88 protein-coding genes, 2 tRNA genes and 2 pseudogenes (1 of these 92 running past the window's edge) are annotated in these 115,343 nt (G+C 61.1%); 22 read left to right on the top strand and 70 right to left on the bottom strand.

Annotation, left to right across the window (positions count from 1 at the left end; all coding sequences use genetic code 11):
• Positions 1 to 92: 92 nt before the first annotated feature.
• The 14 genes from ABCN01_RS00730 to ABCN01_RS00665 form a co-directional block, all read right to left on the bottom strand.
• The gene (locus tag ABCN01_RS00730) at positions 93 to 2,159 is read right to left on the bottom strand and encodes a zinc ribbon domain-containing protein (protein ID WP_343014143.1); all 2,067 of its coding nucleotides are present in this window, start codon (positions 2,157 to 2,159) and stop codon (positions 93 to 95) included.
• A 400-nt stretch (positions 2,160 to 2,559) separates the two neighbouring features.
• Positions 2,560 to 4,227 (bottom strand): formate--tetrahydrofolate ligase, encoded by a 1,668-nt coding sequence (locus ABCN01_RS00725; RefSeq protein WP_342996885.1) that lies wholly within the window; start codon positions 4,225 to 4,227, stop codon positions 2,560 to 2,562.
• Between the two features lie 144 nt (positions 4,228 to 4,371).
• A complete protein-coding gene (gene ruvB / locus ABCN01_RS00720; protein WP_117735946.1) occupies positions 4,372 to 5,439 on the bottom strand; it encodes a Holliday junction branch migration DNA helicase RuvB in 1,068 nt (355 codons plus the stop codon).
• Positions 5,439 to 6,059 carry a Holliday junction branch migration protein RuvA gene (gene ruvA / locus ABCN01_RS00715; protein WP_055310211.1) on the bottom strand — a complete coding sequence of 207 codons (621 nt, stop codon included), beginning with the start codon at positions 6,057 to 6,059 and terminating at the stop codon, positions 5,439 to 5,441. The genes ruvB and ruvA overlap by 1 nt, the downstream gene beginning before the upstream one ends.
• Positions 6,059 to 6,580, bottom strand: coding sequence for a crossover junction endodeoxyribonuclease RuvC (gene ruvC, locus ABCN01_RS00710; RefSeq protein WP_022095142.1), 522 nt, complete (start codon positions 6,578 to 6,580; stop codon positions 6,059 to 6,061). Before ruvC ends, ruvA begins: the two co-directional genes overlap by 1 nt.
• 137 nt (positions 6,581 to 6,717) lie before the next feature.
• Positions 6,718 to 8,703: an NAD(+) synthetase gene (locus ABCN01_RS00705; protein ID WP_342996886.1), complete on the bottom strand. Its 1,986-nt coding sequence runs from the start codon at positions 8,701 to 8,703 to the stop codon at positions 6,718 to 6,720.
• Between the two features lie 117 nt (positions 8,704 to 8,820).
• On the bottom strand, positions 8,821 to 9,183 hold the full coding sequence (locus ABCN01_RS00700) for a desulfoferrodoxin family protein (RefSeq protein WP_055285739.1): 363 nt from the start codon (positions 9,181 to 9,183) through the stop codon (positions 8,821 to 8,823).
• 165 nt (positions 9,184 to 9,348) lie between these two features.
• The gene (locus ABCN01_RS00695; RefSeq protein WP_342996887.1) at positions 9,349 to 12,813 is read right to left on the bottom strand and encodes a DEAD/DEAH box helicase; all 3,465 of its coding nucleotides are present in this window, start codon (positions 12,811 to 12,813) and stop codon (positions 9,349 to 9,351) included.
• A gap of 132 nt (positions 12,814 to 12,945) precedes the next feature.
• Positions 12,946 to 16,749 carry a DNA polymerase III subunit alpha gene (gene dnaE / locus ABCN01_RS00690; RefSeq protein WP_342996888.1) on the bottom strand — a complete coding sequence of 1,268 codons (3,804 nt, stop codon included), beginning with the start codon at positions 16,747 to 16,749 and terminating at the stop codon, positions 12,946 to 12,948.
• A gap of 240 nt (positions 16,750 to 16,989) precedes the next feature.
• Complete coding sequence (locus tag ABCN01_RS00685; protein WP_342996889.1) at positions 16,990 to 18,189, bottom strand: MFS transporter; 1,200 nt, start codon at positions 18,187 to 18,189, stop codon at positions 16,990 to 16,992.
• Between the two features lie 103 nt (positions 18,190 to 18,292).
• Positions 18,293 to 18,802: a DUF3284 domain-containing protein gene (locus tag ABCN01_RS00680; RefSeq protein WP_271732039.1), complete on the bottom strand. Its 510-nt coding sequence runs from the start codon at positions 18,800 to 18,802 to the stop codon at positions 18,293 to 18,295.
• A 136-nt stretch (positions 18,803 to 18,938) separates the two neighbouring features.
• Positions 18,939 to 22,571 carry a UvrD-helicase domain-containing protein gene (locus ABCN01_RS00675; RefSeq protein ID WP_342996890.1) on the bottom strand — a complete coding sequence of 1,211 codons (3,633 nt, stop codon included), beginning with the start codon at positions 22,569 to 22,571 and terminating at the stop codon, positions 18,939 to 18,941.
• Between the two features lie 3 nt (positions 22,572 to 22,574).
• Positions 22,575 to 25,673, bottom strand: a complete 3,099-nt coding sequence (locus ABCN01_RS00670) for a PD-(D/E)XK nuclease family protein (protein ID WP_342996891.1) — start codon at positions 25,671 to 25,673, stop codon at positions 22,575 to 22,577.
• 156 nt (positions 25,674 to 25,829) lie between these two features.
• Positions 25,830 to 26,129 (bottom strand): YerC/YecD family TrpR-related protein, encoded by a 300-nt coding sequence (locus ABCN01_RS00665; protein ID WP_006235366.1) that lies wholly within the window; start codon positions 26,127 to 26,129, stop codon positions 25,830 to 25,832.
• A gap of 324 nt (positions 26,130 to 26,453) precedes the next feature.
• On the opposite strand from ABCN01_RS00665, the gene ABCN01_RS00660 reads away from it, so the two are divergent.
• Positions 26,454 to 26,819 (top strand): phage holin family protein, encoded by a 366-nt coding sequence (locus ABCN01_RS00660; protein ID WP_342996892.1) that lies wholly within the window; start codon positions 26,454 to 26,456, stop codon positions 26,817 to 26,819.
• A 141-nt stretch (positions 26,820 to 26,960) separates the two neighbouring features.
• Here the strand turns inward: ABCN01_RS00660 and ABCN01_RS00655 are convergent, their stop codons facing one another.
• A complete protein-coding gene (locus tag ABCN01_RS00655; RefSeq protein ID WP_117583966.1) occupies positions 26,961 to 27,389 on the bottom strand; it encodes an RrF2 family transcriptional regulator in 429 nt (142 codons plus the stop codon).
• Between the two features lie 252 nt (positions 27,390 to 27,641).
• On the opposite strand from ABCN01_RS00655, the gene cysK reads away from it, so the two are divergent.
• Together cysK and mnmA are read left to right on the top strand one after the other, a co-directional pair.
• Complete coding sequence (gene cysK / locus ABCN01_RS00650) at positions 27,642 to 28,580, top strand: cysteine synthase A (protein WP_118256362.1); 939 nt, start codon at positions 27,642 to 27,644, stop codon at positions 28,578 to 28,580.
• A gap of 178 nt (positions 28,581 to 28,758) precedes the next feature.
• Positions 28,759 to 29,862, top strand: a pseudogene (mnmA, locus tag ABCN01_RS00645) (tRNA 2-thiouridine(34) synthase MnmA); the annotation flags it as partial.
• An 8-nt stretch (positions 29,863 to 29,870) separates the two neighbouring features.
• Here the strand turns inward: mnmA and ABCN01_RS00640 are convergent.
• From ABCN01_RS00640 to fucO, 3 genes are all read right to left on the bottom strand, one after another.
• A complete protein-coding gene (locus ABCN01_RS00640; protein ID WP_342996893.1) occupies positions 29,871 to 31,244 on the bottom strand; it encodes a hypothetical protein in 1,374 nt (457 codons plus the stop codon).
• A gap of 138 nt (positions 31,245 to 31,382) precedes the next feature.
• On the bottom strand, positions 31,383 to 32,426 hold the full coding sequence (locus tag ABCN01_RS00635; protein WP_342996894.1) for a M42 family metallopeptidase: 1,044 nt from the start codon (positions 32,424 to 32,426) through the stop codon (positions 31,383 to 31,385).
• 607 nt (positions 32,427 to 33,033) lie between these two features.
• A complete protein-coding gene (fucO, locus tag ABCN01_RS00630) occupies positions 33,034 to 34,200 on the bottom strand; it encodes a lactaldehyde reductase (RefSeq protein ID WP_022094861.1) in 1,167 nt (388 codons plus the stop codon).
• 412 nt (positions 34,201 to 34,612) lie between these two features.
• On the opposite strand from fucO, the gene ABCN01_RS00625 reads away from it, so the two are divergent.
• Entirely contained in the window at positions 34,613 to 35,152 is a 540-nt protein-coding gene (locus ABCN01_RS00625; protein ID WP_342996895.1) for an LURP-one-related/scramblase family protein, read from the top strand.
• Between the two features lie 80 nt (positions 35,153 to 35,232).
• Here ABCN01_RS00625 and ABCN01_RS00620 read toward each other — a convergent pair whose 3' ends face one another.
• On the bottom strand, positions 35,233 to 35,952 hold the full coding sequence (locus ABCN01_RS00620; protein WP_217750238.1) for a YoaK family protein: 720 nt from the start codon (positions 35,950 to 35,952) through the stop codon (positions 35,233 to 35,235).
• 268 nt (positions 35,953 to 36,220) lie between these two features.
• Between ABCN01_RS00620 and ABCN01_RS00615 the strand changes: the two genes are divergently transcribed.
• Entirely contained in the window at positions 36,221 to 38,356 is a 2,136-nt protein-coding gene (locus ABCN01_RS00615) for a YgiQ family radical SAM protein (RefSeq protein ID WP_342996896.1), read from the top strand.
• Here the strand turns inward: ABCN01_RS00615 and ABCN01_RS00610 are convergent.
• The 7 genes from ABCN01_RS00610 to ABCN01_RS00580 form a co-directional block, all read right to left on the bottom strand.
• Positions 38,353 to 39,264: a CPBP family intramembrane glutamic endopeptidase gene (locus ABCN01_RS00610; RefSeq protein ID WP_342996399.1), complete on the bottom strand. Its 912-nt coding sequence runs from the start codon at positions 39,262 to 39,264 to the stop codon at positions 38,353 to 38,355. The genes ABCN01_RS00615 and ABCN01_RS00610 overlap by 4 nt on opposite strands.
• A 23-nt stretch (positions 39,265 to 39,287) precedes the next feature.
• A complete protein-coding gene (locus ABCN01_RS00605) occupies positions 39,288 to 39,509 on the bottom strand; it encodes a type II toxin-antitoxin system RelB/DinJ family antitoxin (protein WP_117757910.1) in 222 nt (73 codons plus the stop codon).
• Positions 39,510 to 39,724: 215 nt separating this feature from the next.
• A complete protein-coding gene (locus ABCN01_RS00600) occupies positions 39,725 to 41,104 on the bottom strand; it encodes an ATP-binding cassette domain-containing protein (RefSeq protein ID WP_343014142.1) in 1,380 nt (459 codons plus the stop codon).
• Between the two features lie 3 nt (positions 41,105 to 41,107).
• Positions 41,108 to 42,163 (bottom strand): ABC transporter substrate-binding protein, encoded by a 1,056-nt coding sequence (locus tag ABCN01_RS00595; RefSeq protein ID WP_342996401.1) that lies wholly within the window; start codon positions 42,161 to 42,163, stop codon positions 41,108 to 41,110.
• Between the two features lie 2 nt (positions 42,164 to 42,165).
• Positions 42,166 to 43,977 (bottom strand): [FeFe] hydrogenase, group A, encoded by a 1,812-nt coding sequence (locus tag ABCN01_RS00590; RefSeq protein WP_342996402.1) that lies wholly within the window; start codon positions 43,975 to 43,977, stop codon positions 42,166 to 42,168.
• Positions 43,971 to 45,803: an NAD(P)-binding protein gene (locus tag ABCN01_RS00585; protein ID WP_342996403.1), complete on the bottom strand. Its 1,833-nt coding sequence runs from the start codon at positions 45,801 to 45,803 to the stop codon at positions 43,971 to 43,973. The genes ABCN01_RS00590 and ABCN01_RS00585 overlap by 7 nt, the downstream gene beginning before the upstream one ends.
• A gap of 510 nt (positions 45,804 to 46,313) precedes the next feature.
• On the bottom strand, positions 46,314 to 48,560 hold the full coding sequence (locus ABCN01_RS00580; protein ID WP_342996405.1) for a DEAD/DEAH box helicase: 2,247 nt from the start codon (positions 48,558 to 48,560) through the stop codon (positions 46,314 to 46,316).
• A gap of 588 nt (positions 48,561 to 49,148) precedes the next feature.
• Here ABCN01_RS00580 and ABCN01_RS00575 point away from each other — a divergent pair.
• The 6 genes from ABCN01_RS00575 (at position 49,149) to ABCN01_RS00550 (ending at position 56,598) form a co-directional block, all read left to right on the top strand.
• Positions 49,149 to 50,111, top strand: coding sequence for an FHA domain-containing protein (locus ABCN01_RS00575; RefSeq protein WP_342996406.1), 963 nt, complete (start codon positions 49,149 to 49,151; stop codon positions 50,109 to 50,111).
• Positions 50,112 to 50,282: 171 nt separating this feature from the next.
• Positions 50,283 to 52,367 carry a protein kinase domain-containing protein gene (locus ABCN01_RS00570; RefSeq protein ID WP_342996407.1) on the top strand — a complete coding sequence of 695 codons (2,085 nt, stop codon included), beginning with the start codon at positions 50,283 to 50,285 and terminating at the stop codon, positions 52,365 to 52,367.
• Positions 52,368 to 52,857: 490 nt separating this feature from the next.
• Positions 52,858 to 55,200 carry a heavy metal translocating P-type ATPase gene (locus ABCN01_RS00565; RefSeq protein ID WP_342996409.1) on the top strand — a complete coding sequence of 781 codons (2,343 nt, stop codon included), beginning with the start codon at positions 52,858 to 52,860 and terminating at the stop codon, positions 55,198 to 55,200.
• Between the two features lie 147 nt (positions 55,201 to 55,347).
• Complete coding sequence (locus ABCN01_RS00560; protein WP_342996410.1) at positions 55,348 to 55,569, top strand: heavy-metal-associated domain-containing protein; 222 nt, start codon at positions 55,348 to 55,350, stop codon at positions 55,567 to 55,569.
• A 138-nt stretch (positions 55,570 to 55,707) separates the two neighbouring features.
• A complete protein-coding gene (locus ABCN01_RS00555) occupies positions 55,708 to 55,977 on the top strand; it encodes a metal-sensing transcriptional repressor (protein ID WP_231501630.1) in 270 nt (89 codons plus the stop codon).
• A gap of 147 nt (positions 55,978 to 56,124) precedes the next feature.
• Positions 56,125 to 56,598, top strand: coding sequence for a hypothetical protein (locus tag ABCN01_RS00550; protein ID WP_342996412.1), 474 nt, complete (start codon positions 56,125 to 56,127; stop codon positions 56,596 to 56,598).
• A gap of 90 nt (positions 56,599 to 56,688) precedes the next feature.
• Here ABCN01_RS00550 and ABCN01_RS00545 read toward each other — a convergent pair whose 3' ends face one another.
• The 5 genes from ABCN01_RS00545 to gltB all read right to left on the bottom strand — a co-directional run bounded on the left by ABCN01_RS00545 (position 56,689) and on the right by gltB (position 66,931).
• Entirely contained in the window at positions 56,689 to 58,059 is a 1,371-nt protein-coding gene (locus ABCN01_RS00545; RefSeq protein ID WP_342996413.1) for an amidohydrolase family protein, read from the bottom strand.
• Positions 58,060 to 58,354: 295 nt separating this feature from the next.
• Positions 58,355 to 59,392, bottom strand: a complete 1,038-nt coding sequence (locus ABCN01_RS00540; RefSeq protein WP_342996415.1) for a hypothetical protein — start codon at positions 59,390 to 59,392, stop codon at positions 58,355 to 58,357.
• 231 nt (positions 59,393 to 59,623) lie between these two features.
• Positions 59,624 to 60,331: a hypothetical protein gene (locus ABCN01_RS00535; RefSeq protein ID WP_342996416.1), complete on the bottom strand. Its 708-nt coding sequence runs from the start codon at positions 60,329 to 60,331 to the stop codon at positions 59,624 to 59,626.
• Between the two features lie 415 nt (positions 60,332 to 60,746).
• Positions 60,747 to 62,228, bottom strand: a complete 1,482-nt coding sequence (locus tag ABCN01_RS00530; protein ID WP_342996417.1) for a glutamate synthase subunit beta — start codon at positions 62,226 to 62,228, stop codon at positions 60,747 to 60,749.
• Positions 62,229 to 62,233: 5 nt separating this feature from the next.
• Positions 62,234 to 66,931, bottom strand: coding sequence for a glutamate synthase large subunit (gene gltB, locus ABCN01_RS00525; RefSeq protein ID WP_342996418.1), 4,698 nt, complete (start codon positions 66,929 to 66,931; stop codon positions 62,234 to 62,236).
• Positions 66,932 to 67,257: 326 nt separating this feature from the next.
• Between gltB and ABCN01_RS00520 the strand changes: the two genes are divergently transcribed.
• Positions 67,258 to 68,550, top strand: a complete 1,293-nt coding sequence (locus ABCN01_RS00520; protein ID WP_343014141.1) for an Nramp family divalent metal transporter — start codon at positions 67,258 to 67,260, stop codon at positions 68,548 to 68,550.
• Positions 68,551 to 68,702: 152 nt separating this feature from the next.
• Here the strand turns inward: ABCN01_RS00520 and ABCN01_RS00515 are convergent, their stop codons facing one another.
• From ABCN01_RS00515 to ABCN01_RS00490, 6 genes are all read right to left on the bottom strand, one after another.
• Positions 68,703 to 68,846 carry a rubredoxin-like domain-containing protein gene (locus tag ABCN01_RS00515; protein ID WP_035137395.1) on the bottom strand — a complete coding sequence of 48 codons (144 nt, stop codon included), beginning with the start codon at positions 68,844 to 68,846 and terminating at the stop codon, positions 68,703 to 68,705.
• Between the two features lie 88 nt (positions 68,847 to 68,934).
• On the bottom strand, positions 68,935 to 69,438 hold the full coding sequence (locus ABCN01_RS00510) for a flavin reductase family protein (protein WP_342996420.1): 504 nt from the start codon (positions 69,436 to 69,438) through the stop codon (positions 68,935 to 68,937).
• 206 nt (positions 69,439 to 69,644) lie between these two features.
• Positions 69,645 to 70,115 (bottom strand): SsrA-binding protein SmpB, encoded by a 471-nt coding sequence (gene smpB, locus ABCN01_RS00505; RefSeq protein ID WP_006235325.1) that lies wholly within the window; start codon positions 70,113 to 70,115, stop codon positions 69,645 to 69,647.
• Positions 70,105 to 71,022, bottom strand: coding sequence for a tetratricopeptide repeat protein (locus tag ABCN01_RS00500; protein ID WP_342996422.1), 918 nt, complete (start codon positions 71,020 to 71,022; stop codon positions 70,105 to 70,107). Before ABCN01_RS00500 ends, smpB begins: the two co-directional genes overlap by 11 nt.
• Positions 71,023 to 71,116: 94 nt before the next feature.
• Positions 71,117 to 71,193, bottom strand: a tRNA-Glu gene (locus tag ABCN01_RS00495).
• A 17-nt stretch (positions 71,194 to 71,210) separates the two neighbouring features.
• Positions 71,211 to 71,284: transfer RNA gene (locus ABCN01_RS00490), tRNA-Gln, on the bottom strand.
• A gap of 276 nt (positions 71,285 to 71,560) precedes the next feature.
• On the opposite strand from ABCN01_RS00490, the gene ABCN01_RS00485 reads away from it, so the two are divergent.
• Positions 71,561 to 71,971 (top strand): hypothetical protein, encoded by a 411-nt coding sequence (locus ABCN01_RS00485; RefSeq protein WP_342996423.1) that lies wholly within the window; start codon positions 71,561 to 71,563, stop codon positions 71,969 to 71,971.
• Between the two features lie 72 nt (positions 71,972 to 72,043).
• Here ABCN01_RS00485 and ABCN01_RS00480 read toward each other — a convergent pair whose 3' ends face one another.
• From ABCN01_RS00480 to ftsE, 6 genes are all read right to left on the bottom strand, one after another.
• Entirely contained in the window at positions 72,044 to 72,403 is a 360-nt protein-coding gene (locus ABCN01_RS00480) for an arsenate reductase family protein (protein WP_342996424.1), read from the bottom strand.
• A gap of 122 nt (positions 72,404 to 72,525) precedes the next feature.
• Positions 72,526 to 73,107 (bottom strand): VanZ family protein, encoded by a 582-nt coding sequence (locus tag ABCN01_RS00475; protein WP_342996425.1) that lies wholly within the window; start codon positions 73,105 to 73,107, stop codon positions 72,526 to 72,528.
• A gap of 105 nt (positions 73,108 to 73,212) precedes the next feature.
• On the bottom strand, positions 73,213 to 73,818 hold the full coding sequence (locus tag ABCN01_RS00470; protein WP_271742489.1) for a recombinase family protein: 606 nt from the start codon (positions 73,816 to 73,818) through the stop codon (positions 73,213 to 73,215).
• Positions 73,819 to 73,995: 177 nt separating this feature from the next.
• Positions 73,996 to 76,131: a ribonuclease R family protein gene (locus tag ABCN01_RS00465; RefSeq protein WP_342996428.1), complete on the bottom strand. Its 2,136-nt coding sequence runs from the start codon at positions 76,129 to 76,131 to the stop codon at positions 73,996 to 73,998.
• A 135-nt stretch (positions 76,132 to 76,266) separates the two neighbouring features.
• Positions 76,267 to 77,187 carry a permease-like cell division protein FtsX gene (gene ftsX / locus ABCN01_RS00460; RefSeq protein WP_225093803.1) on the bottom strand — a complete coding sequence of 307 codons (921 nt, stop codon included), beginning with the start codon at positions 77,185 to 77,187 and terminating at the stop codon, positions 76,267 to 76,269.
• Positions 77,174 to 78,394 carry a cell division ATP-binding protein FtsE gene (gene ftsE / locus ABCN01_RS00455; protein ID WP_342996431.1) on the bottom strand — a complete coding sequence of 407 codons (1,221 nt, stop codon included), beginning with the start codon at positions 78,392 to 78,394 and terminating at the stop codon, positions 77,174 to 77,176. The genes ftsX and ftsE overlap by 14 nt, the downstream gene beginning before the upstream one ends.
• Positions 78,395 to 78,908: 514 nt before the next feature.
• On the opposite strand from ftsE, the pseudogene ABCN01_RS09510 reads away from it, so the two are divergent.
• Positions 78,909 to 78,971: pseudogene (locus ABCN01_RS09510) on the top strand (zinc-ribbon domain-containing protein); the annotation flags it as partial.
• A gap of 174 nt (positions 78,972 to 79,145) precedes the next feature.
• Entirely contained in the window at positions 79,146 to 79,640 is a 495-nt protein-coding gene (locus ABCN01_RS00450) for a hypothetical protein (RefSeq protein ID WP_195239410.1), read from the top strand.
• A 143-nt stretch (positions 79,641 to 79,783) separates the two neighbouring features.
• On the opposite strand, the gene ABCN01_RS00445 is transcribed toward ABCN01_RS00450, so the two are convergent.
• From ABCN01_RS00445 to ABCN01_RS00400, 10 genes are all read right to left on the bottom strand, one after another.
• The gene (locus ABCN01_RS00445; protein ID WP_342996432.1) at positions 79,784 to 80,725 is read right to left on the bottom strand and encodes a transketolase family protein; all 942 of its coding nucleotides are present in this window, start codon (positions 80,723 to 80,725) and stop codon (positions 79,784 to 79,786) included.
• A 1-nt stretch (position 80,726) separates the two neighbouring features.
• The gene (locus ABCN01_RS00440) at positions 80,727 to 81,557 is read right to left on the bottom strand and encodes a transketolase (protein ID WP_006235308.1); all 831 of its coding nucleotides are present in this window, start codon (positions 81,555 to 81,557) and stop codon (positions 80,727 to 80,729) included.
• A gap of 207 nt (positions 81,558 to 81,764) precedes the next feature.
• Positions 81,765 to 82,655 carry a YitT family protein gene (locus ABCN01_RS00435; protein ID WP_217108034.1) on the bottom strand — a complete coding sequence of 297 codons (891 nt, stop codon included), beginning with the start codon at positions 82,653 to 82,655 and terminating at the stop codon, positions 81,765 to 81,767.
• Positions 82,656 to 82,820: 165 nt separating this feature from the next.
• On the bottom strand, positions 82,821 to 83,969 hold the full coding sequence (prfB, locus tag ABCN01_RS00430; protein ID WP_138113004.1) for a peptide chain release factor 2: 1,149 nt from the start codon (positions 83,967 to 83,969) through the stop codon (positions 82,821 to 82,823).
• The gene (gene secA, locus ABCN01_RS00425; protein WP_271744662.1) at positions 83,969 to 86,776 is read right to left on the bottom strand and encodes a preprotein translocase subunit SecA; all 2,808 of its coding nucleotides are present in this window, start codon (positions 86,774 to 86,776) and stop codon (positions 83,969 to 83,971) included. The genes prfB and secA overlap by 1 nt, the downstream gene beginning before the upstream one ends.
• Positions 86,777 to 87,117: 341 nt before the next feature.
• The gene (gene rpmE, locus ABCN01_RS00420; RefSeq protein WP_342996436.1) at positions 87,118 to 87,543 is read right to left on the bottom strand and encodes a 50S ribosomal protein L31; all 426 of its coding nucleotides are present in this window, start codon (positions 87,541 to 87,543) and stop codon (positions 87,118 to 87,120) included.
• A 367-nt stretch (positions 87,544 to 87,910) separates the two neighbouring features.
• A complete protein-coding gene (locus ABCN01_RS00415; RefSeq protein WP_006235302.1) occupies positions 87,911 to 88,255 on the bottom strand; it encodes a hypothetical protein in 345 nt (114 codons plus the stop codon).
• 1 nt (position 88,256) lies between these two features.
• The gene (locus tag ABCN01_RS00410; protein ID WP_342996438.1) at positions 88,257 to 89,945 is read right to left on the bottom strand and encodes an ATP-binding cassette domain-containing protein; all 1,689 of its coding nucleotides are present in this window, start codon (positions 89,943 to 89,945) and stop codon (positions 88,257 to 88,259) included.
• Positions 89,946 to 90,224: 279 nt separating this feature from the next.
• The gene (locus ABCN01_RS00405) at positions 90,225 to 90,965 is read right to left on the bottom strand and encodes an ABC transporter ATP-binding protein (protein ID WP_342996439.1); all 741 of its coding nucleotides are present in this window, start codon (positions 90,963 to 90,965) and stop codon (positions 90,225 to 90,227) included.
• A 5-nt stretch (positions 90,966 to 90,970) separates the two neighbouring features.
• Positions 90,971 to 93,193 (bottom strand): hypothetical protein, encoded by a 2,223-nt coding sequence (locus tag ABCN01_RS00400; protein ID WP_343014139.1) that lies wholly within the window; start codon positions 93,191 to 93,193, stop codon positions 90,971 to 90,973.
• Positions 93,194 to 93,745: 552 nt separating this feature from the next.
• On the opposite strand from ABCN01_RS00400, the gene ABCN01_RS00395 reads away from it, so the two are divergent.
• The 6 genes from ABCN01_RS00395 (at position 93,746) to ABCN01_RS00370 (ending at position 98,305) form a co-directional block, all read left to right on the top strand.
• The gene (locus ABCN01_RS00395) at positions 93,746 to 94,258 is read left to right on the top strand and encodes a DUF2975 domain-containing protein (protein WP_006235293.1); all 513 of its coding nucleotides are present in this window, start codon (positions 93,746 to 93,748) and stop codon (positions 94,256 to 94,258) included.
• 9 nt (positions 94,259 to 94,267) lie between these two features.
• Positions 94,268 to 94,519 (top strand): helix-turn-helix domain-containing protein, encoded by a 252-nt coding sequence (locus tag ABCN01_RS00390; RefSeq protein ID WP_006235292.1) that lies wholly within the window; start codon positions 94,268 to 94,270, stop codon positions 94,517 to 94,519.
• A gap of 18 nt (positions 94,520 to 94,537) precedes the next feature.
• Positions 94,538 to 95,305: a site-specific integrase gene (locus ABCN01_RS00385; RefSeq protein ID WP_342996463.1), complete on the top strand. Its 768-nt coding sequence runs from the start codon at positions 94,538 to 94,540 to the stop codon at positions 95,303 to 95,305.
• 285 nt (positions 95,306 to 95,590) lie between these two features.
• Positions 95,591 to 95,878, top strand: a complete 288-nt coding sequence (locus ABCN01_RS00380; protein ID WP_006235289.1) for an ACT domain-containing protein — start codon at positions 95,591 to 95,593, stop codon at positions 95,876 to 95,878.
• A gap of 78 nt (positions 95,879 to 95,956) precedes the next feature.
• A complete protein-coding gene (locus ABCN01_RS00375; RefSeq protein ID WP_342996441.1) occupies positions 95,957 to 97,375 on the top strand; it encodes a citrate synthase in 1,419 nt (472 codons plus the stop codon).
• Between the two features lie 87 nt (positions 97,376 to 97,462).
• Entirely contained in the window at positions 97,463 to 98,305 is an 843-nt protein-coding gene (locus tag ABCN01_RS00370; RefSeq protein WP_195521204.1) for a Cof-type HAD-IIB family hydrolase, read from the top strand.
• Positions 98,306 to 98,416: 111 nt separating this feature from the next.
• Here the strand turns inward: ABCN01_RS00370 and ABCN01_RS00365 are convergent, their stop codons facing one another.
• The 4 genes from ABCN01_RS00365 to ABCN01_RS00350 all read right to left on the bottom strand — a co-directional run bounded on the left by ABCN01_RS00365 (position 98,417) and on the right by ABCN01_RS00350 (position 104,862).
• Positions 98,417 to 99,211, bottom strand: a complete 795-nt coding sequence (locus ABCN01_RS00365) for a Cof-type HAD-IIB family hydrolase (RefSeq protein WP_342996443.1) — start codon at positions 99,209 to 99,211, stop codon at positions 98,417 to 98,419.
• Positions 99,212 to 99,417: 206 nt separating this feature from the next.
• Positions 99,418 to 101,238, bottom strand: a complete 1,821-nt coding sequence (locus tag ABCN01_RS00360; RefSeq protein WP_342996444.1) for an adenine deaminase — start codon at positions 101,236 to 101,238, stop codon at positions 99,418 to 99,420.
• Positions 101,239 to 101,595: 357 nt separating this feature from the next.
• Positions 101,596 to 102,807: a tyrosine--tRNA ligase gene (gene tyrS, locus ABCN01_RS00355; protein WP_342996445.1), complete on the bottom strand. Its 1,212-nt coding sequence runs from the start codon at positions 102,805 to 102,807 to the stop codon at positions 101,596 to 101,598.
• Between the two features lie 96 nt (positions 102,808 to 102,903).
• Complete coding sequence (locus ABCN01_RS00350) at positions 102,904 to 104,862, bottom strand: U32 family peptidase (RefSeq protein WP_342996447.1); 1,959 nt, start codon at positions 104,860 to 104,862, stop codon at positions 102,904 to 102,906.
• Positions 104,863 to 105,024: 162 nt separating this feature from the next.
• Between ABCN01_RS00350 and ABCN01_RS00345 the strand changes: the two genes are divergently transcribed.
• Entirely contained in the window at positions 105,025 to 107,226 is a 2,202-nt protein-coding gene (locus ABCN01_RS00345) for a transglycosylase domain-containing protein (protein ID WP_342996448.1), read from the top strand.
• 187 nt (positions 107,227 to 107,413) lie between these two features.
• Here the strand turns inward: ABCN01_RS00345 and ABCN01_RS00340 are convergent, their stop codons facing one another.
• The 13 genes from ABCN01_RS00340 to secY form a co-directional block, all read right to left on the bottom strand.
• A complete protein-coding gene (locus tag ABCN01_RS00340) occupies positions 107,414 to 107,851 on the bottom strand; it encodes an arginine repressor (protein ID WP_006235280.1) in 438 nt (145 codons plus the stop codon).
• A 132-nt stretch (positions 107,852 to 107,983) separates the two neighbouring features.
• Entirely contained in the window at positions 107,984 to 109,024 is a 1,041-nt protein-coding gene (locus ABCN01_RS00335; protein ID WP_343014138.1) for a glycosyltransferase family 2 protein, read from the bottom strand.
• A 161-nt stretch (positions 109,025 to 109,185) separates the two neighbouring features.
• Positions 109,186 to 110,010 carry a tRNA pseudouridine(38-40) synthase TruA gene (gene truA / locus ABCN01_RS00330; protein WP_118270226.1) on the bottom strand — a complete coding sequence of 275 codons (825 nt, stop codon included), beginning with the start codon at positions 110,008 to 110,010 and terminating at the stop codon, positions 109,186 to 109,188.
• A gap of 92 nt (positions 110,011 to 110,102) precedes the next feature.
• Positions 110,103 to 110,570, bottom strand: a complete 468-nt coding sequence (gene rplQ / locus ABCN01_RS00325; RefSeq protein ID WP_055287451.1) for a 50S ribosomal protein L17 — start codon at positions 110,568 to 110,570, stop codon at positions 110,103 to 110,105.
• A gap of 30 nt (positions 110,571 to 110,600) precedes the next feature.
• Positions 110,601 to 111,542 carry a DNA-directed RNA polymerase subunit alpha gene (locus tag ABCN01_RS00320; protein WP_342996450.1) on the bottom strand — a complete coding sequence of 314 codons (942 nt, stop codon included), beginning with the start codon at positions 111,540 to 111,542 and terminating at the stop codon, positions 110,601 to 110,603.
• A 32-nt stretch (positions 111,543 to 111,574) separates the two neighbouring features.
• Positions 111,575 to 112,171 (bottom strand): 30S ribosomal protein S4, encoded by a 597-nt coding sequence (gene rpsD / locus ABCN01_RS00315; RefSeq protein ID WP_006235275.1) that lies wholly within the window; start codon positions 112,169 to 112,171, stop codon positions 111,575 to 111,577.
• 19 nt (positions 112,172 to 112,190) lie between these two features.
• Positions 112,191 to 112,595, bottom strand: coding sequence for a 30S ribosomal protein S11 (gene rpsK, locus ABCN01_RS00310; protein WP_006235274.1), 405 nt, complete (start codon positions 112,593 to 112,595; stop codon positions 112,191 to 112,193).
• 14 nt (positions 112,596 to 112,609) lie between these two features.
• Positions 112,610 to 112,984 (bottom strand): 30S ribosomal protein S13, encoded by a 375-nt coding sequence (gene rpsM / locus ABCN01_RS00305; RefSeq protein WP_022094275.1) that lies wholly within the window; start codon positions 112,982 to 112,984, stop codon positions 112,610 to 112,612.
• A 14-nt stretch (positions 112,985 to 112,998) separates the two neighbouring features.
• Positions 112,999 to 113,112 (bottom strand): 50S ribosomal protein L36, encoded by a 114-nt coding sequence (rpmJ, locus tag ABCN01_RS00300; protein WP_006363204.1) that lies wholly within the window; start codon positions 113,110 to 113,112, stop codon positions 112,999 to 113,001.
• Between the two features lie 147 nt (positions 113,113 to 113,259).
• Positions 113,260 to 113,478, bottom strand: coding sequence for a translation initiation factor IF-1 (infA, locus tag ABCN01_RS00295; protein WP_035137443.1), 219 nt, complete (start codon positions 113,476 to 113,478; stop codon positions 113,260 to 113,262).
• A gap of 232 nt (positions 113,479 to 113,710) precedes the next feature.
• The gene (gene map / locus ABCN01_RS00290; protein WP_006235270.1) at positions 113,711 to 114,499 is read right to left on the bottom strand and encodes a type I methionyl aminopeptidase; all 789 of its coding nucleotides are present in this window, start codon (positions 114,497 to 114,499) and stop codon (positions 113,711 to 113,713) included.
• A complete protein-coding gene (locus ABCN01_RS00285) occupies positions 114,496 to 115,122 on the bottom strand; it encodes an adenylate kinase (RefSeq protein ID WP_055252238.1) in 627 nt (208 codons plus the stop codon). Before ABCN01_RS00285 ends, map begins: the two co-directional genes overlap by 4 nt.
• Positions 115,123 to 115,140: 18 nt before the next feature.
• Positions 115,141 to 115,343: the final stretch of a preprotein translocase subunit SecY gene (gene secY / locus ABCN01_RS00280; protein WP_035137447.1), read on the bottom strand. The gene runs 1,084 nt beyond the window's last position; 203 of the gene's 1,287 nt are visible here — the last part of the coding sequence; its start codon lies off the right edge, out of view — the gene reads right to left on this strand; the stop codon is at positions 115,141 to 115,143.

The following is a 115,343-nucleotide window of genomic DNA, read 5'->3' as shown; positions in this document are numbered from 1 at the left end:
CTTGTCTCGGAGCCAATTTGCATCAAAAAGTCCCCGGCGTCGCTGCGTTTTGCGTCACCGGGGACTGTTCAATTTATCCCTCGCGGTCCACCTTACTCATTGGGTACGTACGTAGCCCTGGCTCGCTCGGGCGTTACATCCTGGCCGCAGGAATAGCTCGAGTCGAAGGCGTGCGCCACCAAGTCGTGCGTATCCCATGCCATACAGTCAAACTCGCCAGTATCGAGGACGATGATATAGCCCTTGCCGTCGTAGTAGAAATGATCCTCGGTGTAGTTATCGTCATCGTCGATGTTGTCTTCGGACACGGAATCTATATCCGGCTTTGCTGTCTTAATTGCCTGCTTGGCCTCGCTCTTGAGGGTGTCGAACGAGAGCCCGTGCTGCGCAAGCGAGTCCTCGAGCGAAACCTGCTCACCCGTCTTGAGGTTGTAGAACGCCGACCTCGTCTTCTGCACCGATCGATACGGAGGCTGATAACTGCTGGTGAACGTACGCACGCAAGCGATATCGCCGTCAATCGAGACGATCTCGGCGGTATACATCATGGTCACGCGACTGTCCTCGTCGTCCATCGAGGCCCGTTTGCTCGCGTCGAGCGTATCCGCGACGAGCTGGACCATATCCTTGTTGAACTTGGCGACGCCCACGCCCTGCCCCTTCACCTGGGGATAGGTCCACATAGCCGTGATCTGGCACGTGTCATCGGGGGACGGATCCAGCGGGCCTTCGCCAACCGCAGCCGTAAAGTCGACATCCTGCGTGGCAGAGACGGCCTCGTAGCTCGCCTGCGCATCGTCGCCGGCATCCTTAGACTTCAGCTGCTCCAGCGTCGTGGCCACCGTTGCGATGCTTTTTGCTACAACTTCCTCGCTGCTGAACAACTCAGCGTCAAACTCACGTACTTCATTGATGTCTTTCACCTTCGAATCGTCAATCGACACAGGGCCAACAATGGCGCTAAATGACTTGCCGTCATAGGCGTTGAATTCGCACTCGTAGCCATCATGGGATTGGTTAAAGCCATCAGGGACTTCTTTGAAATTAATTGTCTCCCCATCATGCAGATACCGTTTGAATCCATAGGTACCATCATATTCGTATACGTAAAGCGAGACGCCAGCGCACATGGTGTAAACCTGAGTGTCGGGCTCGTATACCTTCTCGATCTCACCATCGCGATAAGCCCAGACCTCTACCTTGGCAGCAGTGGCGCCATTGTCGTTTTCAATCGGCTCGTCAGAGTACTCAATCAACAGTTCGTCCTGGCCATCGCCGTCAAAATCGATGAGCCTAGCGTAGGCAACACCCCGTGTTCCAAACATCGAAGAATCATCAATCTCAACAGCCTCGCCCTCGCCGTACTTCTTTTGATACTCGAGGATCTTGTCGGTGAACAGCTCGTTTGCCGTCTTGACCGCTGCCCTGGCAGAGGCCTTGGCCTCCTTCTTGGACTGCGTGAGCTCGACGTTCTTGGGGGCGTCCGAGCCCTCCTTGGCGTAGTCGACCTTCATGGTGGTCGTGCTCTTCTTTTTACCCTTGCCCGAGGTGATGGTCATCTGGTACTTCTGGTCGGGCAGCTCACCAAAGTCCTCCATGGCAAAGCCATCCTCGCCATCGACCTTAATGGTGTAGCTCTTGCCCTTGCCATTCGCGGGCGCCAGCTCGACGGTATAGCTCTTGAGCTTTTTGCCCTTACTGTTTTTGGGCAGAATCTTGGTCTCACACGCGCAGACAACATAGCCCTTGCCACCCGAGGTTACCTCGGAAGATGCGCCGATACGCGGCACGACGACAATTGCCGCCACAATGGCGACAACGGCAACGCCACCGATAACGGCAGCGACGATACGGCCCTTGTGCTTGGGTTTCTTGGGCTGCGGCGTCGGAACAAACGGCTGAGAGGTCTCGGCAGGCTCGGTCATAGGAGACCCACAAAAACGTCCCACGATCAAAGGAGGCTCACCAAAACGTTCCCAGATCACAGGAGACGGGACATCCTGAAGAGCGCGCCGTCCCGCAGGGTCGTCCACCGGCACATCTCCTACCGGAAACGCCGCAGGCTCTGCTTGGTCCTCAACGCCGCCCACGCGAGCGCCGCAAATCGTGCAAAACATGGAGCCATCGGGTATCTGAGCTCCGCACTTGGTGCAATACATCGCATCTCCCGTCTCTCATCGCAGCCGCAATGCGCCCGCGAAGTTCTTCCAACTCACCGTACGAGAGAAATCCCCATTCTTGTTGCGCAACATTGCCGCCACGTCCAAAACTATGCCGGTTTACTACGATAAATCGCCCGAACCTGAGCATGCTACTTTTCAAGAAACCAAAACCGCAGGTAGACGAATCGGCCATTATCGGAAAATTCAGATATGGTCGAGGTATACCGATTCATCGTAGTAAACCGGCATAGTTTTGGACGAACGGCCCCATACGGATTGCCTCATTGACCCAACCGCCACAAAATGATCCGTAATCCTTCCGTCCCCTTGGGATCAAAAAGCCCCGCCGGGCCTTGGTAGGCGCGACGGGGCGGACAAGCGGCTATGAGCAGCAGACTTAGAACAGGCCGGTGATATTGCCGTCGTTGTCGACGTCGATGTTCTCGGCCGCGGGAACCTTGGGCAGGCCCGGCATGGTCAGAACACTGCCGGTCAGCGCGACCACAAAGTGGGCACCGGCGGAAACCTTGAGCTCACGCACGGTGATGCGGAAGCCCTCGGGAGCGCCCAGCGCCTTGGCATTGTCGCTAAAGCTGTACTGCGTCTTGGCCACGCACACCGGCAGGTTGCCAAAGCCGTTCTCGCGCAGCTCGGCGAGCTGGCGCTTGGCAGCCGGCGTAAAGTCGACGCCGTCGGCGCGGTAGACCTTGGTGGCAACGGCCTCGAGGGCGTCGGCCACATCGGCACCGTCCTCGTAGGCAAACTTGAGCTCGCTCGGCTGCTCGATCAGGCGCATGACCTCATCGGCCAGGTCGAGCGCGCCCTCGCCGCCCTTAGCCCAAACCTCGGACAGCTTAACGTTGACACCGAGCTTCTGGCACTCGGACTCGATGAGCTCGAGTTCGGCCTCGGTGTCCGTCGGGAAGCGGTTGATGGCGACCACGCAGGGCAGACCGTAGACATTCTGAATGTTGTCGACGTGGCGCAGCAGGTTGGGCATGCCGGCCTTGAGGGCCTCGAGGTTCTCCTCGTTGAGGTCGGCCTTGGCAACACCGCCGTTGTACTTCAGCGCACGAGCGGTCGCGACGACCACGACGGCGCTGGGGCGAACGCCCGTCATGCGGCACTTAATGTCGAGGAACTTCTCGGCACCCAGATCGGCACCGAAGCCGGCCTCGGTAATCGCGACGTCGCCAAAGCGCATGGCCATGCGGGTGGCCATGATGGAGTTGCAGCCGTGGGCAATATTGGCGAAGGGACCGCCGTGGACAAACGCAGGCGTGCCCTCGAGTGTCTGCACCAGGTTGGGTTTGAGCGCGTCCTTGAGCAGGGCCGCCATGGCACCCTGAGCCTTAAGGTCACGGGCGCGGACGGGCTCGCCGGCAAAGCTGTAGCCGACGACGATCTCGCCCAGGCGCTCCTTGAGGTCGCTGATGCTCGTAGACAGGCACAGGATTGCCATGACCTCGGAGGCGACGGTGATATCGAAGCCGTCCTCGCGCGGCACGCCCTGGGCCTTACCGCCAATGCCGTCGATAACGTGGCGCAGCTGGCGGTCGTTCATGTCGACAACGCGCTTCCAAGTGATGCGCTTAACGTCAATGCCGAGCTGGTTACCCTGCTGAATATGGTTGTCGAGCATGGCGGCCAGCAGGTTGTTGGCAGCACCGATGGCATGGAAGTCGCCGGTAAAGTGCAGGTTGATATCCTCCATGGGGATGACCTGAGCCCAGCCGCCGCCGGCAGCGCCGCCCTTAACGCCAAAGACGGGGCCGAGCGAAGGCTCGCGCAGGGCCACGGCGCTCTTGACGCCGCGACGACGCAGGCCGTCGGCCAGACCGATGGTCGTGGTGGTCTTGCCCTCGCCCGCAGGCGTTGGGTTGATAGCGGTCACGAGGACGAGCTTGGCCTGGTGATCAGTCGGCTCGTTGAGCAGTGAATAATCGACCTTAGCCTTGTCGAAGCCGTACGGAATAAGGTGCTTAACGTCGACGCCGGCGTTCTTGGCCACCTCGGTAATAGGCAGCGGCGTGACAGAACGTGCGATTTCGATGTCAGTAGGCATGGGCGGTCCTTTCGTTACCGAATGAGAAAAAGACCAATTCAGCATAGCACGGGCGCGCAATAGTAAAACGCCCATAACCGATGAACGGCGATATGTTTACCCGATGCCCAGCGATAGTCCAACAGCCCGCCAAAACAAAGCGCCCTAAACGGTAGGTTCAATCCCCAGGTGCTCAAAGGTGCGAAGGGTTGCCTGACGGCCCTGCGGCGTACGAATCATCAACCCGCACTGCAGCAAATAGGGCTCATAGACATCCTCGAGCGTGCCCGGGTCCTCGCCCACCGCGCTGGCAAGGGTCGTAAGTCCCACGGCACGGCCGGAGAACGTCTTGGCGAGCGTCTCCAAAATGCGAATATCCATCCAGTCCAGACCGAGCTCGTCGATCTCGAAGAACTCGAGCGCCTGGCGACAGATATCGAGCTCGATGGGGCCGTTGCCGCGCACCTGTGCGTAATCGCGCACGCGCTTGAGAAGGCGGTTGGCAAGACGTGGCGTGCCGCGCGAACGCGAGCCGATCTCGAGTGCACTGGGATGGTCGATCGTCACGCCCAGGATAGTCGCCGAGCGAGTCACAATCTGCGCGAGCTCCTCGACCGTGTAGTAATCCAGGCGATATGAAATGCCAAAGCGGTCGCGCAACGGGCCGGTCAACATGCCTGAGCGGGTCGTTGCCGCCACCAGCGTAAACTTGGGAATATCCAGGCGAATCGAGCGCGCCGCCGGACCCTTGCCAATCACGATATCGAGGGCAAAGTCCTCCATCGCGGGGTACAGGACCTCCTCGACCGAACGGTTGAGGCGGTGGATCTCGTCGATAAACAGCACATCACCCGGCTGCAAGTTAGTAAGGATGGCCGCTAGGTCGCCCGTGCGCGCGATGGCGGGGCCACTCGTGGTCTTGATCTGAGCGCCCAGCTCGTTGGCGATAACGGTGGCCAGCGTGGTCTTGCCCAGGCCCGGAGGGCCCGAGAAGATCACGTGGTCGAGCGTCTCGCCACGGCTCTGCGCCGCCTCGATCAGCACTCGAAGGCTCTGCTTGATATGTTCCTGACCGCAGTAGTCGTCCAGGCGCTGAGGGCGCAGGGTACGGTCGACATCAAGGTCCTCGGGCGTTAGCTCCGAGCCCACCATGCGCTCGCCGTGCGCCATGGATGCCGCCGGCGAGTTACCGGGCGTCGCCCACAGGTCCTGAGAGTCATCGGCTTCCCACATCACGCATCCATTCCGAGTCGCTTAAGCGCCGCGCCGAGCAGATCCTCGACACGCATATTCTGCCCATCATACCCGCTCAGGGCAACATCGGTCTCCTGCGGGCTAAAGCCCATGGAAAGGAGCGCCGCACGGGCATCATCGATGGCCGAGGGAGCAGCAGCGGGCACGGGCATCGCAACCTGGCCGGGAATCACATCGACCGGCACAAAGCCCTTGTCCTTGGCAAAGGTGCTCTTGAGCTCCAGGATCAGACGCTGAGCTGTCTTTTTGCCCACACCGGGCACCTTGGCCATGCCCTTGTCGTCCTCGGCCATCACCAGCGAATACAATTGCCCCACGGTATAGGTGGAAAGCACGGCGAGCGCCAAGCGCGGGCCAACGCCCGAGACGGACACGAGCCGATCGAACATCGTGCGCTCATCCTTAGAGGAAAAACCGAAAAGTGTCATGGCGTCCTCGCGCACCTGCATACGCGTGTAGAGGCGGACCTCGCCGCCGGGCGTCGGCAACGTGGCCGCAGTGCTGCCCGAGATGCCGAGCTCAAAGCCAACGCCCGACACATCGACGACAGCAGAGCTCATCGTGGCCTCGACAAGCGTTCCGTGGAGCTGGGAAATCATCAGTATCCGGTTCCTCTCTGTTGATAGAACTCGCCACCGGTAAGGGCGCGGGTGCGGCTGAGGTTTACGTGGCAGATGGCGCAGGCCAGGGCATCGGCGGCATGGTCGGGATGCGGGTCGTGGTCGAGCTGTGTGAGCGTGCGTACCATGTAGGCGACCTGCCGCTTGTCCGCGGCGCCGGTGCCCACCACAGCCTGTTTGATCTGCATGGGCGTGTACTCGCCAATCTCGAGCGCGCATTCCGAAAGCGCGACGAGTGCAGCACCGCGGGCATGCGCCGTGGGGATGGCGGAACGAACGTTGGCGCCAAAGTAGATGCTCTCGACAGCAGCCGTGTCGGGTCGATAACGCTCAACGACATCCTTAAGGTCATGGGCGATATGCGACAGGCGCACCGCGAGCGGACTTCCGGCACTGGTCTCGATGCAGCCATAGGCACGGCAGCGAACCTCGCCACGCCGCTCCTCGATAATCCCCCAACCCGTATGAGCCAAACCGGGGTCAATGCCCAAGATAACCAAGCCGACCTCCCCTCGCCACAAGCACAGCGCAAGACAAGGCCCCGCGCATCATTCACGAACGTCTGTTCTAGAATAACACAACGGGGTCAAGATGCTTAGTTGAAGTATCGGGGTTGGGAGCGAATCCCATCCCCAGTTTAGTTCTGCGAGAAGAATGGGAACTGTCGGGGATCAACCGGCGGATGCGGCATCGGGCCACCCTGGGGACTACCTTGCGAGCCGCCCTGACCGCCCATCATCTTATCGATGGCGTCCTGAACTTCGCCCTCGAACTTTTTCATTCCCTCGTGCAAACGACGCTGACCGTCCTCAGAGCGCAGCTCCTCCATTTGCTCGGGCGAAATACCTAGTAGCTCGCCCAGCACGCCCATCATCTCGTTTCGCACGCGCTCGCTCGTATCCTCGTCAGCAAAACGGCGCACCTCGGCGCGCGCCAACGAATCGACCGTCATGCGCTCTTTACCGCTGAGTCCCAGATCGGACCACGCAAGCATGTAGGGCCAGGAGCGCTCAACAAACGAACGTGCCGAGACGATCGGGGCCGTCGGCAGCATGCGGCGAGCAGCCTCGCCCTGGCGCACGAGCATCAGCAGCAGCGAGCAGGCCTCAGGCTTGCCGGCGGTCATCGAGATGTCGTCGAAAGATCGATTGCGGTCCACGTGCGCCTCGAGCGCGCCATCGACCTCGCCCGGCTCAAGCCCGCCGAGCAGCTGCGCCGCGCGGTCGAGCATGTCGACCGGACCGTCGAGCGTCGAGAGCGTCTGCGCCAGCACGCGCTCCATACAATCTTCCACCGCGTTGAGCGTCACGAGCTCTTGGGGCACCACGGCAGACGTGCGGTTGCGCACACGCGCCACAAACTCAAGCGTCGACAGGTACACATCGCCAAAGGGCGCAAAGTCGCCCTGGTAGCCGCCGCAAAGCGCCGGCGCCGCCAGCGCGTACTCGGTTTTGGACAGCGGGCTCAGCGCCATCGCACCCAGCTCGAGCGCCGTGTCCTCCAGCATGAGGCCCAGCGTGCGCGAGCGCAGACGCTCGGCATCGCCCGCCGACACGTCGCGATCGAGCACACGCGCCGCATCCGGTGCATCGCGCTCGACAGTGCGAATGTGCAAACGCTCGGCGATGGCGCGGACGGCGGCACAGCGGGCAGCCTCGGCCTCTTCCTGCGCCGGCGTAAAGATACGGTTGCGCCCCAGCACCAGGCCAATCACATTGCGCGGGCCCAGAGCGTCGACGGCCAGCGCCGCCAGCAAAGACGACGGCAAGTCACCCTCGAGTGCCACCACAGCACGCGACGCACCGTGGGCTCGGGCGTTGTCGCGCACGGCGAGCACCAGCGCCTGCCACAGCCACTCCTCGGAACGGAACTCGGGCAGTTCGTGATCTTCCAGGGCATCGAGCATCACGCCGCGCTGAATCTCCTGAACCAGCAGGCTCTCCTCAAAACACGGCGCCTGGGCCACCACGCGACCGCAGTCGTCGAGCACAAACGAACCGCCGGTATACACCGACTCGTCATAGGCACCGACCGGCGCCATGCAGGCAAACCACACGCTGCGCTTGGATGCGATCTTACGGTAGGCGCCGCTGCGAACGGCGGCAATGGCGGCAGTCTCACGGTCGGTCATGTCAAACGCGTTGAATTGGAAATACGCAATGAGGTCAACACCGGTCGGCAACATCTCGAGTTCGCGGTCCAAGTCAAAAATCACGGCGATGCGCACGCCGTCCACGTCGAACACCGGCGGCGCCCAACGTGTGTCGTTGTTCTCGCCACGCTGCAGGGCAATGCTCGAACGCGCCGGCACCACATGACCGTCCTTGAGCATCATGTAGTCGAGCAGCGGCTGGCCCTCAAACGAAACCGCCGCGGGCACGATGCAGATCATGTCAAGCTCCTGGATACGCTCAGCGACACCAGTCAAGCCGGCAAGCATGTCGTGCTCAAAGTCGGCAGCCCCCACCAGGCCACCGGGCATGGCGCCCATAAAGAGCGGAGCCGGAACGCACAGCACGCGCGCCCCGCGCTCGCGGGCCAGACGAGCCTGGTCCTCGATGCGGCCGCAAATGCCCTCAATATCACCCAGGCGCATATCGATCTGTGCAAGTGCGAGCTTCATGGCTCAGCCCTTTCCGTCGTAAACCATCGAAATCGTAGTAAAAGCGCCGGCCGCATAATGCAGTCGGCGCTTGCATGTGCATATGCTAGCTATGATACCCCGAGCGGGGGCGCGCTCCTAGAATGTCGCGGACCACAGCCCGTGCAGGTTGCAGTAGGCATAGACGGTACCGGTCTTGGAGCCGCCCGCAAAAAACGTCGCGGGTTTCATGCCGGGCTCAAGGTAATGGACCTCTAAGCGGCCCTCGGCCTCAAGGGCGATCCACTCAATGTAGTGCTCGGGCAGGCTGGGGTGCTCGACCGAGCCAACGCGTGCGCGAATCACGTGGCCGTCGCGCTCGGTCTCGACAACAGGCACGTGCTTCTCGTGCGCCGCGTCCTCAGTGTTTGCGGTCAGTTCCGTGCAACCGGCAGGGGTCGCAACGTCGTCGCCAAGGGCGGCGATGAGCTTGCCGTCGGGGTCCTTAAAGAATTTCGCCATGATGTTCTCCTTTGCTGATGTGCCAATGTTCTTGATAGTTCTTATGCCCAAAGGCAGACAAACCATCCACGGCATTGCAAATGAACACATAACGGACCAGGCAAGCGGTCGGGCCAAAATGCGTCGACCGTCCTGCCCACTCCAGCAGTCCCACCCCGCGCGCGGCTAGCGCCCGTCGCCGCCGAGCAGCGCCAGAACATCCTCGCGCGTGAACAGTGCCGACGAGATGCCGTCGCCGCCGAGCACGCTGTTGACCAGGTCGCGCTTGGACTCCTGCATCTGCATAATGCGTTCCTCGATCGTGTCCTTGGCGATGAGCTTGTACACGGTCACGGTATGCTGCTGGCCAATACGGTGTGCACGATCAGTTGCTTGGTCCTGCGCCGCCACGTTCCACCACGGGTCGTAGTGGATGACCACGTCGGCAGCCGTCAGGTTAAGGCCCACGCCGCCCGCCTTGAGCGAAATCAAAAAGACCGGAACCTCGCCCGCTTGGAACTGCGCGACCATCTTGGCGCGGCTCTCCTTAGACGAAGCGCCCGTGAGCTTAAGGAAGGCGATGTCCTCCTTGGCCAGGCGCTTACCGATGATATCGAGCATACCCGTAAACTGGCTGAACAACAGGATGCGATGTCCGCCGTCGAGTGCGCCGTGCACGAGCTCCATGCACGTATCGAGTTTGGCGCTCCCCGCCTTGTAATCCTCGTAGTGCAGACGCGGGTCGCAGCAGATCTGGCGCAGCTTGGTGAGCTCGGCAAGCACCTTGAGCTTGTCTTTCTTAAACTCGGATGCTTCGCGATGCTGCACCTGCTGGGCGATGCGGTCTTGGTTTGCCAGGTAGAGCTTGCGCTGCTCGCCGGTGAGCTGCGCCATGACCGTATCCTCGATCTTCTCGGGCAGGTCGGCCACCACGTCTTCCTTGACACGGCGCAGCACAAACGGCGACACGAGCGCTTGCAGGCGAGCGGCACTGTCGCCCTCGGCATGCTCGACCGGGCTTTCGAAGCGCTTGGCAAACGACTCGCGCGTGCCAAGCAGGCCCGGCATTAAAAAGTCGAAGATGCTCCAGAGCTCGGATAGGCGGTTTTCGATGGGCGTGCCCGTCAGGGCAAAGCGCACGCCGGCAGGCAGGCGCTTTGCGGCGCGCGCCACCTGGGTGAGCGGGTTTTTAATGTACTGGGCCTCATCGAGCACCACACGGGCAAAGTCCTGCTCGACGTACTCGTCGATATCGCGCCGCATAAGGTCATACGACGTCACGACCACGTTATGCTCGGCCACGCCGGCGATTTGCACGCGACGCTGCGCCTTGGCGCCCACGATGGCGCACACATCGAGCGACGGGGCAAAGCGCTCCAGCTCGGCGGTCCAGTTGTACACAAGCGACGCGGGGCACACCACAAGCGTGGGCTTAATGTCCCCCGCTTCCACACGCGCCAGGATATGCGCGATCATCTGGAGCGTTTTGCCCAGGCCCATGTCGTCGGCCAAGATGCCGCCAAGGCCCAGGTGTTCGAGCGAGCCGAGCCACTGGTATCCGTCGACCTGGTAGCCGCGCATCGTTGCCTTGAGCGATGCCGGCACCGTAAAGTCCATCTTGCCGAGCGTGTCCAGACGCTCGACGGTACGGCGGAACGCAGCGTCGCGATCGGCCTCGAGCGCCGGCGTGCGCGCGAGCATGCTATCGACGAACAGGGTGCTCGACACGGGAAGCGACACGCCGTCGAGCAGGTCGACGGCATCGACGCCCAGGTCCTCGGCGAGGCCAAACGCGGCTCGAGCGCCCTCGTCCAGGCGAATGATGTCGCCCGACGTGAGACGCGCAAACGTCTGGTGACGCTTGTAGGAGTCCAGATAGATGGCAAGGTCTGCCGCCGAAAGCCCGCTCGCGCCCAGTTCGACGTCAAGCAGGTTGCTCTTGACGGTCGCACGAACCGAGAGCTTGGGCGCGGGGCGCACCGAAATCTGGCGCAGGCGGTCGCTGAGCATGACCTCACCCAGCTCGGACAGGGCGGACAGGCCCTCGGTCAGCAGGCAGAACAAGCTCTCGTCATCGCGCTCCTCAAACGCCAGACCGCCCTCGTAAAAGTCGAAATACAGGGCCGCCGTATCCATAACGCGAAACTCTGCCACCTCGTCGCGGGGCGGCACGCCCGGGCGTTGCTCTTCGAAGAGACTGCCCGGAGCGCCCAGGCTAAAAAGATCTGCCGACCAGTCGCCGTAGGTAACCGTAATTTTGCAGGTCACAAGCCCATCGTCGACGCCGATCGCCATAGCAAAGCTCGGCTCGGGCGCCACGGTATCGAGCGCGGCGGGCGCGGTAAGGTCGGTGTAGTCGCGCAAAATGGGCAGCGCCATACGACAGAACTCCCCCACCTGGTCGACAGCGATATGGATCGGCGTGTGACAGGGCAGTAAGCGCGATAGGAACGGCGCCGCATGCTGGGCAAACGCTACATCGGCGCGGCGCGCACGGCGGGTGTCGACCAGATAGGCAACGTCGCCCGAAGCAAAGCAGTATGCATCGGCCGGCAGGCGTAGATCGTAGCTGCCACCAGCCGCCGGCGCGATTTTGGCGGCAAGGAGCGGTGGACGCTTGGTCGGATCGTCGTCCTCCCCCTGCGGCGACGGCTCAACCGCCACGTCATAGCTACGATGCGTCGTCGTCCCCCGCGACCAGGCGGGCTCAAAGGAAATGGTCCTGCCGCGCAACAGGTCCAGCACAGACACAATGGAATACTCGGATAGCGGCAACTGACGCTCGGCGACAAAACCGCTGCGGGCAAAGTCATATGATGCCGAGCGCGAGGTCGTGATGTCGCTCAGGTAGGCGACCGTCATCGTGACGCGGTCGAGCAGCTTTGTCGACACGTCATCGAAGGCCTCGGGCACATGGGCAAACGTAAGTTTCTTACCATAGGAGAATGTGCCGCCGCGCACATAGGCATCGGCCATGCCGTCGATATCCTTAACCACGTAGGACACCGAACCGCAGCGGATGCGAAACTCGAGCGCCCAGCTAAAGCGCTCGGCAAACAGCGGGTTGTAGTACGGCACCAGCGAGGGCTCCAGCACCGCTTTGGGTGCATTGGGGTCAATGGCGCCGGCGAGCTTGCGACGCATGACCACGAGCTCGTCCATGCGCGCGTCAGAAAGATCGGAGAGCGCCGCCATGAGGCTCGGGCTCGTGGGGACGGGTGCCGGAAAGGGAAAGTTGGGATTGACGGCCGGCGCTTTGGGCGCGGTGCGCGCGGGCTGTTTCGGCTGCGCCGTAAACGTGCGGACCGGCGTGCGCAGGCCTTCGACGGGCTCGGTGCCGCTTGCGTCCAGATACGCCAGCGCCGTGGCGATGGCGTGCTTGCACATGCCGGGGTAGCGATAGGCAGCGGGGCAATCGCAGTCGTAGTCGATCACCTCGTGCTCGTCCATGTCGAGCGCCACGTGCGTCTTGTACAGATCGCCACGCGAACCGCGCACCGAGCCCTCAACCGTCACGTTTTTGGAGAAGCGCGAGCCGCTGTCCTCAATCGACAGCACGGCGCCGTTGAGCATGAGCGAGCGGCCCTTCATAAAGGTGCCGCTCAGCGCCGCCTCTTTGCGAAGCGCCTGCACAAACGTCCCCTGCGCCATCACTTCCTCCAATCCACACGCCAAATGATTTTTCTGGGACGGGGATTTAAAAATCATTCCCCGTCTCAGAAAGACCGATCCTCCGCGCATCATCCAAAATGATTTTTAAATCCCCGTCCCAGAAAAATCATTTTAGATGACTGTCACTCTGCCTTGGTTACCCACGATGGCCTTGGCCTCTGCCAGCAGCGGAATCGAGCGCGCGTTGACCTTAGCCGGCACCTCGGCACGCAGCACGCGCCCGTCCACCTGCTCGATAAAGATCTCTACGCGGTCGCCGCCCGGGTTAGTGGTGAGCACCGTGGCCAGGCGCGCCATATTGCCCTGGCTAAAGCGGCTGTTGGGAACCATGACCTCAAACACCTTGGGCTTGTTGTTCTCCTCGTTGAGCTCAAGCGGCACGATCTCCTGCGCGATGATCTGGTCGCCGCGGTCCGAGCGCTCGAGCTTGCCCTTAATGCGCACAAACGCATCGGACAGCTGTGCGCCGGTCTCGGGATCGACCTCGCCGTACAGGTACCCCTCGGCCTCCTTGTAGGTCTTGGGGAACACCACGACCGTGGCCTCGCCTTCCATGTCCTCGAGCTGCACGATGCCCATGGGGTCGCCGTTTTTGGTCACGCGCTTGGACACGCTCGAGACCATGCCGGCCCACCACAGCGCCTTGCCCTCGGGAATCTCCTGGTTGATGGTGCCGCCCGTAGGATTCTGAACTTCGTAGCCGGTGTCGATCTGCGAGAACGAGAAGTCGCGCGCTTTGCTGAGCGCATACTCAAACGGGCGCAGCGGGTGGTCCGAGACATAGATGCCCAGAACCTCCTTCTCCTGGCTCAGCTTGAGGTGGCGGTCCCATTCCTGGCCGTCCGGATCGGGCACGCTGACCTCGAAACCCGAGCCCTCAACGTCGCCAAACATATCGAAGAACGACGTCTGGCCGCTCGCGCGATCCTTCTGACGCTTTACCGCGGCATCGATGATGTTCTCGGGGTTGTTCTTGTCCACAAAGTGCATCATCTGGCGACGCGGATACCCCGTGGAGTCGAAGGCGCCTGCCTTGATCAGCGATTCGATCACGCGGCGGTTGGCCTGGCTCGAGTCCACGCGCTCGACAAAGTCGTGCAGCGTCTTAAACGGGCCGCCCGCCTCGCGCTCGGCGATAATCGCCTGCGCCACGCCGGTGCCCACGCCGCGGATGCCGGCCAGACCAAAGCGCACGCCCTCTTTGGTAGCCGTGAACTCGGTACCGGACTCGTTGACATCTGGCGAAAGCACGGGAATGCCATCGTGACGGCACGCCGAGACGTAGTGCACGATCTTGTCGGTCTTGCCCGTGTAGGACGTCAGAACGGCCGCCATGTACTCGTGCGGATAGTGCGCCTTGAGCCACGCCGTCTGCATAACCAGAATGGCGTAGCCAGCGGAGTGCGACTTGTTGAAGGCGTAGGACGCGAACTCGAGAACATCGTCCCAAATCTTCTGGGCGACCTCGCGCGTGTAGTTGTTCTTGATAGCGCCGTTCATCCAGTGGTCGTAGGTGGTCTCGTCCGAGCCATCCTCCCAGTGGAGCACCGTCGACGTGAGCAGCTTGATTTTCTTCTTAGCCACGGGCTTACGGATACGCGAGTCCGATTCGCCCTTGGAGAAGCCGCACATCTCAACGGAGATGAGCATAACCTGCTCCTGGTAGACCATGGTGCCGTAGGTTTCGCCCAGGATGTCGTCCAGACGGTCGTCATAGGAGACAGCCGGCTCCTTGCCGTTCATACGGTTGATGTAGGACGAAACCATGCCGGCGCCCAGCGGGCCTGGGCGGTACAGGGCGATCAATGCCACAACGTGCTTGTACTCGGTGGGCTTCATGTTCTTGATCGTAGCCGTCATGCCGGCGGACTCGACCTGGAAGACGCCGGCGGTGTGGCCGGAGCCCATGAGCTTAAAGATCTCGGGGTCGTCAAAGGGAATCTCTTCCTCTTTGATGTCGATGCCGAAGTTCTTTTTAATGTTGGCCTTGGCCTTGGAGATAACCGTCAGCGTGCGCAGGCCCAAAAAGTCCATCTTGAGCAGGCCCATGTCGGCGACGGTATGGCCCTCGTACTGGGTAATCTCGACGCCGCCCTTGGTGTCGAGCTTGGTGGGCACGTGCTCGTTGACGGGGTCACGGCAGATCAGAACGGCGCACGCGTGCACGCCCTCGCCACGGGTGAGGCCCTCGATCGAGAGCGCCGTGTCGATGATGCGGCGGGCGTCGTCGTCCTTTTTATAGGCCTCGGCAAAGTCGGGGTTAAACAGATCCTCTTTGCCGGGTTGTTTGTCGAGCACCTGCTTGAGCTTAACCTTGGGGTCGCTCGAGACCATCTTGGACAGGCGCTGGCCCATGTAGACCGGATAGTCCAGGACGCGTGCGGCGTCGTTGATGGCCTGCTTGGCCTTGATGGTCGAGTAGGTGATAACGTGGGTGACCTTCTCGGGGCCGTAGAGCTGGCGAACGTGCTCCACGACCTCGAGGCGCCGCTCATCGTCGAAGTCCATATCGATATCGGGCATCTCGGTACGCTGCGGGGACAGGAACCTCTCGAACATCAAGCCGTTCTCGAGCGGGTCGAACGCGGTGATGTTCATGGCGTAGGCGACGATGGCGCCGGCGGCCGAGCCACGGCCGGGGCCGACGCCGATGCCGTTGTCCTTGGCCCATTGCACGTACTCGGCAACAATGAGGAAGTAGGCGGCAAAGCCCTTGTCGCAGATGACCTTATATTCGTACTCAAAGCGCTCTTTGATGTTGACGCCGCCGATCTCGCGCGTAGCCCAGTCGTCACCGTAATGCTGGCGCAGGCCCTTCTCGCACTCGCGGCGGAACTGGCTCTCGTGCGTCTCGCCGGGATCGAGCAACGGGAAGCGCGGCAGGATGATGGAGTCCCAGTCCAGCTCAACGTAGCACTTGTCGGCGATCTCGAGCGTGTTGTCGCAGGCCTCGGGGCAATACGGGAACATCGCCCGCATCTCCTCCTCGGTCTTCATGTAAAACTCCGAGCCGGTCATGCGCATGCGGTTGGGGTCGTCGACCTTGGCGTTCATGCCGATGCACATGATGACGTCCTGCACGGGCGCGTCCTCGCGGCGCAGGTAGTGGAAGTCGTTGGTGGCGATGACCTTGACGCCCACCTGCTTGGCGATATCGATGAGCGTGCGGTCCATCTGCTCGTCGGTCAGGCCGTTATCGGTGGTAATGCCGTGTTCCTGGATCTCGATGTAAAAGTCACCGGGGTCGAAGGTGTCGCGGAAGGTCTCGGCCCACTTGATGGCGCCTTCCATGTCGCCGCGGTCGATGTATTTGGGGATGATGCCCGCGATACAGGCACTCGTGCAGATCATGCCCTTGGCGTGGCGGCGCAGGTTGTCGAGCGTCACGCGCGGCTTGTAGTAAAAGCCCTGCACGGCGGCCTCGGAGACCGTCTGCATCAGGTTGACGTAGCCCTCCTGGTCCTTAGCCAGAAGGATCATGTGGTAGAGCTCGGGCTTGTGGTCGCGGGCGAGCGTCTCGTCCGGCGTAAAGTAGACCTCGCAGCCAAAGATGGGCTTGATGACCAGAGGCGGCTTGAGCTCGTCGATATTGCCCTTCTCATCCCACATGGCCATGTCCTTAACATACTGGGCATGCTCGCGCGGGTTTGCCTCGGGATCGGGCTCCACCAGCTCGTCGCGGCGGTCCTTTTCCAAGAAGGCCTTGTCGTGGCTCCAGGTTTTGTACTCGGGCGTGTTGTGGTTGACGGCGTCGCAGGCCAGCGCCAAGTCGGGCACGCCATACATGTAGCCGTGGTCGGTAATGGCCACGGCGGGCATGCCCAGCTCAACGGCACGGTTAACCATATCCTGGATACGGGTTGCGCCGTCGAGCATGGAGAAAACAGTGTGGTTGTGCAGATGGACGAATGCCATGTGATGAGCTCCGATGCGGGTTCGTGTTCTGACTGAACGATTTTACCCCACGGCACGGACAGCACCCGAACCTAGCCAAACCCACACGGGTAGCTAATTTGGGACCTTCAAAAAGGGGAATGAGGGCATCCCGATGCATCGAGTATTACTGGAACCCCGGCGATACGCTGAATGATTTGTGACGAATAGTCATGTCCACCAAGAAGGCTCGACGCTTCGGGCAGCTCGTCAATCGATATATCAATTCTTGGAGACATGTATTCCTACCATTTTTAAAGAAACAACGGCGGTAATTGCTATCGCGATTGCGCCAATAACACCGAGCGCTATCTGAATGGGATATAACCCCAACACATATCCAAATATGGAGAAAAACATTGCAGAAAAGAGAGCCCTTACCAGAGACGCGACGGAAAGGATCGTCGCGCGGAGATCGTCCGCTATCGCGTCTTGGATTAAGTTTTCCGAAGTGATGTACACCACTTCTGGGAGAAAACAAAGCACCACGCTAAGGCCAAACAAACACAGCGGATTTGAAGCGAACCACGGAAGAATCATGAAAAGACCGGCCGCGATTAGCATCGAGCCGAGCATGGTATTTCTTTTTCCGAAACGCGATGAGAAGAAATCTGCTGCAATGTAGGACGTCGCATTTACTGCATAGGATGCACCGAAAAAGATTCCTATTATGGAGACGGGAGCATCAAATGCGTCGAATACCAACTGATTCAAGTTGTAATAACTCCCATAGAATCCATCGAGCATGCTTGTGCCGATTAGAAGAAGCAACACCGCAAAAGCGGATTCTCCAATGCACCAGGTTTCGCGTCTGAAGACCTTGGCCACGTCAAACCTTTCCTCCCCAGAGTTTTTGGAATGGGTCGTTTCCGTCCTCTCAATGGGATACAGAAGGAAAAGCTGCAGGAGATAGAAAACGGAAACGCATACGTAGAGGGCGCTCCAAGATACTTGGGCAATGAATGATCCAAGTACGATTGCCACTCCCGTCGCGATTGATTGCGCGGCAAGCAGCCGAGCGTTGATGGTGAGGAAGCGCTCTCCTTGACCGGCATTTCGGGCAATTTCATATAAAAGTGCTTGTTCGGATCCCGATTGAAGGGAGTAGGCGAGTGCCTCAACAAGGGAAAGCGCGACGAGAAAGGGGCCTGAGAGCAACAGCATGCCAGCCGTATGGAAGAAAAGCAGCAGCACACCCACTTGAATCGAGAACTTCTTTCCAAAGAAATCGCCTATCAGCCCTGTTGGCAGCTCGAGGACGACCGTTGCAATGTTAAACAGGGCTTGATAAAGCGCGATTTCCGTGACAGACATTCCTTTCTCCGCAAGGAAAAGTAGAAACACTCCCCGATTTAAAACAAATCCCGCGAGAACGAAAAAGGCGGAATAGATGTGCAGCTGCGCAGCGGCATTCTTATTCATTTGGCACTTCCATCAACTAATTTAGTCGGGCCACTCGCTACTGACTCGAAACCTGAAGTGTTCGCAGTTGATGTGAAGAGCGGTAAAGCTTTTGCACAGGATATCAATGGAATACATCCGAAGCGTTTTCGGCAGTGTCATCGGCGAAGGCGGGATTAGCCTTTACGCGGCGCTCACCCTCGATGTATTTGACGATTTGATCAATCGTCTGGTTGGCGTGGCTCTTGAGCTTGCGCTCATAGAAGAAGAGGCCAAGCTTGCCGCGCGTGCCAGACGTGTTGCCACCCACACCCTGAAAATCCTCGGTATAGGTGAGCTCGCAGGCACCATCGCCAGCAGGTGCAGCCTCATAGCGCATGGTATTGATGCCCGCCGCATACTGAAAACGGACCTCATAGAGACACGGGTAGTCAAAGTGCTTAATCTTAACCTTGATCGCCGTGCCCTTGGCCTTGCCTTTTGCGGACTGGGCGCGCTTCTCGTACTTATAGCCGTTGAGCTTGTTGCGGCTGGGACGCTTGCCCGTGGCGTTCTCGATATCCTGCATGATGAACCCCGCCAGAGCGTCAAAAAGCTCCTCCGGCGTCACCTTAAGCGTTTTGGTGAGCTGCATGATGACTCCTTATTCGTTTGAACCGTTCGAGCCATTGTACCGCCCCAGGCTCTCCCATGCGTTGCGGTGAAATGCGGACTGTTTGGCGGCTTTTTTGGCCAAAACAGTCCGTATTCCACCGCAAGTTATCTGAGGGCTAAAGGTTGTAGGTGACCACTTGGGGTTCGGCGGGTTCGACGAAGATGGTTGGATCCGGCTGTTCCACGCGGACGAATTTGACGGTCACGGCCTCAAAGCCCGCCTTGTGCAAAACATCAGCGTAGACGCGTGCCTGCAGGGCGTGCTTCTCCTGCAGCTGTTCCGGCGTCTCGTCCGGCGTGCCGCCCGTCTTGTAGTCGATGACCAGCGCGCGTGACGAATCCGCCGGGTTTGTCGCCAAAGCGTCGATGGCGCCCTCGGCATATGCACCGTAGCGAGCGATGTCCTCGTCCTCGCAGCCCAGCGAAAAGAACGGCACCTCGGCGCGAACGCACGGCCATGCGAGCAGGTCGGCACGAACAGCCGACTTGAGCCAGCGGTCCAGAGCAACGTCGAAGCGTTCGCGCTGCTCCGGCGTCAGGCACCACAGGCGCGCCAGCGCATCGGCACGCTCAGCGGGCAGCGCATCGGCACCCATCTCGATCAGCCACTGGCAGGCGGCATGGAACGCCGAGCCCAGCGCCATGGGGTTGCCGGCGGGCTCAACGGCAACCACGTCTGCATCCGTCATCTCGGAACCATCCGACTCCGCATCATCGCCGACCTCGTCCATGGGAACACGCGCCTCGGCGGCACGGTCCTCGGACTCGGCATGCAGCGCCGCGGCAATTGACGAGTAGCTGTACGAATCGCGCGCCGGATACGGGCAGGTGCCCATGCGCACGCCCACCGCCTGGGGATACACGAGCTCAAACGCATCGGGCTTGGGGTCGGCAGGACCGGGAACGGCGGCGCGGGCATCTGCACCGGCACCCTCCGGCTCCGCATCGCCGCGGACAAGCCTGCCCTCGGCATTCAGCGAAGCGTTGGCCTCAAACGCCTGCTCGCCAAAGGAAAAGTCCGCCAGCGAGATGAGCTCGTAGTCGCCCGGCTGGGAGTTGTCGAACACCAAACGGTCGCTATCGAGTTGCGGCATGTCCAGAGCGTCGGTCGGCAGAATACGGCGCAGCACGTCATAGGTCAGATCGGTCTCGACATCGAAGGTCGGCGCACACAGCTTGCCACGGCTCACGCCGGCATCCATCGCCAAGATCACCAGCTCGCGTGCTCGCGTCATGGCGACGTAGAGCAAGCGGGCCCGCTCCTCGAGCGAGAGCCGCAGGTCGTCGTTGCGCAGGCGAGCAAACGCCTCGGCGGGAGAACCCGTCGCACAGACGTCCTCCATGAGCTCCGGCGGCAGCCACAGCGACGTGCCCTTGCCCTTAAACGCATGCTCAAACTGCCTTTTGACGTCATCGCCCTTTACGAACGTGCCGTCCGCGAGTTTAACGCCGTCGAAGCGTGCCGGCAGCGCCACGACCTGTGCTCCGCCCTCGACGCGACCCATCTGTGCCGCACCCGAGGACTTACGCACGCCAAAGCACTCGGCGACCGCCACGACCGGATATTCCAGACCCTTGGACGCATGCACCGTCATGATGCGTACCGCGCCGTCGCCCTCCTCGTTGAGGGCGCCTGGGGCTTCCTTGCCCGCCAAGAAGCGGTCGAAGGCCAGCGCAATGGAGCGCGGCGAGTTACCGAACTCGGCCTCCGCCTCGGCCACGGCATCGAGCGCTTTGAGCACGTTGGCGGCAATGGCCTTGCCCTCGGGGCCGCGCTGTGCCAGACGCACGAACCAGCCGGAAGCATTGACCACGTCGCGCGCGATTGCCGCGAACGAATCGCGACCCACACGACGAAGCGCATAGCGCAGCACCTCGCGGGCGCGCGTCACGAGCGGCAGGTCTTGCAGGCCCGGCACATCGGAATCGCTCATGATGCCCGCATTGATGTTGCGACGCGAGGTCTCCCCCGTCTGCTCGTCGAGCTTGGTCGCCAGCGCCAGGAACTCCTGGGCGCCGAGCGCAAACATCGGCGATGCCAGCAGCGGCATAAGGCCCTGCGCCGTATCGGCCGGATTGGCAAGTGCACAAACCAGGGCGCGCGCCGTCTGCACCTCGGCAGCTTGGGCAAAGACCGAGCCGCCCGCGATGACGCAGTCGAGCCCCTGGTCGCGGAAGGCCTGCGCATAGACATCTGCGTTGGTCATGCGGCCCAGCAGCAGCACCATGCCGCCCTGGGGCTGGCCGGCATCGGCAAGTGCGCGGAACCGCTCCGCGATCGCGCGGGCCTTGGCCTGTGTGCGCTCCTGCGTACTGCCGCCGGCAACAAAGAGGGCCTGGCGACGCGAGGCGTCCGCCACGAGCGTGTCCTTGCGGCCGTCGCTCGCCTCAAGGTCCAAAAAGCCCTGCATCAGTCCGCCGTCATCGCCGTCGAAGACGCGTGCCACGTAACGCAGCACCTCGTCATGGCTGCGGAAGTTGCGCACGAGTTTGACGAGCTCGCCGGCGGGGACATCCGGCGTGGCGACCGTCTCGGACGCCGCCGTCGATCCCACCTTGCGCTCCTGGCGGCGGAACACCTCGACCTCGGCGCCGCGGAAGCGGTAGATCGACTGCTGCGCATCGCCCACGGTGCACAGCGCACGCTCCCCCGCGCCGGTCAGGTAACGGATCAGGTCGACCTGCATCTGGTCGGTATCCTGGAACTCGTCGATCATGACCATCTTAAAGCGTCCCTCGTATGCCGCTCGGATGGCCGGGTAATCGCGCAGGGCCTCGTAGGCCATGCGCAGCAGGTCGTTGTTGTCGAGGGCAGACTGGCCGGCCTTCAGCGCGCGATACTCGGCCTCCACGGAACGGGCCAGGCCCACCAGCGCATCGAGCGCGGGACCACCGCAGGCGAGCACGATATTGATAAACGCATCGGCGGCCTCGGCCTTGAGCAGCTCGACCTGCTCCTTGGGGAACGCCTTGCTCGCCCGCGGCATGGCGCACGACATCATGAGTCGCGCCGCATCGGCCATGGTCTTGCCGCTCGCCTCGAACGCATCGATGGCGTCGAGTGCCACCTGCGCCTTTTCGGTCGCCGCTTTGCTTGCACCCAACGCCGATCGATAGGCATCGGCAAGGGCCGAAGTGTCGGCTTGACCGCGCGCCACGCGCACGCCGTCCATACCGCCCGGCAGCTGGCTCGAGAGCTCCAGCAGCTCGCGCACCAGGCCCTTGATGGTGGTGCCGGCGCCAAAGGGGCCGCCCTCGCCCGCCATGGGATACCAGGCGTAGAGGGCCTTGAGCGAAGCGGCGAGCTCGGGGGCGGCATCGGGCGCCGTCGCGCGGGCCAGCACATGCTCAACAGCCTGATCCATAAGCTCGTCGGTATCGGTGAGCACCGTGAACTCGGGGTCGATACCCAGCTCCAGCGCGTGCGCGCGCAGGATACGCGAGCACATGCCGTGAATGGTCGAGATCCACGCATCGTCGACGGTCAGGGCCTCCTCGTCCATACCCTCTTCGATGAGCGCGCGGCGCACGCGGTCACGGATCTCGGCCGCGGCATCTTTGGTAAAGGTAATGGCGAGCACCTGGTCCAGATGCTCAACGAACGGACCGGATTCGGGCGAGAGCGCGTAGACGATGCGACGCGTGAGGGTAAAGGTCTTGCCCGAACCGGCGCCCGCCGAGACAAACAGCGGACGGTCGAGCGTTTTGACGATCTGCAGCTGTTGCGGCATCAAAGTCGAAAGATCCATGGTCTACACGTCCCTCCTTGCAAACGTTCCTTCGTGGTTATACGAGCAGCGCGCATGCGCGGCCTGAGTCGACGTCGGGTCGACGGCGGCAACGTTGCCTGCCTCGAGCTCCCGCAGGCGCTCGGCGATGCCGGTCTCCACGCGATCGAGCAGGGCGTCGAAGTCCATGTTGCCGCCCTCGCCGGGGAAACCTTTCTTGAGGCCTGGAATGCGACCGTCGCCGCGCTCTTCCTCGAGCAGCTCGGCGCTCGCGGCACCGCGCAACGCCGGCTTGCCGCCCTTGGTCGAAAAGTAGAGCGCCGCGCGGGTGTCCAAATCCAGCGCCCGGCGCATGGCCTGGGCGTAGATGAGCGTTTGGGTATGTGGCGGCAACCAGCGCGGATCGTCGATGGGCGCCGCGCCCGATTCCTCGTCGCGCACCGTAGGGTCGGCGAGCTTAAACTCCTCAACGCCCGTGCGATGTTTGTAGTCGATCACCACGGCACGATTCTCGGCGTCCACGTCCACGCGGTCGATGCGCCCGCCAAGCGGCCAACCGGCATACTCAACCTTGAGCTCGTTGAAGGCGAACTCCAGGTAACGCGGGGCAAAGGGGGCAAGCGCCTCGGACTCGTAGGCTAGCACGCCCTCCAACTGCGGCAAGATCTCGGCCACCTGGCGCTCCTCTACCGGAGAGAGCGGCACAAGCGGGCCCTCGTTGCCACGCTTGCCGGCGTGCTCGGCCAACGTCTCGTCAAAGACCTCACGCAGCAGCTCCTGAGCGCGCGGCAGATTCTCGGGCGTCACGCGCTCCATGCCCTCCTGGGGCAGGCGGGCATGCAGGCGCTCCAGCACATCGTGGACAAAGTTGCCCTTCTCCATGTTGCCAAAGCCCGCGTCGATGGACTGGGGCTTCACGCGATACGACACGAACCAGCACAGCGGGCACGTCGAGTACGCCTCAATCTGCGAGGCGGACGTCAGGCGCGGCACGAGCGGCGCGTTCTCGCCCTCGCCATCGCGGCGACGCAGGACCAGGTACGGCACAGCCGCCTCACTCAAATGCTGAGGAGCCTCGCATGCGACGCGCTTGCACTCGATGCCCTCGCCGGCCGCTGGATCAAAATCGGCGACGATACCGCCCTCGCCCACGCACGCAACCTTGGCGGCGCCAGTGGCCTCGGCATGCGCCCGCAGCTCGGTCCACACGGCAGCCGGGTAGCACTCGCGTGCCTGGCGATCGTGCGTCACGTGGGCAAGCGCAACCGTACCGCGCGCGGCCTGCATCGCGCGGCCAAAGCGCACGCGCAGCAGGGCCGCGGGCTCAAGCGTCACACCACTGCGCCCCAACTCTGCCGTCAGCGTGGCCAGCGGGCCCTCCTCATGTGAGAGCGGATAACTGTCCAGGTCGACGTCGGCAAACAGCACGGCATCGTAGCTGGCGGGGCGCAGGGCTGCCGCATCGGCAAGCGACGCAAAGCGTACCTGGGCGCGCGGCGTGCGGTCGACCTCGTAGGTCTCGTAATCGTATGCGGTGCTGCGCTTGTCCACCTTGGTACGAACGACGTCGAGCACGGGCACGGTCGCGGCCTGCGACACGTCGAGCGCGCGGGCGTCGTTCATAAGGATGTCGATGGCATGTCGCAGTAGGGCGGTCTCCGCCTGGCGACGAGCCTGACCGTCAAAGCCTCCAAGGGCGCGATCGGGCAACGCCTCGGCGACGGCGAGCATTGCCTTGAGCGCCGTCACGGGTTTGTCGCGCCACAGCGCTTGGAACACGTCCGAGACCACGCACGGCACGTTCTTAAACCAGTTCTCATCGCTGGCAGCCTTGCGCGTACCCCTCACCTGGCCCTGCACGCTCTGCAGCAGGCTTTTGACGGCCGTGGTGGTCTTGCCGCGCGACAGGCGCATATTCTTGTCGAAGGTGCGCGCGCTGGCGGCATCGGCACCTGAAAGCGGACTGTAAATCCAGTCGGCAAGCTCCGGCGCGGGCCACCACTCGGTCTTGGAGGCGGTGCCCTCGTCGGCGGCCTTCATATGCTCGATTAGATTGGCGAGCGCCGTGAACTGCCTGCCCGCGATGGATTGGGAAAACGCCGTGAACTCGGTTGTCTCGGCCGCAATATGACGCGCCGCCAAACGGGCAGCGAGTTCACCGAACAGCTGGGGCGCCCGGGCAGACACCACGAGCACGCGCACGGGGTCCGCGGACGCCGCGACACCGCCGTCGACCGCGGCGTCCTCACACGTTTTTACCAGCTCATCGATTGCATCCACATAGGCGTGGGCGCGGGCGTGAGGGCCGGCAACCTCTACAAAGGTAGGCTGAGCGGCGGACTCGGAGGCAGTCTGGAGCGCAGCGGTACCCTCCCCCAGCGGCGCGACCTCAAACAGCACACCGCGGGCATCAAAGGCGGCTGCAAGTTCCTCGCGCATCGCAGCCTGCTCGCGGGCAAGCAGCACAACGACTTCTCCCCCATTGTTCGCCACGGCGGACAGCAACTCGAGCAGGCCGTGCGTAAACGATGTGATACCGCGCACACATACCGCGCGGGCGCACGCCGGAAGGCTGTCGGCCAGCACCTCGGCCATAAGGTCAGCCGCCTCGCAGGGCTCGACCATGTCTCGACGGTCCAAGCCGCTCGCGTAGGCACTCAACAGCTCGAACACGCGAGCCTCGGCGTCGCTTTTGGGATCGGGCTGGCAAACGTCGCCGCAGCAATGCTCGGCACCCGTTCCCGCTACGCCCGGCAGCACATCGCGGGCCATGCGCGCGAGCATGCGCACCGTGCCTTGACTGCGCGAAAGCGGCTGCAGGCCGGCATCGTCGCGACGGGCGATCATGTCCGAGAACAGCATCTGGCGCTGCATGTTGTCGACGAAGCTGCGGCCATCGCCCATAAGCTCCCACAGCGAACGAAGCCACGATGCGGGGGTTTTGTAGTCAACGCCCAGCGAGGCGCCAGCAACCGCAGCATCGTGACGGCACAGGTCGAGCTCGGCAAACGAGGGCGCCAGCAAAACGGCACGCCCGTGGCGGGCGACCAGGTCGGCGAGCAACGCCGCCTCGGCATCGCTCAAGTCCGTACCGGTATTGGTGGTATAGATTCGAACAGGCATGGTCCTCCACTCAAACCGTTCGCAATAATCAATGCATCCATCCTACCCGCCCACGCGGACAGATTTGCCCCACGCCAACAGATTTCCTCCGTCCCCGAGGAATCAAAAAACCGCCCCCGAAGGGACGGTTCTGCGCAATTTGTTTTTACCGCTGGCCTACTCGCCATCCTCCAGCTTGATGAGGATCTTGCGATAGCCACCGTACTCGCCATTAAGCGCCTTGGACACGCGGCTCACCGTGGTGGACGAAGCGCCGGTGCGGGCCTGAACCTCAACATAGGGCTCGCCCTCGTCCAAATAGCGCGCAACCTGCAGGCGCTGAGAAAGATCGCAGATCTCGCGCGGCGTGCAGATATCGGTCAAAAACGCTTGGATATCGTTCTCGTCGTCCAAAAGACTAAATGCGTGGACCAGCTGCTTGACATCAGGCTTGTCAAACATGTTCTCGATATTCATCGATCACCGCCAAACCCGCCATAAGGCATCGAAGTTGATACTGACATCGGGCATCGTTCGCCCGTAATATGCAATAAAACTATGCATGGGCTATTTGCCCGTAGCAGTGTAGCACACCACCAAACTAAAGCGACAAGACTCTCTGCCAGCGGCACGTTTTTCAGGACGAACGCCGTTTAGAAACCGAATGCGCACGTAAGCTCCACGACTATTTGAGACAATGGGCGCCCAAACACCGCGGCGCGCCCGCGCAACCATCCAAGTCGCCGCCGCAAGCCGCTTCACGCGACGCCAGCAACCCCGGCGCAAGAAAGGATCCACGCCATGCGCTTTATGCTTAACTGGCTCTTCACCTCGATCGCCATCGCGATCGCCACGTTCCTCGTCCCCGGTATCCAACCTTTCGGCTTTGCCGAGGCCTGGGTCTGTTTTGCCTTTGTGGGACTGTTTCTCAACATCGTCGATTCGTTCGTCAAACCGTTCCTCACAGTCATCTCGCTGCCGCTCACGATCATTACGCTCGGCATTTTCCAGCTCGTGCTCAACAGCTTTATGCTGGAGCTCGCCAGCTACCTGTCGGTCAACTTGTTGGGCGTCGGCATCTCCATCGCCGGCTTTGGCTCGGCCTTTATGGGCAGCATCCTAGTGTCCATCATGCGCAGCATCCTCGACAGTCTTGCCGAGGACTAAAACGGCCATTCCGACCGTGTCCGTCTCAACAGCCCAAAACGAAGGCCGCCCATCGCAAAAATGGGCGGCCTTCTTATTTGTCAAGTCTCAGAGGGCAAGAAAATCTACCATTTCCACCCCGTCCCCAAATGGCAGGTGCGGCTAGATGACGTAGTCGTAGCCCTCGTTGGGGGCGACGAGCGTATCGAGCGTCACGCCGTCGAGGTAGTCGTTGATGAGCTTGTCCAGGTTCTTCCACACGTCGAGCGTTGGGCACTCATCCGAACGCGAACAGCCCTTGCAGTCGCCGTCCAGGCATGCGACCGGCGCCAGGCTGCCCTCGGTCAGGCGCAAGATCTCGCCCACCGTGTACTGCTCGGGCGGACGCGTGAGCACGTAGCCGCCGCCCTTGCCGCGCATGCCCGAGAGCATATTGGCGCGGACGAGCGTAGCCAAAATGTTCTCCAGATATTTCTCAGAAATCCCCTGACGCGCCGCGATCTCTTTGAGGGGAATGCGGCCTGCCGCCTGGTGCTCGGCCAGGTCAACCATAACGCGCAGGGCATATCTGCCCTTTGTGGAAACCAACATATATATTGCTGCCTTTCGGTCTTTTAATTCGTAGAAATTCTAGCCGAAAAATTGGTTTTGAAAATACCTATTCCCGTCAAGCTGGTTAATCGACTCGTAATAATCTTCTATTTCCTATTGCATTACTAGGCTTTAGTGCCTACTATGCTTGCCAACAGCAAACGAACAACCTATAAGGTTTGTGGGTTTCGCTGTTACACACACCGTAAAACCACACGGTATCCAGTCATTTGAACACTTTGGAGGTTCACCATGAGCAATGTTTACACGTCCATCGATCAGCTTATCGGCCACACTCCGCTTCTGGAGCTCACTCACTTTGAGGCCGATGAAGACCTCAAGGCCCGCGTGCTCGTCAAGCTGGAATACTTCAACCCCGCCGGCTCCGTTAAAGACCGCGTCGCCAAGAACATGATCGACGAGGCCGAGAAGGCCGGCAAGCTCGTGCGCGGCGGCGACTACACCATCATCGAGCCCACGAGCGGCAATACCGGCGTCGGCATCGCCTCGGTGGCGGCGGCTCGCGGCTACAAGGTGATCATCACCATGCCCGAGACTATGTCCGTCGAGCGCCGCAAGCTTATGCAGGCATACGGCGCACAGCTCGTGCTCACCGACGGCTCCAAGGGCATGAAGGGTGCCATCGCCAAGGCCGAAGAGCTGCAGAAGGAGACGCCCAACAGCATTATCGCCGGCCAGTTCGTGAACCCCGCCAACCCCGCCATCCACAAGGCCACGACCGGCCCCGAGATCTGGGATGACACCGACGGCAAGGTCGACATCTTCGTCGCCGGCGTCGGCACCGGCGGTACCGTGACCGGCGTGGGCGAGTTCCTCAAGGAGCAGAACCCCGAGATTCAGGTCGTCGCCGTCGAACCCGCCACTTCCCCGGTGCTCTCCAAGGGCCAGGCCGGCCCGCACAAGATCCAGGGCATCGGCGCCGGTTTTGTGCCCGACGTCCTCGACACCCGGGTCTACGACGAGATCATCCCCGTCGAGAACGACGACGCCTTTGCCACCGGCCGCGCCGTGGGCCACAAGGAGGGCGTGCTCGTGGGCATTTCGTCCGGCGCCGCCGTGTGGGCCGCACTACAGCTGGCCAAGCGCCCCGAGAACGAGGGCAAGACCATCGTGGCGCTGCTCGCCGATACCGGTGAGCGCTACCTGTCCACGGCGCTCTTCCAGGACTAAGGGCCCGTCACTTGTCGATAGGCCCATGGCATGCCGGCCTACCCTCTCTTCTGGCTGCCTGAGCCTATCTCGTTAGGGTGTCCCACGAGACGTCCGAACTTGCTACAATGTCTGCGGCGCGGAACCAGCCTCCCGCGCCGCTTTTCTTTTTTGGCCGCATGCCACCAAGGAGAACCTCCCCATGCACAACAAGCGCGTGCTCGTCGCCATGAGCGGCGGCGTCGATTCCAGCGTGACCGCGTACCTGCTCAAAAGCCAGGGCTACGAATGCGTCGGCGCCACCATGCGCCTCACCTGCCCCGCGCCCGACCCCGCCACGGGCATGAGTAAGGTCGACCGCGACATCGCCGATGCAAAGGCCGTCGCCGAGCGTCTGGGGATCCCCCATCATGTGCTCGACCTGCAGCAGACATTCGACCGCAACGTTATCGAGTGCTTTGTGAACGCCTACCAGGAGGGGCTGACGCCCAACCCGTGCATTATCTGCAACCGCCACATTAAGTTTGGCGCGCTGCTCGATGCGGCGCTGGACATGGGCTGCGACTACATCGCAACGGGACATTACGCCAAAACAAGCCAGGCGGCAGACGGCACCTGGCAGCTACACCGCGGCGAGGATCCCAAAAAGGACCAGAGTTACTTTTTGTATTCGCTCACGCAAGAGCGCCTGGCACGCACAATCTTTCCGCTGGCAGGCCTGGACAAGGAGCGCGACGTGCGCCGCATTGCCGCCGAGCAGGGCTTCATCAACGCCAAAAAGGCCGAGAGCGAGGATATCTGCTTTATTCCAGACGGCGACTACGCGGGCTATATCGAGCGCCGCTGCGGACATGCCGCCGAGCCGGGCGATATTGTATGGCGCGACGGCAGCGTAGTCGGACGCCACAACGGCGCGTTGCGCTATACCATCGGCCAGCGCAAGGGCCTGGGCGTCGCGATGGCGCACCCCGTGTACGTAACGGGCGTCGATGCCGCCAACAACACTGTGCATCTGGGCGAGACCGAGGACCTGACCGCCGCGGCGCTCACGGCCAATGACTGGATCTGGAGCGCCCCTGCCGATCGCATGGAGGCAGAGCTCGATGCCGGCGGCATTCGCGTGGGCGCCAAGTACCGCTACCGTCAGAAAGACCAGGCAGCGACCCTTACGCGCGGCGAAGACGGGCAAATGCTGCTGACTTTTGACGAGCCGCAGCGCGCCATCGCCCCCGGCCAGGCCGTCGTCGTCTACCACGGCGACGTCGTCCTGGGCGGCGGCACGGTGACCGGCGCACTTAAGTAGCCGCGGGTTTATCGCTGCACGTGTCGAAGTACCTCAACAGCGGCACTAACCTCGATTACGCGACGCTCGAGGCCGCGGCAAATGGCCTCGAGCCGGCCCTCTGCCGTGGCCCATTTGCTCTGCGAAAGAATCTCGATCGCCTCATCAACAAATCCGTTGAGCCGCGATGAATCGAACCAATCGAGCGAGTCCGCAAGCGCCAGCTGGACGGAAGGGTCGGGCCCAAACGGCTTAGCGGAAAACCCAAACTCCCCAGCTGCGAGCACAGCAGTTGGCACGTTGTACCACAGGCAGTTGCCGCTATCGAACAGCGGAGCAGGTTTAATCTCCAGGGTGTCGACATTACGGATGATGCCGAAGTTTCGCCAATGGCGGTCGCTGTTGGCCAAAAGGGCATCACAGACAATCATCTGCGACATAGACCTTCTCACGGCAGCCTCGTCTGCTCCATGCTTACCAAGGAAGCGGCAGTACCGGTCGTACGTCGAACTTCCCCGCTGGCTACCAAGTGCGCCCTTAACGTAAACAGCCGGAACGTATTCCTCGCGGCCATCAAGAAAGTCGTCGCACAGACACACAGGGCCATCGAATATCCGCTCAACCGTATAAGGAACAAACTCGCCCTCCGACAGCAAGCGACGATGAAGAGCCGTTGCGACCGCCTCGTTAAAGGGACGTTGATCGTCCATCCCGCACCCTTTAGCCAAAACGCGAATGTCGTTTCGGATCACCCACGATTTAGGGAGCTCGCCCTCGGATGTGTTGTCGGGATTTTTAAGACCGATGCCCTCCAGCCAACCCGAACGCTCCTCGGGCGCCGATCGCTCAAATTCGTTCTCAAAGTAATTGATGTTTTGCCATTTGAGTTCGGCGCAATCAGCCGGCCGCAGCCAATAACAATCCGAAAGCGATAGGCCCAGGCACCGAACCGGAACCTCGATGCCACTGGCAATTCCCAGTTCACGATAGCGCGAGACGAGTCCGGGGCGGACGTCAGGCACCGACCGATGGCCCCACCACACGTTGAGCTCCCGTTTATTCACCGTAAGAGAAGAGCTCGAGCATGTGCCAAACGGCATTCGTTGCGCATCGAGGACCCCGGCGATTTCGAAGGGAAACTCGCGCGTCGGATCAAATGAGACATGCGCGACCTCATGGTCGGCGGACATCAGCGTAAACTTGCGCCCCACATCGGCCGCAGGACGGCGTCCACGTTTGCGGACCTTTTGATAAGCGACCGCGGAATTGTACTCGACCATCTTCCGTCCGCCCACAATATCGCACGCGAGCGTTCCCGATGCGGCAAGTTGAGATATGCGGGCTTTCGTAACGCCCAGCAGGCAGGCAGCATCACCCATAGATAAGTACTCAGATGCATTCATATGCCGCATCACCTCGTTAAGTATTCCAAACGTTAAGTTAATTAGTTACATACAGTATAATACTAAACAGAATGAAGCGAAAAAAGGCCCGAGAAATCGGGCCTTAGCGATTGGTCAGCCGAGTCGTAAGCTGCTCCCCTAGCGCTGAACGTAGGCGCGAACCAGCTCAAAGGTATTACGCACACCGTCGATGTGGCTGCGCTCGTAGTTGTGGCTCGCGTACACGCCGGGGCCGATCAGACCATGGCGAATGTCGTAGCCGGCCGAGAGCGTGGCCTCGACGTCGGAGCCGTAGTGCGGGTACACATCGATGGCGTAATCGAGCTCCAGCTCGCGCGCGATGTTGGACAGCGTGGTCACCAGATCGTAGTTGTAGGGGCCACCCGAATCCTTGGCGCAGATCGACACCATGCGCTCGGTGCAGCCCAGGTCGTCGCCCACGCAGCCCATGTCAACGCTGATCATCTCGCGCGTGTCGGCCGGCACAAAGGCTCCGCCGTGGCCGACTTCCTCGTACACCGTAAAGAGCAGCGAAACCTTGCGCGAAAGCGACACCTCGCCGTCAGCAACAGCGCGGGCCAGACCCAGCAGAATCGACGCCGACAGTTTGTCATCCAAGAAGCGACTCTTGATGTAGCCGCTCTCCGTCACCGTGGTGCGCGGGTCCATAGCGATGATGTCACCGGTCTGAATACCCAGCTCGAGCACATCGTCCTTGCTGTCAACGTTCTCGTCGAGCAGGATTTCCATGTTCTTCTCGATGGTCTTGACCGGCTCGTCGGCCACGTGCGCCGAAGGCTCGGTGTTAAGAACCACGCCCGTGTAGACATTGCCGTCGCGCGTGTAGACGGTGCAGTTCTCACCATCGGCCGTAGACCATTGATGCCCACCGAGCGTCGTGGGGCGCAGGCGGCCATTGTCCTTAATGGAACGCACCATGGCGCCCAGGGTATCGACATGGCTCGCCAGTACGAGCGGCTCGCCCTCGCCACCAAGCTCAACGAGCACGTTACCCTTATTAGAACGCTCAGGCCCAAACCCCATATCGCGCAGGGTCTCCATCAGATAATCAGTCGCCGCACGAGTAAACCCCGTAGGCGAAGCAATCGAGGTAAGTGCCTTCAACTGGTCAGTAATATAGGAGAGCGTCTCCTCTAGAGAAGCATCGATTACAGAAGCCATGTGCATCCTTCCAAGCAAAACTAAGACCGAGTCCCGATTTTAACCGTTCTGCACGCGCAAAGCTCTGGGAGCCGAGCCACCTCCAGACGTCCTCCCGCCGATTTTACGCACGCGCACGGCTTACAATCCCAATCTTGCATAAATCCTATCGGTATCTGCATAGAAATGAGGAATCTTTTTGCTTCGTCTCAGGGTACCCCACCTTGGGCCGTGCAAAAAACGGAGTATTCAGCACCGTGGGCCCCAACGACCCCATCGCGAACCACAAAACGACGCGGTTACAGCAGTGTTGCAGGTCGTCGCAAAGCAGAAACTCGGTAACAACCCCCTCCACTCATCGATAGTCCGCCCACAATGGCTGTCGATGGGCGCCTGCGGACCACTACGGGCCATTCAAAACGTTATGCATTTTTAAGAGCTTGCTGAATACTCCCAAAAATGCACGCTGGGAAGTGCACCACCTATCCGCAGCGGGCAGTATGCCTTGGTTTTGCCCGTTTCGGGACATCGACGCAGCACAAAAAGCCCCGCCGCGCGTAGCGCGGCGGGGCCAGCGGCAAGTCAAAAAGCGACCGCACGCCTACAGGCGAAAGAACACCAAACGAGGCTAGGCAGCCGGGCAGATCTTCTTGAAGAGCTCGATGACGTCGTCGAGCGTCGCCTCGCGCGGGTTACCCGGGAAGCAGGCGTCGGCCATGGCGTCCTTGGCCAGGACCTCGATCTCGTCAGCCTTCATAGCCTCGCAGACGTGCGGGATGTTCACGTCGGCGGAAAGCTGCTTGACGGCGGCGATGGCGGCGTCGGCGGCCTCGTCAGTGCTCATGCCCGTGGTGTCAACGCCCATGGCGACGGCGACCTTGGCCAGGCGCTCGGCGCAAACCGGCTTGTTGAACTCCATGGCAATCGGCAGCAGCATGGCGCAGGCGACGCCGTGCGGGGTGTCGTAGTGAGCGGACAGGGTGTGAGCCATGGCGTGGTCGATGCCCAGGCCAACGTTGGAGAAGCCCATGCCGGCGACATACTGGCCAAGAGCCATGCCCTCGCGGCCGGAGCCGGGCTGACCGGACTTGGCCTCGGCGACGGAGTCGCGCAAGTTCTCGCTGATCAGCTTAATGGCCTCAAAGTGGAACATATCGGAGAGCTCCCAAGCGCCCTTGGTGGTGTAGCCCTCGATGGCGTGGGTCAGAGCGTCCATGCCAGTGGAAGCGGTCAGGCCGGCGGGCATGGAAGCCATCATGTCGGGGTCGACGACGGCGACCTCGGGGGCGTCGTTGGTGTCGACGCACACGAACTTGCGGACCTTCTCGGGGTCGGTGATGACGTAGTTGATGGTCACCTCAGCAGCGGTACCGGCGGTCGTCGGCACAGCGATGGTGAACACGGCGTGGTTCTTAGTCGGAGCAACGCCCTCGAGGCTGCGGACATCGGCAAACTCGGGGTTGTTGATGATGATGCCGATGGCCTTAGCGGTGTCCATGGAGGAGCCGCCACCGATGGTCACGATAGCGTCAGCCTCGGCGGCCTTGAAGGCCTCGACGCCGTCCTTGACGTTCTGGATGGTGGGGTTGGGCTTGATCTCGGAGTAGAGGCTCCAAGCGATGCCGGCGGCGTCGAGCTCGTCGGTCACCTTAGCGGTAACGCCAAACTTGACCAGATCGGGGTCGGAGCAGACGAAGATCTTCTTGTAGCCGCGACGCTGAAGCTCGCCGGGGATCTCCTTGATGGCGCCGGAACCATGATAAGAGATGGTATTGAGAACGAAACGATTAGCCATTGATAGCCTCCCATCGTGTGCGGGGCATCCATTACGCCCCACGCTATGAGTCCCATCCTAACGCTTTTGAAACAAAAAACGCGTGAGAACGTCAAAAGTGTTAAAGCGTTTCAACAGAATAACGGAGCCCTAGTTCTTCCCTCCCGACAGCAGCGAAGGCTAGATTATAGGAGCAATCGCCCAAAGAATGCGACCGACTCAGTCTATAAATTGCTTCTGTTTTAGCAATATATGTTTGACAATACGTTTATAAAAAGATATTTTGTAGTGAATAACATGCATGCAGCAAATAACGTCATTCATTTTGTTAGAAATTGCCCATGCGGTTATTGCAGCTGCATCTACTGCAACGTACAGCGTAATTCTCCGCACGAAGCAGAAGACGGTTCCAATTCGATCGAGGCGATGACGCATGGTGGCTAGTGGTCCTAAATCGAGCAAGACGGCTACAAACGAATATCGAATCTCAATTGAAGGTAACCCTTATCCGCATACTCTGGCTCTCATCAACCCAGCGGGAGACAGCCTCAACATCAAAAAACATGGGTTCACGGGTCCACTAGGACAGCTATTGAGTCTTAAATATACCGTTTATGACGATGCAAATGAAAAACTCTTCACTGTCGTCGACGGTGGTTTTAGCAACATGCCCAGGGTTGCGCTCATCATCGAACACGAGGAAGTTGCGGTGTTTGATTATGGCCTAAACAGACTTGAGATGAAGTGCATAACGAACATACCGAATTACACAATAAAAGGTAACTTCCTATTTGGAGATTACGATATATTCAGCCAACGGGAAGTGAAACTATCTTCAGTTATCGTCCTTCAATGTGATAAACAATCGTGCTTTAGCATACAGGTTTTGGATAAAGCCGAATTAGCCGCCGCAATTGGAATACCTACAGCCATTGCCCTTCTTAGGGCTCGGATTGAAGAACATCTCGAATAAATCGCAAAAAGCAGTTCGTAGCAACATTCAGGAGCTGGATAGTTTTTTCTGGCTCCTGGATGTTGTTACGAACATGCACCTTAGCGCTTAAGACTCGCGGTCTGCCAGTCAGCTATGATGCGGGCCCATTTCCTGTGCAAGTCGCGTTCGCGGTCGATGAACATGATGGCAAACGCGACAAACAGCAGCAAGCTCGCCACGACGATGGCGTGCAGGCCCATGCGCTCAATACACCAGTTGCCCAACACGGCGCCAAACACAAAGGTAAAGATCACGCCAAAGTACAGCAGGCCGTTTTCCAAAAAGCCGCGCCTGTGGGTGATGATGTAATCGTCCACGTTTTGCAGCGCGTTGCGCAAGTTGCCGATGCACATGGTCGTAGCGATGCCGTGACCGTGGATCTTGCGGAAGCTCTCGACCTGCATGCCGCAGGCAAACGAGGTGAGGCAGTTGGCGAGCAGGTTGAAATTGCCGCCCGGGATAAAGCTCACTCCCAGCAAGATGACGGCTTCAAAGAACACCGTCACCTGACGCCAGTGGATCACGCTGCCAAACCGCTCGTGTACCAGATCGGCAAGCATAATACCCACGGCAAACGACACCACAGGGAAGAAGTAGCGCCCCGCAAGTGCCCAGTTGCCCTCCGAGATGCTCACTCCCACGAGCAGGATGTTGCCTGTTTGCGCGTTGGCGAAAACATGGTCGCGCCCAATGTACGAATACACGTCCATAAAGCCACCGGCGAGCGCCAAGATGATGCCCAGCTCAATAGACTCCGATATCTGTTTGGCACGCTGCATCGTCGTGCATCCTCCTTGTTGACGACTCTCTCGTGCGTTGGCGGAAACATAGCCGCCGTTCATACTGTAACCCATTGACAACATGACGTGCGCGCGAGACGGGTTCTCCAACGCGCAGATACACAGTCTGGAAACAAACAGCGGGCGCGGTGCCGGCACCCGCATCGACACGCCGATCCGCCAGCTCATGTACTCCACCAGTCTTTTTAGTCCCGTCCCAAAAAGACTGGTTACAATTACGTGCAGCATACAAACACCGGGAGGGATCGTGGCAAAAAAGCCTCAGCACGCTCAGAACAACCAGCGCAGTCAGCAGGGCAAACAGGGCCAGCAGCAAAAGCGCGGTGGCAAGGCCCAGAGTGGGCACACCACGCATACCCCAGCAGCGCCCGTCCGTCCCTGGCGTCCGGGCCGCGACAAGTTCCTCCCCGTCAGCCGCGCCGATATGGACGCGCGAGGCTGGGACCAGTGCGACTTCGTCTACATCTGCGGCGACGCCTACGTGGACCACCCCAGTTTTGGCATGGCCATCATCAGCCGCGTACTCGATGCACACGGTTACAAGGTGGGCATTATCTGCCAGCCCGACTGGACCGATCCCGCCAGCATCACGGTGCTCGGTGAGCCGCGCCTGGGCTTTTTGGTCAGCGCCGGTAACATGGACTCCATGGTCAACCACTATTCGGTGACCAAGCACCGCCGCCACACCGATGCCTATACCCCCGGTGGCGAGGAGGGGCGCCGTCCCAACCGAGCCGTCACGGTCTACGGCAACCTTATCCGCCAGACGTTCAAGGATGCCCCCATCATCATCGGCGGCATCGAGGCGAGCCTGCGCCGTCTGGCCCACTACGACTACTGGCAGGACAAGCTCAAGCGCTCGGTATTGCTCGACTCGGGCGCCGACATCCTCATCTACGGCATGGGCGAGCACGCGATTGTCGAGATTGCCGACGCGCTCGACGCGGGGCTGCCCGTCGATCAGATCACCTATATCAACGGCACCGTTTACCGCACGGGTTCGCTCGACGAGGTCTACGACTACGACCTGCTGCCCAGCTGGGACGACCTTGCCGCCGACAAGCTCAACTACGCACGCAGCTTCAATGTGCAGCAGCAGAATATGGACCCCATCACCGGACACCGCCTGGTAGAGCCCTACCCCAACAGCGTCTATGTGGTGCAGAACCCGCCATCGGCGACGCTCACCACCGACGAGATGGACGAGGTGGCCGAGCTCCCCTACGCACGCGATTGGCATCCCGATTACGACGCAGCGGGCGGCGTGCCGGCCTTTGCCGAAATCAAGTTTTCCATTAGCTCCAACCGTGGCTGTTTTGGTGAGTGCTCATTTTGCGCCCTCACCTTCCACCAGGGGCGCGTGCTGCAGATGCGCAGCCACGATTCGATCATGCGCGAGGCCGAGCTGCTCACGCGCGATCCCGAGTTTAAGGGCTACATCAATGACGTGGGCGGACCGACGGCCAACTTTAGCCGCCCTGCCTGCGACAAGCAGCTCAAGCACGGCGTGTGCAAGAATAAGCGCTGCCTGTGGCCGAGCGTGTGCAAGAACATGGTAGTCGACGAGAGCGGCTACACGCAGCTGTTGCGCGACCTGCGCCAGCTGCCGGGCGTCAAGAAGGTCTTCGTCCGCAGCGGCATCCGCTTTGACTACACCATGGCCGACGCCTCGGACGAGTTTTTGCGCGAGCTGCTGGAGCACCATGTCTCGGGCCAGCTGCGCGTAGCGCCCGAGCACGTGAGCGACGCGGTGCTGTCCGTGATGGGCAAGCCGAGCCGCGCCGTCTACGATGCGTTCTGCCGTAAATTTGAACGCCTGAACCGCGAATACGGACTCAAGCAGTATGTGGTGCCGTACCTGATTTCGAGTCACCCCGGTTCAACGATGAAGGAAGCCGTGGACCTTGCCGAAGCCGTGCGCGACATGGGCTACATGCCCGAGCAGGTGCAGGACTTCTACCCCACGCCGTCCACCATGTCGACCTGCATGTACTACACCGGCGTGGACCCGCGCACCATGCAGCCGATCTACGTGGCGCGCGACCCGCACGAGAAGGCCATGCAGCGTGCGCTCATCCAGTATCGCAAGCCCGAGAACTACAAGCTTGTGCGCGAGGCGCTGGAAAAAGCCGGCCGCCGCGATCTGATCGGCTACACCAAGCATTGTCTGATTCGTCCCGTACCGCCACGCCCGGGCGAGACGCCTGCTGGCGGTGGGCATGGCACCGGCAAGAAGGGCGGCAAACCGCATGGCGGCGGCGCTGGCAAGGGGCCCAAGGGCAGCAAGGGCCACGGCGGCATGTCGCGTGCGCAGAACACTGCCGGTCGCAATCGCGCGGCCCAGGGACGTCAAGGCGCCAACGGAGGCGGACGCCGCAACTAGGGCAGCGGTGCGCTCGCTGCGTCCGTCCTACACGCGTGGTGCAGCGAGCGCATTGCCTCTACCAGCACAAAGCCGGCGATGGCAACCGTGACCGCCACGTCGAACGGCGTGTTCACAAACCAGAGCAACGTCATGAGATACGACCCGGCATTAAAGGCAAAGTGCAGCAGGATCGTGTAGCGGAGCTTTCCGGTCGTCACGAGCACCCAACCAAAGATGAGGCCGGCGGCACCCGCGTAGCAACCCTGCACCCAATTCATGTGCATAAAACCGAAGATTGCCGCCTGCAGCACAATCGCCGCGGCGATACCCCACGTGCTTGGGGCCGCCCAGGGCACCATGGCGCCGTCCTGCGCGCTCGCACGACGCCGGCGCTTCCAAAGTGGGCGGCACTGCGGATTAAACGCTCGGAGCGAAAACTCAAAAATAATGCCGCGCACCAGCAGCTCTTCACAAAATGGGGCACCGAGCACCGTGGTCAGGATGGCCAGATAGCTCGTGTCGCCCATGCCTGTTTCCTCGACAAGCTCGCTGTAGTCGGCCGCGGCATCGGGCAACAGCGACAGCACGGCGTCGGTCACGTAGCCAACGACCACCTGCAGGGCCAGGCCGATCACGATAACGCAGGCGATGCGTCTCCACGCCCCACGCGCTCCCCCGCCAAGCGGACGCTCGCCTTGCCAGCGCGCCATAAACGAGCGCGGCCACAGATAACGCCACCACAGCAGCGCCATCAAAAACGATGCCGTCTGCGCGACGGCCTGAAGCAATTGAATGTCGAGGCCATCGATCGAAAAACCCATGAACACCGATGCGACGCCAAGGGCGGAGAACAAAACGACACTCAGGGCAATATCGGCAGCGACGACGCCAAAACAGGCAAGCGCCCAAATCATCGCATTGAGCATGCCAACCTCCTCCCGACGACTAGTCATTGGGGACGTTCTTCAACGACTAGTTGCTGGGGACAGTCTTTGCCAAAAGCCCCGTTGGGCGAGATGTCGAACGGAAAGGTGCCGCAGCGATTGAACGCGGCGATAAACATGCGGATGGCGTTGGACGGCGTGGTGCCCACGAGCTGGGTTGCCGCCGCGAAGGCTGCCTTCTCCTCGGGCAAGACCTTCGCGACTACGGGGGTCATGTGTTCTGCCATGGCGCTTCCTTTTTGAAACGACGGTAGTGCGGATAGATGCGGGCCACGCGGCTGGGCGACGGGCTGTGAAGGCAACCCGATTGACCCGCATCTGGAGTTTGTTTCTGCGGCGTTGGTATTACTTAGTATTCCTAAGTATTACCCCGCAGATAGAATACCACACCAGACCCCATGGGGACGGAGGAAAACGAATCATTTTGTTGCTGAGTTAGTTTTTAGAGCGTGATGATGTCCGAGATATCGAGGGCCTGAGCGTCGGCGGCGTCGTGCGTGGCAAGCAAGAGTGTGCGGCCGTCGAGCAGGTCGAGCACGACCTTGGTCGTCGCATCGCGCGCGGCGGCATCCAGGCCGGTAAAGGGCTCGTCAAGAATCACCGCGCCGCCCGGGCACAGCAGGGCTCGAGCAATCTCGACGCGACGGCGCTGCCCGCCCGAAAGCTCGGCCACGCGAGCATCCACATCGACTCCCGGCACCAGCAGGCGCAGCAATGCCGCGGCGCTCGAAGCATCCACACGCGCATCGGCGCACACCAGCACGTTATCCAGCGCCGAGGCGGACTCGGCCAAGCGTGCATCCTGAAACACCATCGAGCACGGCGAGCACTCCCCCGCTGCCAACGAAAGCAGCGTCGACTTGCCCATGCCCGAAGCACCCATCACACAGATGCGCCCACCCGCAGGCACGTTGAGCACCAGACCATCCAGCGCCGGCGCCCAGGGCGCGCGATCGCCCACGGCAAGCGCAAGCTCCGCTGCAGCCCCACCGCCAGCAGAGTCGCCCACACAACCGCGAGCGCCGCGCCCATGCGCCCGCACGGCCGCGCGCCACGCCACGGGTCCCGAAACCCGCAGCAGCCACACCAGCACGCGCTCACATGCCCACGATGCCGCCACGACTAGCACGGTCCACGCCAGCAGGTCAGCCGTCTCGATGAGCAGCTTCGCCTGATAGATGCGCTCGCCCACGGTGCCCACCGCCATGCCGATCAGCTCCGCCGCCACGCCGGCTTTCCAGCTCATGCCGATCACGGCACGGGCGCACGAAAGCGCAAACGGCAGGACTTCGCGCCAGGTGTGGGCGCAAAACAGGCGCCAGCCCCGCACGCCATGCAGGCGAAACATCTGCTCCAGCGGCTTATCCACTTGTGCCAAGCCCTCGGCCAGCGAAAAATACACGCCCGGCAGCGCCATCAAAAAGACCGCCGCGATGCTCACGCGTGCCGACCCCAGCCAGATAAGTAACAGAACCACCACGCAGGCGACCGGCGTCGCCTTTACAAACGACAGCGCCGGAGCCACCAAGTGCGCGAACGCCCGCGACCGTGATGAAATCCCGGCAAACACGCCACCACACACCGCGGCAAGCGCCAGCCCGCCCAGTATCCGCGCGCCCGAGCCCGCCAAAATCGCCCAGGTACCGTCATCGCACACCAGGCGTAGCAGCGCCAAGGCAACAGCGCCCGGCCCCGGCAAGATCAACGGCTGCGCCACCAGCACCGCCACCAGCATCCACGCGGCAAGCCAAAAGGCGGCGACGGCACCTGCTGCCGCCACCGCCTTCATACGCTCTGTCATGTGTCGAGCAAACGCACGCACGGGCTACTCCATGTAGTAGAAATCGTCAGCCGGAAGTTTACCACCCACGGCGCTCGCGTCCGCGTCGAACAGCACCTGCAGATACCCACTAAGTGCCGCCTTCATATCCTTGCCCGTCTGGCACACAAGCATGCACCCGGGAATCGCCTTCTCGGCGATCTTGGCGTTGTCCACGATGCCGGCATCGACCACGGCCTGCGCCCAGTCTGCCGGCGCCGCATTGACGGCCTTAACGCTCGCCGCATGGCAGCTCAAGAACTCCGCCACAGCCTCGGGATGTTCCTCGGCAAGCGCGCGGCGCACCACGGTCACGCCCGTCAGCAGGCGCGAACCCGTGTCACCTGCCAGCTCGTCCCACACATCGGTCAGGCTTACCGGAGCCGACAGCTTGCCTTCGCTCTTGGCGATGGCAGCGGTCTTGAACGGCTCCGGCAGCACGCCCACGGCAGTCGGGTCGGCAAGCAGGGCCGACAGCACCTCGGTGGGCTCGCTCTTAAACTCGAGCGTCACCTGGCCGGTCAGGCCCGCGCGCTCCAGCAGGTAGTTCATGACGTACTCCGGCGTGGCGCCCTTGCCCGTCATATAGACGGTATGGCCCGCCAGATCGCCAAACGAAGTAACGTCCGCGTTACCCGTCACCACGTTCAGCACGCCCAGCGTGTTGATGTCGCTGACCTGCACCGCGCCCTCGGTCTTGTTATAGAGCACGCTCGCCACGTTGGCGGGCACCAGGGCAATGTCGATATCGCCCTGAATGACCTTGGGCACAATCTCGTCGGCGGCAGTGTTGATCGCAAAGTCGAACTCATTGTCCGTCTCGCCATCGGCCGCCCGGTCCATAAACTGCACCAGACCAATCGAGGTCGGCCCCTTGAGCGAGGCGACGCGCACCTCGACCGGCTCGGCAGCGGCACCGGCGCCGTCCGTGGCAGCCGAGCCCGCGGCGGACCCGGCCCCGGCAGCCCCGCCGCCACAGCCCGCGAGCGCAAGCGACAGGGCGCCCGCGGCGAGCGCCGAGGCAAACCCCCGGCGCGACATCTCAACATCAAACGCGCGCATCGCTAGCACGCCTCCTCGTTAGGCATCGTCCATGCGTGATGGTCGGTATGCAGCAGCTCCTCGGCCAGCGGCGAGAGCGGCTCGCCCAAGAACTCGCGGTAGCACGCCTGGACATCGGGATTCTCATGCGAGAAGCGAATGTCCGCCTTCGCATCCAGGCCCCACAGCACCTGACCGCGCTCGGCTGCCAGCTCGCAGCCGTCGTGGATGGGCTGACCGCCGCCGCCGACGCAACCACCCGGGCACGCCATGACCTCAACGAAGTCATAGCTCACACGGCCGTCACGAATCGCGTCGAGCAGGCGGGCGGCGTTGCCCAGCCCGTGCGCCACGGCGACGCGCACCTTGGTGCCATCGATATCGGCGACGGTTTCCTTCCAGCTGTCCAGGCCACGCACGTCGGTAAAGAAATCGGCATCCGGGTTCTTACCCGTCACCAGGTAATATGCCGAGCGCACGGCGGCCTCCATCACGCCGCCCGTGGCGCCAAAGATCACACCCGCGCCCGTGCCAAAGCCCAGCGGCGTGTCGAGCGGCTCCTCGACCAGCGTGTCCACGCTCACGTGGCTCGCGCGGATCATGCGCACCATCTCGCGCACCGTCAGCGCAACGTCTACGTCGGGTGCGCCGCCCTCGCCCACCATACTCGACAGCGCGCACTCGGCCTTCTTGGCCGTGCACGGCATCACGGACACCACGAACAGGCGCTCGGGCTCCACGCCCAGCACCTTGGCGTAGTACGTCTTGGCAATAGCGCCGAACATCTGCTGCGGCGACTTGGACGTGGACAGGCTGTCGACAAACTCCGGATAGCGCGCCTTCACAAAGCGCACCCAGCCCGGGCAGCAGCTCGTAAACATGGGCCAGCCGCGGCTATCGCCCTCACCCTTGGCGGCGGCACCCAGACGCTCGAGCAGCTCGGAGCCCTCCTCCATAATGGTGAGGTCAGCCGAGAAGTCGGTATCGAACACGTACTCAAAGCCCACGCGGCGCAGCGCGCAAGCCAAGCGCTCAACAGTGGCCTCCTCGCGCGGAATGCCGAGCTCCTCGCCCCAAGCGCTACGTACGGCCGGCGCGATCTGCACCAGCACGATCTTATCGGGATCGGCGAGAGCATCGAACACGGTCTCGGTATCGTCGCGCTCGCGCAGCGCGCCCGTCGGGCAATGCGTAATGCACTGGCCGCACGCGACGCAATCGGTTTTGCCGATCGGCGCGCGCCCGCGGGTACCCACGGCGGTATGCGTGGCGCGGTTGGTCAGGTCCCAAATCCCTAGGCCCTGCACGCTCTCGCATACCTTGATGCAGCGCATGCATTTGATGCACTTGTCGTTTTCGCGGATGATGGGGAAATCGAAATCCCAGCCCTCGCCCGCCAAATGCCTTTGATACGGCAGATAGAAAATGCCCAGGTCGTTGGCGATGGTCTGTAGGTTGCAGTTGCCGCTGCGCACGCAGCTCGTGCACTGCGAATCGTGCTGGGACAGCAGCAGCTGCACGTTGGTGCGACGGGCCTCGCGGGCCTTGGGGCTGTTGGTGTGAACCACCATGCCATCGAGCACGTAGTTGTTGCAGGCGGCAACCAGCTGGTCGCAGCCCTCAACCTCGACCACGCACACGCGGCAGCCGCCGATCTCGTTCAGATCGCGCAGGTAGCACAGGGTGGGAATCTGGATACCGACGGACTTGGCCGCGTCCAGGATCGTGGTGTGCTCGGGTACCACGACCTCGCAATTTTCGATAGTGAGCTTGACCATATTGAGTGCTCCGCTTTCGGTGTTGTCGCTGACAGTGGGGTTGTTGAGCTCTACCATTCCAGGTTCCTCCCTCCGCGGAACGCGCCAAAGCCAAAGTGGTCGCAACGCAGGCAGCGGCTTGCCTCCTGGCGCGCCTCCTGCTCGGTGAGACCCTGCTCGACCAGATTCCAATCGTGAATACGCTCGCCAGCCTCGCGCTCGCCCAGCTCGCAGCGGCCGCACTCGTGCTTGCCCTTAAACTGGACGGTCGGCAGCTCCACGTCGAGCTTGATCTTGTGGTCGAAGCCCAGATAGCGGTCGATGTTTGCCGAAGCTACGCGGCCGGCATTGATGGCTCGGATGACGGTGGCGGGACCGGTCTGGCAGTCGCCGCCGCTAAAGAGGCCATCGAAGTTGGGCACGGCGCCGTCCGAATCGGTGACCACGCAGCCCCACTTGCAGGCGATGCCCATCTCCTCAAACGGCCTGGAATCGATGTCCTGGCCGATGGCCACGAACACGCGCTCGCAGGGAATGACGCGCTCGGGCGTCGCGGCGGCACGCGGAGCCGGACGACCGCGACGGGGCTCGCCGATAATCTGCGGTTGCACGCGCAGGCCGCTCACGCGACCGTCCTCGCCCGTCTCGATGGCGAGCGGGGCCGTCAGCTCCAGCACCTCGCAGCCCTCGGCCTGGGCGCCGGCGATCTCGGCATCCTGTGCCGTCATATCGCAGATGCGGCGGCGGTAGACGATGCTCACCTTTTCGGCACCGCAGCGCACGGCAGAGCGCGCCACGTCCATGGCCACGTTGCCGCCGCCGATGACGCACACGCGCTGGCCGCTCAGGTCGGGCAGCTCGTCGTCGCCGATGGCACGCAGCATCTTGACGGCCGACTCCACGCCGGGAGCCTCTTCGCCCGGAAGGCCGAGCTTCTTATCGCTGTGGGCACCAATGGCCAGATAGACGGCATCGAACTCGTCGCGCAGGCGGGCAAGCTCCTCGCCGTTCACGGAGTGGTCGAGCTCAACGTCGATGCCGGCGCTCAAGATCCAGTCGATCTCGGCCTGCAGACGCTCGCGCGGCAGACGATAGCTGGGGATGCCGTAGCGCAGCATGCCGCCCAGGTGGTGACGCTGCTCAAAGATGGTCACCTTATGACCCATCACGGCCAGGTAGTAAGCGCAGGAAAGGCCGGCCGGGCCGCCGCCGATCACGGCGACGCGCTTACCGGTGTTGTCCACTACATGCGGTTTGTGGTCGTTGAGGTCGCTGTGCTCAACGGCAAAACGCTTGAGGGCGAGGATGTTCATGGGGTCGTCGACCATGCCACGGCGACAGTGCATCTCGCAGGGATGCTCGCACACCAGGCCGCAGACGAGCGGCAGCGGGTTATTCTTGCGGATGACCTTGACGGCATCGGCATAGCGGCCGGCCTCGACGAGCGAAATGTACCCGGGAATGTCGACGTGCGCCGGGCAGCCCGAGACGCACGGGACGCGGGCCTCGCGGTCAAAGCCGCAGGAGTGCTCGCGAATGTGATGCTCAAAATCGTCGCGAAAACCGCGGATAGCCGTAAGCGCCATGGCGCCGGCCTCGTAACCGATGGCGCAGTCGCTCGAAAGATAGATGGCGCGGGCCGTGCGCTCAATCAGGTTGAGCGTGGACTCATCGGCACGCCCTTCGAGCACGTCGGCGAGCAGATCGCTCAGCGCGCTCAGGCCCACGCGGCAGGGCGTACACTTGCCGCAGCTCTGGGTGGAGCACAGGTTGACGAGCGCTGCCGTAAACTCAACGGGACACGGAGCGAGCGAGCTCACCGCCAGACGACGTCCGAGCGCATCGTGCAGGTCGTCCATGACGGCCTGAGCGTGGCTGCGTTCCATTACGTGCAGTCGTGCCATAAGATCCCCTCTCATGTGGCAGCCCGGAGGCGAGGCCGGGCGAAATTGCTACACGCACAACACTGAGCTAAAAAGTTGTTAGGTCTCCACACGGTTCGGCAGGCGGTATAAAATGCGACCCTCAGCGGTGAAATAGAACATTACCGCAGATAAATGCCATATTTGATAAAACGCGTTACCAAATAGCAATAGCCCATGTGGGCAAATAACGCCTTACTATTTTTCCTATCTGATCCGTTTTCCTCCGTCCCCAAGGGGTCATGTGATCCGAAGGGGACGAAGGAAACCGGATCATTTTTGGTACAAAGGAGTCAGGCCGCCTTGCACCAATCATGAGTTGCGGTGAAATAGGGACTGAAAAGCCGCTCAAAAGGCCAAAACAGTCCGTATTCCACCGCAACTTCAAGACGTTGGTGCATATGAACCTGTCCCCCTTACACCAAAAAGGGCTCCGAGCAAAAACATGCCCGGAGCCCTCTGGTCGCCTCGACTTAGAGCGCGACGCGTATGTTACTTGCGCTTGCCGCCGCCGTCACCGGGACGACGGGAGCTGCCGCCGCGCTTGCCGCCACGGCTGTTGCCATAGCTGCCACGGTTATCGCGACCGCCGGCGCGGCCGCCACGGGAGCCGGCCTGATTGCCGCCACGTCCACGGTAACCGCCGCGACGCTCCTCGCGGGTGTCGTCGTAGTTGCGCCAGTCATCGCGACGATCGCGGCTGGCACGCGGGTCACGACGATCGCGCGACTCGTTAGAACGACCAGCGCCGCCGCGGCCGCCATTGCCGCGAGCACCCTCGCGACGCTCGCCGCCGCGGCTACCGCGCTCTTCAAAGCGCTTGCCGCCACGGGACTCACCGCCACGGGCAGCACGCTCACCGCGACGCTCGCCGCCGCGACGCTCATCACGGCCACTGCGCTCGTCATCACGACCGGAACGACGGCGGTCGCCCGCACCGCGCTTGCCACCGCGCGAACCGCGGCCCTCGTCCTCGCGCTCAACACGACGACGACCGCCGCGGTCCTCGTCCTCGCGGCGACGGCGATGTGCCTCGCCCTGGAACTGCTTGGCACGACGCTCGGCACGGTTGCCGCGCGCAGGCTGCTCAGCGGCACCAGCACCAGCGCGCTCCTCGGCAGCCATCTCGCGGGCCACGCTCTCCACGGCCTCGTCCACGCGAGCTTGAACGCCCTCGCGCACGCGGGTCTTGCCGCCGCGCTTGGGGCGGCTCGGACGCTCGCCGTCGCCACGGCGCTCATCGCGACCGCGGTTGGAACGACCGGCCACATCACCGTAATCGTCGCCGTTGCGCTTGCCGTCGCGGCGTGCCTGCTCAAGCTTCTTCTTGCTCTTGGACTTGCCGCGCTTAGTCTTCTTCTTCACCTTAAAGGCCGCAGGGTCGCGCTCGGGATCAACCGCAGGCGGGTTGGGACCCACATGCAGGTCGCCGGCCTCGTAGATGTCGGCAGTCTTGTCCATGAGCTTCTCGATCTCGTAGAACTCGTCCACGTCCTGCTCGGTCACAAACGTGATGGCCCAGCCCAGCTCGCCGGCGCGGCCCGTGCGGCCAATGCGGTGGATGTAGTCGGTCGGCTCGGCTGGCACGTCAAAGTTCACGACGTAGCGCACGTCGCTAATGTCGATGCCGCGGGCGAGCACGTCGGTTGCCACCAACACGTCGACGGTACCGTCGCGGAAGGCCGAAAGGGCACGCTCGCGCTGGGCCTGGCTGCGGTTGCCGTGAATCGCGGCGGCCTTGATGCCCTTACGCTCCAGACGACGGCAGCAGCTGTCGGCGCGATGCTTGGTGCGCATAAAGACAATGGTGCGCTCCGGGCCCTCCTTCTTGAGAAACTCGGGCAACAGGTTGTTCTTGGCCTCGATGGACACCGGGAACACAAACTGGTCGACGGTGTCGGCGGTCGACGTGGCGGGCGCGATCTCCACGCGGGCCGGGTCGCTCACCAGATCAGTGATCTCGCCCACGGCCTCCTCGTCGAGCGTCGCCGAGAACAGCAGCGTCTGGCGCTCGGCCGGCGTCTCGCGCACAATGCGGCGGACGGCGGGCAAAAAGCCCATGTCGAGCATGCGATCGGCCTCGTCGAGCACCAGGACCTTAACCTCGTCCAGGTGGCAGGCACCCTGCTCGATCAGATCGACCAGACGGCCCGGCGTGGCGACCAGGATGTCGCAGCCGTACTTGAGCGCCGCGGTCTGCGGCTTGTAGCTCACACCGCCCACGACGGTCACGGCAACATGGCCGGTGACGTCGGCGATCTTGCTCGCGACTTCGTCGATTTGCTGGGCAAGCTCGCGCGTAGGGGTGATGACGAGCATCACGGGGCCGCGGCCGTTGCCCTCGGGCTTTTTAGCACCGCGACGACGGTTGCGGCCGCCGCGCTCGCGCACGGGTTTGGGAGGAGCGATGTGCTCCAGATTGTTCATGGTCGGCAGCAAAAAGGCGGCCGTCTTGCCGGTGCCGGTCTGGGCGGCGGCAAGCAGGTCGCGGCCCTCGAGCACCACGGGGATCGAGCCGGCCTGCACGGGCGTCGGCGCCGTGTAGCCCAGGTTCTCGATAGCACGAAGCATCTCGTCCGAAAGTCCCAGCTCGTCAAAGGCGGGCAGGCTCTCGGTAGCAGACTCGACGGCCTGGGCGGCATTTGCCTCATCGGCGGCATCGAAGGCAGCCTGGGTCATGGACTCGCGGGCCTCGTCCAGAATCTCGGCGTCCGTGACGTCGGATACAGAATTACGCATATGTCGTTGTTCCTTATCTGCACGCGCAATGGGCACGGCATGCGGCCGCGCGGGCGTGCTTGGTAGTGCGCTAATACATACAAAAACGGGTGCGCACAGAGAGGACGTTGCTCAGCACGCTGGCGATCGCTTTGGCAGCCCTATCACGCGCCGTCCAGACGCAGCAGCTCTAAGCGATGGAGCAGATTCGCCGCCGGTTAGTATACCCGTGCTTCGCATGCCCCCACGTAAACCACAGATGACGGGGCGGACGAGGTGGGCCCGGCTGATTGTCTCAATCTGTAACATCTACAGGGCGAATCTTCCTCTACGTGTTACAGATCGAGACAAACGGTCGACACGGCTCACAAACGTCTCAATCTGTAACAGTTAACGAGTAAAATCGGCCCTAATTGTTATAGATCAAGACAGAGGGGGATTTCCGTCCAGTCCAAACCAAATCTCTCAGGCTTCCTGCAATTTCGAACATGTGGCCTATAATGTTGCTTTGGTTACGCTATATATTGCGCAGCCATTTAATACGTCGCCCACCGGGGGCCATTAATTCCTATCGCCATATTGGCTAGGAAGCAATCAAAGGAGGTATCCGTGGCAGCAGAGACGCCTTGCTCGGTCCTCTATAACGATATTCGCTCGTTCGGCGGTCTTAAACATCTCGAGATCGCCCGAATGCTCATCAATGGAAACTCTTATCTCGGCAGTACCCTGCTCGAGAAATGCTCTTCCAACCGCTCGTATCTCACCCGTTACATCGTCCATCGCAAGCCTGACCAGTGCGCGCCCTCCATCTACAGCGACTTTACCGTCACCACGCTCAACCTTTCCTCGGCAATCTGCAGCAAGCTCGGCGGCGGCGAGTCCGCCTATCGGGCAATCGCCGAGCACTATCGCGGTCCGGCCGCCAACGAAATGATGTCGGCTCTCGCCAGCTACAAGCTGGACAGCCGCCTATATGCAAATGCCCTCAATCGCATCGACAACTTTGACGGCAATGCCGTGCGCGAAAAAAGCACGCTTTACCTTATGCTCTTTGTGGCAACGGGGGCGCTCGCCGATCCCGTTCAGGGCGTGGCGACCGTTGAGCGCTTTTGCGATAGCAAAACTGGCGGGCATTTTGGCACCACCGAGACCACCGTCGGCCGTAGTTTTTTGAGCAGCTTGGATCAACCGCGCGCCGTCGCTCCCAACCTCGGCTTGCTTAGGACGCACGCCGGAAACAGCGTTGACATGCAGATCCACCCCCTTACGCGTGACCCGCGCGGCACGGTAATTGGGTCCCTGCCCAAAACCTCGCCCAGCATCACCGACGTGGGCGCCGATGCATCGCGCGAGCATCTCCGTATTTGGCTCGAAGGCGGACACTGGTACGCCCAGGGCCTTGGGTCGACCAACGGCACGGTGCTCGAATCGGGCGCGGGCGACGGCGATATTGTGATTGAGCCGCCCCGCGACCAACGAGAGCCCGGCAAAGTCTATCCCCCGGTGGAAATCGAAAACAGCGACAGGCTCCATCTGGGTCTCTACACGACATTCCTTGTCATTGTGGACTAGCGCGGACGGCGACCGAAAGACGGTCGCCGCCCGTCTTTCGTCTTCTACCTTCTGCATCGTAAACGACAATACTCAACGGTATACATGGGTAGTGCGGCTATCATGGTACTTTACCGATATCCACACTGCTCGCGTATACGTGCGGCAACCCATGCCAGACAAAGGAACGCCATGGATACTACCGATAGCGCCTATGGCGACAAACTCATCCGTCTCGATACGTTCGATACCGCCGTGGCGGTCGACCCCAGCGCCGAGGACGACGCCAAGCGTCGGTTTATGACGCTTATTCTCCAGACGGCCCACCGCGGCAACGGCAACATCGGGCACGTGCTGCGCGCGACCAACACGGGCGGCGAGGTCTTTGCCGTCAAGCTACTCAAGGACAACGCCATCCTTTCCGGCCAAGCCCCCGACCGCTCCGCCGAGCAATCGGCCGCTCACCTGGCCAACACCGCCGCGCTGTTCGAGGAGTACCGTCATCTGTGTACCGTCTCGCACCTGCGCGGATTTCCGCGCGTCTATGGCTACGGATCGTGCGAGGATGATCCGCTCATCCTCATGGAGTGGATCGAGGGCACCTCGCTCAAGCAGGCGCTGCCCCTGCTTCCGCACGACGCCTTGGGCGGGCTGACCACCCAGATGGTCGCCGCCGTCGGAAACGCCGTGCTTCGTGCGCTCTTGATGACCCAAGGCCTCGTGAATCCGGTCATCCATCGCGACCTGTCGCCTGCCAATATCATGTTCCGCACCACCAGCCGAACGCTCGAGCAGCAGATTGCCGATTGTTCCTTTGACCCCTGCCTCATCGACATGGGCTCCGCGACCATGGCTCTCGGCGACGACACGATCACCCGGCGCGCCGACATCTGGCGCTTTGCCACGCCCGCATACGCCGCGCCCGAGATGCTCACGCAGGATATCGAAGGCATCACGGCCCTTCGCCGTTCGCCGGCAATCGACGTCTATGCGCTTTCGAGCATTCTGTACCAGCTCTACAGCGGTCGCAAACCATTCGATGTCGAGTCGACGGGTGCCGCGGCAACCGGCTCGTTCTACCTCATAAAGACCAAGACCAAGCCGGCACCGCTCGAGCCGCGCTGCGAGGGAGATGAAGCGCTCGTCCAGATCATCATGAAAGGCATCTCGGTCGAACAGGACGATCGCCCTACCGAGCAGCAGATGCTCGAGGTGCTCTCGGCATACCTCACCGATGCCGAATCCGAGGGCCGCGAAGGCACAGGAGACGAGGCCGCAATTGATATCGATTCCGGCACGCACCTTAAGGTCGACGTCGCCGGCGAGCGCTCCCGAGAGGTCCTGAAGCAGGCCCGGCACGATGCCATGACCCGCCGCCGCTTTATTATCGGTGGCGTTGTCGCGGCCGTTGCGGGGCTCGGCGTTATCGGGGCGGCAACCCATGGCTTTGGCATCCCCGACTACCTGGACGGCATCCGCGGTTCACTTGACGACTACACCTGGGATCAGCTGCAGGAGATTTCGCTCAAGATTAAGGCCGCCGAGACCCGTAGCGAGGCACGCGAGATTGCCAAGCGCTATCATCTGCTCGATGCCGATGGGCATATCCCCTATCCGTGTACCAAGCGTGTCACGCTCACCAACGGGCTGGAGGTCGGCGCGCAGCTTGTGGGCATCCGTCACGATGAGCTTCTGGACGGGACGGGCAAGGCCGGGCTGACGTTTATGTTCGACGCGGGTATTGCCGAGCGCAACGCTGCGACTGAACCGCCGAGCGCCGGCTGGGCAGATTGCGAGCTGCGGGAATGGCTCAACGGCGACGGCCTTAAGCTGCTGCCCAACGAGTTGCGCGCGCTCATTAAAGGGGTCAAGAAGGTCTCGAACAATGTGGGCGCCGCCAACAGTGCATCGTGTCTGAGCGAGTTGCCCGCAACCCTTTGGCTGCCCGCCATGGTCGAGCTGTGCGGTACGCAACCGCCCGATTCGTTTGCCGAGGGCTATCACTACCTGGCAGACATCTACAACGGCGAGGGCAAGGAGTATCAGCTCTTCCGCGAGCTCAAGGTAAGTCCGTATACCACAAACGAGATGCTGGTTCGCCAGTGGAAGGGCAAGGACACCTGCTGGTGGGAGCGCGCGGTGAGCCCCGACACATCGGAGACCGAAGGCACACTCTATATGAACCGCGTGGGACACGACGGCGACGTCTTTACGTACGCAACGCCTGCGGAAAAGCCAAACAAGCGAACCTGCGTGATCCCCGGATTCTGTATCTAGCGGCGGGAGTCTTGCCGTGACGAGATCCCACCCCGGCAATTGTCTCGTTCTGTAACATTAGCTCGGCAGATACAGGTCTAGATGTTACAGAACGAGACAAACCCCCAACCCCGCGAGACAACATCTCGATCTGTAACAGTAAGGGGTCAAAAACCTCTCTAGATGTTACAGATCAAGACATTTGAGTTGACCGCGGACGGTCTGTCTCGATCTGTAACATCTAGCAGGAAAAACGGTCCTTGGGTGTTACAGATTGAGACGTTAAGTTGTGGCTCGATGTAATGTCTCGATCTGTAACAGTTACTCGACAAAAACGGGTCTAGTTGTTACAGATTGAGATGTTTGGCAGGGACGGACCATCGGCCAACCATCCATTCTCATCTGTAACGAATATCATATATTTTTTCTCCACTGGACACCCCCAGGGGGTATGGGTGTATAGTATCAGCAGGTTAACAATTCCAACACCGAACTACAGAAAGGAGAAGCCATGGCTCAAGATAAGTTTGACGTGGGCGGCATGACGTGCGCCGCGTGCCAAGCGCACGTGGACCGTGCCGTGAGCAAGCTCGACGGCGTCCAAAGCGTCGCGGTCAACCTGCTCGCCGGCTCCATGCTGGTGGACTACGACCCCGCGCAGGTCTCCCCCGACGATATCTGCACCGCCGTCGATCGTGCCGGCTACTCGGCCTCGCCCGTCGATGCGGGCACCGGTACCGCCGGCTCAAACGGCAGCACGCAAGCCAGCTCTGGCGCCGCCCATATGGAGTCGCCAACCAAAAAGCTGGAGGCCGCCGCCTCTGCCATGCGCACCCGCCTCATCATCTCGATCGTTTTCCTCGTCCCACTGTTCTACATAGGCATGGGACACATGCTTGGTTGGCCGCTGCCCGGCATTTTCACCGACCATACCCACAGCATGACGCTCGCCCTCACCGAGCTCGTCCTGCTCATCCCCATCGTCTATGTCAACGACGCGTACTTTATCAACGGGTTTAAATCGCTCGCGCACGGCGCGCCCACCATGGACGCCCTTATTGCCGTGGGCGCCACCGCCTCCATCGCCTGGTCGCTCTACGCCATGTTCATCATGGCCGACCAATTAGCCGCGGGCCAGGTCCACGAGGCCATGATGACGAGCATGGACAATCTGTATTTTGAGAGCGCGGGCACGATCCTGTCGCTGGTCACCGTGGGCAAATACCTCGAGACGCGCAGCAAGTCCAAAACCGGCGGCGCCATCGAGGCGCTCATCGACCTGGCGCCCAAGACCGCGACCGTCGTTGCCGACGACGGCACCGAGACCACCGTCGACGTCGACAGTATCCTTCCCGGCCAGGTCCTGCGCGTGCGCCCCGGCGAGTCCATCCCCGTCGATGGCGTGGTGCTCGAGGGCAGCTCGGCCGTGGACGAGAGCGCGCTCACCGGCGAGTCCATCCCCGTGGAAAAGACCGCCGGCGACACCGTCAACGCCGCCACGGTCAACCGCACCGGCTCGTTTACCTTCCGTGCCACACGCGTGGGCGCCGACACGTCGCTCGCCAAGATTATCCAGCTCGTCGAGGACGCCAACGCCACCAAGGCGCCTATCGCCCGCATGGCCGACAAAGTCGCCGGCGTGTTCGTGCCCGTGGTGTTCGTGATCTCGGCTGTGACCTTTGCGGCGTGGATGGCACTGACCGGCAGCATAAACGAGGCGCTCACCTCCGCCGTGGCCGTGCTGGTGATCAGCTGTCCGTGCGCATTGGGTCTGGCCACGCCCGTCGCCATTATGGTCGGCACCGGCAAGGGCGCCGAGATGGGCATTCTGTTCAAGAGCGCCGAGGCGCTGGAGAATCTGCGCAGCGTGGGCACCGTGGTGCTCGATAAGACGGGAACGGTCACTCGCGGCAAGCCTGCCGTGACCGATATCGTGGTAGCCACGCGTGCCGACGGATCGCCCGCCATGAGCGAAAAGGCGCTGCTCAAGCTGGCCGCTGCGCTGGAGCGCTCAAGCGAGCACCCGCTGGCCGAGGCGATTATGGCCGAGTGCGAGGCGCGCGGAATCGTCGCACGCATGGTCGAGGACTTTGCCGCCGTGCCCGGGCGAGGCGTTACGGCACGCGAGGGGCAGAATGTCATCGCCGCCGGCAACGTGCGTCTGATGGACGAGCTGGGCGTGAAGGTTCCCGCCGGCCTTGCCGAACAGTTCGCGGCCGAGGGCAAGACGCCACTGTTCTTTGCCAAGAACAGCGAGCTTGTCGGCACCATCGCCGTGGCGGACGAGGTCAAGGAGACGAGCGCCGGGGCCATCGCCGCACTGCGCTCGCTTGGCGTCGACGTGCGCATGCTCACCGGCGACAACCGCGTGACAGCCGAAGCGATCGCCCGCCGCGTGGGACTGAGCAGCGAGCAGGTCATCGCCGACGTCCTCCCCGCCGACAAGGAACGCCACGTGCGCGAGCTGCAGGATGCGGGCGGCAAGGTCGCCATGGTGGGCGACGGCATCAATGACTCCCCCGCCCTAGCGCGCGCCGACGTGGGCCTTGCTATCGGCACCGGCGCCGACATCGCCAAGGAGGGCGCCGACGTGGTACTCATGCGCAGCGACCTCTTGGACGTCGCCCGCGCCATCGAGCTTTCGCGCGCCACGATCCGCAACATCAAACAGGACCTGTTCTGGGCACTGTTCTACAACGGCATCGGCATTCCGCTGGCGGCGGGCGTGTTCTTCCCGCTCACCGGATGGCAGCTCTCGCCGATGTTTGGCGCCGCGGCCATGAGTCTGTCGAGTGTCTGCGTCGTAAGCAATGCGCTGCGCTTAAAATCCTTTAAGCCTAAAGTGGCAAAATAGGCTCACCATTAAGTACATTTAGAACGGGTTTTCCAGGCGCCCGAGATTGGCCTGAAAGAGGAGCGACGCGTACTTTGGTACGCGAGCGACGGTTTGAAGGTCAAGGTCGGGTGCCCGGGAAAGCCGACACAACAGAGAGGAATATCCATGCGTTACACAATCAAGACTTCCGGCCTCATGTGCGGCCATTGCGACGCCACCGTCGAAACGACGCTGCTCAACGTTGCCGGCGTGACCGACGCCGATGCCGATCACGAGACTCAGACCGTACAGGTGGAGTGCGCCGACACCGTGACCGCCGAGCAGCTCGCCGCCGCTGTCGAGGGCGCCGGCGAGAAGTTCCACGCCCTATCCGTGACCGCCGCGTAGCAGTCGCTGCCTACTCAATCCTCAGAAGTTGCGGTGAAATACGGACTGTTGAGCCGCCCTAGGCCTTTAAACAGTCCGTATTTCACCGCAACTGACGGGGGCATCCGGAAGATCGACCAGAAACGAGGACCCGCCATGATGGCAGACCACAAATCGGTGACCCGCATGCTCAAGACGGCACGCGGCCAGATCGACGGCATCTTGCGGATGGTCGAGGAGGACCGCTACTGCGTCGATATTTCCACGCAGCTCATGGCAACGCAGGCGCTCATTGCGCGCATCAACGCCGACGTGCTCAAGGCGCATATCGAGGGCTGCGTGACTTCGGCAATCGAATCGGGCGACGAAGACCTCAAAGCCGCCAAGCTCGCCGAAATCGAACGCGTCGTCGACAAGCTCTCCAAGTAATTGGGGACATTGGGGACAGACTGCTTTGCGCCATCTTGGTGTATCGGGGACAGGTACGTTTGCACCACATTGGTGCAGATTAACCTGTCCCCCTTGCTCTAAATCGGGTATAAAGGCGTGCAGCATATCGAACGAAAGGCAATTTGCATGAATGACTTTATGAAGGGCCGCAATGGTGTCGATGAACTCACCATCGTGATGGGTTTTGCCGGCATCGTCATCGCGATGATCGGATCGATAGCCCGCATCCAGTGGCTCAGCTGGATTGCCATCGCCGTCATCGTGATTGGCGTGCTGCGCGGCCTGTCCAAAAATATCGATGCACGTCGCAAGGAGAACGAGGCCTTTGTCGCCACGACCGCCAATGTTCCCGGCTTGGGCAAGTTCGTCGCCAGCTTGGGCGGCGGCGCTGCAGCGGCCAGCACCTCACGCGCGGCCGGCACCAGCAAGGAAGACTTTGAGCGCGCCAAGCGCACGGCCAAGAAGATGTGGAAGGGTCGCAAGACCACGGCATACCTCAAGTGCCCCAACTGCGGCCAGATGCTCTCCGTCCCCAAGGGCAAGGGCAAAATCCGCGTCACCTGCCCCAAGTGCCACGCCAAGATGGAGACGCGCTCCTAGCCGCCATACCATGGGACAAATAAAAGCCGAGGCCTCGCACTGAGACCTCGCTTTTTTGATTATGACAAAGGGATTGCCCCTTTGTCACACCTATGCCACGCCGTCGCGGGCCAGCTCCTCGGCAAGCGCTTCGGCAGGCATGGCCATAATCGCGTCGAGCTCGGCGTCCACCTCGGGAATGCGCTTCACCTTGAGCTTGCGCACCAGATCGCCACGGCACATCACGTGCGTCGGCTCACGCAGTGCGCACAGGTCATCGAGCGGGTTCTTGCGCGTCACCAAGATATCGGCGGCCTTGCCGCACTCGATCGTGCCAGTCTCGCCGTCCAGCGCCAGCAGCTCGGCGTTGACTTGCGTAGCCGTATGCAGTGCGAAGGCGTTGCTCACGCCGACATACTTGGCAAAATAGGCCACCTCACGCCACATGTCGTACTGCGTCACGAACGGGCAGCTCGAGTCCGTGCCCAGGCCCACCTTAACGCCAGCTTCCAGTGCGGCACGGGCGCTCTCGATAATGCCCGAGCACACGATGTCGCCGTTCTTCTTTTGCGTATCGGTCGAATGGGTCTTTTCCGGGTCGAGCAACACAAACGGCAGCGCCGGGCTGATAGTGCAGGTAACGCTGGGCGCGCGATCCTCAAGCTGCGTGCCCGCGGCGCCGCGGTACAGTTCCAAGATCTCAGGAGTCATCGGGGCACCGTGCTCGATTGTGTCAACGCCGGCCTCAAGCGCGGCCTTCACGCCTTCGGTGCTCTCGACATGGGCCATAACCGGCAGGCCCACCTCGTGCGCAGCCTTGCACGCCGCCGCGGCAACCTCCACCGGCATACGCAGCACGCCCGGCTCGCCCACCTCGGTCGCGTCGAACACGCCGCCCGTCACGAACAGCTTAATGACGTCGGCACCGCGCGCATACAGGTCGCGCACCTGTTCGGCTGCCTCGGCGGGGGTATTTGCGACCTGCGCGAACAGCCCCGCACCATGGCCGCCCGGAACCGTGACGCCCGTTCCCGGCGCCACCAGGCGAGGACCTTGATACTTGCCGGCGTCGATGGCATTACGAACGGCGATGTCGGCAAACAGCGGGTCACCCGCACCGCGCACCGTGGTCACGCCACTTGCCAGTTGTTGTTGGGCGCTGCCCTTAAGAATATGGCGCACGATGGCGCGCCCCACGGGATTATCGAGCTTCTTCATCAGCGCGCCCGCATCGCCCGCCGAAACCGGCTTGCCCGAGCCGCACAGATGCACATGCATATTGATGAGACCGGGCATGAGATACGCACCCGCCAGGTCGATAACCTCGGCACCCGCAGGCGCCTGCGCCACAGCACTCGGCCCCATCCACGTGATGACACCGCGCTCAACGGCCACGGCCATGTCGGGCTGCGGCTCCATATGCTCCGAACCATCCAGAATGGTCGCATTGATAAACAACGTGGAACGATCGGCAGACGCCATATCGAGCTCCTCCCCCTCAGAAAACTTGAACATCTGTCCATTATTATCCAGTGTAGCCCGATTGCCACAGACATATCGGTTAACGGAGGGAAGAGGGGATGTGGGGGACGGAATACGCTGCAGTCCCATCCCAGCGACACCAGGGAAATATCTCGATCTGTAACAGATACAGGGTTGTTGGGCCCCTTGCTGTTACAGATCGAGACATTCGGTCGACGTTTCACCGGTTTGTCTCGATCTGTAACAATTACGAACTCAAACAACTTCTAAACGTTACAGATCGAGACAAAACCTCTTAGCGCCCATACCACTGACGTCTCCACTCCTCAGCCAAATCGGGCCGTCGCGGAATACCCGCCAGCCTCATCTTTTCAACCAACTTCCCCGGGTTCTTGAGTTCATCAAACGTGAACCGAAGCACCTTGTGCCCGAGCATTGTCAGATGAGATTCACGCTGACGCTCTGCCACGAACGGGTCGACCGACTCCCGACCCTCGCCGTTCTGCAAGGCATACTTCCCCTTTCCGTCGAGCTCGCCGATGACACATGTCCCGTCCTCGAGCCTCCAGAAATAATCGACCCGAAACACCTGGCTCGAATCGAGCGGATCGCGAAACTCCACCTGCAACTCCGGAACCGGAAAGCCGTATGCAATAAAGAACGCTCGAAACCGAGACTCGCCACCGTTTTCGGACATCCCGTCCGCATACGACGCAATCACCTGTGCCCTGCGATACCCTCGCCTGCCCTCGCAATCGGCGCGGAGGCGCTCGCACAAATCCCCACGTGAAACGCCTTTCGCCCGCAGTGCAGAATCGGCAATCGCCAACCCGTAGGAGAACGGCGCACGCAGCAAGCAATCCTCCACCGTGCGCCAAAATGACGTCACCTGCACGCCATCAACTTGTTCAAGTGCACCCGCCGCCTGCGGACGCAACAGCCGGCATCCTGCACTCAGCGGCACCGAGCAACCTGTCTTAACAAGATATCGTGGCCCAAGCAGATCATTCGGCACCTCCAGACCCCACAAAAGTGCCGCATCATAACCCCAAAACGCCCAATCGGGATGAAACTCTGCAAGCCCTTTGATGGTACGCAACGCTCGCTCCGCCGGCGTCAGTGCAACCCAATCATGCTGAAAGCAGAACAAATACGGCTCGGGCTCCGCAATGTCATCGGTCCCCACATGACGCCGCAGCCACATGAGATCGGCATTGTCGTGCGTCACAAGCAGCACGCCTTGTTCAGCCGCCTTCGCGAGCCTGGCAAGCATCCTATTCCGCGCCAAGGTGTTACGTGTCGCCTGCTTGTGTTTAAGAACGGTATTAGACACTTTCATCACCACCACATCAGGGAAATGGCCATTGTCACCGTTGCCGCCTTCGACAAACGTCTCAATCTGTAACAGTTAGACGTTCTCCAGGCCCCCAAACGTTACAGATTTAGACAAACCAGCGGTGCCCAAGCATTCGTCTCGATCTGTAACAGGTAGACCGGTTTTTTGTCCCTAAACGTTACAGATCGAGACAAATAGACACGCGGCGGCGCTGCGACAGCCCATCCCTTACTCCCACTCCTGCTCGTAGATGTTGAGGGACTTTACGTAGCGCCCCTGGGCGCCCATGATGTCGCGGACCAGGCGCAAAAAGAAGCTGACGCACGAGGTGTCAAAGCCGTCCTGCAGATCCTCGGGATGCACCGCACCCGGTCCATCGACCGCCGTGTCACTCAGGCGCGCGATGTCATACAGATAGAGCTGTCCCGCCGTCAGCCAGACATCGTCGACGCAAGCGAGGCGCACCGCAATCGCGCCGTCGCTCCAATGCTCCTTTTGCACGATATGCGGGTCGTAGACATCAAAGCGACGGTCGGTGCGCGTATCCTTCAGCGCAACCATGCCGTTCGCAGGATCCTTGTCCAAAATGCCAAAGCGCGAGAAATACTGTGTGTCGCGCACCTGCTCGAGCCGCTTGAGCGAGGCAGGCGAAAGCGATGCCGGCGGCTCATCAACATACAGCTCGAGCAGCGTCTTGCCATGGCGATAGGGGCGCTCGAAGAGCAGCCAATCGGTAAACGCCATGTTGTAGGCCATGATTTCGTTTTGGGAAGGCTCGGTGCAATAGCCGAGCCACGGGTCGACAATGATCTCGAACTGCTCGCGCGCCGGCTCCAAAAACTGAAACTTCCGCAGCATCCAAAAATGGGCCATGTCGGCAATATCGTTGCCGACGGCTTCGGCCAGCTGCGCTCGGTCTAAAACGTGGTCAGTCACGACATCCTCCTCAAACTGATGAACCTCAATTTGAGCTTACGAGGAGGGTGGGCAGCCACTGTCAGCACGGACAAAATAGGCCTCCGGCTGCAAACCAGATGCTGACCAAACACTTGACGGGATGCTTGACCGAATGAGCGCACCGCAAAGAAACCGCAGGTAGACATAGACAGTCAGTTCACTCATTTGAGGCAAACGCCCGCTACCACCACAGAAAGAGCAGAGTAGCACAGTCGCAAACGTCGACGAATGAACACTTGCACGTCGGCAAATGACAAAGTCGCCTGCGAACTCGCAAGGAGTGTCCCCGGGTGCCGGCCCAAAAGGAACGTCCCCAGTTGCCGGCACTTGGGGACGTTCCTTTTGGGCCGGCCGTTGGGAACAGCCCTTGACGATTCAGCTGTGAACAGCCGCCTTACAGCTCCAGCGCGTCGGCGACTTCGGCAGCGCAGGCCAGGGCGTCGGCCATAGCGTTCACCACGAGCGAGCTGCCGTTACGAGCGTCACCGGCCACGTATACCGGCGTGGCGTCCGCGGCAACGTTGTCAGCACGTGCCGCGAGGTGCGAGCCCTCAGCAGCCATCACCGGCAGCGGACGACCAGCGGTGGCAACAGGCACGCCTACCGCATCGAACACGCCATGCTCCGGACCCGTAAAGCCACAGGCGATGAGCACCAGCTGGGCCGGCACCTCGTGCTCGGAGCCCGCGATGCGTTCGGGCTTGCCAGCCGACCAATCCAGATCGACCACGCGCAGGCCCGCTGCCGCGCCCTTCTTGTCCAGCAGCACCTCGAGCGTATCCACGCCCCAGGCACGCATCTCGCCGCCCATGGCAGCGATAGCCTCCTGCTGACCGTAGTCGGTCTTCTTAACGTTGGGCCACTGCGGCCAAGGGTTGCTCGCCGCACGCTTATCGGGCGCGGCCGGCAAGAACTCAAACTGGCGCACACTGCGCGCACCCTGGCGCACCGCGGTGCCCACGCAGTCGTTGCCGGTATCGCCGCCGCCAATGACCACAACGTCCAGGCCACGCGCGTTCACCGCGGGCTCACCACCATCGAGCACCGAGATGGTCGAAGCCGTCAGGTAGTCCACGGCATACACCACGCCGGGCGCATCGATGTTCGCAGCAGAAAGCCCACGCGGGGCGCGGGCGCCGGCAGCCACCACGACGGCGTCAAAGCCATCGAGCTTGGCCGCCACCGCAGGGTTCGTAACGTCAGCGCCCAGCTCAAAGACGATACCCAGCTCGCGCATAAGTGCCACGCGACGCTCGACCACGGACTTCTCGAGCTTCATGTTGGGAATGCCGTACATGAGCAGGCCGCCCGGGCGGTCGTCACGCTCAAACACCGTCACGCGGGCACCGCGACGCGCAAGCTCCCATGCTGCCACCAGGCCAGCCGGGCCGGAACCCACCACGGCAACCGTGGGCGCGCCCTCCCCTGCCGGCTCAAAGCGGCGCGGACCGCCATTTGCCCACTCATGGTCGCTGATCGCGCGCTCGTTGTCGTGAATCGTCGTGGGCTGGCCGTCGACCGAGCCCAGGTTACACGCGGCCTCGCACAGCGCCGGGCACACGCGGCTCGTGAACTCGGGCATAGGCGAGGTGAGTGACAGACGCTCGGCAGCCTCGTCCCAGCGGCCGCGATACACTAGCTCGTTCCACTCGGGAATCAGATTGTGCAGCGGGCAGCCACTCGGACGCGCCTTGCCAAAGCTCGCGCCCATCTGGCAAAACGCCACACCACACATCATGCAGCGGCTCGCCTGGGCACGGCGCGCATCGTCGTCGAGCTCCACGTACAGCGGATCGAAATCGCGGCTGCGCTCCTCCACGGGGCGCAGCTCGTGGGTCACGCGATCGATATCAAGAAAAGCACCGGGCTTACCCATGGCACTTACGCCTCCTTTTTGGTCGAAGCAACAGAGCTGGCGGTGGTGGGCGCAGCGCCAGCGACACCACCCGCCACATCAAAGCGAGCGACATCGGCGGCGTCGGCGCGACCGGTCACAATGTCAAACGCCAGCTCCTCGGCCTGCGCATGCGTCTTACCGATGGCCTCGGCGGCGGCGACAATCGCCAACACGCGCTCGTACTCGGTCGGAATGACCTTCACAAAGTGCTTGCCCATCGTCTCAAAGCTGTAGAGCAGCTTAATACCGCGCGGGCTCTGCGTCGCGTCCACGTGCTCCTGGATGAGCGCACGAATCTGCGCCAGCTCGCCGGCCGTCGGGGCCTTGAGCTCAACGCTCTCGTGGTTCACACGGGCATCGAGCGTGCCGTACTGGTCAAAGACGTAAGCCACGCCGCCCGTCATGCCGGCGGCGAAGTTCTGCCCGACCTCGCCCAGGATAAGCGCCAGACCGCCCGTCATGTACTCGCAGCCATGGTTGCCGCAGCCCTCGACCACCACCGTGGCACCGGAGTTGCGCACGCCAAAGCGCTGGCCTGCCAAGCCGTTAATAAAGCCGCGACCGCTCGTGGCGCCAAAGAAGGCCACGTTGCCCACGATGATGTTCTCGTCGAACTTGTAGGTCGCATGCGGGTTGGGGCGCACCGACACCTCGCCGCCCGAAAGGCCCTTGCCAAAGTAGTCGTTGGCGTCGCCGCACACGTTGAGCGTAATGCCGCGCGGCAGGAAAGCGCCAAAGCTCTGACCGGCCGAACCATCGCAATCGATGGTGATGGAGCCGGCGGGCAGGCCCTCGGGATGTGCCTTGGTCACCGCGTTGCCCAAGATGGTGCCCACGCAGCGGTTGACGTTGGCGATATCGGCGCGAAAGCGAATCGGACGCAGGTGCGCACGGGCATCGGCCGTATAGGGCACAAACAACGTGGAGTCGAGCGTCTTATCGAGCTCGCTGTCCGCAGCCATCTGGGGCAGGAAGTGACGGCCGTCGGCGCCCGGGATGTGGGCACCAAACTCACAGGTCGCGCTTGCCAGCACGGGCGACAGATCGAGCAGGTTGGCCTTGCGGTTGCCCGGGACCTCGATCTGGCGCAGGCACTCGGGATGGCCGACCATCTCGTCGACGGTGCGGAAGCCCAGGCTCGCCATGACCTCGCGCAGCTGCTCGGCAACAAAGAGCATAAAGTGCTCGACGTGCTCTGGCTTGCCGCGGAAGCCGCGACGCAGGCGGCAGTTTTGCGTAGCGATGCCGGCCGGGCAGGTATCCTGCTGGCAGTCGCGCTGCATGAGGCAGCCCATGGAGATGAGCGGCATGGTCGCAAAGCCAAACTCCTCGGCACCCAGTAGGCAGGCGACGGCGACGTCGGTGCCATCCATGAGCTTGCCATCGGCCTCGAGCACCACGCGTGAGCGCAAACCGTTTTGCAGCAGCGTCTGCTGGGCCTCGGCAAGGCCAAGCTCCAGCGGCAGACCCGCGTGCCAGATAGAGTCGCGCGCAGCGGCACCCGAGCCGCCATTGTGGCCGCTGATCAAAATCTTGTCGGCAGCGCCCTTGGCCACGCCGGTGGCGATGGTGCCGACGCCGGCCTCGCTGACCAGCTTGACCGACACGCGCGCGCCGGGGTTGGCGTTCTTAAGATCGAAGATCAGCTCTGCCAAGTCCTCGATGGAGTAGATGTCGTGGTGCGGCGGAGGCGAAATCAGGCCGATGCCGGGCGTGGACTGACGGACCTCGGCAATCCAGGGGTAGACCTTCTTGCCGGGCAGGTGACCGCCCTCACCGGGCTTGGCGCCCTGGGCCATCTTGATCTGAATCTCGAAGGCGCTGCACAGGTAGCGGCTCGTCACGCCAAAGCGCGCGCTTGCCACCTGCTTGATGGCGGAATTCTTGGAGTCACCGTTGGCCAGCGGGGTCTCGCGACGCGGATCCTCGCCGCCCTCGCCCGAGTTGGAACGACCGTGCAGGCGGTTCATGACGATGGCCATGCACTCGTGTGCCTCTTTGCTGATGGAACCGTACGACATGGCGCCGGTGTTAAAGCGGCGGACGATGTTGAGCGCGGGCTCCACCTCGTCGAGCGAAACCGGCGTGCGGCCGCTGGCATTAAAGTCGAGCAGGTCGCGCAGGCGCACGGCACGGCCAGTGCGGTGCAGGCGAGCGCTGTACTCCTTAAAGGTGTCGTAGCTGTCCTCACGGCAGGCGGTCTGCAGCAAGTAGACGGTCTGGGGGTCGATGAGGTGATCCTCGCCGCCGAGCGGGCGCCACTTGGTCAGACCCAGCGTGGGCAGCTGATCGGGAGCCGGGCTCTTAAGGATAGCGAGCGCAGCGTCGTAGCGCTCATTTTGCTCGCGCTCAACGTCCTCGACGCCCATACCGTCCACACGGCTCACCGTGCCGGCGAAGTACGCGTTGATGAACTCCGGCGTAAAGCCCACGGCCTCGAAGATCTGCGCAGAGTGGTAACTCTGCACCGTGGAGATGCCCATCTTGGACATGATGGAGACGATACCCGCCGTCGCGGCCTTATTGTAGTTGTCGATGCCCTGCTCGGCCGTCACGTCCAGGTCGCCGCGCGCCGCCAGATCGCGAATGCACGCATGCGCGTTGTACGGATAGATGCCGCTCGCGGAGTAGCCCACCAGCGACGCAAAGTCGTGCGGAGACACGGCATCGCCGCACTCCACCACGATGTCGGCAAAGGTACGCACGCCGGCGCGGATCAGGTGGTTGTGCACGCAGCCCACAGCGAGCAGCGACGGCACGGGCACCTCGCCCGCAGCGGCACGATCGCTCAGCACCACGATGTTCACACCGTCGCGGACCGCAGCCTCAACGTCCTCGGCAAGCTGCTTAAGCGCAGCCTGCAGCGCGCCCTCGCCGGCGTCGCGGCGGTAGACGGCACGGAAGCGACGGGTCTTAAAGCCCACGCGGTCGATGGCGCAGATACGCTCGAACTCCTCCTCGCTCAGCAGCGGGCGCTCCAGGCGCACCAGCTGGCAGGCCGTACGGGAGTCCTCGAGCAGGTTGCCGTGGTTGCCCAGGTAGAGCGTGGTCGAGGTGACCATATGCTCGCGAAGGGCGTCGATCGGCGGGTTCGTGACCTGGGCGAACAGCTGATAGAAGTAGTCGAAGAACGAGCGCGTCTTCTTGGACAGGCAGGCCAGCGGCGCATCGATACCCATCGAGGCGAGCGGCGCCTTGCCCTGCTGGGCCATGGGACGCACGACTTCGTCAACATCATCCCAGTGATACCCGAGCTTGGCCATGCGCACGGCGGCGGGCACCTCGGTATCCTCGGCGGGCGTGGGCGCGACGGGCTTGTCGAGCGCGTCGACGGTCAGCGTCTCCTCGGCGATCCAGTCGCGATAGGGCTTTTCCTTGGCGTAACGGGCGCGCAGCTCGTCGTTGTAGATGACGCGGCCGCGGGCAAAATCGACCTCGAGCATCTGGCCCGGTCCCAGACAGCCGCTCGTCAGGATGTTCTCGGGGCTCACCTCGATGGTGCCCACCTCGCTTGCCAGCATAAAGCGACCGTCGCGCGTCACATAGTAGCGGGCGGGACGCAGGCCGTTACGGTCGAGGGCGGCACCCAGCGTGCGACCGTCGGTAAAGGCGATGGCCGCCGGGCCATCCCACGGCTCCATGAGCATGGACTGGTAAGCGTCGTAGGCGCGGCGCTCCTCACTCAGGCTGTCGTTGTGGTCCCACGGCTCGGGCAACAGCATGGACGCGGCACGCGTAAGCGGGCGACCGTTCATGACCAAAAACTCAAGCACGTTGTCCAGAATCGCGGAATCGGAGCCCTCGCGGTTGATGATGGGCATCACGCGCTCAAGATCATGCTGCAGCACGGGACTGTACAGGTTGGGCTCGCGGGCGCGGATCCAGTTGACGTTGCCCTTGAGGGTGTTGATCTCGCCGTTATGGATGATATAACGGTTGGGGTGCGCGCGTTCCCAGCTGGGCGTGGTGTTGGTGGAGTAGCGCGAGTGGACGAGCGCCACGGCCGTCTTGACGGCGGCGTCGTTGAGATCGATGAAGAAGCGGCGCATCTGCGTGGCGACCAGCATACCCTTGTACACGATGGTGCGCGAGCTCATGGAGCACACATAGAAGATCTTGTCGCGCAGGGCAAACTCGACGTCGGCCTTCTTCTCGATGGTGCGGCGGCACACGTACAGACGACGCTCGAAGGCATCGCCGGCGGGCGTGTCGTCCGGACGGCCCAGGAAGGCCTGCAAGATGGTGGGCATGCAGGCGCGGGCCGTCTCGCCCAAATCGTGCGGGTCGACCGGCACCTCGCGCCAAAAAAGCAGCGGCACGCCGGCCTCGGCGCAGCCCTCCTCAAACACGCGACGGGCATCCTCTACGCCCTTGTCGTCCTGCGGGAAGAACAGCATGGCCACGCCATAGTCGCCCTCTGCCGGCAGAATCTGGCCGCACTTTTGAGCCTCTTTGCGGAAAAAGTGATGCGGAACCTGAAACAGGATGCCGGCGCCGTCGCCGGTGTTCTTCTCAAGTCCCGTGCCGCCGCGGTGCTCCAAGTTGACCAGAATGGACAGCGCATCGTCCAGAATCTGGTGATGGCGCTCACCGTTGATATCGGCAAGCGCGCCGATGCCACACGCATCGTGATCGAATTCGGGGCGATAAAGGCCCTGCTGCTGAGCGGAATCTGCCTGCATCGCGATCCTCCCCTAGGTGTTAGACAGTCAGTTGACTAGGCATACTAGGTGCATCGCCGGCCCGTTGTGTTTCCCGCCCGTTTCGAAACAATCGCGTAACGCACGCTCTACGAGTGGACACCGCCGACCTCAAGGGCGACAACATAGGCCCCAAGTTCGGCCTGCAAACTCGCCTCTTCAAACATCTCAATCTGTAACACCTAGACCCAATTTCCATCCCTAGTTGTTACAGATCAAGACATTTCGGCAACTCCCTTTCACCATCCTATTCAAATACAATAATTTTGTTAGTCTTGGTTAACTTTTGAGCCTAAAACGGGTATCCTTTGCGGCGTCAAGCAAACGGCACGCAGGAGCTCACCATGCTCAACCATCTCAAACATCATTTTGGCTCCCGACGCACCGGTGGTCACGGAGGCCTAGACATTGCGCGGCATATCGGCCCCGGGCTGCTCGTGACCGTCGGCTTTATCGACCCGGGCAACTGGGCCTCCAATATGGCCGCGGGCTCGCAGTTTGGCTACGCGCTGCTGTGGATCGTCACACTGTCCACGATTATGCTCATTGTGCTGCAGCACAATGCGGCGCACCTGGGTATCGCCACGGGCGCCTGTCTTGCCGAGGCCACGACACGTTACCTCCCCCGCTTCGTTGGACGCACGGTACTCGCCAGTGCCTATCTCGCGACCATCGCCACCGCCATGGCCGAAGTCCTGGGCGGCGCGATTGCCCTTCAAATGCTCTTTGGGCTGCCCGTGCGTGCGGGCTGCGTCATCGTGGCGGCAGTATCGATGGCGATGCTCATGACGAACTCCTACAAGCGTGCCGAACGCTGGATCATCGCCTTCGTAGGCGTGGTAGGACTCTCGTTTTTGGCTGAGCTTACGCTGGTCAAGGTCGACTGGCCGCAGGCCGCCGCAAGCTGGGTCACACCCAGTATGCCCACCGGCTCGGCCGCGATTATCGTAAGTGTCCTAGGCGCGGTCGTTATGCCTCACAACCTCTTCTTGCACTCCGAGGTCATCCAATCCATGCACTTCGAAGGCCAAGGCGAGCAGGTTATCGAGGAACGTCTGCGCTACGAGCTCTTCGACACGCTCTTTTCGATGGGCGTGGGCTGGGCGATCAACTCGGCCATGGTCATCCTGGCCGCAACGACCTTCTTTGCGCACGGCATTGTCGTAGACGACCTCGCCGTCGCAGCGGACACGCTCTCCCCCATTCTGGGCCCGGCAAGCGCGACCATCTTTGCGGTGGCGCTGCTGTTTGCGGGCATATCGAGTAGTGTGACGGCGGGCATGGCGGCGGGCACCATCACCGCGGGCATGTTCGACGAGGAATACGACATCCACGACCGGCACTCATCGATTGGAGTGGCGGTCTGTTTCGTCGGCGCAGTGGCGGCGTGCCTGATCGTCCCGAATCCTTTTGAGGGTCTCATCTGGAGTCAGGCATTGCTGTCGCTTCAGCTGCCGATTACGGTCTTTGTGCTCATACGGCTCACCAGCTCACGCCGCGTCATGGGCAAATACGCCAACTCGCGCCCGCTCAACGCGCTGCTCATAGGAATCGGTGCCATCGTGACGATTCTCGACATCGTGCTGCTAACGGGGATGTAATTGGGATAGCGTGGCTGTCCAGATATAACGTCTCAATCTGTAACACATGAGGCCGTTTTAAACCGTCAGATAAATCAAAAGGGCCCCGGCCGAGAATTCGACCGGGGCCCTTGGACAGAGCTCTGTATGGCTAATCGCCGTGTGTCTACGAACTACTCCTCGACGAGCTCAAACTGATCGGGACCGACGCCGCACACCGGGCACACGTAATCCTCGGGCAGCTCGGGCGTGTCGACCTCAACCTCGTAACCGCAAACGGTGCACACAAACTTATACGTCTTCTTCTCCTCAGCCATGATGTTCTCCTCTCGAACGTGACTGCTGGTGTACTTACTTATTAGTATATATTCTCAATAACATAATGCAAGTATTTTTAGAACATTTCTAGCCTTGATACGACGAAGCTTTGGGCGGCGTCTTGCCCTTCAAGACCTTGTGATAGTAGTCATAGGTCAGCGGCGTCTCGTCACTCAAGCGCTCGGCATCCTCGACCTCGCCGATAAACAGTAGATGCGTGCCCACATCCACGGTGTCGATCAGACGGCAGCTAAACAGCGCTGCCGCGTGCTCGGGCACATAGGGCATACCCAGTGCGGTCTCGCGCGTCTCGTACTTGGCAAACTTGTCGTAATCGCTGCTGGTGCGGAAGCCAAAATTGCCGATATAGAGCATGTCGGCGGTCTGGTCAATCACGGTCAGCGCAAAGGCCTTGGCAGATGCAATAACGCCAGACGTGACATTTTCCTCGTTCACGGCAATCGAGATGCGCGGCGGGACGGATGTCACCTGCACTGCTGTGTTGATAACGCAGCCGGCACGCAGCCCGTCCGCCGCGGCGCTCACCACGTACAGGCCACTCGGCATGGTAAAGAACGCAGTTTTGTCCATAACGATCACTCCCCTAGCTCGGGTTGGAACCTCATGGATGTATGTACCCACAAAAAAGGCGGCACCCATAACGGACGCCGCCTTTGAGACATATGTGTCAGAACAGTAAGAAAGATGAGACGCCCGCAGTTGCGGTGAAATAGGGACTGAATAGCCCCTCAAGCAGGCAAAACAGTCCGTATTCCACCGCAACTTATACAGAGTGCCTAGCGGTTGCGTTCCTTAAGGGCGCGGTCGATCTCGCGCTGAACGTCGCGCTTGGCCATGTCCTCGCGCTTGTCGTAGAGCTTCTTGCCGCGACCCAAACCCAGCAGCAGCTTTACGCGGCCGTCGGTATTAAAGTAGAGCTCCAACGGAACCAGCGCATAACCACGGTTGCGAAGTTTGCCGTCAAGAAAGTCGATCTCCTTGCGGTGCAGCAGCAGACGACGCCGACGGTCGGGATCGCGATTCCACACGCCACCATGGCTATAAGGGTGGATATGCAGGCCGACGAGCCAGCACTCCCCGCCGCGGATCAGCGCGAAGGTATCGGTAATCTGGCACGCGCGCTCGCGAATCGACTTGACCTCGGTGCCGCTCAGCTCAATACCGCACTCAAACGTCTCATCGATAAAGTACTCGTGATGTGCCGAGCGATTCTTGGAAATGAGCTTGCGTTCACGCTTACTGGGCATCGCCGGCCTCCTTGGCGCCATCGGAACCCTTGCCCGTAGCTTCGCGCTTTGCCTTGCGCTCGGCATTGAGTTCGGCATCGCTCTCGCGCACCAGTTTGATAATCGCCGCGCAGGCTTCCTCGCCCACCAAGTCACGAGCACGCACCGTCAGGCGCGTCGCCTCCTGCTTGTCGCCGTCGCTTGCAGCATCGGTCGCGCACATAATCAGGCAGATGGCAATCTCGGCCGAAGGTGAGGTCGGCACGCCCTGCAGGGCGAGCTCACCCATCACGTGGTCGTCGCTCTCATCGGCGGCATCCGGATAGGTAGTATGGATCTTGTTGAGCAGGCGCGTCGTATGCGTATCGTTGGGCGCCAGGCGCAGCGCCAGACGCGCGCAGCCCACGGCAGCCGAAATGTTCTCGGTCTCAGGCTCCAAGAAGTACTGACCCAGATTGGCGTAAGCGCGGGCGGCGCACTTGCCATCGCTTGCACGCTCCAGTACCGAGAACGAGAGCGATGCCCATTCCTGCTTGTCCTCGAGAGCGCGGAACAGCTCGGCCAAATCCAAGCGATAGTTGCAGTTCATGGGGTCCCAACGCACAGCCTGCATCAGGGCATTACGAGCGCTCACATAATCCTGCTGGCGAATGTAGGCAAACGCCATGTCAGAGTACAGGCGGTCAAACGGCACCTCGACCTGCACGAGCTCGCGCGGATCTTTCTCCACGCGACGATAGGCCAGGCGCTCAAACTTGCTGTCGAAGCTAAAGTATTGGCGCTTCTCCTCCGTCTTGCACTCGGCGTCGATATACTCCTCGGCGAGCTCCACAAGGCGCTCCAGCAGCGGCGTCGCCGTAGCCAGGTCGCCCTGCGCCAGATAGTTCTCGGCATACGTGATGTCTTGCAAGCTGATGGGCAGGTCCATGGCTACTCCTCGATCTGAGCGAAACACGGCAGGCGCCGTATATACGGTCAATGCACAAAACCCGGGTCTCTTACGAGGCCCGGGCGTTCAATTTTGGTAGCCCGTACCAGATTCGAACTGGTGATCTCCGCCTTGAGAGGGCGGCGTCCTAAACCGCTAGACGAACGGGCCATATGTAGCAAATGCAATGGCTGGGATGGAGGGAGTCGAACCCCCATTGACGGAACCAGAATCCGCTGTCCTGCCATTAGACGACATCCCAATGACTGCATCGCTGCGCTCGGCTGTGCCTTTGCGCAAGAAAGAAATATACGGGAAGTCCCGCCGTGACGCAAGCCCCAATTTTGACTTTTTTAAAATTCAGCCAAATTGGCCTAATTTAGTCCAACCCGTGAAGGACCTGTGAAGCCGACCGCTGTACACGAAGGGCAAAACGCCGCGAGCGGTAGCCGTCAACCGTTGGCAGATTCTACCGCGAAAACGATAGCACCAGGCAACACAATCGAAGTATCAATGATCGCGTAGATATCGAGGCACCATGGACGAAGAGCTTGATTACCTATGGGAGACCCTGGGTCTCGAGATCACTGCTGACCTTTGGCCCGAACGGGACAAAATCCATCCCACTCTGCGCCCCGCCATCACGGTGATGCAGGCAAACTACCGCCGCGCCTCATTTTTGATCATGCGGATGTCATGGCACGCGGGACTCCCCGACCTTAAGCGAATCCAGGCAAGCCTCGTCGAGCTGTCCGGTATGCCGACCGTCATATCCGAGGCGCACCTGGAGCAGCGCCAGCGCGAGCGACTGCAACAGCAGCGGATTCCCTTTATCTGCCCCGGCGTTCAGGCATATCTGCCCTTTATGGACGAGGAGTACTGGAGCGGCAAGCCCAACAAGCACGTAAAGGTCTACGATCCGCACGAATGGGCACGGCTCGAGGATTGAGCCGAGCGAGCCCGCCGATGGAAAACACGTCCCACCCCGAGCGCTCAAAACGGGTCGAACTTTCCGCAGCCGCTACAGCAGCGCCTCGGTCCAAGCCGCTTCCCTAAAGCCGGGGATCGCAAAGTCGTCGCCCACCAGCAGCGGACGCTTGACCAGCATGCCGTCGGTCGCCAGCAGCTCGTAGCACTCCCGATCCGTCATGCCCGCATCCAGACGCGCCTTCAGGCCCAGCTCTCGATATTTCATGCCCGACGAATTAAAGAAACGCCGCACCGGCAGCCCCGAACGAGCAATCCAGGTCGCAAGCTCATCAGCCGTGGGATTGTCCAAAACGATATCGCGGTCGATATACTCAACCCCATGTTCGTCCAGCCATGCCTTGGCCTTCTTACAGGTCGAGCACTTGGGATATTCAACAAACAATACCGCCATGGGATTTCCTTTCTTAGAGAAAACAGGTGTCTGGAAAACTGCACATCGACGACCACTCGCGATTGCAGCCGCTATTGTAGTCAATGTCGAAGCATAGGCAGTCGCGATGTCTCGCCTTAAGGCTAGCGCCTCGCATGGGCGCCGATCGGCCGAATCGCATGGCGTACCAACGCCGCTGCCAGCAATACCAACAGCATGGCGGTGACATAGCCCGCAGCATCGAATCCTAAATCGATAACGTCGAAATGCCTGCCGGGAACAAAGATCTTATGTACCTGATCGCCAACGGAGCAGGCGGCGCAAAAGAGCAATACGGGCACGCAACGGGAGCACACGCTCCACGGACGCTTGGAAAAGCAAACCACGACCACCGAGGCGAACAATCCGACGAAGAAAAACTCTACGGTATGGGCAACGCGACGGACGTTCGCGCCCACCCACATGCGAATGGAAGCAAGTCGGCCAGACCGGACATTCGAGGCAGCCGAATCGGTGCCCCCGGTCATTCCGTTCTCCGTCTGGGCTTCACCCGTGGCATCGGCAGCCTGAACGCCCGTGGCCTGACCCTCCACCACACGTGCGGTGGACTCGCTCAGCAACGACGTCTCCACCGCATTTTGCTCCGTCAGCGCCCAGATGCCCGCCAGCGTTGCAGCGAACAGAACGATCGCGGTCCATCCGATTATTTGTTTTACGCGCGCCAAGGGCCAACCTCCTTTTTTTGAATATCAGCGAGTGTAGCCCCAAATGACATCGTCAACGTATCAAAATTTGAATCGCAACAGGAAGCGACAAAGCGACGCAAACCCCTACCCCGCCTCGCGCATCCAGCGATCGAACGTCCCCACGCACACGCCCAGGCACTTTGCTGCCTGGCTGCGGGTAATATCGCCTGCCTCATAGCTATCGCGCACCAGCTCAAACTGAGGAGGGCACGGCTTGCGAGGTCGACCGAAACGGACCCCTCGCGCCCGCGCCGCCGCAATTCCCTCCGCCTGGCGCCGATGGATATTCTCGCGCTCCACCTGCGCCACGTAGCTCAGCAGTTGCAGCACAATATCGGCAATCAGGGTGTTGGTCACATCCGGCGCGCCGCTGGCCCTGACGCGCGTGTCAAGCAATGGCATGTCCAACACCACAATGGCAACCCCGAGCTCCTTGGTAATGCGTCGCCATTCCTCAAGAATCTCGGAGTAATTACGGCCAAGTCGGTCGATAGAAAGCACCACCAGCACGTCCCCGTCTCCCAAGACGTGCAGCAGCTCGCGATAACGCGGTCGATCGAAGTTCTTGCCGCTCGCATGGTCGGCATAAATATTCGCCGAGCCCACGCCATAGGCGCCCAGCGCATCCAGCTGCCGATTAAGATTCTGATCGCGCGAACTCACCCGCGCATAACCGTACACCGTCGCCATCTCATCCCCGCTTTCTTGTAAACCTGCCAAAAAGGGACAGGTTTATTTTGGTAGGTTCTACCTCTCAAATAGCAGGTAAGCGGGCGGCCGAGCAGACGGCAAGGTAGCCACGATTCAAATGCGGAGGGCGGTCCCGAAAGGCCGCCCTCCGCTCTCCCGCCACGAGTCGGGATTTGGCTAATGGATAAGCTTAAAGTCCAAGTGCCCACGCGTGGTATTGACGCGCGAGACCTCGATAATCACGCGCTGGCCCAGTTCATAGCGAGTCCCCGTGTCGGCGCCCGTCAGCGTAAGCGCGTCCTCGTCGAACTCGAACCACTCGTTGCCCAGGCTCTTGATCGAAACCAAGCCTTCGACCTGCGTTAGATCCAAGCGCACAAAAAGGCCCATGCTGCTAACCCACGAGACGGTTCCGGCATAGCGCTCGCCCAGACGGTCCTCATAGTACTGGGCAATCTTGATCTTTTGCGTCGCATGGCTGGCGGCATCGGCCGCGCGCTCGGCATCGCTGCATGCGCGGCAGATCTGCGGCAGAATGCGCGGCAGCGACTCGCGCCCCTTGCCGATCAGCCGCGGCGTACGGACCAAGGCGTCCTTGCCGCCAAGCCGCTCATAGGCTAACTGCAGTTTGAGCACGCGGTGCACCACCAGATCGGGGTAGCGACGGATGGGACTCGTAAAGTGACAGTAGCACGGCGCGGCGAGCGCAAAGTGGCCCTCGTTGCGCGGCTTGTACAGCGCGCGCTGCATGCTACGCAGAAGCAGCGTGTTGACGAGCGGTGCGTTGGCCGTACCGGCGGCAGCATCGACTGCAGCCTGCAACTCATCGGGACTCCCCAGGGCAATACCGGCAGCACGGCGATCGTCGATGATGCCTAGCTGCGCCAGCGCAACGGCGGCACCGTGCAGGCTATCGGGGCTCGGATCCTCATGCACGCGATAGCAGGCCTCGATATCACGGTCTGCCAGCCACTCTGCAACGCACTCGTTGACGAGCAGCATGGCTTCCTCGATAAGCGACGTGGCACACGAACGCTCACGCGCCACAATCTGCACGGGCACTCCGTCCTCATCCAATAGAGCGCGAATCTCGGCCGTGTCAAAATCGACTGAGCCGCGGGCGCGACGAATACGACGGCGAAGTTCGGCGAGTTCGTTGGCGGCGACAAGGAAATCGCCGAGGTCGACGTTGTAGCCGCGGGCGGCCTCCTCGCACGCAAGACCGCGCTCAAGCGCTTTCTCGCGCGAGGTCTCGGCAGCCGCAACATCCTCGGCCGCACCCTCCAACACCGAATACTCAACCGCGCCGGCACGCACCAGCAGCGCCTCGGCGCCGTCATAGTCCATACGCACACGCGAGCGAATCACGCTGGGGTACGGATCGTAATGCCGCACGCGGCCCTGCGCATCGAGCTCGATATCGACGGTAAACGCAAGGCGGTCCTCGTCGGGACGAAGCGAGCACAGGTCACAGGACAGGCGTTCGGGCAGCATGGGAAGCACGCGATCGGCCAGATACACCGATGTCGTACGATGGCGAGCCTCAAGATCGATATGTCCGTCCCAAGCCACATAGTGTGAAACGTCGGCGATATGCACACCCAGCTTATAGCCGCCCTCGGGCGTGCGCTCCAGCGAAATGGCATCGTCAAAGTCGCGCGCGTCGACCGGGTCGATCGTGATGACAAAGCGGTCGCGCAGATCGCGGCGGAGCGGGTCCTTAAGCGCCGCGGACACATCGAGCGAAAGCCCCTCGGCCTCGTCCAGCGCGGCCTCGGGATAGCTATCGGTATAGCCGTAACGCGCCATCACATATTGAACGCCCAAATCGGGCGCGTCATCTCCGCCGATGCGGCGCTCGATCGTCACGGTGCCCGATTCCAGGCGCGTCGGGTAGGTCAAAATGCGCGCGACAACAGCATCACCCGGGCGGACGCCCAGACGATCCGCCGAGGTATCCTCGGGCAGAATGAAGAAGTCGGCCTTCAGACGCGAATCGAGCGGCTCGATCACACCGAGCGGACCGGCGGTCTGGTACGTGCCCACCACGCTTATGGCTGCACGCTCAACCACGCTTTCGATCACGGCGCGCCGCTCACCGTGCGGGCTGTTCTTAATGCTCACGGCAACGGTATCGCCATCCATGATCTCGCGCTTACCGCGGCCCATGACCTTGTAGTCGCCATTTTCGGTTACAACGTAGGCGCTATGCTCATGGAGCTGCACGCGCCCGGTCAGGCTCGGACGGCGTTCGCTGCGCACCGGCCCGCGCTGATTGCGAGCTCCACGCTTATGCTTGTTATTGCGCCCCATGGCGCCTCCTAACTATCGATTGCGAACTCCAAAGAGTCTACCCAAATGATTCGCTTTCCTGCTGTCCCCTAGGAATCAAAAAACGGGCCGCCTCATAAGAGACGACCCGTTGGAAGGGGTGAATTCCAGGCATGCTTACACGCGCAGGTAGCGGCGCATGGCGATGGCAGAACCAAAGAGACCAATAATCACGCCGACCAGAATCAGCGCAGCATAGGTCACCAGGTAGTACTGCATCGGCAGGGCAAACGACATCCAGCCGATGCTCTCCTGCAGACGCGGAATCATCAAATTGCGCAGCAGCTCCAGAACGCCGATGGAAAGCAGCGAGCCCAAAATGGCCTGCAGCACGCCCTCGGTGATAAACGGGCCGCGAATGAAGCCGTTGCTGGCGCCGACCAGACGCATAATCGCAATCTCACGACGACGCGCCGTAATGGACAGGCGAATCGTGTTGTTGATGAAGATGAATGCGATAAAGGTCAGAAGGCCAACGAGCACCACGGCGGCGATGCGGATGTAGTTGGTCACCTGGAACAGGCGGCTCACTTCCTCCTGGCCGTACAGCACGCTCGCGTTGACGTCGCCGTCATCCGCGATCTTCTGGAAATCGGCATCCTTCTTGAGCTTCTTGGCCGTGCTCTCGACCTGAGACGGATCGTCCATCTCAATCGCAAACGAGGCGGGCAGCGGGTTCTGGCCGTCGAGCGCGCTCATGGTGGCGTCGGCGTTACCCGACATCTTGCTCGTATACTCGGCCAGTGCGTCGTCCTTGTCCTTATAGGTCACGGACTTGACGTTATTCCACGTCTTAAGCTCGGCCTCAAAAGCCTGAACATCGGCCTGATCGGCGTCATCACTAATGAACGCGTTGATGACAACCTGATCCTCGACGGTGCCGATCACGGAGTTCAGCATCGCGGAGCCCATGATGAACAGGCCGATGATAAACAGCGAAAGGAAGATCGTGATGACGGCGCCGAGCGAGGTAGTCCAGTTACGGAAGAAGTGGCTGATTGCCTCTTTGAAGGAGTAGCCCACGTTAGTTGGTGCCATAGTTGCCGTAACCTCCCCTCTCCTGGTCGCGGATAACGTGGCCGCCTTCGAGGGCGATCACGCGACGGTGCATGCTATCGACCATCTCGCGGTCGTGCGTGGCGACGATCACGGTGGTGCCGGTGCGGTTAATACGCTCGAGCAGCTTCATGATGCCCAGCGAGATCGCCGGATCGAGGTTGCCCGTCGGCTCGTCGCAGATCAGCAGCGGCGGACGGTTGACCATAGCGCGGGCGACGGCAACGCGCTGCTGCTCGCCACCGGAAAGCTGGTCGGGCAGCGAGTCCATCTGATCGGCCAGACCGACCAGACGCAGTACCTCGGGCACCTGGCTGCGAATGACGCCCTTGGGCTTGCCGATGCACTGCAGGGCAAACGCCACGTTTTCGTAGGCGGTCTTTTGCGGCAGAAGCTTAAAGTCCTGGAACACGGCGCCAATCTGGCGGCGCAGGAACGGAACCTTGCGGTTCTTGATCTTCATGAGGTCCTGACCGGCAACCAGGATGCGGCCGCTCGTCGGCTTGACGTCGCGGTTGAGCGTCGACAGCAGCGTGGTCTTACCCGAGCCGGAGTGACCGACCAGGAAGACGAACTCACCCGGATAGATCTCGATGTTGATGTCGTCGAGTGCAGGCTTGTTGGGCTGTGCCGGATAGATCTTGGTGACATGCTCCATAAGGATAACGGGCTCGACACCGGCCTGCTTGGCCATCTTCTTGCGGCTGGCCTGCGGATCGATGGGCGCAAACACCGACGTAAAATCGGGGTTGTTGAGCGCGTTATCGAGGCTTGCGACCTCGGCGGCCTGATCGCTCTCGACCACTGGGGCAGCAGGCTGCGCGGGGTCGGGAATAGCGGCAAAGAGACCGGACTGCGCAGGCTGAGGAGCCGGCGTCGCAGGGGCCATGGGGTCGGGAATGCCGGCCATGGTAGGCTGCGGCGTGGCGGCGCCAGCCTGAGGCTGCTCCACGCGAGCGGTCACGGCCTGAACGGGCTCAAAACCCGCCGCGCCGGAAAGCGCAACATCGCTGGTGGGATTGTAGGCAAAGGGATCGGATGCCGGCTGCGCCTGATCTGCCGGCTGAGCGGGGGCCTGAGCAACAGGCTGGCCCTCTGAATCCGGAGTGGCGAAACGACTGCCCTGGACGCCTGCCTGCGTCTTGGGGGCATCATCGCCCGCACCGGAGGTACGGAAGTGGTTACCCACTGGTGCTCCTTATCGTCGTGCGTTTAAACTACATGAGCGCTTTATATTTTAGCAGTATTAGCTTTGCTGCACATAAGAAGCATGGCGTGCTTAGGGATCCCGTCGGCCGGGCACAGGGCTACTCTCCAAATCGTCCTCGGACATGTCGGAGCCCCCGCTGCGCGCTTCGCGCTGCGGGGGCTCCTCCGTCCTGCGGAAAGATTTGGAGAGTAGCCCTGTGCCCGGCCTGCGGTAACTAAGGGGTCGCCGCGTTTTACTTGGTTGCAGCAGCGCCGCGCTCGTGGGTTGTCTGAATTGCGCTTTGCCGATATATGCCCTTTTCCCTGATGGGACCGTGCTTGAGGGGCGTCTTCATAAGTTGCGGTGAAATAGGGACTGTTTTACCAGTTAAAAGGTCTAATCAGTCCCTATTTCACCGCGACTTCAATTGAGGCTAATTGTTGCGCAACTTGGATTTGGATTATCGCTTTACAGTGACCTCGATTAGAACGCCTATGGTTACGCGGGGGCTGGCATGAATTGTCCTTATTGTGGAACTGAGTTGCGCGATGGTGTTAGGTACTGCACGGCGTGCGGGGTCGCCGTCAATGGCGTCTCTGCTGATTCTGAACTTCGGGTAAAGCCTCGGAACCACGTTGCGGCCGTCCTTGCCTGCATGCTGATAATCGGCATCATCGGCGGTAGCTGTTTGGGTCTTTATCTGCGGCAGATTTTTTCCCACTTTATATCGGCTCATTCGGAGCATGCTATTGTGCTCAACATCTCTGCCGCAGGTTGGGATACCGATAGCGGGGCCTCACGTGTCCCGATACACATTACGGGCAAGACTGTCGACGGGATAACGGTCGACAAGGTTGAGTTCGTCGCCTCCGACGGTTCCGGTATCAGCCTCATTCAAGGTGTGTACACGCTCGAGGCGGCAGGTTCCCCCATTGCCACCGATGGCAAGATTTATCAAATTCCCTGTACGAGCGCGACGCTCGTCCTCGACGATGTCTTTGCCGCAGGCGAAACGATCAATCTCGCCGAGCTCGCTGAGCAGGATTCGATACTCACCTTCTGCCCCATCGATGCCGGCGATATGACCAACGACGAAATCTATGATGCCGCCCTACTCGCCATGGCATATAAAGGCGCCGACGCCCCCGATGTTGCCGCACTGTGCCAAGCGGCAATCGACCGACGTGACGGCACCAGCACAAGCGGGAACGCCTTCGAAAGTTGCGGTGAAATACGGATTAATTGAGCCTTTAAGCTGGCAAAACAGTCCTTATTTCACCGCAACTGAAACAGGGGCGCTCTCCAAGAGAGCGCCCCTGCCGGGTTTCCATAGTACTGGCGAAACAGTTTTATAGTTCTGGCGAAGCAGTCCTTGAGATCCGCCTTGCCTTATGCCAAGAACTCCTTGGTGGTCGCCACGATGTTGGCGGCGTCCAGGCCATACTTGTGCAAGAGCTCGGCACCCGGGCCAGACTCACCGAAGGTGTCGTTGACACCGATCTTCTTGAGCGGCGTCGGGCACTGCTCGCACAGGACGTCGGCAACGGCGCCGCCCAGGCCACCGATTACAGAGTGCTCCTCGACGGTCACGACGTGACCGGTCTTGGTGGCGCTCTTGACGATCAGGTCGGCGTCGATGGGCTTGATGGTGTGCATGTTGATGACCTCGGCGTCGATGCCCTCGGCAGCGAGCTGCTCGGCGGCCTCGAGAGCCTCGCCGACCATCAGGCCGCAGGCGATGATGGTCACATCGGCGCCCTCGCGCATGACAATGCCCTTACCCAACTCGAACTTGTAGGTCTCGGGATCGTTGATAACCGGCGAGGCCAGACGGGCAAAGCGCATGTACACCGGACCGTCGCACTCGTAGGCGGCGCGCGTTACGGCGCGGGCCTCGACGTCGTCGGCAGGAACGATCACAGTCATGCCGGGGATGACGCGCATGAGGGCGATATCCTCGCAGCACTGGTGCGTGGCGCCATCCTCGCCCACCGAGATACCGGCATGCGTGGCACCGATCTTAACGTTGAGGTGCGGGTAGCCGATGGAGTTGCGGACCTGCTCAAAGGCGCGACCGGCAGCGAACATGGCAAAGGTGCTCGCGAAGGCAACGCGGCCGGTGGTCGCGATACCGGCGGCGACGCCCATCAGGTTGCTCTCGGCAATGCCCACATCGAAGAAACGATCGGGGCAGGCGGCCTTGAACTTGCCGGTCTGCGTGGCGGCGGCCAGGTCGGCGTCGAGGACCACAAAGTCATCGTGCTCGTTGGCGAGCTCGACGAGGGCCTCGCCGTAGCTTACGCGCGTGGCGATTTTTTTGACGTCTGCCATCCTAGAGCTCCTCTCCGGCGGCCGTGAGCTCTGCCATGGCCTGCTCAAACTGTTCATCGTTGGGGGCCTTACCGTGCCAACCCACCTGGTTCTCCATAAAGGAAACGCCCTTGCCCTTCATGGTCTCGGCGATAATGGCGGTCGGCTGGCCCTTGGTAGCGCGAGCCTCGGCAAAGGCGGCGCGGATCTGGTCGAAGTCGTTGCCGTCGGCGAGCTCCACCACGTGGAACTTAAAGGCACGGAACTTGTCGGCGAGCGGCATGGGGTCGTTGACCTCCTCGACGGGACCGTCGATCTGCAGGCCGTTGTGGTCGACGATCACGCAGAGGTTATCGAGCTGCTGGTTGCCGGCAAACATGGCGGCCTCCCAGACCTGGCCCTCCTCGCTCTCGCCATCGCCCAGCAGGGCGTACGTGCGGTAAGTATCACCCCAGTGCTTGGCGGCAACCGCCATGCCCACGGCGGCGGAGATGCCCTGGCCCAGCGAGCCGGTGGACATATCGACGCCCGGGGTGTCGTTCATGTTGGGATGACCCTGCAGGTGGCTGCCGATATGACGCAGCGTCTCGAGGTCCTCCTTGGGGAAGAACCCGCGCTCGGCGAGCACGGCGTACAGACCCGGAGCACAGTGGCCCTTGGAGAGCACAAAGCGATCGCGGTCGGCCTTGCGGGGATCGGCCGGGTCGACGTTCATTTCCTCAAAGTACAGATAGGTCATGATGTCGGCAGCGCCGAGCGAACCGCCCGGATGGCCGGACTTGGCAGCGTGCACTCCGGTGACGATGCCCTTCCTTACCTCGTTGGCAACCTTTTTGAGCTCTTCGTCGCTCATTGTGCCTTCCTTTCATCCTCTTTAGACAAGATGCGCACGGCACAGAAGGTCGTCCCAACCCAGCCGCGATGCACGTACGTCATTCATTATGCTGGAAACTGGAAGCTTTACCAGAGTATTTATCATTATTTGAACAATTGAGCAGGCAGAACCGCTGATGAAACGGTTTATCAATGTGAACGTCTTTTGGATGGAACGCAGTCGGCCCTACGCGTTAATGTCCTTGAAGCCCTCACCGAAAGTTTCCGTAACGTCGGCCACGGTCACGATGGCGCGCGGGTCGCGCTCGCGCACGATCGTCTTGAGGGTATTGAGCTCTCGACGGCTCACGATGACCATAACCACTGGCTTCTCGGCACCCGAATACATGCCAGTCGCCTTAAACTTGGTACAACCACGACCCAGGCCATACATGATATCGGCAGCGATATCAGGGAACTTGTCCGAGATGATGAGTACCATACGGCGTTTGTTGCCACCATCGACCACGGCATCGATCACGTAGCCGCTAATGACCATCGAAAGGCCTGCATACAGTGCGTTTTCGATTGAAAAGACCGGAGCCGATAGCGCGCATACGGCAACATCGATCGCCATGACGGTCGAGCCCACCGGCAGCGAGGTGTTACGCGAGATGATTTGGCCAATCGTGTCCGAGCCGCCGGTGTTGGCGCCGGCGCGCAACACCATGCCGTAACCGATGCCCGTAATAATGCCGCCCCACATGGCAGGGAGCATCAGGTCCGCATCCGCCAGAGGTGCTACAAACGGGGCGAACAGATCGGTAAAGAAGCCCAGCAGCACAAAGCCCGTCGCGGTCTGCACCACGTAGAACATGCCGCCCTCGCGCATAACGACCAACAACAGCAAGGCGTTCATCACGATCGTCTGAATACCAACGGGAAGCGATAGGCCGCGCGCCGCGCCGACCGCCTGGATAATGGTGGCAAGGCCCGTAACGCCACCGGCAGCAAGGCCGTTGGGAATCAAAAACAGGTCGGTCGCAATAGCGGCCAGAGCGCACCCCAACATAATCTGGGGCAGGTCGTGAAAGAAGTTCATCGAAAGAATGCGCTTGATGTCCAGACGATATGCCATGCTGCCTCCCTCAAAAAAGCGCACCCAAACGGATGCGCTTTGAACTTCTTCTTGTATTCAATTCTACCGATTCGCCGGACAAAAACCACCCCTGCGCAGGGTTTATTCTGGATACAAACCCGTCCAACCGTTGGGCTTAGCATCGGCTTGAAACTGCCCGATGTTTTAGACCTCCGAGCCTTCTGCATCGGCGTTGCCGGTGGCCCAGCGATGGTAGCCAATAACAAACGGGTCCAGGTCGCCATCGTCAAGAACGGCCTCGACATTGCTGGTCTCCACGCCCGTGCGTAGGTCCTTGACCATCTGGTACGGGTAGAGCACGTAGCTGCGAATCTGGTTGCCAAAACCAATCGTGGTCTTGGGTCCGCGGATCTCATCCAGGGCCTCGGCGCGCTTCTCGAGCTCAATCTCGTACAGGCGAGCCTTGAGGATCTGCATGCACGCGGCCTTGTTCTGAATCTGGCTGCGCTCGTTTTGGCAGGTAACCACAATGCCGCTGGGGAAATGCGTCACGCGCACGGCGGAGTCGGTGGTGTTGACGCCCTGTCCGCCCGGGCCGCTCGCGTGATACACGTCCACGCGGATATCGTCGGGACTGATCTCGATGTCGATATCGTCAGGCAGCACGGGGATGACCTCGACGCCGGCAAACGTGGTCTGGCGGCGCTTCTTGTCGTCGGTGGGGCTAATGCGCACCAGACGGTGCACACCGGCCTCGGCGCGCAGCATGCCAAACGCGTCCTTGCCCTCGACGGTAAAGGTCGCACGGTCGATACCGATGACCTCGGCCGCGGGGCAGTCGTTAATGGTGACCTTCCAGCCGCGACGCTGGCAGTACTTCATGTACATCTTAAAGAGCATGAAGGTCCAGTCCTGTGCCTCCAGGCCACCCTGTCCGGGCTTGATGGTCACAATCGCGTCGCCGTGATCGAACTCACCGGTAAACCAGCTCGAAAGCTCGAGCTCGTCGATAGCGCGGGCCAGGCGTTCTGCCGTAGCGGCAGCCTCCTCGCGCAATGCGGCGGCATCGGGGTCATCCCCCATCTCCTCGGCAAGCTCCAGCGCGGCGCGGGCATCGGAAAGCTCGCCGCGCGCGGTGTCCACGGCAGCGATATCTTCCTTGGTGCGCGCGATCTCCTCCATGGTGGCACGGGCAGCGTCGGCGTCATCCCAAAAGCCGGGGGCCACGCTTTTAGCCTCGAGCTCGGTCACGCGCGTGCGCTTTTCGTCCAAATGGAGATACGACTCGACCTCGCCGAGCCGGTCCGCGAACGCGTCCAGCTCGGCGGGCGTCACCTCTAAAGCCTCAGCCATTAACGATTCCTGCCGTGGCAGTACTTAAACTTCTTGCCGCTACCGCAGGGGCACGGGTCGTTGCGGCCCACGTTGACGTACGGATCGTCGCTCTCGGACTTGCGATAGGTGGTCACCTTGCCACCGTTGTTGACGGCAGCCGGACCACCCTGGACAGCCGTGCGGGCCTGCACCTGCGCCTGCTTGCGCAGCACCGAGTCGCCGTTGTCACCATCGACCTCGGCAGGACCGGAGAAGCGCGCACCCTCGAGCGCGGGCTCCTCCTTGTGCTCCACGGCACGCGGGGCAGCCTTGATCTCGATGCGCAGAACCGTACGCAGGTAATCCTCGTACATGGTGTCGACGAGCATCTGGAACGCGCCGTAGGCCTCGGTCTTGTACTCGACCAGCGGGTCGCGCTGGCCAAAGCCGCGCAGGCCGATTCCGGTCTTGAGGTAGTCCATCTCCTGCAGGTAGTTCATCCAGCGGGTATCGATGACGCGCAGCATGACCTGGGTGTTGAGTTCGCGCATCAGGTCCTCGCCCAAGCGCTCGGCCTTCATGTTGTAGCACTTCTCTACGTAAGCCAGGACATCGGCAGCCAGGGCCTCATAATCCTCGTCGGGGAACTTCGGCGTATCGATGTGGCCGGTGAGCTCCACAACCCACTTGCGCAGGCCCTCCAGGTCACGCTCGCCATCGTGACTGTCCTTGGTGCAGAACTCCTGCACGCAGCGGTACACGGTGTCGTGCATGACCTCGGTGATGTGGTCGGTCAGGTCCTTGCCGTCCAGAATCTTATTGCGCTCGGCGTAGATGACCTGGCGCTGCTTGTTCATGACGTCGTCGTACTCAAGGACGCTCTTACGCATGGAGAAGTTGATGCTCTCGACCTTGTGCTGGGCGCTCTCGACGGCCTTGGAGATGATCTTGTGCTGGATGGGCATGTCGTCGCCCATGTCGGCCGTGACCATCATCTTGGAGACGCGGTCCATCTTGTCGCCGCCGAACAGGCGCATGAGGTCGTCCTCGAGCGACAGGTAGAACTGGGTCTCGCCCGGATCGCCCTGACGGCCGGAGCGGCCGCGCAGCTGGTTGTCGATACGGCGGGACTCGTGGCGCTCGGTGCCGATGACGGTCAGGCCGCCGGCGGCAAGCACGCGCTCGCGCTCGGCCTTGCAAGTCTCCTTGGCCTCGGCGTTAAACTGCTCGAGCTGCTCGGGCGTCACATCCTCCATGGTCAGACCCTCGTACTCCAGGCGCTCGCGCACCAGCTCGTCGGGGTTGCCGCCCAGCAGGATGTCGGTACCACGACCGGCCATGTTAGTAGCGATGGTCACGGCGCCGTAGCGTCCGGCCTGGGCAACGATGTGGGCCTCGCGTTCATGGTGCTTGGCGTTGAGGACCTCGTGTGCGATGCCGCGCTTGGTAAGGGCGGCGGACAGCTTCTCGGAACTCTCGATGGAGACGGTGCCCACCAGGACCGGCTGGCCCTTGGCGTGACGTCGCTCGACATCGTCGGCGACGGCGTTGTACTTGGCCTGAATGGTGCGGTACACCAGGTCCTCGTGATCCACGCGCTGCACGGGCTTGTTGGAAGGGATGACTTCGACGGGCAGCTTGTAGATCTCGCGGAACTCGGCATCCTCGGTAAGTGCCGTGCCGGTCATGCCGGAGAGCTTGTCATACAGACGGAAGTAGTTCTGCAGGGTGATGGTGGCGAGTGTCTGGTTCTCCTCGCGTACGAGCACGCCCTCTTTGGCCTCGATGGCCTGGTGCAGGCCCTCAGAATAGCGGCGGCCTTCCATAATGCGGCCGGTGAACTCGTCGACGATCTTGACCTCGCCGTTGGTGACCACGTACTGCTTATCGCGGTGGAACATGTACTGGGCCTTCAGCGCCTGCTGCAGGTGGTTGACCAGCTGGCCGGAGAGATCGGCATAGATGTCATCGATACCCAGGCGGCGCTCGATTTTCTTAAGGCCGCGCTCGGTGGCGGCGATGGTGTGCTTGGCCTCGTCCATGACGTAGTCGCCCGTGGGCTCGACGTCCTCGGTGGCGGTGAGCATGTCGTGCGAGACGTCCTCGCCGCGCTCCAGGCCGCGCACGGCACGCGCGAAGTCCTTGTAGGTGCTGGCGGACTTGGTGCCAGCGCCCGAGATGATCAGCGGGGTGCGGGCCTCATCGATCAGGATGGAGTCAACCTCGTCGACGATGGCGTAGTTGTGACCGCGCTGCACGCGCTGCTCGGGACGGGTAACCATGTTGTCGCGCAGGTAATCAAAGCCGAACTCGGAGTTGGTGCCGTAGGTGACGTCGGCCTGGTAGGCCGGGCGCTTGAGCTCGAGCGGCATGTTGTTCTGGAGCAGACCGACGGTCATGCCCAGGTACTTATAGATGCGGCCCATCCACTCGGAGTCGCGCTTGGCAAGGTAATCGTTGACAGTAACGACGTGCACGCCCTTGCCGGCAATAGCGTTGAGATAGCCGGCCAACGTGGAGACGAGGGTCTTACCTTCGCCGGTCTTCATCTCGGCGATGTGGCCCTCGTGCAGCGCCATAGCGCCAATGAGCTGCACGTCAAAGTGGCGCATACCCATGGTGCGCTTGGAAGCCTCACGCACGGTGGCAAAGGCCTCGGGGAGCATGTCGTCGAGCGACTCGCCGTTGGCGTAACGCTCGCGGAACTTATCGGTCTGGCCGCGGAGTTCCTCCTCGGTCATCTTCTCAAACTGGGGCTCAAGACCGTTGATCTGGTCGACGATCTTGTAGTAGCGCTTAAGGTCCTTATCGGATCCAAAGGACAGCAGCTTTGACATGAATCCCATGTGGTTTTCCTTTTTGGCCATCGCCCACGCCGTGCAGCTGCGGGCGAGTTAAACACAGATAATTGTACTTTAGCCAAACAAGGCGCGCCCCATACGGTCGACCTCAACCGCCACGTAATAACTACGACCAACCTGCCAAAAAGGGACAGGTTTATTTTGGCAGGTTTTATCTGGGCAAACGCCGCCTCTCTGTCATTTGGTGCAAACCAACCTGTCCCCTTCGCACCAATCTGGTGCAATGGGGACAGGTTGGTTTGCACCAATAAAAAGAAAAGGGCCGCGCACCCAAATGGATGCACGGCCCTCATGCCATGAATGCGAGTGATTCCGCGGCGAGCTATTTACTCAGCAGCCTCGGTAGTATCGGCCTCGGCAGCGGCCTCCTCGACGGGAGCCTCTGCGGGAGCCTCGGCGGCCTGCTTGGCAGCCTCCTCGGCAAACTTAGCGGCACGCTTAGCCTTCTCGGCGGCCTTAGCCTCAGCGGCGGCCTTGCGAGCGGCCTCGGCCTCAGCAGCCTTGGCGGCCTTGGCAGCCTTGGCCTCCTCAGCCTTCTTGAGCTGGGCGGCAGCGGCGCCACCGAACTTGTCGGCGAAGCGCTGGACGCGTCCACCGGTGTCGACGAACTTCTGCTGGCCAGTGTAGAACGGGTGGCACTCGTTGCAAAGCTCGACCTTCATCTCGGACACGGTAGCGTGCGTCTTGAAGGTGTTGCCGCAGGAGCACGTCACCGTGCACTCGACATACTGGGGATGGATACCCTGCTTCATGGTAGGACTCCTTATTAGTCAGGCGCTGGTTACCGATCAGCGCATAAGGCGTCTTGGTTTCCGACCAAGACAACAAACTCGGCTATGGTACCACGGCGCCGCGTGTCCCACAAAAGGTTCACGGTCTTTTCGGAACGACACGAATCTGACCCATCGAAACACATCTCCACCGTTCCTTCAACTGGGAAAATGCCGTCCCCGGGGCCTGAGAAGGGCCCCGGGGACGTTCGACTGACTGCGGGAACGGCCTTTCCGCTCAATGTGTTCGGCTGAGATCGGAAATCAACCAAACTGAACTAGGTTCAGTTGACATGGTTAAAAACGAGGGGCGACGCTTTTGCGTCACCCCTCGTCCCGGCCGGTTGCTTTAGTTGTACACACGGTAGTTACACTTGAACTGGGTTATGTGTCCATAGTTGGAGCGGTACCAACCCGACGTATAGCTGATTGCCTCTGCGCCTAGATAGTCGTAGCCCTTGTTGTAGCGAAGCTGACGGTAGGTCGTGTCGTACTCTGCTACGTAAAACGTGTCTCCAGAGAAGGCTTTGTACCGGTCCTTAACCGTCGAAGCCATGTACGCGGGTTCGACATCGCCTTTCTCCCCGTTGAGCGCATAGACGGGTGCCGCGATTCCGCATAAAGCCGTTGCCACGAGGATGGCGTAGACAGCCATGCGCGACGCATTGGACTTCAGCTGTTCAAATAGTTTCATGTCATTCACCTCGCTCGTATGTATCGAGGTATTCCTGCTTGAGCGTCTGCGAGGACGACTTGATCTTTTCCACGAGCGTGCCGGCTTCGATGAAGTAGAACGAGTTGGTGAGGTCTGCCAGGTCGTCGAGTAGATGGCTTGAAATGAGCACGCTGCGTCCCCGCGCCACCTCGCTGCGCATCGCGTCGCAGGAGGTTTTCCGTTTTCCCGGATCGAGGCCGTTCAGCGGTTCATCGAGGATGAGGTACGGGCAATCGGTCGCTATCGCCATGGCAAGCTTTACCTGCTGCTTCATTCCTGTCGAGAGTTTACGGGTCGGCTTGTCGAGATATGGGGAGATTCCGAGGGAGCTGCAGAGCGAGTCGATGTCGGCGGCCGATTTCCACGCCTCCCTAACGAAAGCAAGGTGCTCGATGGCCGATAGCGTGGGATAGAGATCCGCGCCGCCCGAAGAGCTCAGGTAGACGAGTTCTGCAAATTCGGCTGATCGACGTTGGCAGATTCCGTCTGCCGCCAGGCTTCCCGAGCGGATGCGGGTGGGAAATTGGCCCGACAGCGCTTCAAGAAGGGTGGTTTTCCCCGAGCCGTTGGGAGCAACGAGGCCCGCCGCCATTCCCGGGCTCAGGAAAAGCGACCCGATTGAAAGTATCGTCGTGCCTCCGTATCCCACGCTCGCGTCCAGAAGCTCGAGCCCATGGTGCTTTTTCGCGGGTCCAGGCTGTTTGGGGGAACGTGTCGCAACGGCGCCGACCGCAAAAAAGACCGCGACGTATGCCAGGGCCACGGCAAGCATCGATGCGCTGCCTGAACCGGAGCCAATGAATTCTGTCGGGAAGCATCCTACGTAACCCGTTGCCTCGATAGGCGAGAATACGGCCAGCGGCAGGAGATTGAGCGCGGCGTTATGCCCCAGTGCCGAATCGGACAGTAACGGGAATGCCGGGGCCGCGACAAGCAGCGCGGAGGTAAGGGGGCCCGCGAGGACGCGCCTCGTTGCGGTCGATAGGACGGCGGAGCAAACGGATATCAAGGTTCCACCCGCAAGCAGCGCGATAAGCAGGGCTGTGAAGACGTTTCCCGCGGTCGTGGTGGTAAGCGCGCCGTCATGGAAGAAGGCGATCGGGTACCCAATTTGCCCGAAGCCGTTTAGGGCCAAGGCGTAAATGCCCCCGGGTGCGAGGCCGGCGAGGAGCATCGCGGTCCCCGCGGCGATTATCGAAAACACGATCTGGATAAGGCGCCGGAATTTGGGCACGGGCGCCTTCGCCGCCAGGGTCGCAGGCCTTGTGGCGCCGAGCACGAGTATCGACGAGAGAAGGAAGGGGATGAAGGGAAGGAAAGACGGCGCCGTGGCAATGGCGTAAGGCAGGAAGGAAAGGAATGGCAGGTCGTTTGCGGAGGCCGGGATATCCGTGATGCCGGAGCTGCTCAGGGCGCGGCAATACGCGAGCGCCGCGTCATTGGTCTCTCGGTCTCCCACGATGGACCCGGATTGGAAGCCTTCGCCCATGAGCGCGTAGTAGCTCTCGGCAGAATCGAGAAAGGCGGCGTCGGTTTGAGCGGCGAGGGCGGCGTTCGCGTATCTTGCAAGCTCCGCGTCATTTTGCTGCTCTGGAGATAGGTCTGTGCCGCTGGCCTGGGGCGCGCGCGTATTGAATGCGTCGACAAAGCTCTGCATGCCCTGTTTCATAAAGAAGGGCCCGTAGATGGGTGAATTGAACGCAATGGGGATGGAGAAGGCTGCAGCGAGAACGAGCGTAGAGATCCATACGGCCTTGTCTCTTAGGATTAGTTTGAGAAGAAGTCGACAGTACATTTAGAAGCACCTACGTTCCTCAAAGAATTGTTAGATTAAAAGTAACAGACCGGATGAAGATACGTGCGACGGGGGCGAGGCGAATGGCTGAGCGGTATCGATATGCTGGTTCAACGGTATCACATTGGCCACATAGATTTTTAACTTGCATTTCTACCCGCCCTTTTCGTAGAGTCGCCGATACGTGCTTAGCGCACCCTCGGCGCGTCCGGCAGGCTTTGCGAAATGGGATCCAGGAGACTTCGGCGCAGCATCATCTTGCGGAATGCTTCTAATGAGCCTCCCATCCTTCAAAAACAGAATCTCATCGCACAGCCTATCGACCGAATCCAAGATGTGGGATGACATGATGATGCACGTACCAGAATCGGCCAGCTTCCTGAGAATCTCGGAATGCAAGTCCACCCTGCTGGGGTCGAGCGCGTTCATGGGCTCATCTAATAGAAGGTACCGCGCGCCCGTCGCATACGCAATCGCCAGGGTAAGCTGCTGCTTCATGCCCTGGCTCAGAGTGCGGATCCTCATCTTCGCGAACTCGCCTATCTGCGTTTGTTCCACTATCTCTTCGATATCGCGAGTATGCGGCCACATATCGCAAACCATCTTGAGGTGATCTTCCGCACGCAATCCGGGATACAGCAGCGTCCCCTCACCAGGTGCATAGAAGATCATAGAACGGACCTCTCTCGCACCCGTACCCTGCACCTCATCCAGAACGATGCTCCCGTCCACGCGAGGACCCGGCAAACCTGCCATCGCACGCAGCAACGTCGTCTTTCCATGCCCGTTCGGAGCGACGAGACCGTAGACCGTACCCGGGGCAAACTCAGCGTTCACCGAATCTACGAGCACCTTCTTTCCATAAGAGATCGTCAGCGTTTGAAGGTCAATCATCGAGATCATCCCCTTTCGATCTTTGGAACACTCAGGCGCACCATCAACGGAGATACGGCGCCCAAGACCACCAGCAGAGCGCCCGATGCGCCGACGACCTCTCCAAAAGGCATCGCGTTCGTCCCTCGCCCAAGGAACCCAATCGTCCCCACCTGGGAAGCGGGATCAAACGAGGCGAATGGAGCCAGCAGCGCGACGCCCATGCCCACGCTTTCAACATGAGCGCTCAACGAACCCAACACCAAGAGAACCGCGCAAACCATTCCGGTGACAACGGGGTTGCGGCTAATCGCTGCTGTCAACGCAGCGACGACGGAAATCACGCCGTATGCCATGACCAGCAACGGAATACTGCACAACACCGCCTCCCCCACCATGGACGTTGTCGAAGCTCCCGCCCGAATGAGAGCGACGGGATACTCCGATCCACCCGCACCGTTCTTAATCACGGACACAACGACAGCGGGAACCATCGACACCAAAAGCAGCACCAAGCCAAGCAGGAGAGCCAGCGCAACAGCCGTCAGAAAACGCACATGCGCTGTTGCGGGGATCTGGAGAACCAGAAGGGAACGACACTGCAGGTGGGTGCACGCGAGCGATGTGACAACCACGGGCAACAGCAAAAATAAGGAGGGAAGCGCTGCCTGGAGATACGAAAGGAGGATTAATGGGGGCATCTTCGTACTTAACTCGTAAACCTTGGGGTCCGGCAAGCTCGCGATCGACTCAAGCAGAAGGGCGCGCGCCTCCGCACGAGAAGGAGTCTCCGGCTCGACTCCGATCGATTGCAGGAGAGTCGCATCTGCCGCGCCCAGCTCACCTCGAGCGCGCTCGTACGTCGCAAGGCTTCGAAACCCCTCCGCAGGCATAGGCGCGTACACGAAACCCGAAAGAGCATCCCGCATGTCTTCCAGGGCCGCTTTGCCCTCGACGTCCATATTCGCAGCGTTCTGCTCTAGATACCGATCTATTGAACGGAGCTCCCCATCCCTATACCAAACAGCGGAAACGTTATCAGCGTCAGGAAACATCTCGACCAGAGCCGGGGCCAGCATCGTCGTCGACATTGCAATCGCGCATACGGCGAGGGTAGGAGAACGCAGGAGCAGTTTCCCCATCGTTCTTACGTATGCAACGGCGGAGGCACAAGCGCTCGAACGAGTTGCCGTTCTCGATGCAGTGAAGGAACCTCTCTCAAGACAAATCGGGGATATCGGGCACGCGCAGCCGCTCTTTCCAGCAACGCAAAGCAGGCTAATTGCCAGCACCTCGATCCCGATTGCGCATACGAGGGCAATCGCGCCACGCTCGAAGCAAAGTCCAGGTAGATTCACTATCTGCGTTGTCGGGTACGGGCTATAGGCGCCGACGGTCAACTCAGTGTTCGCATACGTAAGGGGATTCAACAGGGCGAACTCACGTAAAGCGATGGATCTTCCGTAATACCCGGGAACCATCGTCACCCCCATCAGGGCACATACGAACACGATTCCAAGCGTAGGGTTATTGGCAATCTTCACGGCAAGGTGAACGACAAGCGAGATGAACGCTGCCACCAAGAATTGCAAGATGGCCGTCTGCGCGAACACCAGCCAAGCCGGTTTGATAACCGGAGTCGCATATTGAATGTAGCCTATCGGATAGAACGGCGAGCCCGGGCCATTCTTCACAAGCGCGGCGATTATCCCTGGAAGATTGATGGCGAGGACGGCAAGCATTGCAAAAACACTCGCCCATACGCTCGATGCAACAAGTCTACCCAGCTCGCCCATCGGTGCCTGGATGATGAGCTTTTCACGTTTGTTAAGACGCGCGGCAAGGAACGAGACGGCAACGGCCGTTGCGACCCATAGCAAGTACTCCTTCGATCCGTCATAATAGGTGTACTCTCCATCCGATATCTGCAGAAACGGAAGTAGGGGAGAGAGCGGTGCCAAGATAAGACGTCCCGCGGCAAGAGGGTACAGAAGCGCGGGCATGCTTGATGAAGAGGTATAGACACCGTCCTCCCCCGCATTCACAAGCGCATCCGCATAGGATGCTGACAATTCCTGCTCAACACGGGTTATTCCCGACTCGAGGTATTCGACCCGTCCGTCAATGCCAGCCGCGCTCCTGAAGACGGGCAGAGCACAAAGAACCATCAACGCAACAACGACAACACAGAGCGACCTGGAGGAGAGAAGCGACCTAAAGATCGCCTTCGAGATTTTGAGCATATTCATCGCCAACCTTAACCTCATCCAGTCGGAACAGAGGGGCCGAACAAAATGCTCGGCCCTTCCTCGCATCTAGTAGGTGCTATAGACAAATTGCCATTTATCAGTTGTGCCAAGAACACCACAGGAGCACATTGCAGCGAGGCGGGATTCCCTATGATGCGCGGATCGGCGATAGCCATTTCGGTAGGAGATCGTCTTGTAAGAGATGTTGAACATCGAGATGCTGTGCCCGCTTACGCCGCGAGGACAGCTGTAGCTCCAGTAGGTATCGACGACGTCGTCCGTATACCCGAGGGGCTCAACGAGGGCACACTGGCTGCTCTCCTGGGAAGGAGGCATCGGGGTATCCGCAAAAGCGGGGGCTCCCGGCAGCAACAGACAAAGAGCGAGACCGAGGAAAACCAAGAGCTTACACGACTTAACAGTACTGAACATAATCCTCTCCAATCTAGAGGGGTTTCGGTTGCAGCACGCTGTGATTACTTGCCGGCAAAGTCAATTTAACATAAACTGTTAAAAAGTAACCTGAGTTTTTTAAATTCTTCGGAGGTTATTATGAGTTCCGACAATCGCACTCCCCGGCTTCATTCCTTCCGCATCGCATGTGCGATAGCCTCTGCGACCCTTTGCGCCACCGCCATCGCACAAGTGGCGTTCTCCTTAAAGCCAGCAATCGAAGTGCTCGACAACCCTGTAATTGCAGACTCCCCCGCGTATCCAGCCCTTGCGATCTCGACATTGGTCCCTGCCGTCATCGGTATCGCCACGACCATCCTCAGCGCCGTTCTCGTGTGGACGATCAAGAGCGGAGACCCCTTCAAGAAAGGGTCTGCGACATGCTTGAAGGTGCTCGGCATTCTCTTCGTTGTTCAAGCTGCCACCAGCCTCTACGCCGGCTCACTCAAAACCTCCGTTTCGATGTTTGGCGGCGAGGGGGCCGTCGGCGCCCAAGAGATCGCTTCATCATTCGATTGGACCTCTCTGGTTCTCGGCATCGTCCTGTTCATGCTTTCCCAGCTCTTCTTGTACGCCCGAGAGCTGTACCTCGACTCCGACGAGATTGCGTAAGGAAACGCCATGCCCGTAATTGTTCGCCTCGACAAGATCATGGCCGAGCGAAAGATTTCCTCGAACGAACTTGCCGAAAGGATTGGAACCACGCCCGTGAACCTGTCCCGTATTAAAAAAGGGCATATTCGCGGCATTCGCTTCAACACACTCGAGCAGCTATGCCTCGCCCTTCGTTGCCAACCCGGAGACCTTCTCGAAGTCATGAGCGAAGAGGATGCCCGAAAGGAGTTCGGACTCGATTGGTCCGCCGAGGATTAGAGGGCGGTCGTACTCGCCCTGCACACGGGGATGCGAATCGGCGAGGTCTGCGGCCTTCGGTGGTGCGATGTGGATTTCGAGACGGGCCTGATCTCGATCAGACACTCGGTGGCGTACGCGAAGGGAATGGGTTCGTTCATCAAGGACACCAAGACCCATGACGCCAGGGGTATCCCCATCGACCCGGTCGGCCTACTCCCCTTCCTGAAGGAGACCCACGAGATCGACTGCGGAAAGCTGCGCTTGCGCGGCCTAACCGGGGCGGTCGAGATCGGGGACTGCTACATCCTGTCGGAGCCGGGCGCGACCTTCGCGACGACAAGCTATATCCGCAGGGCGTTCAAGACGTTCTCGGAGACCAACGGCCTCATGGGCACCAACGACGAGCTGATCACGTTCCACGGCCTTCGCCACACGTTCGCAACGCAGTGGATCCGCCAAGGCGGCGATATCAAGGCGCTCCAATCGATCCTCGGCCACAAGGACGCCATGGCGACGCTCAACGTCTACGCCGACATCGAGCCCATCTCCAAAATCCATAACATGCTGCGCGCCACGCCGTGCCTTTGGCGCGGGCACCTCGGGCCGAGGGTCGATCCGGGTCCCATGTTCCAACAGAGGATCCCAGGAGTCCATCGAGACGCTCCAGGCGTTCGGCTACGGCATCACCGAGCCGGACGACCGAAATATCGCCATACGCGACGTGAAGACGAACAGTTGGCTCTAGCTCACCGAGTACGCGGCAGTGCTGGGCCCATCCCAACTGAGGTCACGGTGGTCCGATAGGGACGCCGCCCGCTTCCAGTTCGGAATCAGCCGTCGGAGGCGTTCGGCTGACTGCGGGAACGGCCTGTCCGCTCAATGTGTTCGGCTGAGATCGGAAATCAACCCAACACGAGCCGGACACGCGCCAGACGGCTCTTCCCCGTGCGGCCTTCCCCCTTACGCTCATGTTGCAGGCATGTAACGCCGCAGCGAGCGCGCCTTTTTTGCGCCAGACAGGTACAATGATGAACACTGTACCGTAGCGGAGCGCCCCGCGCGCGCCGCAATCACGCGAAAGGGTTTCCCATGGCCGAGATCTCGTCCTCCCGTATCGTCATCACCGTCCTTGGCAAGAACCGCCCCGGCATCGTCGCCGGCGTCACCCGCGTTCTGGGCGAGGCCAACGTCGACATCCGCGACATTACGCAGTCCATTATCGAGGACATCTTCACCATGACCATGCTGGCCGATACCGCCGAGTCCAAGCTCGACTTCGCCGAGCTGCAGAAGGCGCTGGCCGAGGCCGGCGAGCTTTCGGGCGTCAACGTGTCCATCCAGCGCGAGGACGTCTTTAACTTTATGTACCGCCTGTAGCGAACGGGCCGTGCGGGAACAGGCCGGCGCATCTGCACCCAAGCACGCCGCCCCCACACGGCCCCGAGAGGAGCGCGCATGGCTTACGACGCCAAGAAAATCTACTACCGCTTCGATGACCATCTGAGCCGCCTGGTCTTGGATTATGAGGCGAGCCGCCAGATTTCGCCCGAGAGCGAAAACCTCTACCACGGCATGCCGACTAATCCGTATGACGAGGGTCTGTTCGTCGAGCATAACGTCAAGCGCGGCCTGCGTAATGCCGACGGCTCGGGCGTGGTCGCGGGCCTTACCCGCATCTCGGACGTGCACGGCTACAACAAGGTCGACGGAAAGGTCGTGCCCGATCAGGGCAAGCTCACGCTGCGCGGCTATAGCATCGAGGATCTGGTCAACAATGCCCAGGCCGAGAATCGCTATGGCTACGAAGAAGTCGCCTATCTGCTTATCACGGGCTCGCTGCCCAACAAGGAAGAACTGGACGGCTTTTGCGAGCGCTTGGGCGCCTTTAGGCATCTGAGCGGCGAATACGTCAAAGAGTTCCCCATGACCACGGTGTCGTCGAGCATCATGAACGTGCTCCAGCGCGCCGCGCTGCTGCTCTACGCCTTCGATGCCGAGCCCGACGTGATTACGCCCGAGCATGAGATCGACGTGGCTATTTCCATGCTCGCACGTCTCCCGCGCATCGCCGCCTTCGCACACATGGCCTCGATCGCCAAGCTTCGCGGCTCCGAGGTTCACGTGCCGCACCCCACGCCCGGCCTCTCCACCGCCGAGACCATCCTACAGGTGCTCCGCGGCGGTATGGCGTTCACCCGCGATGAGGCCATGCTGCTCGACGTGATGCTCATGCTGCATGCAGAGCACGGCGGCGGCAACAACTCCACGTTTGCCTGCCGCGTGCTGTCCTCCTCGGCCACCGACCCGTATTCCGCCTACGCCGCGGCCATCGGCTCGCTCAAGGGCCCGCGCCACGGCGGCGCCAACGCCAAGGTCGTGTCCATGCACGAGGACATCCGTGCGCATGTCTCCAATTGGGAGGACGAGGACGAGGTCGCGGCCTACCTGGGCAAGATCCTCGACAAGCAGGCCTTCGACGGCACCGGCCTCATCTACGGCATGGGCCACGCCGTCTATACGCTCAGCGACCCGCGCGCCGAGGTCTGCCGCCGTTACGCGCGCTCACTGGCAGCCAAGAAGGACTTGGGCGAAGAGTTCGCACTCATCGAGCGCATCGAGCGCCTGGCACCGCAGGTGATGCGCGACCACGGCATGACCAAGCCCATCTGCGCCAACATCGACCTGTACACAGGCTTTATCTACAAGATGCTCGGCGTGCCCGAGACGCTTTTTACGCCGCTATTCGCCGTCGCCCGCATGGCCGGCTGGTCAGCGCACCGCATGGAAGAGCTCTTCTGCGCGCATCGCATCATCCGCCCGGCATACCGTCCGGTAATCGAGCCGCTGGAGTACAAGCCGCTCGCCGACCGCTAGGACACGGACCGTTATAGAACTCGAGCGTGGCCAGGGCATCACCGCCCTCGGCCACGCTTTTTATGCCAGCAGAAAGGGCTGCATCGAATGATTGTTTTTTCCGATATGGATGGAACGCTGCTGACGAGCGACAAGCAGATGAGCGACGCCACCTGGGTGATGCTCGACGAGCTCGCACGTCGCGGCATTGAGTTTGTACCGTGCACGGGACGTCCGCTGTCGGGCATCTTTGAGCCCATCCTCGCCCATCCCGCCGTGCACTACGCGGTCTGCGCCAACGGTGCCAGCGTCTGGCAGCTCGACGACGATGTGCCCACCGACGCCTCGCGCGCCACGTGCATATTGAGCCGTCCGCTCGATTGCGGCATTGCCCATCGCATCCATCGCATTGCCGCCGGCCACGATGTGACCTTCGATATCTTCGCGGATGGACAGTGCTTCCTCCCCCGCTCGCTTTACGGGCGCCTGGATGAGTTCTGCGGCGGTGACCCCCACATCGCGGCTTCGCTCAAGCGCACACGAACACCGATCGACATGGATATCGACAGCAAGATCGACGAAGTCGAGACGCTCGAACGCATCGCCATGTACTGGCACGACCCGGCCGATCGCGACGCCATCGCGGCGGCGCTCGACACGCTCGAAGGCATCGAGGTCACGCGTTCGTACGCCATGAATATCGAGGTCATGGGTGAGGGCGCCACCAAGGGGACGGCCCTCACGTGGCTATGTGAGCACCTGGGCGAGCGTCTCGCCGACGCCTGGGCCTTCGGCGACAACATCAACGACATTCCCATGCTGCAGGCAGCGGGCCACGGCATGGCCATGATCAACGCCGAGCCCGAGGACCGCGAGGCCGCCGGCGCCATCACCGAATACGACAACGACCACGACGGTGTCGCCCGCACCATCATGGCCGCCCTCGCCTAGTCATTGGGGACGTTCTTAAACGACTAGTCGTTGGGGACACTCTTCGCAAAAAGCTGCAAAGACTGTCCCCCCCCCACTGTCGGCAGAAAAGGAACGTCCCCATCTGCCGGATTAGGAGAGACTCTCCAGCACGCGACGGAGCTCATGCTGAACGGCGTGGTCGCGGTTGCAGCCTACGACGCGATCGGCCACCGCCTTGAGCGCGGGGCGCGCGTTTTCCATCGCGCAGCCCGTGCCGACAAAGCGAATGATCTCGTAGTCGTTCATCGAGTCGCCAAACGCCATGACCTCGTCGCGACCAATGCCGTAATGCTCCGCGAGCTGCGCGATACCCGAGGCCTTCGACACACCAGGCTGCATGGCATCGATCCACGCGTTACCCGAAGGCGCAAAAGTAAAGAGCTGACCAAGTTCGCGCTGTAGCACGTACGCACTGTCCATAACGGCACCGTCGTCGCAAAAGATACTCGCTTTGATGATATTTACGCTGGGGTCGGGCAGCTCCCAAATGCGCTCGGCATTGGGAAGGTCCTTATCAACCTCGCGCACGAACTTGCACTCATCATCGAGCAAGAAGGACTTGGTTCGGTCAAAAAGCGCAAGATGCAGATTGGGAAACGTCCTGACGGCTTGGGCGAGCCTTCGAATCGCCAGGTGCGAATACACCTCACGGTCCACCATCTTGCCGTCGGCATAGACCTGGGCGCCATTAGCGGCGACAAAGTCCATCTTGTCGCGAACAGGTGCAAAGAACTCGCACAGGCGATCGTAGCGACGACCTGACGATGCGGCGAAATGCACGCCATGCTCGTGTAGCGCCAGAATCAGTTCGTAGGTCTCGGGAGGCACCTGGCCGTTTTCGTCAAGCAGTGTGCCGTCCATATCGGATGCAATCAGTTTAAACATAGAAAAGCTCCCTTCGGGCTTGATGGAATCGGACGTATATCCAAAATCACCGTACCCAAAAGGAGCTCAAATAAGACTCCGCGGGCGTAAACGTTACAAGGACCTGGCAAATAGCTCACACATGCCAGAGGTCCTACGGTCGCGGCGTCAGGCAGCCCGCCAAAGAGTGTCCCCGATGACTAGTCGTTTAAGAACGTCCCCGATGACTAGTCGGCGTAGGTGAAGGTCGTGACGTCGAACATGCCCTCGGGGCGGATGCGGAGCGTCGGGATGACCGGCAGGGGCAGGAAAATGATGCCCATGATGGGGTCGAGCGGCGGCTCAATACCCATGGCGCGCGCCTTGACCATAAAGTCATCGTGCTGCGCGGCAACGTCCTCGGCCGTACCCTCGCTCATAAGGCCACCGAGCGCCAGCGGAATGCGCGCCACGACCTCGCCGTTGCGCACCAGCACGTGACCGCCCTGGCCCACGGCCTCGACAGCAGCCATCATATCGGCGGCGTTGTCGCCCACCACGCACACGTTGTGCGAGTCATGGCCGATCGTGGAGGCAATGGCACCACCGGTGATGGTGAAACCGCGCACCCAGCCGCGACCGATATGCTTGCCGACAAGACCCAGGCCGGCGGGACCGTCGCCATCGGCACCCTCGGTCTGCAGCGACACGCCGCGGCCATGGCGCTCGATCAGCATAATGCGGCGCAGGCCCTCGGCGCTCTCGGGGCGAGCCATGCCCGTGATGGCCTTGCCCGGCACCACGTCAATCACGGCCTCGCCCGGCTTAAAGGCATAGTCGAATACGTCGAGCGAAAGATTCGGCAGCTTAACGGAGGCGCGCAGTTCATCGGCAAGGGCCGCAACCTCGGCCATCTCGGGTGCAATCTCGCCCACAAAGGTGCCGTCCTGTGCCACGAGCGCACCGGCGGCATACACGCGATGCGGAGCCGCGGCAAACGTCAGGTCGTTGAGCACCAGCAGGTCGGCGCGCTTGCCCGGGGCGATCGCGCCGCGGAGCTCATGCGGGTCGCGACAGCCGTGGTCCAGGCCAAATGCCTCAGCCGTGGACAGGGACGCCATAGAGATGGCAACCACGGGGTCAATACCGGCCTCGATAGCCACGCGGCAGGCATTGTCGATCATACCGGTCGAAAGAGCATCGGAGGGAGCGCGGTCGTCGGTCGCAAAGCAGCAGCGGCGGGCGCGGGCAGGGTTCTCCAGCAGCATCGGGGACAAATTGGCCAGGTCGTGGCTGCACGTGCCCTCACGCAGCATCACATACATGCCGCGGGACAGCTTGTCGAGTGCCTCCTCGGGAATCGTCGACTCGTGGTCGGCGATAATGCCCGCTGCGGCATAGGCGTTGAGGTCCTTACCGGCAACGAGCGGCGCGTGGCCGTCAACCTGCTTGGACGGCGTCTGGTTGGCAGCATCGATGCGAGCACAGGTCTCGGGGTCGGCCATAAAGACGCCCGGCAGGTTCATCATTTCGCCCAGACCAAAGACATCGCCCGGATGCTCGGCAAAAAACGCCTGCATATCGGCAGCCGAAATAACGGCACCGGCCTGCTCGTCGGGCAGCGCGGGCACGCACGAAGGCATCATGTACTTGATGGAGATGGGTGCGCGGCGGCCGTCCTCGATCATAAAGCGCAAGCCGTCGAGACCGGCAACATTGGCAATCTCGTGGCTGTCGGCAATGGCGGTGGTAGTACCGCGCGTCGCGGCCATGCAAGCATACTCGGCGGGACGGATGTTCGAAGACTCGATATGCAGATGCCCGTCAATAAAACCGGGAGCGAGATAGCGACCCTGGCAGTCGATGACCTCAGTTGCCTCGTAGGTGCCAGCGGCATCGTCTCGACCATCGTAGAGCACGCCGACGATCACACCGTCCTTGACGGCAACGCTACCGGGCGCCACACGCTGGCCATACACGTCGACGATCTGCGCATTGGTAAACAGCGTGTCGACGGGCACGCGCCCCTCGGCAGCCTCGATCACAGACCTCATGACCTCAACGGACATACATACTCCTTTAACCGTAGAAAAAGCTGCGGAGCGGACAGACCTTCACCGCAGCAAACCAATAGCCATTGTATGCCCAAAAGGAAGTCCCGCTAACACCCCTTCCGCTTAACGGCACACGCCGCTCAGCGCAATGGAGACAGGTTGCTTTGCACCAATGACAAGGAATGTCCCAAAGTGCCAACAACGGAAGCGCCGATGTTTTGGCAACGACAGCGAGCGGGCCGCATTTGAGACAAGGTGACGTGAAACGAAAGGGCGCTGACCTTCTGGTCGCGCCCTTGAAGTTGAACGTCAGATTGTCCAAATGCGGCCCGCGCAGCGTCGGCCGGTCCGCCGTTCGGTAGAACGGCGGAACTAAATCAACTTGAAGCCCTTGCGCTTGCCCACGGAGAGGGTGTCGCCCAGCATGAGGGCGCTGGGATCGATGTTATAGCTCTTGGGAGCCACGGCCTTGCCGTTGATCTTGACGCCGCCGCCGTCGATATCGCGACGAGCCTGGCCGGCGCTCGCCGAAAGACCCAGGTCCTTGAGCAGGCCGGCGAGGTAGATCTGGCCCTCGTCGTTGACGGTCAGCTCAACGTGCTTCTCGGGGAAGTCGGCGAGCTGGCCCTCCTTGAATACGCGGTCGAACTCGGCCTGAGCCTCGTCGCCGGCGCCGGCGCCGTGGTAGGTGTCGCACAGATCGCGGCCCAGAGCGCGCTTGAGCTCGTAGGGGTCGGCGGAGCCATCGGCCAGGGCGGCGTCGATCTTGTCGACCTCGGCAGGGGTGAGCGAGCTCGCCAGGCGGTAGTACTTGCCAATCATCTCGTCGGGAATGGACATGGTCTTGCCGAACATATCCTTGGGCGCGTCGGTCAGGCCGATGTAGTTACCGTAGGACTTGGACATCTTACGAACGCCATCGGTGCCCTCGAGCAGCGGCATGGTGAGCGCGATCTGGGGCTCCATACCCATCTTCTCCATGAGCTCGCGACCAGCGAGCAGGTTGAAGAGCTGGTCGGTGCCGCCCATCTCCACGTCGGCCTTGATCTGAACGGAGTCGAAGGCCTGCATCACGGGGTACAGGAACTCGTGCAGGGCGATCGGCGTCTGAGACTGGTAGCGCTTAGTAAAGTCGTCGCGCTCAAGAATGCGGGCAACGGTGAACTTGGAGCACACCTGCAGCAGGCCGGCCAGGTCCATCGAAAGGATCCAGTCACCGTTGTGCACGATGGTGGTCTTCTCGGGGTCCAGGATCTTCATGGCCTGGCTCACGTAGGTCTCGGCGTTGGCCTCGATCTGCTCCTGCGAAAGCTGCGGACGCGTGGAGTTCTTGCCCGAGGGATCGCCGATCAGCGCGGTGCCGTTGCCGATGATGAGGGTAACGTTGTGGCCCAGGTCCTGGAACTGGCGCATCTTGCGCAGCGGCACGGCATGGCCCAGGTGCAGGTCGGGGCTGGTGGGGTCGACGCCGAGCTTGATGTTGAGGGGCTCGCCCTTCTCAAGCTTCTTGCGAAGGTCGGCCTCGGGAACGATCTGCGCGGCGCCCGAGGTGATGATACGCATTTGCTCGTCAACAGACAGCATTGGGTATCCTCCTTTTGCTATAGCACCCTCACCGGATACGGCGGTGCTGGAAGTCCATAAACTCTCATATGATAACAAACTGACGCGACGCGGCACCTACGACAGGAAAATCCTCGTCCTGCCGCATGCGTCAATGGCAACTGGCAAACGTGTACCGTCACGCTCGACCAGATAGCGTACCTGCCGACGGCGCAAGCAGTCGCGGCAACGGACCTGTCCCGTCGCATCGGTAGCGCAGACGCCCTCGGCGGTCAGCAGGCAGTGCTCGCACACCATAAGCTCGGGACGGTCGGCGTCGACCGGACCCCAGACGCCGGGTTCAGCAGCCAGTTCGGCAATACGCTCCGCATCATTGCCGAGCAACTCGGCCGGCAAGTACACCCGCCCCGCACCGAGTCCGCGCAGCCAGGTAAGCGTGGCCCGATTCGCGCAGAACACCGGCGCCGCCACGTCAAACGTCACGCCCAGCTCGCGAGCGATCACCACCTGTCCCAGGTTGCGGCAGACAACGCGCCCGGCACGCTGCATCAGTGAGCGGGTCCAGTCAGCGTCACCCGTGCGGCACACCTCGTCAAGCACCACAACAGCGTCGGACAAATCGAGTTCTCCGCGCGGGTCGGCATCCATCAGCTGCCAAGCAAAAACCATGCGAGCGGGAACCGCGCACTCCACCAACTCCGTCGACGCACCGCCATCCACCGCAACGTCCTCAAAGGGCAGCACCTCAACGGCACGCGCAACGGGCGCAATCGCATCCGCCTCGGCCCGCATGCACTCCAACACCGCCGCCGTTTGCCCCAACACGCCGGCGCTGCGAATCAGGTATACCTCGCAGCCCGCGTCCACCTTACGCTTGCAATGCACGACGACGCGCTCCCCCGCTGCGGCATCCACCGGACAGGGCACCTGCGGCCAGCGCTTGGGCACATCGGGACGCGCGTCGGCACCCGGATAGAACCGAATCTCGAGCGTGTCACCCGCCGCCACGGCGGCATCGAGCTCAACGGTCACCTCTTCGTGGCCCACAGCGACCAAGCGCCCCACGCGCACGCCCTGGTTAATTGCGCGCTCAAAGCTCATAAGCTCGGCACCCGAACGTCCTCGCAGGTACGCATCGGTAAACCCACGGTTAAACGACCTTCCCAGCTCGCGCTCGAGCTCTTCCACGGCACCGGGGTCCCACGCGCCGTCGCACAGCATATCGAGTGCCCGGCGCCACACCCGCACCACGTTGAATACGTAATCAGGGTTCTTCATGCGCCCCTCGATCTTGAGCGACGCCACGCCGGCATCTACAAGCTCGGGCAGATGCGCAATACCGAGATAGTCGCGCGGGCACAGCAGGCGATCTCCCTCGACGGCGACAACGCTCTGTCCAGCCTCGTCCACCAGGTCGTACGCCAAACGGCACGGCTGCGTGCAGTCGCCGCGCATCGCCGAGCGCCCACGCCGCAGGGCCGAGAACTCGCACGCCCCCGAATAGCCGATGCAAATCGCACCGTGGCAGAATACCTCGATGGGCACGCCCGTGGCACATAGCGCCGCAATCTCGTCGACCGCCAGCTCGCGTGCCGTCGTCACGCGCTCGACCCCAAGCTCATCGGCGGCAAGCCGCACGGCGCTCTCGCTATGAGCGCCCGCCTGCGTGGACAGGTGAATCTCGACCCCGGGAATCGCCGCGCGCAGCGCGCAGGCCAACCCGGCATCGGCGACAATCAGAGCATCGGCGCCCAACTCCAGTGCATGAGCTCCCAACGCCACCGCGTCGGACAACTCATCGTCAAACACGAACACGTTGAGCGTTACGTACACACGCACGCCATGGGCATGCGCCACGGCGCAGCCGCGCGCAAACTCGTCATCCGTAAAGCCATGGGCGCTCACACGGGCGTTAAAGCCGCCCAACCCCGCATAGATGGCATCGGCACCCGCGGCGATGGCCGCAAGCATCTGGTCGAGTCCGCCCGCCGGCGCCAGCAGCTCGGGCAGCGCCGCACCGGCAGCATCCAATCCAGTCTCGTATTGTCCGCTCGGCCCCATCGTCCGAATCGCCATCGACAAACTCCTTACCAAGGTATGCATTCACTCTGAAAAATGCCGTCTTCCAGCATACACGAGGCCTCGCGCGCCCCGTTTGGTTTATCGTGTAATAACTTATGTCCATCCTGCCCCGACGGCACATCCACCGTCCGGCACGACATACCTGGAGGTCAATATATGGGTCCTCGCCAACGACAGGGACGCAGCCGTTCAAAGACGCATGCTCTGCCCATAATCCTGCTCTCGTTTTTGGGCTTTTTGCTTATCGCGGGCGTGGCGTTTGGCATCGGCATGGTCGGCAACGTCAACCGCTGGCTGTCCGATCTGCCCGACTACACCGACGCCAACGCGTATCTGGTGAGCGAGCCCACCGAGATCGTCGACTGCAACGGCAACAAGATTGCGAGCTTCTACACGCAAAACCGCAAGTCTATCACCAAGAACGAGGTCTCCCCCTACGTGCTGCAGGGCACCGTTGACGTCGAGGACGAGCGCTTCTACGAGCACGGCGGTATCGACCTGTGGGGTATCGCGCGTGCTGCGGTGGCAACCCTCGGCGGCGGGCACGAAGGCGCCTCGACTATCACCCAGCAGCTGGTGCGCAACACCATCCTGCAGGAGGAGCAGTTCGACTCGACCATCGAGCGTAAGGTGCGCGAGGCCTACATCGCCGTCAAGATGGAGGACATGTACTCCAAAGACGAGATCCTCATGATGTACCTCAACACCATCTACTACGGTCACGGCGCCTACGGCATCGAGGCCGCAGCCGAAACCTATCTGTCCAAGAGCGCCGCCGACCTCACCCTGAGCGAGGCCGCACTGCTCATCGGCCTTCCCAACTCGCCCTCGCAGTACGACCCCACGGTCAACCCCGACCTGGCGCTGTCCCGTCGCAACAAGGTCCTTGACAACATGTTGCGCCTGGGCCACATCACGCAGGAGGAGCACGATGCCGCACAGGCCGAGCCCATCACCCTCAACGTGACCGAGATTTCGGGCAGCGGCGTCGACGTATACTCGCAGCCCTACTTTGTCGCCTATGTTAAGCAGCTGCTGGAGCAGGAGTTCTCGACCGACGTGCTCTTTAAGGGCGGCCTGACCGTCAAGACCACCATCGACCCCACGATGCAGCAGGTGGCAGAGAATGCCGTCCGCGAGCAGCTCGACACACTCTCACTCGACGGCCTGGACATGGGCATGGTCGTCGTCGACCCCAAGACCGGCTACATCAAGTGCATGGTGGGCGGCTACGACTACAACGCCGACGAGAACCACGTAAACCATGCCACGGCCAAGCGTCCCGTCGGCTCCACCTTTAAGGCTTTTACGCTGGCAACTGCCATCCAAAACGGCATGAACCCCAACGTCACCCTCAACTGCAACTCGCCGCTCAAGGCCAAGGGCACCACGACCGAGGTCCAAAACTACGCCAACCATAGCTATGGCAACATCACGCTTAAGCAGGCAACGGCATACTCCTCCAACACCGGCTACATCCAGGTGGCGGAAGCCGTCGGCAACAGCAAGATCATCTCGCTCGTCAAAAAGCTCGGCATCGATCCCGCCAAGGACAACATCGAGGACGTTCCCGTCATGACCCTCGGCACCGGCTCGATCTCGCCGCTCGAGATGGCCGCCGCCTACGCGACGTTTGCCAACGGCGGCTACTATCGCCAGCCGATCGCCATCACCGAGATTGACTCTCGTACCGGTTCGGTGCTGTACCAGCATACCGACAATCCCTCACAGGTGCTTACCGAGGGCGAGGCCGCCGCGGTCACCGATGTTCTGTCCGGCGTCATGCAGGGCGGCGGCACGGGTGCTGCCGGTGCCCTGAGCGTCAACCAGCCCTATGCCGGCAAGACGGGCACCACCGACAACACCACCAACCTGTGGTTCTGCGGCTATACCCCGCAGCTGGCGTGCGCCCTGTGGACCGGCTATTCCGCGGGCGAGATCCCCATCCAAAAATACGGCACAGACCTGCTGGGCGACAGCACCAACCTGCCTGTCTTTAAGCGGTTTATGAACACCGTTCTGACCGGTACCGAGCGCGAGGAGTTTGCGACCGGAACGGCTCCCACCTACAAGAACAACAGCGTCTGGAAGTTCTACGGCACCAACAACACCAAGAAGACGGAGAACGACGACAAGGACGAGGACGAGGACGAGGACGAAGAGGAAACCACCACCACAACGACTACCACGACGACCACGACCACCGAGACCACGGGCGGCGACACCACCGGCGGCACCGGTACCACCGGTGGCTCGACGGGCGGATCCACTGGTGGTTCGACCGGCGGCGATGGCGGCACGCCTACGCCCACACCCACTCCCGACCCCTCGCCCACGCCTGACGATACGGTCGGCTAGAAATCATCCGGCCATAAGCAACAAGGCCCCCGAGCAGCTTATTAAACTGCTCGGGGGCCTTTTTAGTTTAAAGCGACCTGATGGGCGGTCTATATACCGGCAGAAAAAAAGGGGTACCGACCAACGTCGATACCCCTTACAAGCCACGATGTCAGCGCGCACAGTGCCGAGCGCACGACCCGCACGCCTACTTGCGAGAATTGCTCAGCTTATTGATCAGCGCCTCAAGACGCTCGCCGTCCTCGGCCGTCTGGGCAATAACCAAAATCGTATCGTTGCCGGCAAGCGAGCCAAGCACATCGGGCAGCTCTGCCGCATCAACAGCGGCGGCGATGCCGGAAGCCGTGCCAGGCTGAGCCTTAATCATAACCAGATTATCGGTACGCAGAACGCCCGTTACGAGCTCGGAAACCATACGCTGCAGGTGCAGGTCCTCTGCCAGAACATAGATGCCCTCAGGGAGCTTACGCAGCCCCATATCGGCAATATCGCGAGAGACAGTCGCCTGCGTGCAATCAAAGCCCATAGCGCGGAGCTCATCGACCAGCACGCGCTGCGTGCGGACGTCCTTATTGCGCACAATATCTCTAATGGCATCCTGGCGCCCATTGCGTTTTTTAGCCATACAAACCCTCTCTCCAAAAGATGGCGGAGACAATCAATCAGTGATTGAATAGTTTAACGCTATTTGAAGGCTTTTGTGTATAAGAACGCATTTCGAAACAATTCTATGCAAATTTGTTTCGAAATGAGCCGTTTAGGCGGTTTTTGCGCCCGTCCGGTTAAGAAAAGCTGCCAGATGCGTACACATCACGCAGCGCGCGGGCTTGGCGCTGGCGATCGGCCCAAACAACAGACCGAGTCCCCGATGGTTATCCTTGAGCGCGGCGACCATCTGACGGGTTCGAGGCGCCTCGAGCATATCACGCATGCGGGCGGAACGCTCGATTGACGACACTCCATGCGGGCTCAGACACAAATTCTCGATGCAGGCGACCAGTCCGGCGAAGTAGAACTTTTGGCTTGCCAGCTTGAGCCGACCACCGCTATCTGCTTCCGAGAGTGAGTCCGCAAGCTCGTCGAGCGCTCGAGTGTCATCGGATATCCTGGCATACATGGTGGGATCAAAGGCATCTGTAAGCTTAGGTGCCACCGCGTGGAAACAAGCGTCGCCGCAGCCGGACACGAATCGTGCCTGCGAGAGCGCATAAGCCATAAACTCAACCGTACGGTACGCCTTGCCACGCGACAGGCATGCTTCAAACAGCGGACGGCTATACATCACGCCAGAGGTCTGAGCGACTAGGCCGTCCAAAATCAACTGAGGCAGCCCGGCCACCATCGAAGATTTGCCATCAATGGAAATATGAGTAGCATCCAAGACGCGCGAATGACGCTCGCGATGCGCATCGTATCGATCGAGCGACACCGAGGGGAGCACAATGTCTGCCGCAGTATCGCACGCGATATCGACCATCTTGGAAAGGGCCTGCGGAGCAAACCACTCATCGGCGTTCATGGCGATGATGTGAGAGCCGCGCGAGGCATCAAAACCGGCACGAAGACAAGCGCCGCGCTTCGCGTCCTCGACATCAATCAAATCAATATGGATGTCCCTGTCGGCAGCAACTTGAAGCGAATGGCGCACACCGGGCGCAGCATCGCGGCAGACAACGACAATCTGCAAATCATAGAGGTCTTGGTTCTGGATACTCTCGAGCGCACGCATCGCATAGCTGGGCAAACCTTCTACTACAAGGATCACCGAAAGTCGCGGATGCGAGCCACGTCGAACCAAGTTATCCGTCCTCTCGACAGCAATGAATCAAACTGTCGTTCATGGTACACCCCGGCAATAAAAGCAATGAGACACCGGTTGCACTGCACGCCAAGAACAGATGTTGCACACGCGCAGCCCACAGATGACAGGTGCCGACGAACGGCGCGTCGAGCCCTCCCCTAGTCGAGCACGACAAGCTCGGCGGGATCGTAATCCACGCCCATAAACGTAAGGCCGCAGGCAGGAGCCGTGGGGCCCGCAGCGGTACGATCGCAAGCATCGATGACCTCGCGCATCCACTCGGGTTCACGGCGATGCATGCCAATCTCGACAAGCGTGCCAACGATCGTACGGACCATCGAATGCAGAAACGCATTGCCCTCGATGGTAAACGTCAGGATGTCCTCGCCAAACGCAACCTCATGGCCAAACTCGGCGCGCATTACGCAGCGGTGCGTAGGTTTGCCCACGGCAGAGGCAACCTTGCAAAAGCTTTTAAAGTCCTGCTCGCCCAAAAGCGCAGGGCAGGCGGCCGCCATCGCATCGACGTCGAGGGGATAGCGATGCCACCACACAGCACCGCGTGACAGCACGGGCCGCGCATCACGATCGGCAATGCGATAGGTGTAAGTGCGAGAGCGCGCGTCAAAGCGCGCAGAAAAGCCCTTACGGGCCCTGTAGACCTCGTTTATGGCGATATCTTTGGGCAGCAGGGCATCCATAGCCCGCAGCCACCTACGGCGCGTACACGCGAGCTCAGCGTCCGTTACGGGCACGCTGATGTACTGAGCCACGGCATGTACGCCGGCATCGGTACGCCCCGCGCACGTCAGATCGATCGGGCGGCGCAGGAGCGTCTCGATAGCGCGGCGCAGCTCGCCCGCAACCGTCGTCTGACCGGGCTGCTCGGCAAAGCCGCTGTAGGACGAGCCATCGTAGGCCACGCGGAAAACGAGCGTGGCATCGAGCTCAGGAATCGAATTGAAATCAGACGGCGCGGTCATGGACGCTCCCAACAAACAGGCAATGGCATTTCGACAAAAAAAGAGGGGTACGCGAACGTACCCCTCGAATATAGCCTATGCAGACGGATTGTCTACTCAGCGGTCTCCTCAGCAGGAGCCTCCTCGGCAGCCTCGACCTTCTTGGGAGCAGCGGCCTTCTTGGGGGCCGGAGCAGCCTTCTTAGCCTTAGGCGTGCAAGGCTCGGTGACGAGCTCCATGATAACGATGGGAGCGTTGTCGCCCTTGCGGTTACCGAGCTTCATGATGCGGGTGTAACCGCCGTTGCGGTCCTGCCACATGCCCTGAGCAGCCTTGTCGAAGATCTCGGCAACGAGCTGCTTATCGCCGAGCTTGGCGATAGCCAGACGACGAGAGTGCAGGTCGCCCTTCTTGGCCCAAGTGATGATCGGGTCGACGACCGAACGCAGCGCCTTAGCGCGGGTCTCGGTGGTCTTGATGCGGTCGTTCTCGAAGAGGGCCTTAGCAAGGCTCTTCTTCATGGCCTTGGTGTGGCTCGCATCGGTGCCGAGCTTCAGGCCCTTCTTAACGTTGTGACGCATGGTCTAGTTTCTCCTCAAATATGCGAAGCATTAAGCCTTCAGGCTCAGGCCCATGGACTCAAGCTTGTCCTTCACTTCCTCGATCGACTTAACACCGAAGTTACGGATGTTGAGCAGATCGTTCTCCGAGAACTCAACGAGCTGACGGACCGAGTGAATGCTGGCGCGCTTAAGGCAGTTGTAGGAACGGACGGAAAGGTCCAGATCCTCGATCTGCTTGTCCAGCTCGGCGTTGTCGTTGGTGGCCTCGGGAGCGAAGATCGAAGCCTCCTCCTCGACCTCGGGGGTCTCGGCAAGGTTCATAAAGGCGGCCATATGCTGGTTGATGATATTGGCAGCCTGGACCACGGCGTCGCGCGGGGCGATGGAGCCGTTGGTCTCGATCTCGAGGACAAGGCGGTCGTAGTCGGTGTGCTGACCGACACGGCAAGCCTCAACGAGCTTGGCGCAACGGGAAACCGGCGAGTACAGCGAGTCGACGTGGATCACACCGATGGGATCGTTGTCGCGCTTGTTGGCCTCGCCAGAAACATAGCCGCGGCCATAGCCGATGCGCATGCTCATGGTGAGATGGCCACCCTCGGTCAGCGTAGCGATGTGCTGCTCGGGGTTGACCAGCTCAAACTCGGACGGAATAAAGAAGTCCGCACCGGTGACCTCGCAGGGGCCGTCAACCGAGATGGTGGCGGTCGCCTCGTCGGTCGTGCCGAGAGCCCTGAAGACAAGACCCTTGACATTCAGGACGATGTCGGTGACATCCTCGACCATGTTAGGGATGGTCATGAACTCGTGCTGCGCGCCATCGATCTGAATAGCCTCGACGGCGGCACCCTCGAGCGAGGACAGAAGAACGCGACGAAGGGAGTTACCCAGCGTATCGCCGTAGCCACGCTCGAGCGGCTCGACGGAGACACGAGCAGACGTCTCGTTGATCTCTTCGACCTGAACCTGAGGCCTAATGAATTCTGACATGTATTACCTCCAGCCTCAGCAGCCCGGATGGACTACTTAGAGTAGAGCTCGACGATGAGCTGCTCGTTGATATCACCGCTGATCTGCTCACGCGTCGGCAGAGCGAGCACGTTACCAGACAGCTTCTCGATATCGACCTCGAGCCAGCCAGGGACCTCAAAGCGCTCGGAGGAAATCAGAGCCTCCTTGATGGGGAGGAGGTCACGGAACTTCTCGCCGACAGCGACGACGTCGCCGGCCTTGACGCGGTAGGACGGGATGTCCACGCGCTTGCCGTTCACGGTGAAGTGACCGTGACGGACGGACTGACGAGCCTCTTTGCGGGTGCGGGCGAAGCCAAGACGGAAGACGACGTTGTCGAGGCGAGACTCAAGGATGATCATGAGGTTCTCACCGGTGACGCCGTTCATCTTACGGGCCTTGTTGAAGTAGCCGTGGAACTGCTTCTCCAGAACGCCATAGATGAACTTGACCTTCTGCTTCTCGCGCAGCTGCATGCCGTACTCAGATTCCTTACGACGGCGCTTGGGCTGACGGATAGATTCCTTCTTGCTGCTGTAACCGAGCTCAGCGGGATCGATCCCGAGCTGACGGCAGCGCTTAAGAACAGGAGTCCTGTCGATTGCCATATTGATACGATCCTTTCAGTTACACGCGGCGACGCTTCTTGGGGCGGCAGCCGTTGTGCGGAATGGGGGTCTTGTCCTGGATGCTCGAGACCTCGAGGCCAGCAGCCTGGAGGGAGCGGATGGCGGTCTCACGACCGGAGCCGGGGCCCTTGACGAAGACGGAAACCTTCTTCATACCGTGCTCCATGGCCTGCTTGGCAGCAGCCTCGGCAGCCATCTGGGCAGCGAACGGCGTGGACTTACGGGAGCCCTTGAAGCCCACCTGGCCAGCCGACTTCCAGGAAATGACGTTGCCCTGGGGATCGGTGATCGAAACGATCGTGTTGTTGAACGTAGAACGAATGTGAGCCTGGCCCACGGAAATGTTCTTACGGTCCGCGCGCTTCAGACGGGCAGCGCGAACGTTCTTCTTAGCAGTAGCCATCTATCTAGCGCTCCTTATTTCTTCTTCTTAGCACCGATCTGACGCTTCGGGCCCTTGCGGGTACGAGCGTTAGTGTGGGTGCGCTGGCCGCGGACCGGGAGGCCCTTGCGGTGACGAAGGCCGCGGTTGCAGCCGATGTCCATAAGGCGCTTGACGTTCTGGTTGCGCTCACGGCGGAGGTCGCCCTCAACCATGATCTGATTCTTATCGATATAATCGCGGATGGCGTTAACCTCATCCTCGGTGAGGTCCTTAACGCGCGTGTCCACGTTAACGTTGCACTCGACGCAGATCTTCGTCGCAGTGGTGCGGCCGATGCCGTAAATGTAGGTCAGACCGATCTCAACGCGCTTCTCACGCGGGAGGTCGACACCATTAATACGGGCCAACGTAGTCTCCTCTCTTAACCCTGACGCTGCTTATGACGGGGGTTCTCGCAAATGACGAGGACCTTGCCATGGCGCCTAATGATTTTGCACTTATCGCACATCTTCTTGACCGAAGGACGTACCTTCATCGTTCTTCCTTTCGGTAGCGCTCAAACTACTTCCCTACTATCTACTCGCCCAGCCGCAGGCGTTTAAAACTATGGCTGGTCTTCACACGCAAACCGACCGTAGGTTGAGCTAAGCCTGCAGTCGGAATAGAGCGTGTATGCGTGTCGCTATTTATAGCGATAGGTGATGCGACCGCGGGTCAGGTCGTACGGGGAAAGCTCCACGACAACCCTGTCACCGGGGAGAATACGGATGTAATTCATTCGGATCTTGCCAGAAATGTTACACAGAACTGAATGACCGTTCTCGAGCTCGACCTTAAACATGGCATTGGGCAGCGGTTCCTTTACCGTACCCTCGAGCTCAATTGCGTCTTCCTTCTTCACAAGCAATCATCTTTCTCTAGAAAACGACAGCGATTGAGTATTGTACAACACGTATGCACGCATCGTAATAACTTCGTAATGGCTCCACAACTAAGTGGAACTTGTTACATTTGAAATGTAAAACAAAGCCGTTCCCTGATGTCCAAGATCGCCTTGAAATGAGAAGGCATAGACCTTGGGGTCATGCCTTCGAAATTGAAAGGCGAGGTTGGGCATCAGGGGGCGGCGACTTTTACATTTCACCGCCTTGCAAGGAACACCAAGCACCTTGGGCATCCGTGGTGAGAATCACCGGACCGTCATTGGTAATGGCGACGGTGTTCTCGTAGTGCGCGGCGGGCAGATGGTCGTTGGTCGTAACAATCCAACCGTCGGAGCCCGTGCTCACATGGTTGGAACCCATCGTAACCATCGGCTCGATGGCAATGACCATGCCGGCCTGGAGGCGAACGCCCCTCCCCTTCTTTCCATAGTTAGGAACATTGGGGTCCTCGTGCATCACGCGGCCAATGCCATGGCCCACATAATCACGAAGCACGCCGTAACCGTGAGACTCGGCGAGGGACTGAACGGCATAACCGACGTCCCCGATATGGTTACCGGGAACAGCCTGCTCAATGGCAGCCTTAAGGCAATCACGCGTGACCTCGCACAAAGCCTTGGCTTCGGGCGTGGGGGTGCCGACGAAAAACGTCCAAGCGTTATCGCCGACCCAACCGTCGACAACGGCTCCCGTATCGATGGAGATGATATCGCCATCGCGCAGAATCATGTCGGGGTTGGGAATACCGTGGACCACGGCATCGTTGATTGATGCGCAAATGGTCCCCGGGAACCCGCCGTAACCCTTAAAGGCCGGGGTGCCGCCATGCATGCGGATAATCTGCTCCGCGAGCTGATCGAGCTCAAAAGTCGAAACGCCGGGGCGCACCATGGCTCCAACGTGGCGGAGCGCCATCTTAGATAGCGCTCCTGCCTTCTTCATCTGCTCGATTTGCGTTGCAGACTTAATCTTGATCATAGACCGAGAGCCTCTTTGACATCCCCGTACACGGTCTCACGAGCCTGGTCACCGTTGACCGACTTGAGCAGACCCTGGCCACGATAGTAGTCGACGAGCGGACTCGTGGACTTCTCGTAGACGTCGAGACGGTTCTTGATGGTCTCGGGCTTGTCGTCGTCGCGCTGATACATCTCGCCTGCGCACTTGGGGCAGGTAGCATCGGCAGCGGTGCCGGTGTAACCGCAGGCGCGGCAGGTGCGACGCGAAGACAGACGATCGATAATGACCTCGGGGGCCACATCGACCAGAAGGGCACAGTCGATCTCGCGACCCATGGCGGAAAGCTCGGAATCGAGCGTCACAGCCTGGGCGGTGTTGCGCGGGAAGCCGTCGAGGATGAAGCCCTGCTGGGCGTCATCGGCGGCAAGGCGCTCCTTGACAAGGTCGATCACGAGCTGGTCGGGAACGAGCTCGCCAGCGTCCATGTACTTCTTAGCCTGAATACCAAGCTCGGTGCCACCCTTGACGGCAGCACGCAGCAGGTCGCCCGTGGAAATATGGGCGACGCCAAACTCGGCGACGAGCTCCTGTGCGACGGTGCCCTTACCGGCACCCGGAGCTCCGAGCAATACGAGGTTCATGAGCAATCCTCCTCTAGCCTATTTAAAGAATCCATCGTAATCATACATCTTGATCTGGCCTTCGAGCTTATCGACCGTGTCGAGCACGACGCCGACCATGATGAGGATGGACGTGCCGCCAAATGCCTGGATCAGATGGTTACCCGTGAAGGAGAAGATGATCGAAGGCACGATGGCGATGAGCGCCAAAAAGACAGCGCTGGGAAGCGTGATCTTGTTGA

This window comes from Collinsella aerofaciens (assembly GCF_039062365.1).
Taxonomy (GTDB): domain Bacteria; phylum Actinomycetota; class Coriobacteriia; order Coriobacteriales; family Coriobacteriaceae; genus Collinsella.
This window is presented reverse-complemented; position numbering and strand designations above follow the sequence as displayed.

Coding starts and splice junctions, on each gene's coding strand:
- rplQ (WP_055287451.1), bottom strand. CDS start 110,570: ATGCGTCACAACGTTAAGAAGGGCCTGAAGCTCGGCACCGATGCGAGC.
- ABCN01_RS00660 (WP_342996892.1), top strand. CDS start 26,454: ATGCGCTTTATGCTTAACTGGCTCTTCACCTCGATCGCCATCGCGATC.
- ABCN01_RS00665 (WP_006235366.1), bottom strand. CDS start 26,129: ATGAATATCGAGAACATGTTTGACAAGCCTGATGTCAAGCAGCTGGTC.
- ABCN01_RS00370 (WP_195521204.1), top strand. CDS start 97,463: ATGATTGTTTTTTCCGATATGGATGGAACGCTGCTGACGAGCGACAAG.
- ABCN01_RS00545 (WP_342996413.1), bottom strand. CDS start 58,059: ATGGCGTCTGCCGATCGTTCCACGTTGTTTATCAATGCGACCATTCTG.
- ABCN01_RS00530 (WP_342996417.1), bottom strand. CDS start 62,228: ATGGGTAAGCCCGGTGCTTTTCTTGATATCGATCGCGTGACCCACGAG.
- ABCN01_RS00390 (WP_006235292.1), top strand. CDS start 94,268: ATGCCCGTAATTGTTCGCCTCGACAAGATCATGGCCGAGCGAAAGATT.
- ABCN01_RS00285 (WP_055252238.1), bottom strand. CDS start 115,122: ATGAACCTCGTATTGCTCGGAGCTCCGGGTGCCGGTAAGGGCACCGTC.
- ABCN01_RS00485 (WP_342996423.1), top strand. CDS start 71,561: ATGGACGAAGAGCTTGATTACCTATGGGAGACCCTGGGTCTCGAGATC.
- prfB (WP_138113004.1), bottom strand. CDS start 83,969: ATGGCTGAGGCTTTAGAGGTGACGCCCGCCGAGCTGGACGCGTTCGCG.
- map (WP_006235270.1), bottom strand. CDS start 114,499: ATGATCAAGATTAAGTCTGCAACGCAAATCGAGCAGATGAAGAAGGCA.
- ABCN01_RS00595 (WP_342996401.1), bottom strand. CDS start 42,163: ATGCGCGCGTTTGATGTTGAGATGTCGCGCCGGGGGTTTGCCTCGGCG.
- ABCN01_RS00670 (WP_342996891.1), bottom strand. CDS start 25,673: ATGCCTGTTCGAATCTATACCACCAATACCGGTACGGACTTGAGCGAT.
- ABCN01_RS00340 (WP_006235280.1), bottom strand. CDS start 107,851: ATGGCTAAAAAACGCAATGGGCGCCAGGATGCCATTAGAGATATTGTG.
- ABCN01_RS00470 (WP_271742489.1), bottom strand. CDS start 73,818: ATGGCGACGGTGTACGGTTATGCGCGGGTGAGTTCGCGCGATCAGAAT.
- ABCN01_RS00610 (WP_342996399.1), bottom strand. CDS start 39,264: ATGCTCAATGCGATGATTTGGGCGCTTGCCTGTTTTGGCGTCGTCGCT.
- secA (WP_271744662.1), bottom strand. CDS start 86,776: ATGGGATTCATGTCAAAGCTGCTGTCCTTTGGATCCGATAAGGACCTT.
- ABCN01_RS00445 (WP_342996432.1), bottom strand. CDS start 80,725: ATGGCAGACGTCAAAAAAATCGCCACGCGCGTAAGCTACGGCGAGGCC.
- ABCN01_RS00560 (WP_342996410.1), top strand. CDS start 55,348: ATGCGTTACACAATCAAGACTTCCGGCCTCATGTGCGGCCATTGCGAC.
- ABCN01_RS00640 (WP_342996893.1), bottom strand. CDS start 31,244: ATGAATGCATCTGAGTACTTATCTATGGGTGATGCTGCCTGCCTGCTG.
- ftsX (WP_225093803.1), bottom strand. CDS start 77,187: ATGGCACCAACTAACGTGGGCTACTCCTTCAAAGAGGCAATCAGCCAC.
- ABCN01_RS00685 (WP_342996889.1), bottom strand. CDS start 18,189: ATGAATAAGAATGCCGCTGCGCAGCTGCACATCTATTCCGCCTTTTTC.
- ABCN01_RS00405 (WP_342996439.1), bottom strand. CDS start 90,965: ATGATTGACCTTCAAACGCTGACGATCTCTTATGGAAAGAAGGTGCTC.
- ABCN01_RS00375 (WP_342996441.1), top strand. CDS start 95,957: ATGGCTTACGACGCCAAGAAAATCTACTACCGCTTCGATGACCATCTG.
- rpmE (WP_342996436.1), bottom strand. CDS start 87,543: ATGAAGCAGGGTATCCATCCCCAGTATGTCGAGTGCACGGTGACGTGC.
- ruvA (WP_055310211.1), bottom strand. CDS start 6,059: ATGATTTCCCAGCTCCACGGAACGCTTGTCGAGGCCACGATGAGCTCT.
- ABCN01_RS00500 (WP_342996422.1), bottom strand. CDS start 71,022: ATGGACCTGCCCATCAGCTTGCAAGACATCACGTATGCCGAGAACTAT.
- ABCN01_RS00585 (WP_342996403.1), bottom strand. CDS start 45,803: ATGGCACGACTGCACGTAATGGAACGCAGCCACGCTCAGGCCGTCATG.
- tyrS (WP_342996445.1), bottom strand. CDS start 102,807: ATGCTGTCTGTTGACGAGCAAATGCGTATCATCACCTCGGGCGCCGCG.
- ABCN01_RS00625 (WP_342996895.1), top strand. CDS start 34,613: ATGGTGGCTAGTGGTCCTAAATCGAGCAAGACGGCTACAAACGAATAT.
- rpmJ (WP_006363204.1), bottom strand. CDS start 113,112: ATGAAGGTACGTCCTTCGGTCAAGAAGATGTGCGATAAGTGCAAAATC.
- ABCN01_RS00565 (WP_342996409.1), top strand. CDS start 52,858: ATGGCTCAAGATAAGTTTGACGTGGGCGGCATGACGTGCGCCGCGTGC.
- ABCN01_RS00680 (WP_271732039.1), bottom strand. CDS start 18,802: ATGCAGCTCACCAAAACGCTTAAGGTGACGCCGGAGGAGCTTTTTGAC.
- ABCN01_RS00435 (WP_217108034.1), bottom strand. CDS start 82,655: ATGGCATATCGTCTGGACATCAAGCGCATTCTTTCGATGAACTTCTTT.
- ABCN01_RS00510 (WP_342996420.1), bottom strand. CDS start 69,438: ATGGACAAAACTGCGTTCTTTACCATGCCGAGTGGCCTGTACGTGGTG.
- ABCN01_RS00320 (WP_342996450.1), bottom strand. CDS start 111,542: ATGTCAGAATTCATTAGGCCTCAGGTTCAGGTCGAAGAGATCAACGAG.
- ABCN01_RS00550 (WP_342996412.1), top strand. CDS start 56,125: ATGAATGACTTTATGAAGGGCCGCAATGGTGTCGATGAACTCACCATC.
- ABCN01_RS00655 (WP_117583966.1), bottom strand. CDS start 27,389: ATGTTGGTTTCCACAAAGGGCAGATATGCCCTGCGCGTTATGGTTGAC.
- ABCN01_RS00555 (WP_231501630.1), top strand. CDS start 55,708: ATGGCAGACCACAAATCGGTGACCCGCATGCTCAAGACGGCACGCGGC.
- ABCN01_RS00730 (WP_343014143.1), bottom strand. CDS start 2,159: ATGTATTGCACCAAGTGCGGAGCTCAGATACCCGATGGCTCCATGTTT.
- ABCN01_RS00365 (WP_342996443.1), bottom strand. CDS start 99,211: ATGTTTAAACTGATTGCATCCGATATGGACGGCACACTGCTTGACGAA.
- ABCN01_RS00345 (WP_342996448.1), top strand. CDS start 105,025: ATGGGTCCTCGCCAACGACAGGGACGCAGCCGTTCAAAGACGCATGCT.
- gltB (WP_342996418.1), bottom strand. CDS start 66,931: ATGCAGGCAGATTCCGCTCAGCAGCAGGGCCTTTATCGCCCCGAATTC.
- ABCN01_RS00515 (WP_035137395.1), bottom strand. CDS start 68,846: ATGGCTGAGGAGAAGAAGACGTATAAGTTTGTGTGCACCGTTTGCGGT.
- rpsK (WP_006235274.1), bottom strand. CDS start 112,595: ATGGCTACTGCTAAGAAGAACGTTCGCGCTGCCCGTCTGAAGCGCGCG.
- ABCN01_RS00465 (WP_342996428.1), bottom strand. CDS start 76,131: ATGGGGCGCAATAACAAGCATAAGCGTGGAGCTCGCAATCAGCGCGGG.
- ruvB (WP_117735946.1), bottom strand. CDS start 5,439: ATGTGGGAAGCCGATGACTCTCAGGACCTGTGGGCGACGCCCGGTAAC.
- ABCN01_RS00700 (WP_055285739.1), bottom strand. CDS start 9,183: ATGGCGAAATTCTTTAAGGACCCCGACGGCAAGCTCATCGCCGCCCTT.
- ABCN01_RS00380 (WP_006235289.1), top strand. CDS start 95,591: ATGGCCGAGATCTCGTCCTCCCGTATCGTCATCACCGTCCTTGGCAAG.
- ABCN01_RS00395 (WP_006235293.1), top strand. CDS start 93,746: ATGAGTTCCGACAATCGCACTCCCCGGCTTCATTCCTTCCGCATCGCA.
- ABCN01_RS00605 (WP_117757910.1), bottom strand. CDS start 39,509: ATGGCAGAACACATGACCCCCGTAGTCGCGAAGGTCTTGCCCGAGGAG.
- dnaE (WP_342996888.1), bottom strand. CDS start 16,749: ATGGCATTCGTCCATCTGCACAACCACACTGTTTTCTCCATGCTCGAC.
- ABCN01_RS00580 (WP_342996405.1), bottom strand. CDS start 48,560: ATGCGTAATTCTGTATCCGACGTCACGGACGCCGAGATTCTGGACGAG.
- ABCN01_RS00725 (WP_342996885.1), bottom strand. CDS start 4,227: ATGCCTACTGACATCGAAATCGCACGTTCTGTCACGCCGCTGCCTATT.
- ABCN01_RS00695 (WP_342996887.1), bottom strand. CDS start 12,813: ATGGCGCAGGGGACGTTTGTGCAGGCGCTTCGCAAAGAGGCGGCGCTG.
- ABCN01_RS00635 (WP_342996894.1), bottom strand. CDS start 32,426: ATGGCTTCTGTAATCGATGCTTCTCTAGAGGAGACGCTCTCCTATATT.
- ABCN01_RS00705 (WP_342996886.1), bottom strand. CDS start 8,703: ATGAAGCTCGCACTTGCACAGATCGATATGCGCCTGGGTGATATTGAG.
- ABCN01_RS00620 (WP_217750238.1), bottom strand. CDS start 35,952: ATGCAGCGTGCCAAACAGATATCGGAGTCTATTGAGCTGGGCATCATC.
- ABCN01_RS00675 (WP_342996890.1), bottom strand. CDS start 22,571: ATGGATCTTTCGACTTTGATGCCGCAACAGCTGCAGATCGTCAAAACG.
- truA (WP_118270226.1), bottom strand. CDS start 110,010: ATGACCGCGCCGTCTGATTTCAATTCGATTCCTGAGCTCGATGCCACG.
- ABCN01_RS00440 (WP_006235308.1), bottom strand. CDS start 81,557: ATGAGCGACGAAGAGCTCAAAAAGGTTGCCAACGAGGTAAGGAAGGGC.
- ABCN01_RS00410 (WP_342996438.1), bottom strand. CDS start 89,945: ATGAAACAGGGCATGCAGAGCTTTGTCGACGCATTCAATACGCGCGCG.
- rpsD (WP_006235275.1), bottom strand. CDS start 112,171: ATGGCAATCGACAGGACTCCTGTTCTTAAGCGCTGCCGTCAGCTCGGG.
- fucO (WP_022094861.1), bottom strand. CDS start 34,200: ATGGCTAATCGTTTCGTTCTCAATACCATCTCTTATCATGGTTCCGGC.
- ABCN01_RS00570 (WP_342996407.1), top strand. CDS start 50,283: ATGGATACTACCGATAGCGCCTATGGCGACAAACTCATCCGTCTCGAT.
- ABCN01_RS00480 (WP_342996424.1), bottom strand. CDS start 72,403: ATGGCGGTATTGTTTGTTGAATATCCCAAGTGCTCGACCTGTAAGAAG.
- ABCN01_RS00400 (WP_343014139.1), bottom strand. CDS start 93,193: ATGAATATGCTCAAAATCTCGAAGGCGATCTTTAGGTCGCTTCTCTCC.
- cysK (WP_118256362.1), top strand. CDS start 27,642: ATGAGCAATGTTTACACGTCCATCGATCAGCTTATCGGCCACACTCCG.
- smpB (WP_006235325.1), bottom strand. CDS start 70,115: ATGCCCAGTAAGCGTGAACGCAAGCTCATTTCCAAGAATCGCTCGGCA.
- ABCN01_RS00350 (WP_342996447.1), bottom strand. CDS start 104,862: ATGGCGATTCGGACGATGGGGCCGAGCGGACAATACGAGACTGGATTG.
- ABCN01_RS00360 (WP_342996444.1), bottom strand. CDS start 101,238: ATGTCCGTTGAGGTCATGAGGTCTGTGATCGAGGCTGCCGAGGGGCGC.
- ABCN01_RS00590 (WP_342996402.1), bottom strand. CDS start 43,977: ATGGTAGAGCTCAACAACCCCACTGTCAGCGACAACACCGAAAGCGGA.
- ABCN01_RS00415 (WP_006235302.1), bottom strand. CDS start 88,255: ATGAAACTATTTGAACAGCTGAAGTCCAATGCGTCGCGCATGGCTGTC.